Origin of the sequence: Streptomyces sp. cmx-18-6, from assembly GCF_046548915.1 — a bacterium.
Classification (GTDB): domain Bacteria; phylum Actinomycetota; class Actinomycetes; order Streptomycetales; family Streptomycetaceae; genus Streptomyces.
Window position 1 is genome coordinate 1 of sequence record NZ_JAEBEP010000009.1, and the last position, 115343, is coordinate 115343.

Here is a 115343-nt window from a genome sequence, read left to right on the forward strand (position 1 = left end):
GCTGGGTGGCGGCGAACTCCCTGCGGATCGACATCAGGCCGGGCATCTCGTGCTCGGCGAGAGTGATCTCCTTACGGCCGAAGGCGGCGAGAGAAAGGTCGGCGACCTTGAAGTCCTGGCGGTTGGTGACCGTCGTCATAACGGGGCTGCTCCTCGTGATGGGTCGAGGTGGGCTGTCTGGGCTGACTCTGCGGCGACGGACATACGAATGCCCGAGCGCGTTCGCAGTGCAGTCCGTCGGAGGCCCTCTGTCCCTCGCCCGGCTCGCGTCCGCGGACCGGTCGACCGCCATCAGCAGCGACGTCTGTTCCGTATCCGAATCTACACCGAACGGCCCAGTGACCCCCAGCCCGTTCGTGGAGACGGGCGTGTGTGAGGGGTCACCGGGCCGATCGGGGCCGATGTGCGGTGGGTCAGTGGCCGAGATCCTTCGGGCCGCCCGGAGCCCCCGGGTCCTGCCGGGCCGGGGCGCCAGGTGTCTTGCCGGGGTTGGCGCCGGCCGCTGCTGCCTCCGCGTTGAAGATGTCCGGCTCCAGGTAGATGACCCGGGCGATCGGGACGGCCTCGCGGATCCGGTTCTCGGCGGCGTTGATCGCGTTGGCGATCTCGACGGCGGTGTCGTCGTGCTGGACCGCGATCTTGGCGGCGACCAGCAGCTCCTCGGGGCCGAGGTGGAGGGTGCGCATGTGGATGATGCCGGTGACGGTGTCGCCGTCCACCACGGCCGCCTTGATCTTCTCGACCTCTTCCAGGCCGGCGGACTCACCGAGCAGGAGGGACTTCGTCTCGGCGGCCAGGATGATCGCGATGACGATCAGCAGGATGCCGATGCAGAGGGTGCCGATGCCGTCCCAGACGCCGTTGCCGGTGGCGAGGGCGAGGCCGACGCCGCCGAGGGCGAGGATCAGGCCGACGAGCGCGCCGAGGTCCTCCAGGAGGACGACCGGGAGTTCCGGGGCCTTGGAGCGGCGGACGAACTCGGTCCAGGAGCGGTCGCCGCGCGTCTGGTTGGACTCCTTGATCGCCGTACGGAAGGAGAAGATCTCGGCGATGATCGCGAAGACCAGTACCCCGACCGGCCAGTACCAGGCCGTGATCTCGTGCGGGTCCTTGATCTTCTCGTAGCCCTCGTAGACGGCGAACATGCCACCGACCGAGAAGAGGACGATGGAGACGAGGAACGCGTAGATGTAGCGCTCGCGCCCGTAGCCGAACGGGTGCTGCGGAGTGGCCTCGCGTTTGGCCTTCTTGCCGCCGAGCAGCAGGAGGCCCTGGTTGCCCGAGTCGGCGAGCGAGTGGACGCTCTCCGCGAGCATCGACGAGGAACCACTGAAGAGGAACGCTACGAATTTGGCCACGGCGATCGAGAGGTTGGCGACGAGTGCCGCCACGATCGCCTTGGTTCCGCCAGACGCGCTCATAGGTGCGTGGTGTCCCTTCCTGGGTGTTGCGGCAGGTGCCGCCGCGGTACGGCGGCACATTGTTGCAGCCACGGGAAGGGACCGTACGTCAGGCCGCCACCGTGGCACGGAAGAGTGTGCCCGCTCCTGCTGCTTCGACCGCTTCGCCGGCCGAAACGTAGACGGACTGGCCCGGATTCAGGTCGAGTTCGCCGACCCGGACCGTGCCAGCCGTGCAGAGCAGGATCTGCGGGGTGGGCGCGGTCAGTTCGGCGGGGGCGGCCCCGGGCGCGAGCGTGTAGCGGGAGAGCGCGAACTCGTCGACGGGGGTCTCGTACCGCTCCTCGCCGGTCGGCGACGCTTCGGGGCGCAGTACGCCGGGCTCGGTGGCCTCGAAGCGGACGATGCGCAGGAGTTCGGGGACGTCGATGTGCTTGGGGGTGAGGCCGCAGCGCAGCACGTTGTCCGAGTTGGCCATGATCTCGACGCCCAGGCCGTCGAGGTAGGCGTGCGGGACGCCGGCGCCGAGGAACAGGGCCTCGCCGGGCTGGAGTTGCACGTAGTTCAGCAGCATCGCCGCGAGGACGCCGGGGTCGCCGGGGAAGTGGTGGGCGATGCGGGCGTACGGGGTGTGGGCGCCGCCGAGGCGTTCGCACGCGGCCGCCGCCTCGGCGACGGTGTCGGCCATCTCCGCCGGGTCCGCGCCGAGGATCGCCGTGAGCACCTCGCGCAGGGCGGCCTCCTCGGGGTGGGCGCGCAGGAGGTCTGCGTACGGCTTCAGGGAGTCGACGCCGAGTGCCTCCATCGTGTCCGCCGCGTCGGTGGGCCTGCGGAAGCCGCAGAGGCCGTCGAAGGGGGTGAGGGCGCAGATGAGTTCGGGCTTGTGGTTGGCGTCCTTGTACGTGCGGTGGGGGGCGTCGACCGGAACGCCCCGGGCCTCCTCGTCCTCGTAACCCTTGCGCGCCTGGTCCAGGTTCGGGTGGACCTGGAGGGAGAGGGGCGCGCCGGCCGCGAGGAGCTTGAGGAGGAAGGGGAGGCGGGGGCCGAACCTGGCGACGGTGGCCGCGCCCAGTTCCCCTTCGGGGTCGGCCGCGATGACCTCGGTCAGGGGGAGTTCCGGGTGTGGAGTGGGGGTGTTCGCGGCGGTGGTCGTGCCGGTGCGGGTTATGCGGGATGGGGCTCCTGGGTGGGCGCCCATCCACATCTCGGCCTGCGGTTCGCCGGTGGGGGTGGTGCCGAGCAGGGCGGGGATGGCCGTGGTGGAGCCCCAGGCGTAGGGGCGCACGGTGTTGGACAGCCGGTCCATGGAGTCGTCCTCGGGGTCGTACGGGGGCGGGGTGGGGCGGGCAGGCCGGGGGGCGGGGTGTGGGGTGGGGCTGGGGGTGGTGTGGGGCTGGGGTGCAAGGGGGTGGGGAGTGTTCCCGGGTGGGCGTGGTGGTGTGGGGCGTGTCCCCTACCCGTGCGGTGTGGGGCGTGTCCCCGTACCCGTGCGGAATGCGTCCTCAGGTGGGGGTTGCGGCCAAGGACAGGTACACCGCCGCGAAGTCCGTGATCGCGAGCAGTTCGGCGAGGGTCTCCAGCTCGCCGCCCTCGTCCGGTTCCAGTTCGCTGACGGGTGTGTCGTGGCCGAGCGCCAGCTCCCGGGCCGCCGGGTAGGCGCTCAGGCCGCCCGTGGGGCGGTCCCGGAGCAGGACCACCCTGGCTCGCAGGGTCTCCCCCTCGTCCACCCGGTCGCGGAAGAAGTCATCCGGGTCCGCGCCCGCCGCGAAGTCCCCCGCGAGCAGCGTGCCGTGCGAGGGCAGCGCCTCGGGGAGTTCGGCGGCCAGGGCGGGGCGGCCGGCGAGCTCGGAGAGTACGGCGGCGAAGCGGCGGCCGACCGGGCCGGCGGCCGCACCCTCCGTCCACAGCAGCGGCAGGCTGTCGGCCAGTTCGGCGGCGAGCGTCTTGGCCGGGTTGCTGTACGTGGCGATCGTCGGGCCGCAGCGTTCGGCGGTGCGGTCCAGGCGGTCCGCCACCTTCTGGAGTTCCTCGGCGGGGGCCGTCACCAGGCCGACCCGGTCGAGCAGGGCCAGCAGCGGGGTGAGCAGCGCCCACAGGGTGCCGGGGCCGGCCGCCGAGGTCTCCGCGTCGTACTCGCCGTGCGGGGCGGCCGCCATCGGCACGACCAGGCCGTGCACGCCGTCCACCGCCTCCCGCAGCGGGGAGCGGGTCGGGGCCACGGCGACCACCGTGCAGCCTCGGCGGTACGCCTGCTCGGCGAGGAGGGCGAGGCCCGGTTCCGAGCCGTCCGCGGTCGCGATGAGGAGGAGGTCCACGGAACCGGCCCAGCCGGGCAGGGTCCAGCGCAGGGCTCCCGGCGCGGGGGCGACGCCCGTGGGGTGGATCCGGGCCACCGGGGCGGCCGCGCCCGCCAGCGCGCCGATCAGGTCGGCGACGCCGGATGCGGCGGTGCCGGGGCCCGCGACGAGGACGGCGCGGGGGCGGCCCTCCGGGGTGAGGCCGCCGATGCCTGCCTCGGCGGCGTGCCGGGCGGCGGTACGGACCCGGGCGCCCGCCTCGGCTGCGCCGCGCAGCAGGTCGCGGCGGTCGGCTCGGGCCAGGGCTTCCGGGGCGTCGAGCAGGGACTCGTCGAGCATGGCGGTGGGCCTCCGATCACCGGGTGGGGTGCGGGCGGCGAGCTGCGGGTGCGGGGGGGGGGCGGCGCGGTTGCCGGGCTGGTACGGGGGTGGGGCGCGGGTGCCCGTGGGTGGGGCGCGCCCTGTTCCGTCTGGCCCGGGGTGCGGCGCGGGACGTGCCCGTACGCGCTTCGCTCGCGGTCAGGCGGGGCGGCGGGCCTCGTCGACGAGCAGGACCGGGATGTCGTCGCGGACCGGGTAGGCCAGGCCGCAGTCGGCGCCGGTGCAGGCCAGCTCCGGGCTGTCGGCCGCGGTGCGGTCGTCGAGCGGGGAGTGACAGGCCGGGCAGGCCAGGATCTCCAGGAGGCCGGCTTCGAGCGGCATGGGGTGGGTCCCTTCGAGCGGTGTTTCTTCTGATCGAGCGGTGTTTCTTCTGATGCACGTGGATCAGGCGTCGTCAGCCTACCGCTGGGGGGACGGGGGCGCGGCCCGGCCGGGGGTGGGGATCTGGGGATGGGGCGGTGGTGGGGTGGGGATGGGGCGGTGGGGGTGCGGGGGTGGGGTCGGTGGCTGCGGAGGGGGTGGCCGTGGGGTGGGCGGGGTGCGGGTGGGGCGCCTGCGGCGGGCCTCTCCCCTACCCGCCCCTTCCCGAAACCGGGGCTGCGCCCCGGGCCCCCTTTGTCCTCAAGCGCCGGACGGGCTGAGGATTCGGGGCTCCGCCCCGGACCCCGCTCCTCAAACGCCGGAGGGGCTGGGGGGGCCGGGGCAAGTGGAGGGGGCGGAGGAGCTGGGGCGGTGGAGGGCCGGGGCGGGCTTGGGTGGTGGAGGGCCGGAGAGGCCAGGGAGGCTGGGGCGGTGGAAGGGCTGAGGGAAGGTCGGCGGGGCTGGAGGTAGTGAAGGAGCCAGAGCGGCCCGGAGAGGCTGGCGGGGGCGGAGGGGCGGAGGGGCGGAGGGGCGGAATAGCCGGAAGGTCCGGAAGGCCGGAGAGGCCGAAGGCGGCGGAGCGGGCGGAAGCGGAGTCCCGGGCCCCTCAGGTCCTTATCAGGGACAGCACCTCGTCCCGTACCGTCTCCATCGTTCGCTCGTCCCTCGCCTCCACGTTCAGGCGCAGCAGGGGTTCTGTGTTCGAGGCGCGGAGGTTGAACCACCAGTCCGTGGACGTGACCGTCAGGCCGTCCAGGTCGTCGAAGGTGATGTCGTCGCGGGTGCTGTAGGCGGATCTCACAGCGGTCAGGCTCGCCGTCTGGTCGGTGACCGTGGAGTTGATCTCGCCGGAGCCCGCGTAGCGGTCGTACGCGGCGACCAGTTCCGAGAGCGGCTTCTCCTGGCCGCCCAGGGCCGCCAGGACGTGGAGGGCGGCGAGCATCCCCGTATCGGCGTTCCAGAAGTCGCGGAAGTAGTAGTGCGCCGAGTGCTCGCCGCCGAAGATCGCGCCGTGCTTCGCCATCTCCGTCTTGATGAAGGAGTGGCCGACCCGGGTGCGGACCGGGGTGCCGCCGTTCTCTCGGACCACCTCGGGGACCGACCAGGAGGTGATCAGGTTGTGGATGACCATGCCCTCGCCGCCGTTGCGGGCCAGTTCGCGGGCGGCGACCAGGGCGGTGATCGCGGAGGGGGAGACGCCCGCGCCCCGTTCGTCGACCACGAAGCAGCGGTCCGCGTCGCCGTCGAAGGCCAGGCCGAGGTCGGCGCCCTCGGCCAGGACCCGGGCCTGGAGGTCGACGATGTTCTTCGGGTCGAGGGGGTTGGCCTCGTGGTTCGGGAACGTGCCGTCCAGGTCGAAGTACAGGGGTACGAGGTCGAGCGGGAGGCCCTGGAACACCGTGGGGACCGTGTGGCCCCCCATGCCGTTGCCCGCGTCGACCACGACCTTCAGGGGGCGGATCGCCTTGAGGTCGACCAGGCCCAGGAGGTGGGCCGCGTAGTCGGTGAGGGTGTCCCGTTCCGTGATCGTGCCGGGGGCGGTGGACGCCGGGGGCCGCGGGGTGCCTTCCGACCACTGTTCCACCAGCGTGCGGATCTCCTTCAGGCCGGTGTCCTGGCCCACCGGCGTCGCTCCGGCCCGGCACATCTTGATGCCGTTGTACTGCGCCGGGTTGTGCGAGGCCGTGAACATCGCGCCCGGCAGGTTCAGCGCCCCCGACGCGTAGTACAGCTGGTCCGTCGAGCAGAGGCCGATGAGCGTGACGTCCGCGCCCCGGGCCGCCGCGCCCCGGGCGAAGGCGCCGGACAGAGCCGGCGACGTGGGGCGCATGTCGTGGCCGATCACGATCGCGTCGGCCTCTGTGACCTGGACGAACGCGGCTCCGAACAGCTCGGCCAACGCCTCGTCCCACTGGTCGGGCACCACGCCACGTACGTCGTACGCCTTCACGAGCTGCGACAGGTCAGCAACCACGGCCGGTCCTCCTGGGGGTTCTGCGGAACGCCCAAACTACCCGGCCGTACGGATCCTCAGGAGTCGGGGGAGCGCAGCACCCTCAGGTGCCCTCGGCGGGCCACTTCCACCGGGTCCGCGGAACGGGGGCCCCGGACCCCGCCGTCCGGCGCGCGGTCGTGCGGCCGGGCCGCTTCCCGTACCGCGTTGGCCAGGGCTTCGAGGTCGTCGCCGCTGGGGTGCGGGGGCGCGGAGCCGTCGGAGAGGCGCACCACCTCCCAGCCGCGTGGTGCGGTCAGCCGCTCACTGTGCTCGGCGCAGAGGTCGTAGCAGTGGGGCTCGGCGTAGGTGGCGAGCGGGCCGAGGACCGCAGTCGAGTCGGCATAGACGTACGTCAGTGTCGCGACGGCAGGGCGGCCGCACGCGGTGCGCGAACAGCGACGTACAGGGCTCACGATGTTGGACGGTACCGCACTCTTGAGCGGGCTGCGACGACTCTCCCCCGGCTCACCCCACCGTGTCGCCCCGTGGCCCTCGGCACTCCCCCGGTCCCGGTCACCGCCCTGACCTGCGGCGTGGCCGGAACGCGTGCGCGCCCGGGCGGCTGCGGCGGTCGTGCGCCGGAGCGGACAGGGGCGTCCGGGACGTCGTCGGTGATCGGATCAGGGGCCTGAAAAGGGCTCAACCTTGGCCTGAATGTTCAACTGCGGACATCCGGAATGTTCCGGTCTCGGATCCTTGCGATGGGCCGATCTCGGGTCGCAGTGATGGCCCGGCCTCGGGTCGCTGTGATGTCCGGGCCGCGAGGCGCGGCGGGCGGGGTGCGAGGCGCGGGGCGCTGAGATGGCCCGGCCGTGGGGCGATGCGATGTCCGGGGCGCGGGTCGCCGGTCGCCGGTCGCCGGTCGCCGGTCGCCGGTCGCCGGTCGCTGCGATGTTCCGGCCGTAGGTCGCCGGAAAGTGCCAGTCGCGAGTTGCCGGAAACTGCCAGTCGCGGGTCGCCCGAATGTTCCGGTCCGGGTCTCCGGAAAGTACCGGCCTCGGGTCGCCGGAAAGTCCTCTCCGCCGGGCGGGCGGTGGGCCGTGTCCTCGTCACGGTCGGTCCGCCCCCGGGAGCGTTACGCTGCGTCGGTGATGGACAGCTCCGTACCTTCCCCCCACCCTCCCGAGCCGCGGCCCCGGCGTCGCGACCGTCATGGCCGCGGTATGCGGGGGCCGGTCGCACCGCCCCAGGTGCCGCTGTCGGCCAGTCGGGGCGAGGTCTTCCGCGATTTGGTCCAGGACTCGGTGGAGCGTCTGGAGCGGCGCTGGCCGCAGCTGGCCGAGGTCGACTTCGTCGTCCTGGACGTGCCCGAGATCCTGGAGGAGACCGTTCCGCTGGGCAGCGCCGAGTCGGCGGCCAAGGGGCGGCCCGCGCAGATCGTCGTCTACCGGCGGCCCGTCGAGATCCGCACCAAGACCCGCGACGAGCGCGCCCTCCTGGTCCACGAGGTCGTCGTCGAACAGGTCGCCGAACTGCTCGGGCTCGCCCCGGAGTCCGTCGATCCTCGGTACGGGCAGGATTAGGGGCCTTTCGCCCACCTGCCCGCCCCCGCTCCGCCGTCGCTCAGCCCCCGCTCCGTCCTCGTATCGGAATCGGGTCAGTCGTCCAGTACCGAAAGGTCCTGCTCGGCCGAAGGAACCGCCACCGTGCCGCCGTCGTCGGGCAGCGTCTGCACCGTGAACATCTGCACGCCGCCCTCCGGCAGGACGAGCGACCGCGACGCGTGCACCGGGCCCCCCGACACCGTCTCGACGGTCAGCGCGTACGTGCCCTTGAGCCCGGCCGGGGGCTTCGGGACGACGGCCATCGTCGTCCCGGCCTTGACCGTGTACGTCTCGACGGCCGGTTCGCCGCCGTCGCTGCCCGCCGACACCGTGACCTTCACCTTGGCCGTCGCGCCCGGTGCGGCCAGGGAGAGCGTGGAGCCCTTGGCCCGGTTGTCGGTGACGCTCGCCCGCGCGCCCACCGGGGCGGTGGCCGGGATGTAGGCGATCTCCTGCTTGTCGCCGGTGCCCCGGACCACGCGCAGCCCGGCCACGATCGGGGTGGCCCGGTTCTTGTCCACGGGGGTCAGGCGCAGGGAGCCCGGCTCGTCCCGGGTGACGTCCTTGAGGTCGACCGTCGCGGTCATCCTGGACTTGACGTGGAGGCTGTCGTTGCCCGCCGGGGAGAACGTCGTGTTCTTCCCCATCAGCTGCACCTTCACGTCCGCGTCGTCGTCACCGGGCGCGAACGCCACGAGCTGTACGGAAGTGGCGTCGGCCGGGATGCCCGGCATCACCAGAGTGGCGGCGGGATCCGCGGACGCCGTGAGCCAGTCGCTGCCCGAACCGTCGTCGGCGGTCAGGATCACCGCGCCGACCCGCCCGGAGCGGGTCGTGATGTGGGCCGTCAGGTCGTCGACGGTCTCGTCGGTGAGCGTGGAGAGCAGGAGCGCCACGCTGGAGCGGGCCGGCACGGTGATGCCGTCGCCGACCTCCGACGCGACCGCGCCCTTGGGGCCGAACAGTTCGATGTCGGCCACGGCCGCGGTGTCGTCGGGGTTGGTGAGGTGGACGTAGTCCTGACGGGAGCGCGCCGTGCTCGCGCCGGTGAACCAGAAGTTCGTGTCCGGGGCGGTGCAGCTGACCCCGAGGAGGCCCCGGGCACCGCCTGCGGTGACCTTGGTGGTCTGCTGGGCGGCCCAGCCGGGGGCGAGCCGGCCGGTGGCCGTGCCGACGAGGGCCGGGGCGCCCGAACCGTCCGCCTCGGCGAGGACCGGCTTTCCGGGCTCCTTGACGGCGAGGAACGGCTTGTCGGCCTTCGCTCTCGCCTTCTTCGCCGCCTCCTCCGCCTTCTTGGCCTTCGCCGGGTCGGTCTCGGCCTCGTCGTCGAGGACCGCCAGCGCCGGCTTCAGGGCCGCGGCGCCCTCGGCGTCGCCGCCCTTGCCCGCCGGGGTGAACGAGGTGTACCGCGTCTCCGCGAGCTCCGAACCGCTGGGCGCGGGGCAGACCAGGCTGGACCGCTCGACCGGCAGCGCGGACGCGGCCTTCGCCCCGGCGGCGACGGAGCCGCCGGGCTCGTTGAGCGAGGCGAAGCCGGTGATGGCGGCCAGGGCGACGGCCCCCGCGATGAGGGACAGGTGGGTGGACTTCACTCGGACTCGCCTCGCGATGCGTTACGGGTCTGCCACGGGGTCTGGCCCGGGGCCGGGATGTCGGGCTCTTCGTCGTGGTCGGCGGGGGGCCGGACGGGGTCGGCGTACGGGGGCTGCTCGCCGGTGTGGCGGCCGTACGCGTCGTACTGGCCGGGGCCGCCGTACCGACCGGAGCCGCCGTACTGGTCGCTGCCCTCCGCGTCTCCCCGCTCGCCGCCGTACTGCCGCTGCTCCGACTGGTACTGCTGCTGCGCGTACGGGTCCTGGGTCCCGTAGCCGCTTTGGTCGGGGTAGCCGGAGGAGTAGCCGGTGTTCTGCTCCTGCTGGTGTTGGTGATCCTGCTGGTGTTGGTGCTGCTGGTGTTGCTGCGTGTACGGGTCCGGCTGGTACGTGGCGTAGTCGCCCTGCTGGTACGGGGCGGCGGCCTGGTGGTCGGCGCTCCGGTACTGCGAGCCGTCCCACTCCCCGTACTGCTGCTCCGGAAGCGCCGCGTAGCCCCCGGTGGCGGCCTGCGGGTCGTAGTCGGCCTGCGCGGGAGCGTGCGCGGCGGGGCTCTCGGCGTACGGGGAGTCGGCGCTCTGCTGGGCGGGGATGTACTTCCCCAGGTCCTCCGCCTCCGCCGTGGCCGCCGCATCCACATCCGCCGCTGCCGCCTCCGCCTCGGCCGCCGCACGGAGCCTGCGGGCGCGGCGGCCGTCGCCGTCCGCCGCGTCGGCGGCCACGGCGAGCGCCTCGTCGGGCAGATCGTCGTCGATCTCCCGGCGGCGGCCCGGCAGGGCCATGACCACCAGGACCACGGCGAGCGCGCCCTGGGCCCAGAGCCAGAGGGTGTGCGTGAACGGGGCGTCGTACGTGAGGTCGAGGCGGCCGCCGTCCGCGGGCAGTTCGAAGCCCTGGGCCCAGCCGTCGACGGTCTTTCGGGTCAGCGGCTTCCCGTCGAGCGTGGCCTGCCAGCCGGGGGCGGCCTCGTCGGCGATGCGCAGGACGCGGCCCGCGTCGCCGGCCGGGATGTCGGCGTGGGCCTCGACGGGCCCGGAGGCGACGGGGAGGTGGTCGCCCTCGCCGGAGGCCGGGGCGATCATGACGCGGGCGACCTGGCGGTCCACCCGCCACAGCGCGCTGCCGTCCAGCTGGCTGAGGCGGCTGAGGCCGGGGGTCGTGTCGAGGACGCGGGTCATCTGGCGCGGTGCTCCGTCGCGTACGAGGACGTAACGGATGGCGAATCCGCTGAGCTGGCCGCCCTGGTCGGCGCCGGAGCCCGCGACCAGGTTGGCGACGACCTTGTCGAGCCGGCTGTTGCCGCCCGCCGCCTCGGTCAGCTCGCCGTCGCCGAGGCGCGCGCCGGAGCCGCGTACCAGGCTGTACGGGACGTTCTCGGGCGATGTGCCGCCGAGGACCAGGGTGCGCGCCTGGTCCTGGGTCGAGCTCTCCTCGGCCACGAACGCGGGCACCTGGACGGGGTCGCGGCGCTCCAGGGGGCCGTCCGCGCCGCCGATCATCCAGCCGACCGCGGCCAGGGCCGGGGCGAGCGCGGCGGCCAGGGCGATCAGGGCCGCGACGGGCTGACGCCAGCCGAAGCTCTGCTCGGCGACCCGGACGCGCGCCCCGTCCGCGCCGACGAGCGCGGCGGCGATGAGCGCCGCGCCGTAGACGAGGGTGGCGGGTCCGGCCCAGGCCGAACCGTTGGCGAGCGCCGCGACGAGCAGCGCGACGAGTGCGACGGCCCAGGCGGTGCGGACGGCGAACGTCCGCTCGCCGCGCAGCAGGGCGGCGAGCGCGGCCAGCACGATGCCGAGCAGCAGCACACCGCCCGCGGCGTTCGGGCCGCCGGGGCTGATCCCGAGCAGGTCGAGCGCCGAGGCCGTCCCCGTACCCATGTCCCGGCCGGCCTCGTGCAGGAAGGCGGAGGGGTTGGTGAGGAGCGTGAGCGACCAGGGGGCCAGGGCCAGCATCGGGGTGCCGACCGCGGCGAGGAAGCGGAGCCCGTACGCCGTGATGTCGTGGCGGCGCAGCGCGAGCACGCCGAGGCCGAGGACGACGGCGAGGGGCCAGATGACCGGGGTGAACGCGGTCGTGATGGTGAGGAGCAGGGCGTACGCCCAGGTCGCGCGCCAGCTGCCGCGCTCCGCGTCCGGGTCGCCGCCGCCCCGCAGTCCGTGGGCGGCGACGGCGGTGCGGGCGATCAGCGGGAGCAGGACGAGCAGGACGGCGGTGCCGAGGCGGCCGGTGGCCAGGGCTCCGGTCGCGGCGGGCAGGAAGGCGTACGCGACGCTCGCCCAGGCCCGCAGCAGGCGCGACGGGAGCAGCGGGCGGGAGGCGAAGTACGCGGTGAGCCCGGCCAGCGGGACCGAGCAGACCAGCAGCACGGCGACGGCGAAGCCGGTGGAGCCGAGGAAGAGGGCCGACAGGGCGGCGAGCAGCGCGAGGTAGGGCGGGGCGGCGTCGGTGGAGCCGGTGGAGACGGTGTGCCAGGCGTCCGCGTACCGCCGCCAGAGCTCGCCGGCCTCCTCGGGGGCGGGCAGCAGGGCCCCGCCCGCCAGGGAGCCGCCGGTCAGCAGGTTGCGGCAGGCGATGAGGGAGACCACGAGCAGCAGGACGAAGAGGACCGGGCCCGGTTTGCGGCCGATCTTCTTGAGCCGCGCGAACTGGTCGACCTCCAGGAAGTCCGCGTCGTCGCCGCCGGGCCCGGACTCGACGGCTCCGTGCCGCGAGCCGCTCGATTCGGCCTCGTTCCGGTTGCCGAAGTTGCCGGCGACCTGTTCGACGGTGGCCCGGACGGTGGCGCCGGGCGGCGGGAAGAGGGCGCGCAGTTCGGCGGCGTCGACCTCGCCCTTGCCCCGGTCGCGGCGGGCGGCGAGGATGCGGCCCGGCCGCAGGAGGGTGCCGAGGAGGCCGGTGACCTCGTCGAGGGCCTGTCCCGGGACCTTGCCGACGAGGTAGGCGAGGGTACGGAGCAGGGTGCCGACGACGAGCCGGAGCAGGACCCAGGGCAGGACCTGGAGGCGCGCGTTGACGAGCATCGTGTAGACCGCGCCCGCCTTGTCGACGCGGTGCGGACCGGCGACGGAGCGGCCGGCGCAGTCGATGGGACGGCGCTCGCGGGCGGACGCCTCGGCGTGCCGCAGGACGGCGTCCGGGGCGATCAGGACCCGGTGCCCGGCGAGGTGGGCCCGCCAGCACAGGTCCACGTCGTCGCGCATCAGCGGGAGGCTGCGGTCGAAGCCGCCGAGCTCCTCGTAGACGTCGCGGCGGATGAGCATGCCGGCGGAGGAGACGGAGAGGACCGTACGGACCTGGTCGTGCTGGCCCTGGTCCTGCTCGCGGCGGTCCAGGCCGGTCCAGCGGCGGCCGCTGTTGGCGATGGAGACGCCGACTTCGAGGAGCTGCTTGCGGTCGTACCAGCCGCGCAGCTTGGGCCCGACGATCGTCGCGTACTTGTCGCCGTCCACCACGCGCAGCATCTCGGCGAGCGCGTCCGGCTCGGGTGCGCAGTCGTCGTGGAGCAGCCAGAGCCACTGGACCGGTTCGCCGTGCGGCAGCTCCGGCAGGTCGTAGTTCTCGTCGACCCAGGCCCGGGTGACGGGGTCCCAGCCGCCGGGTCGCTTGAGGTAGGGCAGGTCGTCGGGGGTCAGCACCCCGGCGTTGCGGACCGCCTCGTCGACGGCCGTGCCGAAGCTCGTACGGCGGGCGAGGTGCAGGACACGGTCGTCGCCGAGCGCCTCGGTGACCAGCCGGGCGGAGTCGTCGGCGCTGCCGGTATCGGCGGCGACGACGTTCTGTACGGGGCGTTCCTGCCCGATCAGCCCGGCCAGCACGTCGGGCAGCCAGCGCGCTCCGTCGTGGGAGACGAGCACGGCGGTGACGACGTGCCGGGGGAACTCTGGGGCGGCGGCGGCCGCGTTCGGCGCCGCCGGGTGGCTGTGCACGGACATCGAGGTACGGGCCCTCCGGCCGGGTCCGGGGGCGTCCCCGGGGGCTGCATCGGTGTACGCGCGCGCCCTGGCGGGGCGTTGGCGCATCTCGGACGGGGCCCCACACTAACGGTACGGATACGTGGGGGTGGCCCCGAGCGGGTGATGGGGCGGGGGAAGGCCGTGGGTGCGCGCGGGGGTGGGGGCGGGCGGGCGCGGGTCGACGAGCCGGGCGCGCGCAGGCGGATTGGCGTGCGCGCGGGGGTGGATTGCCGGGCGAGCAGGGGTGGATAGCTGCGCGCGGAGGGTGCGGACATGCCGGCGGCCCGGCGTCCGCTTCCCGGGGAGGGGCGATGGACGGCGGGCCGCCGGTGGCGTGCGTGGTCCTGGGGAGCCCTGCTCGGGAAAGGGCTGCCGGGGCCGGGCGGGGAGGCATCTCATCGAGAGAGGCGCCGGGATGTGCTCGGATGTGCTGCCGATCAGCCGATCAGCGGGGCACCTCTGGTAGCGCTGCCTTGCTGAGGCTGGATCGCTGCCTTCTTCTGACCGTGCCTTCCTCTGACCTGGAGGCTCGATCGCTGCCTTCTTCTGAGGCTAGATCGCTGCCTTCTTGAGGCGCCGTCGTTCTCTCTCGGAGAGGCCGCCCCAGATGCCGAAGCGTTCGTCGTTGGCGAGGGCGTACTCGAGGCACTCCGAGCGCACCTCGCAGGCAAGACAGACCTTCTTCGCCTCGCGGGTGGATCCGCCCTTCTCGGGAAAGAAGGACTCGGGATCGGTCTGGGCGCACAGTGCGCGCTCCTGCCAGCCGAGTTCCTCGTCCGCGTCCTCGACCAGCAGTTGCTGGAACAGCTCGGTCATGTGCGCCCCTCGTCTGTCTCTTGCGTCCCGTGATGCGGCCGTTACTGATTCGGCCGAACGACACGAGTGAAATTACAAGTGTGTATCTCCGGGCCAGTCAAGCGAGGATCTGCTATTGGCCCAGGGATTCACTCTGCGGAACCAAGCGTATGCGGTAAGTGTTCAAATCACCAAAAACCTGACATATGCCACCGGCCCGGCTCTCAGCGCACCTTCTCTTGATCAAGACGAACAGGCGCTTCCTCACGTTGCGATTCGATCACTGGAGCGATCAAGATCACAGTCAGGTCACGGCCCTTCAGGCGCGTTTAGCGACACGGGTGATGCGCCATGTCTCCGCACTTGCCGGTGCACAAACCTTTCTCCGCACTCGACAACCGAAAGGGGTGAGATATTGCCGCCAAATCGGGCATTGGGTTGACACTGAGCGATGGAACCGGTCTCCTTGAGCTCATGTCAGCGATCGCAGCCGTGCACGTCACCCACACTCGTGGGTTCCGTAGCGCTGTTCAGGCTCGCTGTTGCTGTTCCAGCTGTCACAGCTGTTGATGCCGTAGCGCTCCAGCTCTGATTCAGCTTTCTTCTCTTCTCCTCCCCTGCTCCACCGCAGCCCTTCCACAGCTGCACACGCTCATCGCGACTCCCCCGCACGTGCACCCCCCATGCCGAGGAACCACCGCACCCCATGAACAGCGACAGCGACCTTCAGATCGCCGGCGACATCCTTGAGGTCCAGCACCTCCTCCAGCCCGCCCGCGAGCACCCGTCCACCCTCTCCGAGTTCGTCGGACTCGCCCGTTCCATCGCCGCCGACCGCGCGCGCTGGGCCGGACTCGTCCGGTACGACGCCACCACCCGCTGGTACCACCGGCTCCAGACAGTTCCCCAGGCTCCCGGCTCCGCTCGAGCAGGGGAGGCCCCACTCGCTTATGAGGTGTGGCTGCTGAGCTGGGTGCCCGGACAGGGCAGCGGGCGCCACGACCACGGCCGCTCCGCGGGCGTACTGACCGTCCTGGAAGGCGAGTTGACCGAGCACACCGAGCGCGGCACCCACACGCTCGGCGCCGGTGGCCAGCGCGCCTTCGCCCCCGGCTATGTCCACGAAGTGGTCAACGACTCGCTCGAACCGGCCGTCAGTCTGCACATCTACTACCCGGGTCTGACCGAGATGCCGATGCACGCCGCGCAATGCGCCCCGGCGGCCGTGGATGTCGTACCCGCCTGACAAACTGCTGTGCATGCGCATTGTTGTTCTGGCCGGCGGTATCGGTGGTGCTCGTTTTCTGCGTGGCCTCAAGCAGGCCGCGCCCGACGCGGACATCACGGTCATCGGCAACACGGGTGACGACATCCATCTGTTCGGGCTGAAGGTCTGCCCCGACCTCGACACCGTGATGTACACCCTCGGCGGTGGCATCAACGAGGAGCAGGGCTGGGGGCGGACCGACGAGACCTTCCAGGTCAAGGACGAGCTCGCGGCGTACGGAGTGGGGCCCGGGTGGTTCGGTCTCGGCGACCGCGACTTCGCGACCCACATCGTCCGTACGCAGATGCTCGGCGCGGGCTATCCGCTCAGCGCGGTCACCGAGGCGCTCTGTGCCCGCTGGCAGCCGGGTGTGCGGCTGCTGCCGATGTCCGACGACCGGGTCGAGACGCACGTCGCCGTCGAGATGGACGGCGAGAGCAAGGCCATCCACTTCCAGGAGTACTGGGTGAAGCTGCGCGCCTCCGTCGAGGCGCAGGCGATCGTGCCGGTCGGGGCGGAGCAGGCGAAACCGGGGCCGGGCGTCCTGGAGGCCATCGGCTCCGCCGACGTCATCGTCTTCCCCCCGTCGAACCCGGTGGTCTCCATCGGCACCATCCTCGCGGTGCCCGGGATCCGGGAGGCGATCGCCGAGGCCGGGGTGCCGGTCGTCGGCCTCTCCCCCATCGTCGGGGACGCGCCCGTGCGCGGCATGGCGGACAAGGTCCTCGCGGCCGTGGGCGTCGAGTCGACGGCGGCGGCCGTGGCCCAGCACTACGGGTCGGGGCTGCTGGACGGGTGGCTGGTCGACACGGTGGACGCGGGTGCGGTCGGCGAGGTCGAGGCGGCCGGGATCCGGTGCCGGGCGGTGCCGCTGATGATGACGAATGTGGACGCGACCGCCGAGATGGCCCAGCAGGCGCTGGATCTGGCCGAGGAGGTCCGGGCGTGAGCGTGTCCGGTGACGGGGGTGGCTCGGGGGCTGAGGGGGGCGGCTCGGGGGCCGGCAGCGGTGACTCCGGCCTCGACGGGGGTGGCTCGGGGGTGGACGCGGGTGGCCCTGGAATCGACGGGGGTGGCTCGGGGGTGCATGCGGGCGGCCCTGGAATCGACGGGGGTGGCTCCGAGGTGCATGGGGGTGGCTCGGGGGTGGACGCGGGTGGCTTCGGGGCCGGTCGTGGTGGCGGTGAAGCGCCCTCGTTTCGGGTGTGGGCCCTGGGCGGGATTCCCGAGGTGCGCGCCGGGGACGATCTCGCCAAGCTGATCGCCGGGGCCGAGCCCGGGCTCGTCGACGGTGACGTCCTGCTCGTCACCTCGAAGATCGTCTCCAAGGCGGAGGGCCGGATCGTCCAGGCCGCCGACCGCGAGGCCGCCATCGACGCCGAGACCGTCCGGGTCGTGGCGCGGCGCGGAACGCTGCGGATCGTGGAGAACCGGCAGGGGTTGATCATGGCCGCCGCCGGGGTCGACGCCTCCAACACGCCCGCCGGGACCGTCCTCCTGCTGCCCGAGGACCCCGACGCCTCGGCCCGCGCGATCCGGGACGGGCTGCGGGACGCCCTCGGCGTGGAGATCGGCGTCGTCGTCACCGACACCTTCGGGCGGCCCTGGCGCAACGGGCTGACCGATGTCGCGATCGGTGCGGCCGGGGTGCGGGCACTGGACGATCTGCGGGGCGGGACGGACGCGTACGGCAATCCGCTCAGCGCCACGGTCGTGGCCACGGCGGACGAGCTCGCCGCCGCCGGGGACCTGGTCAAGGGGAAGGCCGCGGGGCTGCCGGTCGCTGTGGTGCGGGGGTTGCCGCATGTGGTGTCGCCCCTGGACGATTCCGGGGCGCGGGCGATGGTGCGCGACGCGGCCGACGACATGTTCCGGCTCGGGACGTCGGAGGCGGTGCGCGAAGCGGTGACCCTGCGGCGTACGGTGCGCGAGTTCAGCGACGAGCCGGTGGATCCCGGGGCGGTGCGGCGGGCGGTCGCGGCCGCCGTGACCGCTCCCGCGCCTCATCACACGACGCCGTGGCGGTTCGTGCTGCTGGAGTCGGCGGAGTCCCGGACCCGGCTGCTCGACGCGATGCGGGACGCCTGGATCGCGGACCTGCGGCGCGACGGCAAGAGCGAGGAGTCGATCGCCAAGCGGGTGCGGCGCGGCGATGTCCTGCGCAACGCGCCGTATCTGGCGGTGCCGTGTCTGGTGATGGACGGCTCCCATACGTACGGGGACGAGCGGCGCGACACGGCGGAGCGCGAGATGTTCGTGGTCGCCGCCGGGGCGGGCGTACAGAACTTCCTGGTGGCGCTGGCGGGTGAGCGGTTGGGGTCGGCGTGGGTGTCCTCGACGATGTTCTGCCGGTCGGTGGTGCGGGAGGTGCTTTCGCTGCCGGCGTCCTGGGATCCGTTGGGGGCGGTGGCCGTGGGGCATGCGGTGGGGGTGCCTCGGGAGCGGGGGGGTCGGGATGCGGAGGCGTTCATCGCTGTGCGGTGACCTTGGGGGGGCGGGGGGGGTGGCCGCTGCGCGGGGCTTTGTCCCCGCCCCGCCCCGCCCCTTCCCGAAACCGGGGCTGTGCCCCGGGCCCCCTTTGTCCTCAAGCGCCGGACGGGCTGGTTTCGGGGCTCCGCCCCGGACCCCGCTCCTCAAACGCCGGAGGGGCTGAAACTCCACGGCGGACGGGCTGGCACCTCGACCCCGGAGAGGCTGAAGACCGCACGGCGGACGAGCTGAAGCCTCGACCCCAGGGGGCTGAAACCCCACGGCAGACGGGCTGGCACCTCGACCCCGGAGGGGCTGGAACCCCCACGGCGAACCCCGGCAGTAACAGACCTACAGCGCCGCGATGTTGCCCGGTGTCATCCTCGGGGCTCGGCGTTCCGGGGTTCGGCCCGACAGCAGGATCAGGCGGGTCGCTCGGTGGCGTTGGCCTTCGTACGGGGTGAGGAGCGTGAGCATCTCCTCGTCGTCCGCGTGGCGGTTGTCCGCCAGGGCGTGGCCCACGATGCCCGGCAGGTGGTAGTCGCCCACCGTGACCGCGTCCGGAGCGCCGTTGGAGCGCTGGAGCGTCTCGGCGGAGGTCCAGGGGCCGATGCCGGGGATCAGTTCCAGGCGGGCCGTGGCCTCGGGGAGGGGCATGGCCGCCGCTTCCTCCAGCCTGCGCGCCACCCGTACCGCCCGCAGGATCGTCGACGAGCGCTTGGTGTCGACCCCCGCCTTGTGCCACTCCCAGGACGGGATCATCGCCCAGGTGCGGGCGTCCGGCATGACGTGGAGGGCCGGCGCGGCCGATGGGCCGGGGGCCGGGGTTCCGTAGCGGCGGACCAGGAGGCGCCAGGCGCGGTACGCCTCGTCCGTCGTGACCTTCTGCTCCAGGATCGACGGGATCAGCGACTCCATCACCAGGCCCGTGCGCAGCAGCCGCAGCCCGGGACGCCGGTGCCGGGTCACCGCGAGCAGGCGGTGGTGCGGGGTGAACGCGTCCGGGTCGTCGTCCGCGCCCAGCAGGGCGGGGAGCCCGGCCAGCAGCCACTCCGCCCCCGGGCCCCACGCCCGGGCCCCGATCCGGTCGCCGCGCGCCGCGACCCGCAGGGTGCCGGGCCCCTCCGGCGTGCGGGTGGCCCGCCAGAACGAGCCGTCCGCGACCATCCGGAACGTGGGGTCCGCCGGCCCCCGGCGCAGGGGTCCGAGCACCAGGCGCAGGTCCAGCGGGCCCGGCGGGGTCCACTCCCGGGTCAGCGGCCGCTCCTCGCCGGGCACGGCCAAAGCCGCCTCACCCGGTAGGGCGGGAGTCGCCTCGCCCCGCACGGCCGCAGCCGTCTCATCCGGCACGGCAAAAGCCGCCTGGCCGGGCACGGCCGGAGTCGCCTCGCCCGGCACGGCCAAAGCCGCCTCACCCGGTAGGGCGGGAGTCGCCTCACCCGGTAGAGCCGGAGCCGCCTCGCCCCGCACGGCCGCAGCCGTCTGGCGTGGCAGCGTCGGGCGCGCGGTGCGGGGGGCGAATCGTCCTGCCACGGTGGGGCCTCAGGTGTTCATGGTGCGGAAAGTGCGCTTACGAGCGTACGGGGCGCCGCACCCTACTGGTCCGAGGAGAAGCGGACCGAGGCGTCCGGGAGGACCGCCCCGCACCAGATCCTGACCCCGTCGCGCAGCTCGTTGTCCGCGCCCACCTGCGCGCCGTCACCGATGACCGCGCCCGCCAGCACCGTACGGCTGCCGATGCGCGCGCCGGCCCCGATGAGCGAGTCCGTGACGACCGCGCCCGCTTCGACGACCGCGCCCTGAAGGACCGTCGAGCCGTCGAGTCTCGCGCCCGCGCCGACCACCGCGTCCGAGCCGATCACCGTGCCGCCGGTGAGCTTGGCGTCGGGTGCGACGGAAGCGGTCGGCAGGACCAGCCGGTCGCCGCAGCGGCCGGGGACCGCCGGGGACGGGGCGCGGCCCAGGACCAGGTCGGCGGAGCCGCGTATGAACGCCTGCGGGGTGCCCAGGTCCAGCCAGTAGGTGGAGTCCACCATGCCCTGGAGGTGCGCCCCGGAGGCGAGCAGGCCGGGGAAGGTTTCGCGCTCGACGGAGACCGGGCGGCCCTCGGGGATGGTGTCGATGACCGAGCGCCGGAAGATGTACGCCCCGGCGTTGATCTGGTCGGTGACGATCTCCTCGGGCGTCTGCGGCTTCTCCAGGAAGGCCGTGACCCGTCCCGTCGCGTCGGTCGGCACGAGACCGAAGGCGCGCGGGTCCGCCACCCGGGTCAGGTGGAGCGAGACGTCCGCCCCCGAGTCGTTGTGCGAGGTGACCAGGGCCCGGATGTCGAGCCCGGTCAGGATGTCCCCGTTGAAGATCAGGACCGGGTCGTCCGGCCCCGAGGCCAGCTTGGCCGCGACGTTGCGGATGGCCCCGCCGGTGCCGAGCGGCTCCCGCTCGGTGACGTACTCGATGTGCAGGCCGAGCGAGGAACCGTCGCCGAAGTACGGCTCGAAGACCTCGGCCAGGTAGGACGTGGCGAGCACGATGTGCTCCACCCCGGCCGCCCTGGCCCGCGCCAGCTGGTGGGTCAGGAAGGGGACCCCCGCCGCCGGGACCATCGGCTTCGGGGTGTGCACCGTGAGCGGGCGCAGTCGGGTGCCTTTGCCCCCGACCAGGAGAATCGCTTCTTTTGCCTCTGTCACAGCACCGTCTCTGCTTCCTGGTGGGGCCTGGCCTCGTATCGGCTGGCCAGTCTAAGCAGACCGGTCGGACATGGCCCGGTCAGCGGCCCTGCAGTTTGGCGGAGCTGGTCCGGGCCGTGCCGAGCTTCTTGTATAGACGTGCTCCGGGGCATTCGGTTGCGAACCCGTCCCGATGACCCGAGATCACGTTCATTTTGACCGTCACGCCCTTCTTGTACTTGTTGCTGCCGCCGGACACCAGGCTCACCTTGCCCTTGGGGTTGCCCCCGAACAGCCCGAGCTTCCAGGCCGTGAGCTTGGAGACGGCGGTCACCGCAGCGGCGGGCGGGTTGGTGGAGGCGTAGGAGCCGAGCACCGCGATGCCCATGGTGTTGCTGTTGAACCCCAGGGTGTGCGCTCCGAGGACCGCTTTCGTGACGCCTCCGGCCCGGCCCTCGTAGATGTTTCCGCACTTGTCGACGGCGAAGTTGTACCCGAAGTCGCGCCAGCCGCTGCTCTTGACGTGGTAGCGGTAGATGCTGCGCAGCACCGAAGGCGCTTGCTTGCAGGTGTAGTTGTTGCCGGTGGCGCTGTGGTGCACGAACGCCGCCTTGACGGACTTCGTGTACGCGAAGTTCCTCTCCCGGAGCCTCTCGTCGGCCCCCCAGCCCTTGCGCGTGACGATCCTCGGACGCGGACCGATGTACGGCTTCGCGCCGGGCGCCAGGTTCACCGACTCGATCGTCTCCGCCTGGGTGAGGGCGGGGATGACGGTCGCACCGAGGGGCGCGAGTTCCGCGTTCACCGCGGAGGCGGCGGCGGATTCGGCGGTGAACACCTCCGGCACGGACGACGCGAAGGCCGGGGCGGACGCGGCGGTCGGCGGGGTGTCCGCGAAGCTCGCGGGGACGGCCGTCCTGGTGACGGGCGCACCCCGGGCGGGCTCCGGCGCGGGGTCCTCGCCGGGGTCGACGAGCTCCAGGCGCATCCCTTCCGGGAGCGGTACGGGGGTGGCTGCCCGGTCCTGCGAGTCCGGGGCCTCCGGGGCTCGGGGGGCCTCCGGACGTACGCGTACCTCCACGCCGTCCGAGTCGCCGACCCACAGCGGGGCCGTCGAGCCCCGCACCGTACGCCCCTCGCGTTCGGCGCTGCCGAGGTCGGCGGCGTGGTCGGCGTTGTGCGTCTCGACGTCCTGCCACTCGGACCAGCGCGTGGTGCCGGTGGCCCGGGTACGGACCTGGACCGTGCCGTGGAGTTCGGCCTCGGCGTCGTCCCAGACCACGCCGACCAGGGAGAACGGGCGGGCGTCGCGCTGGGGCAGGCCCTGGACCGCGGCCGCTCCCGCGACCCGGTTGGAGGGGGCGGCGAGGGGCGCCAGGGGCAGCGACTGCGTCGAGCCGGCGGGTTCGGCGGCGGACTCGGCGGGTTCGGCCGCCGACTCGGCGGCGTACGTCTCGGGGGTGATGATGTGGGCGGTGCCGGGCGTCGGCGCTTCCGGCTTCGTCGCCTCGGCCCGTACCGAGGGCGGTCCGGCACCGGGGGACGCGGGGAAGGCGGGGGGAGGCGGGGCCGACGCGGAGTGGGGGGCGGGGGCGGACGACGCGGGGGCGGCGAGCGGCAGAGTGAGAGCCGCCGCGCAGGTGGCGCCGATGGAGGTGACAAGTAGTGCACGCATACACATGATCCTGGGCACAGCGGCCCAACTCCGGCTACCCGGGCATACGGGTAGATCTGACGTCGTGTCTGCCGAACCGGTGTACGTGACACCCGTTCAGCCCGCGCCGCCCGGGGCCCCCGCGTACGCTTGCGCGGATGAACTCCAGCGACCGTACCGCCGCCGACCTGCTGCGTTCCGCCCTCGCCGCGGACCCGGCCCGCCCCCTGGTCACCTTCTACGACGACGCCACCGGAGAACGCGTCGAACTGTCGGTGGCCACCTTCGCCAATTGGGTGGCCAAGACCGCCAACCTCCTCCAGGGCGACCTCGCGGCGGAGCCCGGCGACCGGCTCGCCCTGCTGCTCCCCGCGCACTGGCAGTCCGCGGTCTGGCTGCTCGCCTGCTCCTCGGTCGGCGTCGTCGCCGACGTCCAGGGCGACCCCGCCGCCGCCGACCTCGTGGTGAGCGGGCCGGACACCCTGGAGCGGGCCCGCGCCTGCCGGGGCGAGCGGGTCGCGCTGGCCCTGCGTCCGCTGGGGGGCCGGTTCCCGCAGCCGCCCGAGGGCTTCGCGGACTACGCGGTGGAGGTCCCGAGCCAGGGCGACCGCTTCGCGCCCTTCGCCCCGGTGGACCCGGGGGCTCCCGCGCTGGCCGTGGGCGGGGTCGAGCTGACCGGCGCCGAGCTCGTCGGGAAGGCCCGTGCGGACGCCGACGCCCTCGGGCTCGTACCGGGATCGCGGCTGCTGGCCGGGCACACGTACGACACCTGGGAGGGGCTGAGCGCCGGCCTCTTCGCGCCACTGGCCGCCGGAGGGTCCGTTGTCCTGTGCCGGCACCTCGGGCAGCTCGGCGCGGACGGCCTGGCCAAGCGGATCGAGAGCGAGCGGGTCACCAACACCGCGGTATGACAAGCGCGCTGAGGTGCACTCGTCCGGCCCACAGCGGGCCGAGCCCCCGGTAACGATCGCCTGAGCGGGTAGATGATCGGCGGTACAGACCACTCTTGTGGCAGTGCACAACCAAGCGTGAGGTTCAGCCGTCTACTCCTGCGACCGGCGGCCCATCGCGCCGCCGAACGTGAAGGATGGACGCAGACGTGACCGACAGCGCTGGCACGCCGGCCGACCCGGACCGCCCGGCCGGGGACACGCCGCAGGGCGGGTCGCAGGAGGAGCCGAAGGCCAAGGACTCACCGGAAGGGCCCGAGGCCGAACCCGACGCGTCCCGGAGCAAGACCTCGGACGCCGCATCGCCCGACGCAGACAGCGACGGGGACGGAGGCGGAGGCAAGGACGGAGGCGAGACCGGAACCGGCCCCGGAACCGGCCCCGGCACCGCCTCCGGCGAGGACGTGAGCCGCGAAGGCGACGGCGACGACAACGGCAACGGCAACGGCAACGGCAACAACGATGGCAAGCGGAACGGCGTGCAGACCTGGGCCGACCAGCCCAAGGCCGCCATCGCCGCCGCCGCCCGGCACAGGAGGCGCTGGCTGCGCTGGACCGCCCTCACCGCCTCGTTCCTCGTCCTGGTCGCCGCGGGCGTGGGCTGGTGGATGTACCAGAAGCTCGACGGCAACATCACCACCGACACCGGCACGGCCGCCGAGCTGAAGGCGTACGAGAAGGAGCGGCCGACCCCGGTCGTCATGGACGCCCAGAACATCCTGCTCATCGGGTCCGACAGCCGGGCCGGGGACAATCGCGAGTACGGCCGCGACGACGGCGGCAGTCAGCGCTCGGACACCACGATCCTGCTGCACCTGGCGGCGGACCGGAAGAGCGCGACGGCGGTGTCCCTGCCCCGCGACCTGATGGTGGAGATCCCCGGCTGCCGCACCTCGGACGGGGAGAAGAGCCGGGAGCGGTTCGCGCAGTTCAACTCCGCGTTCGAACTCGGCGGCACCGCCTGCACGATCCGTACGGTGGAGCGGCTGACCGGCATCCGGGTCGACCATCACATGGTCGTCGACTTCAACGGCTTCAAGGACATGGTCGACGCCGTGGACGGGGTCGCGATCTGCCTCAAGCAGCCGATCAGCGACAAGGACGCGCGCCTGGACCTCCCCGCCGGACGGCAGACGCTGAACGGCGAGAAGGCCCTCGGTTACGTACGGGCGCGCAAGACCCTCGGCGACGGCAGCGACACCGAGCGGATGGAGCGCCAGCAGAAGTTCCTCGGCGCTCTGGTGAACAAGATGCAGAGCAACGGCGTCCTGCTCAACCCGACCCGGCTGTACCCGGTCCTGGACGCGGCGACCAAGTCGCTGACGACGGACCCGGGTCTCGACTCGCTGCGGGACCTGTACGACCTGGTGCGCAGCATGCGTGATGTCCCCACCGATCAGGTGCAGTTCCTGACCGTGCCCCGGCAGCCGTACCGCCAGGACCCGAACCGGGACGAGCTCGTCGAACCGGACGCGGGCAAGCTGTTCAAGCAACTGCGCGAGGACAAGCCCGTCGCCGTGGTCCCGGCGGACGAGCTCAAGGACGGCAAGCCGGACGAAGCCGGCTCCGAGAGTCCGACGCCGACGCCCACCTACTCGGGCTCCAGTGCCGCGGACGACCTGTGTGAGCAGTAAAACAATGACCAAGACACAGAAGACAATCGACGCTTAATGGTAAGAATGCCCGGTTGTAAGGGGCGTGGTGTGCGTCACGCGCGTCGCTCCACTCCGAACCGGGCGGATAGTGTGACGCGATCCGGTATTCCCGGCCGTCAGGTCGCGCACTGCTGGAGCGAACGAACGAGCGCCTTGCCGGGGGAGGGCGCCTCGCGTGGCACCGACGGAGGACTCAAACAACCGTGGACGCGCAAAGCCGTGGGCGGGCGGACGACATCGACCCCGCAGACCAGTGGGTGCTCAACCCGCAGACCGGCAACTACGAACTGCGACTGGACCAATCCGCTGGGGAGTCGACCGCCTCGGGGCGCACGGCGGCCTCGGGGGACTCCGGTCGCGACGGCGAGGCGCGGATCGGTCCGCCCCGCGAGGGCGGAGGGCGCCGGGGGCAGGCCGGTACGCGTGAAGACGCCCCGCGCCGCGAGGTGCCCGGCCAGCGCAGCCGCCGGTCCTCCCAGGGCGGCGGACGCGGCGCCGCCGCCGCGCCGGCCGCGGGCCGCCGCAAGCGCAAGGCCCCGAAGGCACGCCGTAAGAAGGCGCTGATGTGGACGGGCGGGGTGACGGCGTTCGTGGTGGTCTCCGCCGCCGTGGGCGTGTACATCCTGTACGAGCGGCTCAACGGCAACATCGCCACCGTCGACATCGGCAACCAGGGCAACAAGAACGTCCTCAGCGACGGTCCGATGAACATCCTGATCATCGGCACCGACAAGCGCACCGGCAAGGGCAACGAGGGATACGGCGACAAGGGCAGCGCCGGCCACGCCGAGACCACCATCCTGTTCCACGTCTCCGAGGACCGCACCAACGCGACGGCGATGAGCATCCCGCGCGACTTGAAGACCGCGATCCCCGACTGCGAGTCGAAGCAGCCGGACGGCAGCACCCTGGCCATCCCCGGCATCCAGAAAGAGCGCTTCAACGTCAGCCTCGGCCAGGACGGGCGGGACCCGGGCTGCACCATGCAGACGGTCGAGGAGATCACCGGGATCAAGACCGACCACTTCATGATGGTCGACTTCAACGCGGTCAAGGAGCTGACGACGGCGGTCGGCGGCGTCAAGGTCTGCATGGCCAAGCCGGTCAAGGACCCGAAGTCGCACCTGGATCTGCCGGAGGGCCCGTCCGAGGTGCAGGGCGAGGAGGCGCTCGCCCTGCTGCGCACCCGGCACAGCTTCGGCAACGAGAGCGACCTCGACCGGATCAAGGTCCAGCAGCAGTTCCTCGGCTCGATGATCCGCGAGATGAAGTCGAGCGAGACGCTCACCAACCCCAAGAGGCTGCTCGACCTGGCCGACGCCGCGACCAAGTCCCTGACGGTCGACCAGGGCATCGGCAGCCCGAAGAAGCTGATGACCCTCGCCCAGGAGATCGGCAAGGTCGACCCCAAGAACATCACCTTCGTCACGATGCCGGTCAAGGACAACCCGGAGGAGCCGAAGCCCATCACCGTGGTCGTGGACGACGTGCGGGCCGAACCCCTCTTCGCGATGATGCGCTCCGACACCTCGCTGACCGAGGTGAAGAAGAACGCGAAGGCCGCCAAGAGCAAGCAGGCGGCGCTCCTCAAGGGGCCGAAGGCCGACCCCTCCGACGTCCGCGTGGACGTTTTCAACGGCGGCGAGGTCTCGGGTGCGGCGTTCGCGACCGTCACCTGGCTACAGAACCAGCAGGGCGTGCTGAAGTCCGCCAACAAGGCCAACGCCCCGGAGAAGACCAAGAAGACGAAGCTGGAGTACGCGCCCAACCAGGCCGACCAGGCGCGTGCGCTCGCCGAGATGATGGGGCTGCCCGCCGCCGCGATGAAGCCCGGGACCGCCGACGCCGAGGGGCTCGAGGCGATGGTGCTCACGCTGGGGGCGGACTTCAAGGGCGCGGGGATACCCATCACAGGACCGGCGAAGCTGCCGGACAACGTGGAGAAGGCAAGCGCCGACAAGGAAGTCTGCGCGAAGTGACATCAGGTCACCGCGTCGCAGCGGAAATCTGAACAGCATGGGGGGTCCGGTGGGACGAAGCAGCACGCCCGGGGAGGGGACACGGTCACGCTTCCGGCAGGCGGACCGGCACGACCGCGACGGGAGCCCGCTGGACGGGGGCCGGAACGGGGGCGGACGCGACGAGAGCCTGTACGGGGACGGGGGCGACGCGGACCGCGCGCGCCGCGGAAGCGGTGAAGGCGATGGCAGAGGCGGCGACAGCGACGACACCGGCAGCGGCAGCGGCGCGGACGCCAAGGCGGCTCCCGGCGGTCCGGGGCGGCGGTCGGGGGCACGGGGCCGGAGCAGCCGGGCCGGCCGGGGCGGGGCCGGCCGCAGCAGCCGCCGCGCCCCCAAGGGCGGCAGACGGCGCGTGATGCGCTGGGCCTCCTCCGTACTCGCTCTGCTCATACTCGTCGCCGGTGGGGCCGGCTACCTGTACTACGAGCATCTCAACGGCAACATCAAGAAAGAGGATCTGACCCTCGGCGACAAGCGCATGGCCGACCACAAGGCCAACGCCGCCGGGCAGACCCCGCTCAACATCCTGCTCATCGGCTCCGACGCCCGGGACTCCGAGGCGAACCAGAAGCTGGGCGGTGCGAAGGAGACCTTCGGCTCCCCTCCGCTCGCCGATGTGCAGATGCTGCTCCACCTCTCCGCGGACCGCTCCAACCTCTCCGTGGTCAGCATGCCGCGCGACACCATGCTCAAGATGCCCAAGTGCACGGCCCCGGACGGCGAGGTTTTCCCCGCCAGCACCGTGGACGTACAGACCAACCAGAGCCTGCGGCGCGGTGGTCCGGGTTGCACGGTGGCCGCCTGGTACGAGCTGACCGGCATCCGGATCGACCACTTCATGATGATCGACTTCGCCGGTGTGGTCTCGATGGCCGACGCGATCGGCGGCGTCCCCGTCTGCGTCGACGCCAACATCTACTCGCGCGGCCGCAACGGCCGGGGCGGGTCCGGGCTGAGGCTGGAGAAGGGCACCACGTACGTGCAGGGCGAGCAGGCCCTCCAGTGGCTGCGCACCCGGTACGGCTTCGAGGACGGCAGCGACCTCGCGCGGGCCAAGGCCCAGCACCAGTACATGAACTCGATGGTGCGGCAGCTGCGCGAGGGCACCAAGCTCAGCGACCCGGCGAAGCTGATGAAGCTGGCCGAGGCCGCGACCACCGCGCTGACGGTCGACAAGGGCCTCGACACGGTCAAGAAGCTCTACGACCTGGCCGAGGAGTTCAAGAAGGTCCCGACGAAGCGCATCACGATGTCGACCATGCCGAACGTGTACGGCACCGGCGTGAACCGGGGCCGGGTCTACCCCAAGGCGGGCGACGCGGAGCAGCTGTTCCGGATGGTCCGCGAGGACTCCCCCCTGGACGGCAAGGCGTCCAAGCGCAAGCCGCAGGTGACGAAGGACCCGTCCGCGCCGGTCGGGGAGATCGCCGTCGCCGTACGGAACGGGACCGCCGCCGACAACCTCGCCCCGGCCTCGGGGCGCGCGGGCGAGGTGGCGGACCGGCTGAAGGAGTCGGGCTTCGGGATGGCCGCCGTCGACCCGGACAACGTGGCCGGGGTGGCACGGACCGGGATCCTGTTCCCGAGCGCGGACCTGGAGGGCGACGCGCAGGCGGTCGCCAAGGCGCTCGGCATCCCGCTGTCGCAGGTGAAGCGGTCGACCGACGTCTCGGGGATCTCGCTCGCCGTGGGAGCCGACTGGCGCGAGGAGGGGGCCTACCCCGCGTCCAAGGGCACGGAGAAGACCCCGGAGTCGGCGGAGGCGCTCAACGGCGAGGAGAAGAAGTGCATGAAGGTCAACCCGGCGTACACCTGGTGACGGGGGGAGCACCCGCGTACGAGGGGGAGCAGCCGTGCACGTACCGGAGAGGGTCCGTGCACGTACGGGAGCAGCACCCGTGCACGTGACGGAGAGGGACCCGTGCACGTGACGGAGTAGCACCCGTGCACGTACCGGAGAGCGTTCCGTGCACGTACGGGAGCAGCACCCGTGCACGTGACGGAGAGGGACCCGTGCACGTGACGGAGTAGCACCCGTGCACGTACCGGAGAGCGTTCTGTGCACGTACAGGAGCAGCACCCGTGCACGTGACGGAGAGGGCCCCGCCGGCGACCGGCGGGGCCCTCTCGGACGTACGGGGGCGGGGTGGCGGGTCAGACGGTCCCGCTGCTCGCGAGCGACGGGCGGCGGCTGGCGATGACCCGCTTCGCCAGGGACCGGGGGCTGGTGAGGAAGCCGAAGCCCCAGGACATGTGCATGGTCGCCAGCGCCACCGGGATCTGCGCGCGGGCCTTGAGCGAGAGCCCCTTGCCGGCGGGCAGCGACCCGGCGACGATCGCGGCCAGGTAACCGCCGGGGACGAGCAGGGCCCACGGGGTGACGGCCGCGCCGGCCACCAGGCCCGCCGCGATGGCGACGACGGCGGTCGGCGGGGCGAGGTAGCGCAGGTTGATCGAGCCAGAGTGGTAGCGGGCGACCACGTGCCGCCAGCGGCCGTAGTCCTTGTACTGCTTGGCGAGCGCCTTCACCGAGGGGCGCGGGCGGTACTGGACCTTCAGCTCGGGCGAGAACCAGATCAGCCCGCCCGCCTCGCGGATGCGGAAGTTCAGCTCCCAGTCCTGGGCGCGGATGAACTCCACGTTGTAGCCGCCGGCCGTCTCCAGGGCCTCGCGCCGGAAGACGCCCAGATACACCGTCTCGGCCGGGCCCGCCTGGCCGCCGGTGTGGAAGGCCGCGTTGCCGACGCCGATCTTCGAGGTCATCGCGGCGGCGACGGCGTCCTCCCAGGCGTTCTCGCCCTCGGCGTGCATGATGCCGCCGACGTTCTGCGCACCGGTCTCCTCCAGGAGGCGGACGGCGGTCGCGATGTAGTCCGGGGAGAGCATGCCGTGGCCGTCGACCCGTACGACGACGGGGTGGCGGGACGCCTTGATCGCCGCGTTGAGGGCGGCGGGGGTGCGGCCGGTGGGGTTGGGGACCGTGTGGACCCGGGAGTCCTCGGCGACCAGCTCGGCGGCGATCTCGTCCGTCCGGTCGGCGGAGGGGCCGAGCGCGATCACGACCTCCATCTCACCGGCGTACTCCTGCTCCAGGATGTGCCGGACCGAGTTCCTGAGATGGCGTTCCTCGTTGAGCACCGGCATGATCACGGAGACGGCGGGGTAGTGCGCGGCAGACATGTGGTCCTCGGGGGTCCTCGGGGTCGCCGGGAGTTCTTCGCACCCTGGGAGGCGGCGTCGTCCGGCGCTATTCGGCCGCCACGTTACCGCGAATGGGGGACACCGGTGCGCGCCGCCGGGTCGTGGGCCGGGGTGGAGATCGTATGGGCCTACCGTGCGATGGTCCCCTCGCACCGCAGAGGTGTCTCCGTCCCCCTCGCGCCATGGGGGTGCCCGTCTCCCTTGCACCGCGGGGGTGTCGTCCCCTGCACCGGCTCGCGCCGCGGGGGTGTCTCCGTCCCCTCGCACCGCGGAGGTGTCTCCCCCCGTGCCCACCCCCCGTCCACCGCAGCGCCCGCCCCGACCCCGCGCCACTCCCCCGCGCCGCCGTCCACCGCAGGGCGCACGGGCCCCGCGCTCCCGGCGGCAGGACGAGCGGCCGCGCTGGGGCATGCGGGTGGCCACCGGCATCTCCGTTCTGGTGCTGGGCGCGGGCGGGATCGGGCACGCGCTGGTGAGCAACCTGGAGACCGGGATCGGCCGGGTCGACCCGTTCAGGGACATGAAGAACCGGCCCCAGGCCGGGCACGGCACGAATCTGCTGCTCGTCGGGACGGACGGCCGGGACACCATCACCAAGGCGGAGAAGCGGAAGTACAAGCTGGGCGGCGCGCCCTGCCACTGCACCGACACGATCATGCTGGTGCATCTGTCGGCTGACAAGCGGCGGGCCAGCGTCGTCAGCCTCCCCCGGGACAGTTACGCCGAGATCCCCGCCCACACCGACCGCACCACCGGCAAGAAGCACGACAGCCACCCCGTGAAGCTGAACGCCGCCTACGCCGAGGGCGGGCCGACGCTGACCGTGCGGACGGTCGAGCACATGACCGGGGTCAAGGTCGACCACTATCTGGAGGTCGACTTCACCAGCTTCATGAAGACGGTCGACGCGGTGGGCGGGGTGCAGATCTGCACGGCCCGGCCGATGAAGGACGCGTACACCGGACTGGACCTGCCCGCCGGGACCCATGAGCTCAACGGCGGCCAGGCCCTTCAGTACGTACGCTCCCGGCATATCGACGTCGCCTCCGACCTGGGCCGGATGCAGCGCCAGCAGAAGTTCATGGCGGCGCTGATCAAGCAGGCGACCAGCGGCGACGTGCTGCTGAACCCGGTGAAGTTCCAGCAGGTGTCCGCCTCGGTGCTGGGCTCGGTCCGCGCCGACGAGGGCTTCGGCACGGAGCAGATGCTGGCGCTCGGGACGGCGATGCGCGGCTTCAGCCCGGCGTCGTCGGAGTTCACCTCCGTACCGATCGGGAATCCGAGCTTCCCGGTGAAGGGCATCGGCTCCACGGTCCAGTGGGACGCGGAGAAGTCGAAGAAGCTGTTCCAGGCGCTGCGCGACGACAAGCCGCTGGCCCCGGCGAAACCGGAGCCGAAGCCGGGGGCGGGCGGGGCGAGCTCTACGAGTGGGGCGAGCGGATCGGGCGGGGCGAGCGGATCGGGCGCGGCCAAGCAGCCCAAGGCGGTCCTGGTGGAGGTGGCCCCGGAGGAGATCCGGGTGCAGGTCTACAACGGGACGCCCAAGGACGGCCTGGGCCAGGACGTGGACACCGCCCTGCGCGCCACCGGCTTCACCACCACGAAAGCCCCGCTCAACGGCGAGCTGCGGGACCTGCGGCGGACGCTCGTCACGTACGACCCGCGCTGGGACCGGTCGGCGAAGTCGCTGGCGGCGGCGTTGCCGGGGAGCGAGCTGAAGGCGGTGAAGGGGCAGGGCGGCACGATGGAGGTGACCGTGGGCTCGGACTTCACCGAGGTGCGGCCGGTGCGGGCGGAGAGGCCGCAGACGGGCGAGTTCGGCACGGTGACGGGCGACGAGGTGGTGTGCCCCTAGGGCCTCTCGCTCGGATCATGCCGGGCTCGCGCGCCCCGGCACCCTGATCCGACCTGATCCGACCCGCTTCAACCTGATCCCACCTGCTCCGGCCTGCTCCAAACGAAAGACCCCGGAGCCCGAAAGGGCGCCGCGGGCTCAGTCGTCGATGCCGTCAGCGGCGCGCTTCTCCCGCAGCTCCTTGATCGCCCGGCGGCGGGCGAGCCGGTGGGTGCGGCGGATCTGCGCCTCCTGGTAGCGCCGGTTGTCGCGCTCGGTCTCGGGGATCACCGGCGGTACGCGGCGGGGCTTGCCGTCGCCGTCGACGGCGGCGAAGACCAGATAGGCGCTGCCGACCTGCTGGGCGGGGGTCGACTCGTTCCAGCGCTCGGCCAGCACCCGGACGCCGACCTCCATCGAGGAGCGGCCGGTCCAGTTCACCTGGGCCCGTACGTGGACGAGGTCTCCGACCCTCACCGGCTCCAGGAACACCATCTCGTCCATGGACGCGGTGACCGCGGGCCCGCCGGAGTGCCTTCCGGCCACGGCTCCCGCCGCGTCGTCGACCAGTTTCATGATCACGCCACCGTGCACCGTACCGAGGAGGTTGGTGTCGCTGCCGGTCATGATGTGGCTGAGGGTCGTGCGGGACGCCGCGGTCGGCTTGCCCGGAATTTCGCCCTCCGAGCGGGTGGCCTGATCTGTCATACAGTCCACCTTATGCGTGGGCCCCGATCCCGCAGAAATGCATCAGCTTCGCAACAGCCCTGGTGCGATTTCCCTTACACCCTGTAATAGCTGTGGGTCGGGACGGCACACTGTTCGGATGAACGATTGGCCCGATCGACGGACCGGCGACCGCAGCGAGCGCTACGGGCGGGGCAGCGCGAGCTCCCAGCCCGAGAGCGCCCGGGCGATGCCCCACATCCAGCGCCGCCCGGCACCGCCGCAGAGGCCGCAGGTGCCGCCGCAGCGCCCGCAGGTACCGCCGCAGGGCCAGGGCTACGACGACCGCCACCCGGGCGACGCCCCCGGCTACGACAGCGGTTACAACACCGGCCAGGTCTACGGAGCCGGCGCGGGGGCCGGTTCCGGCCGGGGCGACGGTCGCGGCGGGGGCCGGGGCGGCGGTCGCGGCGGCGGTGACGCGGGTTACGTCCAGGGCCGCCCGGCGCCGGACTGGCGTCGCCGGATCAAGCTCGGCGCGCTGACCCTGGTGGTCGTGCTCCTCGTGGTCTCCGTCTCGACGTACTTCTGGGCCGACTCGAAGCTCAAGCGCGAGGTCGACCTCGCCAAGGTCATCGAGCGCCCGAGCGAGGGCGAGGGCACGAACTACCTGATCGTCGGCTCCGACAGCCGTGAGGGCATGTCGGCCGAGGAGAAGAAGCGGCTGCGCACCGGTTCCGCCGAGGGCAAGCGCACCGACTCGATGATGATTCTGCACCGGGGCTCGAACGGCCCGACGCTGATCTCCCTGCCGCGCGACTCCGACGTCGAGATCCCCTCCTTCAAGGGGTCCGAGTCCGGCAAGGTGTTCCAGGGTGCCGGCCGGCGCGTGAAGCTGAACGCCGCGTACGCCGAGGACGGCCCCGAACTGCTGGTGCGCACGGTCGAGTTCAACACCGGGCTGCGCATCGACCACTACGTCGAGATCGGCTTCGGCGGCTTCGCGAAGATCGTGGACGCGATCGGCGGGGTCGAGATGGACATCCCGAAGGCGTTCAAGGACAAGAAGTCCGGGGCCGACTTCCAGGCCGGGAAGCAGACGCTGAACGGCGAGCAGTCCCTCGCCTTCGTCCGCACCCGGTACGCCTTCGCGGGCAGCGACCTGGACCGCACGAAGAACCAGCAGAAGTTCCTGGCGGCGCTGGCGAGCCAGACGGCGACCCCGTCCACGGTCCTCAACCCGTTCAAGCTGTACCCGACGATGGGCGCGGGCCTGGACACGCTGATCGTGGACAAGGACATGTCGCTCTGGTCGCTGAGCCAGATGTTCTTCGCGATGAAGGGCGTCACGGGCGGCGAGGGCACGTCGATGAACATCCCGCTCTCGGGCAGCTCCGGCGGGAACCTGGTGTGGGACAAGGCGAAGGTCAAGCAGCTCGTGGAGCAGCTGAAGAACGACGAGAAGGTCACGGTCAAGGGCAACTGAGGTGCGGGCGGCGGCCGTTGCAGCTCCTCGGCCGCCGCTCACGCACCCGGATCCCGTACGTCCTCGGGACTCGGGCGCTTTCGTCCCGTACGCCCTCAGGTCTCGGGGATGACGTTCCCGTCGTCGTCCATGGAGAGATGGATCTTGGACGGGGCGTCGTCGTCCACGTCGGACGGGCGCGGCTTCTCCGGCCCGTCCGGCCCGATGCGCATCATGCGCTCGATCCGGACGACCTCGAACCGGCGTCCCCGCACCATGAGTTCGTCGGGCTTGCGCCGCCCCGCGAACTTGTCCGCGGCCCGGGCGTAGACGGCGAGGTCCTTCTCGCTGACCGTATCCAGCTTCGGCAGGAACTCCTTGAGGTAATAGACGAGGGAACGGCGGGCGCCCTGCGGGGTGGGGTACTGCCCGGTCACCATCGACCAGGAGTTCTCCTTCCGCTCCACCACCCGGAACATCGCCGGGAGCATCACGACCCCCGGATGGGTCCTCAACGCCCGCTGGGAATCGGCCCGTACGTCCTCGGGGAACCGGGTCGCCGTGTAGGCGTGCGACACCAGACCCATGCGGTTGAGCCCCTCGGCCAGCCCGACCGCCGCCGCGTGGTCGATCACGAACCCATCGGTGCGCGAGGGGTCGGACGCCAGGATGTCCCAGTCGTCGGAGTCCACGTCGGTGGGCCGGGGCGGCTCCAGACGCCCGCCGCCGATCCGGGCGAACTCGTCGGCGCGTACGACGCGGTAGCGCACGCCGGCCGCCGTCAGGTCGTCGGCCCGCTCCGTCTCCAGCCGGGCCACCGCCTGCAACAGCGACCGCCGCACACTCCGGTCGTCGGTGTCGTCCCTCGCCATGAACCACAGGTGCGAGTTCAGCTCGTCCCGGGCCAACTGCGGGAATCCGGCGTCCATTTCCCCCAGCAGCCGCCATCGCGGCCGCTCCCCGCGCCGCTGCTCGGCGAGCCCGAACAGCGGCCCTCGGACGAGGATTTCGGGGTACTTCCGGACCGACGCGAACGCATCGGCCTCGGTGACCTCGGAAATCGGGTCGTCGCGCCGGGTGACGTTGATGGTGAGATGGTCCGGCGACTTCCCCGGGTGATCATTCATGCACCCAGTGTGCCGAAGCGGTCGACCGGTGTCAGGGTTTCCGCCGCAATGGTCCGAACCGGCCGGGCGGACCCACCCGAAATCGCTGCTCGCACCGGGTCGTGGCGCGTCACGATCCGGTGGACGCTCACCGGGTCGTGGCCCGCCGCGACTCGGTGAGCCGCGACATCAACTGCGTAAAAGAACTTCAGGAAAAACACCCAACCCCACCCCACCCGATCCCGGTGGTCAGGTGCGGGAGGGCTCGTCACCCACACGGGTGAGGTTTGCCAACTGGACTGGATTTCGGCCGGGTTGCCCGGCATATGCTCACGCTGACCACAACCACAGACATGCGTCGGCCCCCGGCCGGGACTGGCATCCCGACCGAGGGGCCTGACCACCGAGGAAGTTCGGAGCTTCCTGATGGATACCCAGCAGAATACTGCGCTCGCGCGCACCTTGGCGGAGGTTCCCGGACCTCCCCCGGCCTCCGGCGTGATCCACCTCGCGATCCCGCACACCAGCCGGTTCGTGATCGTCGGCAACCACCTCGCCCAGCACACCGGACTCTCCCTCGTCGCGATCGGGCTCGGCGTGCACATCCAGTCGCTGCCCGCCGGGGCCCAGGTCGGCATCAAGAAACTCACGGCCCGCTTCCCCGAGGGCGAGACGACGATCGCGTCCGCCCTGCGCGAGCTGGAGGCCCACGGCTACCTGCACCGGACGCGCGTCCGGCTGGCAAGCGGCCGAATCGCCACCCGCACGGTGTTCTGCAACCAGCCGGGGGCGGGGGCGGCGGGGACTGTGGCGGAGGCGGGGACTGTGGCGGGGGCGGGGGCGGGGACTGTGGCGGGGGCGGGGACTGTGGCGGGGGCAGCGATGGCGACTCCGGCGGGGGCAGCGACGGCCCCAGCGCGTGCGCCCGGGCGCGGGCCCGCCGTACGGGAGGCCGGGCAGCCCGCCGCCGTACGGGAATCCCCTCCGCCCGCCGCCGTACGGGAATCCCTTCAGCCCTCCGCCGTACGGGAGTTCCTTCCGCCCGCCCACGTGCAGGAGGCAGGCCCCGAGCCCGTACGGGAGACCGCGCCCACCCCCGTACCGGAACGCGTACCGCAGGCCGCTCCCACCTCGCCACCGGAGCGCGTACCGCAGGCCGCCCCCACCCCCGTACCAGCGACGCACCCCCCGGTCCTCGTGCCGCCGCGCACCGCGCCCAAGCCGCCGCCCCCGCCGCTCCCCCAGCCTCGCGAGCTCACCCCGGAGCTGCACCGGACGGCTGCCGCGCTCCTCGCCGACCTGCGCCGTCACGCGCCGCAGCTCGCGCTCTCCGAGGGCGACGTCCACCACCTGGCCCCCGCCATGGCCGCCTGGCTGGAGCGGGACGCGCACCCGGACACCATCCGCCGGGCCCTGACGGCCGACCTTCCGCAGCCGCTGCGGCACCCGGCGAAGCTCGTCAAGCACCGCCTCACCGCGCTCCTGCCGCCACCGCTCCCCGGTGTCCAGGAGCTGACCCCGGTCCGCCGCCGTACCGTCGTGATCCCCCTCCAGAACTGCGACCGCTGCGACCACGCGTTCCGCTCCAGGACGCCGGGCCACTGCCGTGGCTGCCGGAGCGAGCCGACGGAGGCGGCCGCCTAGCACGAAGGGGACGACCCTCATCCCCGGGCACGATCGAGGAGCGCACGGTCTACGCGGTCTTCGACCCGCGCACCGTCCGCCCTGTCCGGTCCGCCCCTACGCTCTCCCGCACGCCAGCAGGGCACGGTGAGGCAGCGCCAACTGGTCGTCCAGCGTGCGGAATTCGGCGCAGAGACCGTCGTACGCACGCCTGGCCTCCGCCACTCCCTCCGGCCCCCGGCTGTTGACGACCTGGCCGATCGCGCCGATCCCGTGCTCGGCCCCGGCCCACCACCCGTCGGCACCGGTCAGGTGTTCCCAGGCCACTTCGGAGCACTCCGCCCCCGGGAACCCGGCCGCGTCGAGCAGGGCGGCGAGCCCTTGCGGCGTCCGGGGGAAGTCGTGCTCGGGGGCGAGTGCGGGGAGCCAGTCGGGGCGGGTGAGGCCCGCTGCCTGCGCGGCGCGGCCGATCAGAGCCTGGCCGGGGGCTCCGGGCGAGCACCAGACGGTGACCGCGACCCGGCCGCCGGGGCGGGTGACGCGGCGCAGCTCCTTCAGGGCGGGGAGCGGGCGGCCCACGTGGTTGAGGACGAAGTTGCCGAGGACGGCGTCGAACTGGTCGTCGGGGTAGGGAAGTTCGGGCAGCTGGGCGAGGCGGGCGTCGACACCGGGCACCGCCCGGCGGGTGGCCTCCACCATGCCGGGTTCGGCGTCGGCCGCGTAGGCGGCTGCCCCGCGCGCCACCGCCGCCGCGCTCACGGTCCCGCTGCCGCAGCCCACGTCGAGGACGCGGCTGCCCGGCCCGACCCCGGCGGCGTCGAGGAGGGCGTCGACGGGGTGGGCGCAGAGCCGGGCGTAGGTGCGGGCGTACGCGTCGGCGCGGCCGGCCCAGATGCGCCGCTCGGCGGCGTCGAAGGGAGTGGCGGCGGGCGTTGTCGGGAATGCGCCGGAGGCGGCGGTCACGGCGTGATCCCCTTCGGTTCGAGCCCGGCGAAGTCCTCGTGGAGGGCGTCGAGATGGCGGCCGGTGGGTTCGCCGGCCGGGTCCAGTTCCGCCAGCCGCCAGCCGGGGAGCTGGTCCTCGACCTCGGCGGGCAGCGAGCCGTCCGCCGGGTCGGCCAGAGCGTACAGCACCCCGAACGCGGCCTCCCGGGCCACCTCGCGGGCCAGCTCGCCGAGGTCCTCGGGGGTGAGCCCGGCCGCGAGGGCGCGGTCGACGGCCCCGGCGGCGACGCCGTCGCTGCGGTAGGAGGCCACCCACCGCCGGGCCTCCGTGCCCCAGGCGTCGACGTCCTGCCACACCGTCCGCAGCAACCGGTAACGGGCGAGCTGCGGCAGCCCTTCCTCGGCCTCGGATTCGGCCCAGTCGGCCGCGTCGTCGGCCGCGCCCAGGGCACGGAAGAGGTCGGTGAGCCTGTCGAGTTCGGTCATGGGGAGGGAGGCTACCGGCCGTGGACGGGAGTGCTCCGGAACGGTTGGATGCGGGCGGACCGATGAGTTTCTGCGGGGCGTGGGGTCAGTACGTCCGTAAGGGTTGGCACCCGGCACGAAGCACCCGGGCACGAGACCACAGCTCAGCCCCGGCCCCGGCCCGTGCCCCTGCCCCGGTCGCAAGACACCCAGGAGACCCAGATGCGCACCCTGATCAGCACCGCTTTCGTTTCGCTCGACGGCGTCGTGGAGGCCCCGGGCGGGGAGCCCGGCTACCGGAACTCGGGGTGGACCTTCAAGGACGTGGAGTTCCTCCCGGAGGCGTACGAGATCAAGGGCCGGGAGCAGGGGGAGGCCGCCGCGCTGATGCTGGGCCGGACCAGCTACGAGGCGTTCAGCACGGTGTGGCCGGGGATGGAGGAGTTCGCCGAGTACAAGGTGATGCCGAAGTACGTCGTCTCCACCACGCTCAAGGAGGACGACCTGGTCACGAACTGGGGCGACACGACGATCCTGCGCTCATCGGCGGAGGTCGCCGCCCTGAAGGAAACGGAGGGCGGCCCGATCATCATCCACGGCAGCGCCGCCCTGAACCGGAGCCTGTCGGACGCCGGCCTGATCGACCGCTACCACCTGCTCGTCTTCCCGCTCCTGCTGGGCGCGGGCAAGCGCCTGTTCAGCACGACGGACAAGGACGCCCGGAAGCTGAAGCTGGTCGAGCACGAGGCGTACGCGAACGGCATCCAGAAGAACGTGTTCGAGGTGGTCCGCTGAGACGAACCCATCGGTCCGCTGAGACGAATCCCTCCCCGTCCCGACGAACCCGTCCACCTTGCGGGCGTCCGATCGCCCTCTTGACGCCCGGAGGCTGTCGGACGATGCTCGTGCAAGTTGACGTAAGCCACTCGACACCGGAGGCAGTCATGGCATTACGGTTCATCGGCATCGACCCGGACACCGGCCAGCAGGGCTCCCCCACCGTATGGGTGGACGAGATCAAGGGGGAGTTCGTCCTGCAGGGCTGGATGCCGGACGAGGAGCTGGACGCGGAGTGCGCGGCGTTCGAAGTGCCGGGGCACGCCCCGGGAATCCCTCCGAACGAAGGTGTCATTCGGATTCCGCTCCGTATGGCGCCGATGCTCAGAAAGGCGTGCGATGTCGCAGAACAAGCCGGGTTTTGACGAGCTCCTGGCTGATGCCAAGCACTCGGCCGTGCACCTGGAACTTCGCGACTCGTACGGCGTCGGGGACGAGGCCGAGGACTTCGAGACCTGGAAGCGCACAGGCCGGCGCGACGTCGACCCGGCGTCCGCCTACTGGGCGCCGTGGGTCGACCTGGTCCGCAGCACCGTGGCCCGAGGCGTGGCCGTCCGCCGGGCCCGCGTCGTATCGGAGCCGGTGACGGATTACATCCGGTACGAACACGCCGGCACCGTGGTCAACCTTCATGCCGGGGAGCAGGTTCGCTGGCTGCCCCGGCGGCAGGCTTCGGGCATCGCCCTTCCCGGAAACGACTGCTGGGTGTTCGACGGAGAGGTCGTGCTCTTCAACCACTTCTCCGGAGAGGGGAATTGGTCCGAGCCCGGCTGGGAGGTACGTTCCGAACCCGCCGTGGCTCGGCTGGCCTCGAATGCGTTCGAGGCGGTCTGGGAACATGGCATTCCGCACGAGAAATACACGGTCTGATCCGGAAGAACGAAAAGCCCCCTCATGTCTGCCTCCCCCTCGTCCAGCGCCCAGGCCGCCCGCGAAGCCATCGCCGAGCGTCTGGCGGGCCTGCGCAGAGACGCGGAGCTGACCGGGCATGAGGTGGCACTCCGGTGCGGCTGGAGTCCGGCGAAGTCGTCACGCATCGAGCGGGCGAAGACCCCTGCGTCGGACGCCGACATCCGCGCCTGGTGTGCGGCGTGCGACGCGGCGGACCAGACCGACGACCTGGTCGCGGCGAATCGCCAAGCCGACCAGATGTACGTCCACTGGCAGAAGTTGCACCGGCACGGGATGCGCCGGGCACAGGAGGAAGTCGTCCCGCTGTACGAGCGGACCCGCCATTTCCGCGTGTACTGCTCGAACGTGATGCCGGGCATGCTCCAGACAGAGGCGTACGCGGCGTCCCTGCTCTCGACCATCGCCGCCTTTCAAGGCACCCCTGACGATTCGCAGACGGCCGCGGCATCCCGTATCGAACGCTCGCGCGTACTTCACGAGGGCGACCACCGCTTCGCGCTGCTGCTGGAAGAAACCGTGCTCCGTTACCGCATGGGCGACGATGTCGCGATGGCCGGACAGCTCGGCTACCTGTTGGCCGTCATGGCACTTCCGAACGTGAGCCTGGGAGTCATCCCTTTCACGGCCCGGCGGCGCGTCTGGCCCCTGGAAGCCTTCTATCTGTTCGACAACCGCCGAGCGAGCGTGGAACTGCTGACGGCCGCCGTGAACGTCACCGCGCCCAGCGAGATCGCCACGTACGCCAAGGCGTTCTCCGAGCTGTCCGAGCTCGCCGTCCACGGCGCTGCCGCCCGTGTTCTGATCTCGGATGCGATCACAGCCCTCGGCTAATTCGCGTGCAAGTTCGCGCAAGTTCGTGGTGCGCTTTGTCCTCCACTTCCTAGGGTCATCTCATCGAGTTCGGAGACGACCGGAAGGGCACGAGGATGACCGACCTGTACAGGCTCCCCATCGAGGGAGCCGAGTTCTCGAAGGCGTGCGGCGGCAGCACACATCCGGACGGCGAGGCGTGCATGACGCTTGCCAGGATCGGCCCTGATGCGTGGGCCCTGGCCGACAGCAAGCGGCCGGGCGCTGAGCCACTGCGGTTCACCACGGCCGAACTGGACGCGGCGGGCGTCGACCCCGCCCGGTTCGACCTCTCCGCCTGACCCCTGAGCACCGTCTGACTGACGGCCCCGCCCGCACGTCGTCGGGCGGGGCCGTCGCCCTTCCCGGAACGGAGCGGCTGCGAATGCACCATCACGGCTACGCCTGGCTCGGAGAGAAGAAGACGTTCGACCACGAGAGCATCCGGAGACCGCCGCCGGAACATCCCCCGCCCATGGAAGGCGATGAGGCGCTGAGGGAGCGCTACCGCCAGGCCGTGGCCGACTTCCCGGCAACGGGCGTTCCCCCGATCCAGACAGCACACTGGCTGACGAAACCGGCCTCCGTGGTGCGGGGCACGTGGGAGGAGCCGAAGGACGCCGGAGAGTGGCTGGGTAGGCAATTGGCCGAGCTCGCACCCCGGTTCGCCTCGGGAGCGGACCGGCAAGCGCCCCGCCTGGCCCTCGCGGTGAAGGCCGCCGTGGAACGGCTGGCCTGGGGTGGGGACGTGTCCCTGGGGCACTACCTGAGCGGAACCGTCTTCCACTCTGTCGCCCTGGTGACGTGCTCGCCGAACCGCTCCTGTCCGGAATTACCGTGCCCCTTGGGATAGCCGCCGTCGAAGCAATGACGTTGAGGCAGCCGCGGGTGGAGGCGACTGCGTGACGGGAAGACGGGCCCCCTTGTGTCGCATGCATCACCGTCCGTAGTGTGCTGGCCACACAGGGCGGAGGGGGCCTCAATGGACGAGCTGCGAAGGATCGCAGGCGTGCCGTGCCGAGGCGGCGACAAGGAGGCGGCCCATGCCGTTTGACGGCTCTAGCCCCATGCTGCTGGACGGCGACGAGTGGCAGGCGTACTTCCGCGACTTCCAGCGTTCCGCCTTCCGGCTCGAAGTGCACCAGACGTACACCATGCCGGCCGAGGCCGAGGCCGTACGCGGCTTCCTCGCCGGGGCCCGGAAGCCGGATGGCTTCAACGCCTCGTGGCACCGGACGATCAGAGACCACGCGGCGGCCGGGCGGACGATGACCCGCGCCAAGGTCGTGCGCCGACCGCTCACGCCGTACAGCCGCTATCTGTTCGAGTGGTGCATCCCGGGAAACGTCGCAGCCGGCGAGGACTACCGGATAGTCGATGTGACCGACCGGCCTGATCCTGGACTTCCTGAACAAGACTTCTGGATGTTCGACGAATCGACGGTCGTTCATCTCGACTACCGTCCTGACGGGACGCAGATCGGCCGCGAACTCATCCGGGACCCGGACATGGGCATGTATCTCGCGTGGCGGGATCTCGCCCTGGAAAGTGCCGCCCCCTTCAGTGCCTGTCGAACCTGAGACACCAGCAGTTGTTGTGTCTCCCTGGTCAGGTCGCCGTCGACTCACTCCGGTTCGACGACGAATCCTTGATCACCCTTATGCCCAGGGTGATCCCGCTGCTCAAGGAGGCCATTCGTGTCGCAGAGTCTGACTGACTTCTCCGACCTCCTCAGGTCGGTCCAGAAGTCGGCCGTACATCTGGAGATGCGAGACGGCTATGGCGTCGACGACGAGACCAAGGACTTCGCCGAGTGGAGGCAGGGGCACCGACTGAACTCGGACGACCGGGCTTCCTGGTGGCGCCCCTGGCTCGACCAGGCAAGCATCTGATCTCGCCCTCCCGGGAAACGACTTCTGGCTGCTCGACGGGAAGCTGGTCCAGTTCAGCATCTTCGACGGGGTCGGCCGCTGGGTCCACACCGACCGAACCGACGACCCCGCCGTAGCCGCCCGCTGCGCGGCGGCCTTCGAAGCAGTGTGGGAACGCGGCATCCCGCACGAGAAATACACCGTCTGAATCACCGGCCGGTCGTCGAGGCAACGGGACGAGCCCCGGCCGATCGGCCGGGGCTCGTCTCGTCCATTGGCCCAGTGTCCGCCCGGGATCTTCCCGGGAATTCCCCGGTATGACACCCGGGAGAGGCCCGAAAGCGGGTCCGAACGGACCGGAGGCGGTCACCTGAGAAGGGTGGTGACCCTGCGCAACCCCGCTACGGCAGGTTGCGGGCCATCACAATGCGCTGGACCTGGTTCGTGCCCTCGTAGATCTGGGTGATCTTCGCGTCGCGCATCATGCGCTCCACCGGGTAGTCCCGCGTGTAGCCGTAGCCGCCCAGGAGCTGGACGGCGTCCGTGGTGACCTCCATGGCGACGTCGGAGGCGAAGCACTTGGCCGCCGCGCCGAAGAAGGTGAGGTCGCCGTCGACGCGCTCGGACTTGGCGGCGGCCGCGTAGGTGAGCTGGCGGGCCGCCTCCAGCTTCATCGCCATGTCCGCCAGCATGAACTGGATGCCCTGGAAGTCCGCGATCGGCTTGCCGAACTGCTTGCGCTCCTGGACGTACCCCTTGGCGTAGTCCAGCGCGCCCTGGGCGATGCCGAGCGCCTGGGCCGCGATCGTGATGCGCGTGTGGTCCAGGGTCTTCATCGCGGTGGCGAAGCCCGTGCCCTCCTCGCCGATCATGCGGTCGGCGGGGATGCGGACGTTGTCGAGGTAGACCTCGCGGGTCGGGGAGCCCTTGATGCCGAGCTTCTTCTCCGGGGCGCCGAAGGAGACGCCCTCGTCGGACTTCTCCACGACGAACGCCGAGATGCCCTTGGAGCGCTTGGCCGGGTCGGTGACCGCCATGACCGTGTAGTACTCGGAGACGCCCGCGTTGGTGATCCAGCGCTTCACGCCGTTGAGGACCCAGAAGTCGCCGTCGCGCACGGCCTTGGTCTTCATGCCGGCCGCGTCGGAGCCGGCGTCCGGCTCGGAGAGCGCGTACGAGAACATCGCGTCGCCCTTGGCGAGCGGGCCCAGGTACTTGGCCTTCAGCTCCTCGGAACCGGAGAGGATCACCGGGAGCGAGCCGAGCTTGTTGACGGCCGGGATCAGGGAGGAGGAGGCGCAGGCGCGGGCCACCTCCTCGATCACGATGACCGTGGCGAGCGCGTCCGCACCCGCGCCGCCGTACTGCTCCGGGACGTGGACGGCGTGCAGGTCCGAGGCGACCAGGGCGTCCAGCGCCTCCTGCGGGAAGCGGCTCTCCTCGTCGACCGCGGCGGCGAAGGGGGCGATCTTCGTCTCGGCGAGCGAACGGATGGTCTCCCGGAGCATGTCGTGCTCCTCGGCCGGACGGTACAGGTCGAAATCGGTCGAACCCGCCAAGACGCTCACTCCCCAGATGCTAACTACCGTTAAGTAACTCAATTTTAGTGCGGAAGCCCCGGGACGGCATATGTGAGTGCCACGTGAGCTTGGTGACAGGGGTCGGGCAAACGGCTGGATAAGGGGCGGATCGAGCGGGGAGATCCGGGGTTCCCGTCCGCGACTATGCTCGGTTCGCACGTCTATCCGCACCTTCCAGGAGCACCCATGGCCCTCAGGATCACTGTGATCGGCACCGGCTATCTCGGCGCCACCCATGCCGCGGCCATGGCCGAGCTGGGCTTCGAGGTCCTCGGGCTCGACGTCGTACCGGAGAAGGTCGAGCTGCTCTCCCGCGGCCGGGTGCCGATGTACGAGCCGGGGTTGGAGGACATGCTCCGCAAGCATGTCGCTGGCATCGAAGGGTCCACCGGGCGGCTGCGCTTCACCACCTCCTGGGACGAGGTCGGGGAGTTCGGGGACGTGCACTTCGTCTGCGTGAACACTCCGCAGAAGCACGGCGAGTACGCGTGCGACATGAGTCACGTCGACAGCGCCTTCGAGTCCCTCGCCCCCCGGCTCACCCGGCCCGCTCTCGTCGTCGGCAAGTCGACCGTCCCCGTGGGCTCCGCCGCCCGCCTCGCCGCCCGGCTCGCGGAGCTGGCCCCGGTGGGCGCGGACGCCGAGCTGGCCTGGAACCCGGAGTTCCTCCGCGAGGGCTTCGCCGTCGACGACACCCTGCACCCCGACCGGATCGTCGTCGGCGTCGAGAGCGAGCGGACCGAGAAGCTGCTCCGCGAGGTGTACGCCGTGCCGGTCGGGGAGGGGTCCCCGTTCGTCGTCACGGACTTTCCCACCGCCGAGCTCGTGAAGACCTCCGCCAACTCCTTCCTCGCCACCAAGATCTCCTTCATCAACGCCATGGCCGAGGTCTGCGAGGCCGCCGACGGGGACGTCGTGAAGCTCGCCGAGGCCATCGGGTACGACGACCGGATCGGGAAGAAGTTCCTGCGGGCCGGGATCGGGTTCGGCGGCGGCTGTCTGCCCAAGGACATCCGGGCCTTCATGGCGCGCGCCGGCGAGCTGGGCGCGGACCAGGCGCTCACCTTCCTCCGCGAGGTCGACTCCATCAACATGCGCCGCCGCGGCCACATGGTCGAGCTGGCCCGCGAGGCCGTGGGCGGCGGCTCGTTCCTCGGCAAGCGGGTGGGCGTCCTGGGGGCCGCGTTCAAGCCGGACTCCGACGACGTACGCGACTCCCCCGCGCTCAACGTCGCCGGGCAGATCCACCTCCAGGGCGGCCAGGTGACCGTCTTCGACCCGAAGGGGATGGACAACGCCCGGCGGCTGTTCCCGACGCTCGGTTACGCCGACTCCGCACGGGAGGCCGTGCGCGGCGCGGACGTGGTGCTGCACCTGACGGAGTGGCGCGAGTTCCGCGAGCTGGACCCGGCCGAGCTGGGCGACGCGGTGTCCCGGCGGATCATCCTGGACGGGCGCAACGCCCTGGACAGTGCGGTGTGGCGCGAGGCCGGGTGGACGTACCGGGCGATGGGGCGTCCGAGGGCCTGAGGGGCGGAGGGCCTGAGGGGCGGAGGCCGTATCCCGGGGTGCCGTCCTGTTGCCCCGGGTGCTGTCCTGTTGTCGCGGCTTGCTCGTGAGGCGCGAGCTTGAGCGCTGTCACAACGTGTCGTGGCGGACCGTGAGGAAGGCTGCTCGAACCGGCGGACGAACGCTGCTGCCGGAAGGGCTCCGGCTCGTTCTCCGTGACGCGTGCACAGTGGGTGATCTTCTAAGGAACCCGGTGGGCCCGGCCTCTGGACGCGGAGGCCGGAAGCGGGCGTTCCGGGTGTACGCCGGTCCGGCGGGGTATCCGTTCTGCCTCTGCCCGTTAGCCAGGGGGCGACTTCCGGCCGTGGCCGGAAAAGGGTGTGCGGATCAGGTGGACGGTTGACAGGGTGGGATCATGGACGACTTCTCGTACGACTCCGGCCCCGGCTCCCAGGCCGGCTCAGGCTCCGATGCCGATGCCGGTCCTGGTGCCGGGGGTCCTGGTGCCGGGGGTCCTGGTGCCGGGTGCAGGTCCGGCGGGCCCGGGGGCACGGACTGGGTCACCACCCCCATCACCGCCCCTCTGCTGCGCGGCGCGCTCGACCTGGAGCGCACCGAGCACGGCCTCCTCCCCCACCGGCTGCCCGCCCGCGCTCGGGCCCAGTGCGCCGACGAGCAGCTGGCCCAGGCGGAGTCCCAGCCCTCCGGCGTACGGCTGGTGTTCCGCACCGAGGCCACCGTCGTGGAGCTGGACACCCTGCGCACCGTCATGGGCTACCGCGGCGTCCCGCCCCGCCCGGACGGCGCGTACGACCTGCACGTCGACGGGCGGCCGGCCGGGCGGGCCACGGGGAGCGGCGGCAAGGTGCTGATGGTCGACCTGGCGGACGGCTCCCGGGAGACGATCCCCGGGCCGGTCGGCACCGTCCGGTTCGACGGGCTGCCCGGCCGGGAGAAGGTCGTCGAGGTCTGGCTGCCGTACAACGAGATCACCGAACTGGTCGCCCTGCGCACCGACGCCCCCGTCGAGGCCGTCGAGCCGGGCGGGCGGCGGGTGTGGCTGCACCACGGCAGTTCGATCAGCCACGGTTCCAGCGCGGAGAGCGCCGCCACGACGTGGCCCGCCCTCGCCGCCGCAGCGGGAGGCGTGGAACTGGTCAACCTCGGCTTCGGCGGCAGCGCCCTGCTCGACCCGTTCACCGCCCGCGCCATGCGGGACACCCCCGCCGATCTGATCAGCGTCAAGATCGGCATCAATCTGGTCAACCTCGACCTGATGCGGCTGCGCGCCTTCGGCCCGGCCGTGCACGGGTTCCTCGACACCATCCGCGAAGGGCACCCCACCGCGCCGCTGGTGGTGCTCTCGCCCGTCCACTGCCCCGCCCAGGAGGACACCCCGGGGCCCGCGGCCCCGGACTTCAGCGACGGGAAGATGGAGTTCAAGGCCATGGGCGACCCGGCGGAGGTGCCCCTCGGGAAGCTGACGCTGCGGGTCATCCGCAGGGAGCTCGCCCGCATCGTGGAGCAGCGCGCGGCCGACGACCCGTGGTTGTCCTACGTGGACGGCCTCCGCCTCTACGGCGCGGCCGACTTCGCCGAGCTCCCGCTCCCCGACCAGCTCCACCCGGACGCCGCCGGCCACCGCCGCATGGGCGAGCGCTTCGGCGCGCTCGCCTTCGGGGCGGGAGGACCGTTCGCCGCCCCGAACACCCCCTAGCGGATGCCCCGCCCGTCCAGCTCCGTGATCGTCGCGTGGGACGGGCCGCGCGTGCTCTGCTCGTCGCGGGCCACGGCTTCCGCGTCGCGCAGCACCCGTACGGCGTTCCGCCAGGTCAGCTTGGCGAGGTCGCCCTCCGACCAGTTACGGCGCAGGAGTTCGGCGATCAGGTTCGGGTAGCCGGAGACGTCCTCCAGGCCGCGCGGGGTGAACGCCGTGCCGTCGTAGTCGCCGCCGATGCCGATGTGGTCGACGCCCGCGACCTCGCGCATGTGGTCGAGGTGGTCCGCGATGGTGGACACCGTGGCCTCGGGGCGGGGGTGGGCCGCCTCGAAGTCCTCGTGGATGCGCATCGCCTGCGGGGTGGTGTCCAGGTGGTGGAGGCCGTGCTCGCGCATGTTGCGGTCGGCGGCCAGGGTCCAGGCGACGGCCTCGGGCAGCACGAACTTCGGGACGAAGGTCGCCATCGCGACGCCGCCGTTGGCCGGGAGCGCCGCGAGCACGTCGTCGGGGATGTTGCGCGGGTGGTCACAGACGGCACGGGCCGAGGAGTGCGAGAAGATCACCGGCGCGGTGCTGGTGGTGAGCGCGTCGCGCATGACGCCGTCCGCCACGTGGCTGAGGTCGACCAGCATGCCGACGCGGTTCATCTCGCGGACGACCTCGTGGCCGAAGGCGGAGAGGCCGCCCAGACGCCGGATGTCCGTGGCGCTGTCGGCCCACTCGATGTTGTCGTTGTGGGTGAGCGTCATATAGCGGACGCCCAGCTCGTGCAGGGCGCGCAGGGTGCCCAGCGAGTTGTTGATGGAGTGGCCGCCCTCGGCGCCCATCAGGGAGGCGATGCGGCCCTCGGCGCGGGCCTTCTCCAGGTCGTCGGCGGTGAGCGCGCGCCGCAGGTGCGTGGGATAGCGGGCGATCAGCTCGGCGACGACGTCGATCTGCTCCAGCGTGGCGCTGACCGCCGCGTCGCCGGTCAGGTCGGTGCGCACGTACACCGACCAGAACTGGCCGCCGACCCCGCCGGCCCGCAGCCGGTTCAGGTCGGTGTGGAGGAAGCCGCGCTGGTCGGCGGCGATGTCCCGGACGTCGAGGTCGTAGCCGACCTGTTCGCGCAGGGCCCAGGGGAGGTCGTTGTGGCCGTCCACGACGGGGTGGGCGGCGAGGAGCTCGTGCGCGCGGGCGAGGTGGTCCACAGGGCGCTGGTCCACGGTGTGCCCTACTTTCCGAAGCCGAAGGAGTCGGACCCCTGAACCTTGGCCCGCAGGCGCTTGCCCTTCTCCGTGGCCTGGGCGTTCAGCTCCCCGAGGAACTCGCCCATCCGCTCCTGGAGCGCCGGGTCGTGCGCGGCCAGGATCCGTGCGGCCAGCAGGCCCGCGTTGCGCGCGCCGCCGACCGAGACGGTGGCCACCGGCACCCCGGCGGGCATCTGGACGATGGAGAGCAGGCTGTCCATGCCGTCCAGGTACTTCAGCGGCACCGGGACGCCGATGACCGGCAGCGGGGTGACGGAGGCCAGCATTCCGGGGAGCGCCGCAGCGCCGCCCGCGCCCGCGACGATCGCCTTCAGACCGCGGCCGGCCGCGTCCTCGCCGTACGCGATCATCTCGTGCACCATGCGGTGGGCGGAGACGACGTCGACCTCGTACGGGATCTCGAACTCGTCGAGCGCCTTGGCCGCCGCCTCCATCACGGGCCAGTCGGAGTCCGAGCCCATCACGATGCCGACGAGGGGGGCGGCCGGTGCGGAGGGGGATGTCATTCGGTGATCGTTCCTCGCAGGTAGTCGGCCGCGTGCCGGGCGCGCTCCCGCACGTCCGCCAGGTCGTCGCCGTAGGTGTTGACGTGGCCGACCTTGCGGCCGGGCTTCACGTCCTTTCCGTACATGTGGATCTTGAGCTGGGGGTCGCGGGCCATGCAGTGCAGATACGCCTGGTACATGTCCGGGTAGTCGCCGCCCAGGACGTTGCACATGACCGTCCAGGGGGCGCGCGGGCGCGGGTCGCCCAGCGGCAGGTCGAGGACGGCCCGTACGTGGTTGGCGAACTGGGACGTGATCGCCCCGTCCTGCGTCCAGTGGCCGGAGTTGTGCGGGCGCATCGCCAGCTCGTTGACCAGGATGCGACCGTCACGGGTCTCGAACAGCTCGACCGCGAGGTGTCCGACGACACCGAGCTCGGCGGCGATGCGGAGCGCGAGCTGCTGGGCCTCGCCGGCCAGCTGCTCGGACAGGTCGGGGGCCGGGGCGATCACCGTGTCGCAGACGCCGTCGACCTGGACGGACTCCACGACCGGGTAGGCCACGGCCTGGCCGTGCGGCGAGCGGACGATGTTCGCCGCCAGCTCCCGTACGAAGTCGACCTTCTCCTCCGCGAGCACCGGGACCCCCGCGCGGAACGGATCGGCCGCGTCCGCCTCGGAGCGGACCACCCACACGCCCTTGCCGTCGTACCCGCCGCGCACGGTCTTGAGGATGACCGGGAAGCCCCCGGCCTCCCGCGCGAACGCGGCGGCGTCGGCGGGGTCGGCGACGATGCGGTTACGGGGGCAGGGCGCGCCGATCTCCGCGAGCTTCGCGCGCATCACCCCCTTGTCCTGCGCGTGCACCAGGGCGTCGGGGCCGGGGCGCACGGGGATGCCGTCCGCCTCCAGGGCCCGCAGATGCTCGGTGGGCACGTGCTCGTGGTCGAAGGTGATCACGTCGCAGCCCCGCGCGAAGGCGCGCAGCGTGTCCAGGTCGCGATAGTCGCCGATGACGACCTCGCTGACCACCTGGGCCGCCGAGTCCTGGGGCGTGTCACTGAGGAGCTTGAATTTCAGGCCGAGGGGGATGCCCGCCTCGTGGGTCATACGGGCGAGCTGACCGCCGCCGACCATGCCGACTACCGGGAACGTCACACCCCCAGGGTATCGGGCGCGCCGGTGCGCCCGGGACGCCGTCCGGGGACCGTGCCCGGCCGCGCTCCGAGGGCTGCCCCGGTGATCTCCCGACCGTCCCCCGGGGCCGCCCCCGGTGACCTCCCGACCCCACCCCCGGTGACCTTCCCGCCGTCCCCGAGAGCCGCCCCCGGTGATCTCCCGACCGCCCCCGAGGGCCGCCCCTCGGTGAACTCCCCGCCGTCACGGGGACACCACACGGGCATCACACGGGAGGGCTGGTTAGCATGACCAAGTTGACGGAACCCAGTCGACGCCATCGAACGAACGGACTGAGCGATCACCATGAGCGAACGGGGCGCACTGCGGACCCGGCTTGATCTGCTGGCCCGGGAGGTCGCCAAGTTCGGCGTGGTCGGCGCACTGGGCCTGCTGGTCAACATGGGGGCCTTCAACCTGATCCGGCACACCACGGATCTCCCCGTGGTCCGGGCGAGCCTGCTGGCGACCTTCGTCGCCGTCCTCTTCAACTACGTGGGCTACCGCTACTGGACCTACCGGGACCGCGACAAGACCGGCCGGACCCGCGAGCTGACCCTCTTCCTGCTGTTCAGCGCGGTGGGCGCGGTGATCGAGAACGGGGTGCTGTACCTGGCGACGTACGCCTTCGGCTGGAACACCCCGGTCCAGAGCAACGTGTTCAAGATCGTCGGCATCGGGATCGCCACCCTCTTCCGCTTCTGGTCCTACCGGACCTGGGTCTTCAAGACCCTCCCCGCAGAGGAGGCCGTGCCGCCGAGCACGGAACGATTTCTCGAGCAGCGACGGCCGGCGGAGAACGTGACGGTGACCGCGGAGCCGGACCCCGTACGCAACTGACCCTCCCCCTCGCACGCTCGTGCTCGCGGGGACCGTGACCGCGGAAACCGTGACCGCAGAGACCGTGCTCGCAGAAACCGTGCTCGCAAAGACCGTGACGGTGGCCGCGGAGCCGTGCCCCGTACGCGACCGGCCCTCGCCCCGCACCCTCGCGCTCAGCGCACCGGGCGTTCCGGGTCCTTGCGGTCCAGCGGGGTGCGGCTGAGGAAGAGCGCGAACACCGCCGGGTGCTGCTGGAGCAGTTCCAGCCGGCCGCCGTCCGCCTCCGCGAGGTCCCGGGCGACGGCCAGGCCGATGCCGGTGGAGTTGCGGCCGCTGATCGTCCGCTCGAAGATCCGCGCGCCCAGCTCGGCGGGGACGCCGGGGCCCTCGTCGGTGACCTCGATGACCACCTGGTTGCCGGTGACGCGGGTGCGCAGGGCGACGGTGCCGCCGCCGTGCATGAGGGAGTTCTCGATCAGCGCGGCGAGGACCTGGGCGACCGCGCCCGGGGTGCCGACCGCCCGCAGCCCCTGTTTGCCCGAGCGGACCAGCGCGCGGCCCGTGGAGCGGTAGGCGGGCCGCCACTCCTCGATCTGCTGCTTGATGACCTCGTCCAGATCGAAGACGACGGCGGAGCCGGTGCGCGGGTCCCGGGAGTTGGTGAGCAGCCGCTCGACGACGTCGGTGAGGCGCTCGACCTGGGTGAGCGCGATGTTCGCCTCCTCCTTCACCGTCTCCGGGTCGTCGGTCACCGAGATCTCCTCGAGTCGCATGGAGAGCGCGGTCAGCGGCGTACGCAGCTGGTGCGAGGCGTCCGCCGCGAGCCGCCGCTCGGCGGTCAGCATCCGGGCGATCCGCTCGGCGGAGGCGTCCAGGACGTCCGCGACCCGGTCCAGTTCGGGCACCCCGTACCGCTTGTGGCGCGGGCGGGGGTCGCCGGAGCCGAGGCGTTCGGCGGTCTCCGCGAGGTCGGTGAGCGGGGAGGCGAGCCGGTTGGCCTGGCGTACGGCGAGGAGCACGGCGGAGATGATCGCGAGCAGCGCCACCGCGCCGATGATCAGGAGCGTGCGCCCGACCTCGCGGGTGACGGCCGAGCGGGACTCCTCGACGGTGACCTTCTCGCCCTGCTCGCCGGTCTCGGTGGCGCGCAGCACGCTGTCCGTGGGGCGTTCGCCGACGGTGATGGGGGCCCGGCCCGGGATCTCGATCAGCGCGAACCGGGCGGGGTCGATCTGCTCGGACAGCACCCCGGCGTTGATCACCTCGTCGCCCATCAGCCGGCTGTCGACCACGCTGATCAGCCGCAGCGCCTCGGATTCGACGCTCTCCTGGGCGCTGGCGCTGATCGTGCGGGTCTCCACGATGACCAGGGAGACGCCGAAGACGGAGATGACCACGAGCACCACGGCGAGCGTGGAGTTGATCAGCCGGCGGCGCACGGCCGCCGACTCGGTTCCTGTACGTCGTCAAGGTGCATGGGTGCTTCGTACGTCAGCTCTTCTCGAACCGGAAGCCGACGCCCCGGACGGTGGCGATGTAACGGGGATTGGCGGCGTCGTCGCCCAGTTTCTTGCGGAGCCAGGAGATGTGCATGTCGAGGGTCTTGGTGGAGGACCACCAGGTGGTGTCCCAGACCTCGCGCATCAGCTGGTCGCGGGTGACGACCCGGCCGGCGTCCCGGACCAGGACCCGCAGCAGGTCGAACTCCTTCGCGGTGAGCTGGAGTTCCTCCTCGCCCATCCAGGCCCGGTGCGACTCGACGTCGATCCGGACGCCGTGGGTCGCGGGCTGCGGGACGGACTCGGCGGCCCCGCGGCGGAGCAGGGCGCGGACCCGGGCGAGGAGTTCGGCGAGGCGGAAGGGCTTGGTGACGTAGTCGTCGGCCCCGGCGTCGAGGCCGACCACGGTGTCGACCTCGTCGGCGCGGGCCGTCAGCACCAGGATCGGGATGGTCTGCCCGTCCGCGCGGAGCCGGCGGGCGACTTCGAGGCCGTCCATCCCCGGCAGCCCCAGATCGAGCACGACCAGGTCGACGCCGCCCTTGAGTCCGGCGTCGAGCGCGGTCGGACCGTCCTGGCGGACTTCGACCTCGTAACCCTCCCGACGCAGTGCGCGGGCCAGCGGCTCCGAGATGGATGCGTCGTCCTCGGCGAGCAGTACACGGGTCATGGACTGATGGTAGTCCGGCCGGGGCGTCCGGAGTGAGGTCCCGACCAGAGCCTGCGGGTCAGGGCCACAAAGAGGTCAAGGACCTTTGAATATGGGAGCCTGGTTCCACTACCGCCTGTGATCCATCTCTCAAGTCCTTCCATATGCCGCTGTGTCGTGTCGTATGGTGTCCCGACGCCTGTTGCACTACTGAAGGACCTTTGGGCCGCTATGAGCGCCAAGGGTCTCTTCTGTGTGTTGGGCCGGTTCGCGCCGGCCCGTGTTGAGTGAATGACCTGTGAGCCGGGCCCGGAGCGTGAGGATGCGCCCCGGGTGTGGATCCCGACGCGGTACTTCCCCGCCCCGCCGCCGAACGCTCCGACCGGAGCCCGGCCCCGGGGCGAGTCCCCCTCAGGCGTGGGGATGGGGTGCGGCCGCGCCGGTGCCGGCTACCCCCCACCGGGCGCGCACCGCTCACGAGGCGAGCGCGTCCCGACCAGCAAGGATCGACCATGGCGTCCAGCCTGACGAAGGACTCGGCCAGTTCGGGCGAGAAGACCTTCTTCGGCCACCCCCGCGGTTTGGCCACCCTCTTCATGACCGAGATGTGGGAGCGGTTCAGCTTCTACGGCATGAAGGCGCTGCTTCCGCTCTATCTGATCGCGCCCGGTGGGCTCGACATGAAGCCCACCACCGCGACGGCGATCTTCTCGGTCTACCTGTCGCTGGTGTACCTGCTCGCGATGCCCGGCGGCTGGTTCGGCGACCGGGTCTGGGGCCCGCGCAAGACCGTCGCCATCGCCGGCGGCATCATCATGATCGGCCACCTGACCCTGGCTCTGCCCTCCGAGGGCACGTTCTTCGCCGGTCTGGGCCTGGTGGCGGTCGGATCGGGTCTGCTGAAGTCCAACATCTCGACGATGGTGGGCCACCTCTACGACGGCCCGGAAGACCCGCGCCGCGACGGTGGCTTCACGATCTTCTACATGGGCATCAACATGGGCGCCTTCGTGGCGCCGCTGCTCATCGGGACCGTGGGCGAGAAGGTCGACTGGCACCTCGGGTTCGCCCTCGCCGCGGTCGGCATGGGGCTCGGCCTGGTCCAGTTCCTGCTCGGCACCCGCCACCTGGCCGAGCGCAGCCTCGTCGTACCGAAGCCGCTGTCCGCCGAAGAGCGTTCGTCCACGCTGCGCAAGTCGATGATCTGGCTGGCCGTCGCCGCCGTCTTCTACATCATCTCGGTCGTCACCGGCGTCTACACGCTGAACTGGCTGCTGGTCCCGATCACCGTCGCGGGTCTCGTGATCCCGGTCGTGGTGCTGACGCGCATCCGGCGCGACAAGGACCTGAGCCAGGCCGAGCAGTCGAAGATGTCCGCGTACATCTGGTTCTTCGTCGCCGCCGCCATCTTCTGGATGATCTACGACCAGGGCGCCTCGACCGTCGCGATCTTCGCCGAGACCTCGGCCGAGAACAGCGTCTTCGGCTGGAACTTCCCGGTCTCCTGGTACCAGTCGGTCAACCCGGTCCTGATCATGGCGCTGGCCCCGGTCTTCGCCGCCTTCTGGCTGGCCCTGAACCGGCGCGGCAAGGAGCCGAGCACGATCGTGAAGTTCAGCTCCGGCCTGGTGCTGGTCGGTGCGTCGTTCTTCCTCTTCCTGATGCCGCTGACGGTCGCGGGCGACGGCCACAAGGCCGCCGCGATGTGGCTGGTCGCCGTCTACTTCATCCAGACCGTGGCCGAGCTGACGCTCTCGCCGGTGGGTCTGTCGGTGACCACGAAGATGGCTCCGGCCAAGTACGCCAGCCAGATGATGGGCGTGTGGTTCCTCGCCGTCACCGCCGGCGACTGCGTCACGGGGCTGCTCTCCATCGCCGGTGTGGAGCTCAACGGCACCGGGGTGGTCGGCCTGGAGGCGACGCTCGCGGTGGCCGCCGGTGTCGCGATCTTCATGTACCGCGGCAGGGTCAAGCAGCTCATGGGGCAGGTCCACTGACGACGCCCTGACCGCGTGGCCAAGGGCCGCCGCACCGGATGTCCTTCCGGTGCGGCGGCCCTTCGCCGTGCGGGCCCGCGCCTCAGCGCGTGGAGCGCAGCCTCCGCCACGGGGTGAACGTGAACACCGCGCCGCCCAGCAGGATCGCCGTACCGGCGACCAGGCCCAGCGCCCGCAGGACGCCGTCGCCCTCGGCCCCGGTGGCGGCCAGGCCACCGCCGGAGTCCGTGCCTCCGGAGCTCGTGCCGCCGGAGCCCGAACCACCGCCGGACGCCGCGCCGCCGCTGCCGCCGGACGCGCCGCCCGGCTGCGCGGAGGTGTCCAGCTCCAGGGAGACCGCGACCCCGGCGGGCGGGGTGCAGGTCGTCGTCGTACCGGCGGCCATCACCGTCAGGACGCCGGGGCTGAGAGTGGACTTGCCGCTCGCGCCGGGCTTGTACGTGCCGGTGAGGTCCGGGATCTCGATCGGGGCCCCGGTCTTGATGACCTCCTTGTTGAGCGGTCCCTCGACCTTGACGGAGCCCTTGTCGGCCCCGCCGAGCTTGACGTCCATGGACGGCTTGACCTGGTCGGCCGGGATGTCGATCGGGCTGTCCATCACGGACTTGGCGAACTCCACGGTCAGGTCGTAGGCCCCTCCGCTCTTTCTGGCGCTGATCCGGACCGGCGAGGTGGCGTTCTTGTCCCCGATGGGGGTCTTGCAGGCGTAGGCGACGGAGACTTCCCTGCCGGGGAAGTCGGTCTCGCCGCCGCTGCCGCCGGTGCTGTTGCCACCGGTGCTGCCGCCGCTGGTGCTGTTGCCGCTGGTGCTGTTGCCGCCGGAGTCGGTTCCTCCGGATGTGGTCCCACCCGTCGTGGCGCCTCCGGCGTCGGTCCCGCCCGTCGTCGTACCGCCGGAGTCCGTGCCGCCCGATGTGGTCGTGCCGCCGGATGTGGTCGTGCCCCCCAAGGTGGTCGTGCCGCCGGTGGTGGAGCCCCCCTCCGTCACCTTGATCGTCGCGCCCGGCCGGACCGTCTCCTTCGGGGCGCACTTGGTGTCCGTGGAGATCGGCTTGGACACGTTGATGCTGTACGCACCCGGGGTCAGCGTGATCTCCCCGGCCTTCTCCAGCTTCAGCCTGGCCGTCATGTCCGGCAGCAGCATGGGGCTGTTCTTGGGGATGGGCGGGTTCTGCCGGGGGCCCTCCAGCTTGAGCTCACCGCTCGCCGCGCCGCCCAGCGTGATCGTCCCGGTCGGCTTCACCGTGTCCTTGCCCAGGTCCAGCACGTCCGGGTTCTTGGACGCGGCCTCGACCGTCTTCCAGACGACCTCGATCTCGTCGCCGACCTTCGCCTCGGCCGGTGCGGTCAGCTGGACCTTCGTGGTGCCCTGGACCGCGGGCAGCCCCGAGATGGGCGGCGGCACGCACTCCGTCGCGTAACTGACCTCGGCGGCCTGTGCCGGGCTCGCGGCCAGCACGATGCCCGCTCCGCCGAGCATGAGCGCGACTCCGGCCGCGCTCATCCTCCGTTGTGTGTCCACGCTTGTCCCTTCGTCGTGGGTGGGGGTGGGTTCTCCGGCGGTGCGGAACGCCGGTTCTGTGACGGTGCGGAATCCGGGGTGAACCACGGCAGCGCGGCCAGGGTCGGGGGCTGGGCCCGGGCCTGCGTCCGGCCGGCGCGCGTCTTCGTGGCGGGCGACGGCCCCGTACGGTGCGCGTGGCGGGCCGCCGGTCCGGCGGGGCGGGGGCGGACCTTGTCCACGACCGCCATGCCGGTACGGAAGACGGCGGCCGGGACGACCAGGCAGAGCAGCACCCAGAAGAGCGTGACGCCCCACGGGCGGCTCACCCCCCACGGCTGCTCGGCCAGCACCTTCGTCCCGTACCGCAGGGAGACCTGGTAGTCGCCGTGCGCGCCGGCGGACAGTTCGACCGGCAGCGTGATCTGCGCCCTGCCGCCGGGCGCGACCGTGCCGCGCCACTCGCGTTCCTCCCACTGCGGGGCGTAGACGCCGTGCGCCGTGCCGACCTCGAAGACGGGGTCCTCGACGGGGTCGGCGCCGAGGTTGCCGACCGTGAACACCAACTGCCGTACGGGCGGGGCCCCGAACCAGGTGAGGAGCGAACTCTCGCCCTCCAGACGGGTGGTGGCCAGCACCGCGAGCCTGCCGCCCTCGGTCCGCTCCGGCAGTGCGGCCGTCGGGTGGCCCGCCACCGTGAACACCGCGTCGGTCATGGCCTGTTGACCTGTCACCGTGGCGACGTGCACCACGCAGGGGCAGGGCTTCGGCGGTTCCGCCACCGGCAGCTTCTTGCCGAAGGCGCCCTTCTCGTCGGTGGTGACGGCCCGACCGTCCGCGTTGGCGCAGGAGTTGGTGCCGCCGATCACGCCGCGTTCCGGGGTGGACTGGCCGCAGATCAGCAGCATCAGCAGCGCGTCCGGCCGCCAGCCCGCGCCCCTGACGGTGATCTCACCGCCCTTGCCCGCCTCCTTCTTGGACAGGCGGACGGACGGGTCGCCCTCGGCCGCCCCCGCGCCGGGGGCGGGCAGGACCAGGAGGACGGCCAGCAGGGCGAGGAGCAGGAGGACGGGCCGCGCGGTGCGCGGGGCGGCCCCGGGGTACTGCTGCGTCACGATGTCGCTCCCGCCTTCGCCAAGGGCCTTGTCGTCGCGCCCGGTTGCGGTACGTCTCCGATGGCCGCCCCGGTCGTCGGCGGCTCGCGCCGGTCGCGCCGCCGCCGGTACACCGCCGCCCCGAGCCCGGCCAGGACGCCGAGCGCCAACAGCCCGCCTCCGGCGACCGGAACCACCGGGACGTACGTCGCCGAGGCCGCGGCCTCACCCCGCGCCCCGCCCTCCGCCGCGACCCGCAGCCGTACGGTGACCGCGTCCAACGCCGGTGCGTCGGCCCAGGGTTCGGTGAGCTCGACACGGCGGCCGGGCCCGAGCTCCAGGGGCAGGGGCCGGGCCGGGCGGTCCAGCAGCAGGCCGAACACCCCGTCCGCGCGCACGGCCAGCCGGGGCCGCAGGGGCGTGTTGCCCCGGTTGACCAGGGCGTACCGGATCGTCCGCCCGGACACCTCGACGTCCTCCACGGTGAGCGCCGCCAGCGTGGGACCGCCGACCCGCACCCGTACCGGCACCCGCCTCTCCTCGCCCCCGCCGGCCGCGACGATCTCCCCCGCGACGTCACCGGGGACCGCGCCGCCCGGCACGGCGAGGGCGAACGGCACGTCGGCGCGGGTCCGGGACGGCACGGTGACGGTCCCGGCGGCGAACCGGAGCCACGCCCCGGCCGGGCCGCCGCCCCGCAGCCGTACGGTCAGCGGGGTGCGGGCGTGGTTGGTCACCGACAGCCGGTCCTGGAGCACCGCGGCGGGGCCGCCCTCCAGGTAGACGTACGGCCGGGCGTCCCGCCCGGTGCTGCCGCCGCCCGCGGGCCGGGCCGTCCAGCCCGCCGGGGCCCCGGGGCCGTCGTGGGCCGCCGCCGGAGGGGCGACGAGCAGCGCCAGGAGCAGGGCGACGAGCAGGCGTACGCGGGGTGTCGACGGCAACATGGGCGGCTCCCTCACACTGGCGGTTCCGGCGGTCAGCCCGTGGGGCGCTGTCCTCGCCGAGTCAGCCAGAGGACTCCGGCCGCTCCGGTCAGCAGCACGGTCCCGCCGAGCGTGCCGAGCGCGACCGCCGAGTCGAGGGGGCCGGTCTTCGGCAGTTCGCCGCCGCCGGAGGCTCCGCCCGTGGAGCCGCCCGTGGCGCTGCCCCCGGTCGAGCCGCCGCCGGTCGAACCGCCCCCCGTGGAACCGCTCGTGGAGCCGCCCGAGCCTCCGGCGCCTTGGACGTCGAGTTGCAGGGACGGGCCGGGGCCGTTCTTGGGCGTACAGGTCGTGGTCGTACCGAGCGCCTTGATGGTGAGCACCCCGGCGGTGAAGGTGACCTTGCCGCTCTTCTTCGGGGTGTACGTCCCCGACAAGTCACTGATCTTGATAGGGGTGTTGGCCGGAATCGCCTCGGCGTTCGCCGGGCCGGAGACCTGGACCTTCCCCTTCTCCGCACCGCCCAGCTCGATCACGGCACTCGGGTTCATCGCCCCCTTGCCCAGCTCGACGGGGCTGGAGGAGACGCCCTTCTGGAAGGACATGGTGAGCCGGTATCCGCCGCCGCTCTTCACGCCCTTGATGTCGATGGGCGAGACGGCTCCCTTGGGCCCGATCGGCGTCTCGCACTGGTAGTTCACGTCCACGACCTCGGCGTGGGCGGCGGGCGCGGCCAGCAGGACCACCGATCCCGCCAGCACCGCCGAACCCGCCAGCGCGGCCGTGAGCCCGGCAGTCCGCCCGGCCCTCCGTGCGGTCGCGAGCCCGGCAGTCCGCCCGGCCCTCCGTGCGGTCGCGAGCCCGGCAGTCCGCGCAGTCGTCCGCGCGAGAGTTGTCCGCTTCTGGTTCGACACCTCGTGTTCCCCTCATGCGGGACGTCGCCGCGCGCCACCATCCGTACGGGCGCAGGTTACTGACGACACATCAGATTGGGCGCTCAAGGTACGCCCGGGGCCTGATGGAGGGAAGACAAAGAGCGCGCCGGATCGGCGCGCTCTTGCGGTGCGGGATGTCTCGGCGGGGCGAGGGGTCACGCGGGGGCGGCGAGCTCCGCCCAGACGGTCTTGCCCGGCGTCTCCGGCGTACGCTGCACGCCCCAGTCCATGCAGAGGCGCTGCACGATGAACATGCCGTGCCCGCCGGGGCGGCCGGCGCGGTGCGGTGTACGGGGAGCGGGCTGGCCGGCCCCCCGGTCGACGACCTCGACCCGCAGCGCCTTGGGCGTGCGGCCGATGCGCAGCTCCTCCGGCCCCTCCGCGTGCAGGCACGCGTTGGTCACGAGCTCCGAGACGACCAGCAGGACGTCCTCGGCCGCGGCACGGCGGTCCGCACTGGCCGCCGGGAGCCAGCCCCAGTCGTGCAGGGCCTGTCGGGCGAAATCCCGGGCCATCGGGACGATGCCGCTGGCCTGCCCGAGTGAGAGCGTGCGCCACTGCCGCTCGGCCGGGGCGGGCGAGGCTGCGCCCGCTTCGTCCGGCTCGCGACCGAGGTCGCCCGGCGGTTGCTGCCGGGTGGTGCTCATCAGCGCTTCACCTCACCGATTCGCCATGTCTCCATGTCGCCATCGAACAGATAGTGATCAGTTACCGAGTGTGCCGGACCCTTTCGGGATACCGACGGGGTGTCTCCTGCCCGGCCGCCTCGCGACGACACCCCCTTCGGGCCGTCGATCGCGTGACACAACAGACATCACAGCAGACATCAGGGATATCCGCAGTCGTGCGCCCGCGCCGGGTCAGGTGTCCAGAGCCTCTTGGAGGGAGGCGTGAACAGTGAAGACCGCCTCGGCGCCGGTGATCTCGAACACTCTAGCCACCACCGGCAGCATTCCGGCCAGATGAACCTCTCCCCCGGCCGCCTCCGCCTTGAGGCGGGCGCCGAGCAGCACGTTCAGCCCGGTGGAATCGCAGAACTCCAGGCGTGAGCAGTCGACCACCAGACGTGACCGCCCCTGTTCGACCGCGTTCTCCAGAGGAGCCCGCAGCAGATCAGCGGTGTGGTGATCAAGCTCACCCACCGGTGTCACGACCTCGCTGCGCCCCTCGGTCCGGGCCTCGACCTGAAGCCGACCTCGGTTCGCACTCCCGACCGTCCCGCGGTCCATGCCCGTTCCTCTTCGCCGTTCGTCACTGTGCGCGTCACTGCCTGTGCGGCTGATGCAGAACTGCCGCCGACGTGCTCGAAACAGTACGCGTTTCGTACGCCACGCGGTAGTCGAAGACCTCAACAAACCGGACATATAGCGTCAATTGGCGCTTGTAACTGCTGGCCGGAACCGGGTAAGGGTAGAGGGACACCCGAAACACGACCGGCTTTGGAGGCGCCGCTCCACCTCAGGAACACGTATGGGCATCGGCAGCCATATGCCGAGAACGATGGAGGAGAACCATGTCACCCCGGCTCGACGAAGCGCGTACCCCCAACGCGTCGTCGGCATGTCCTCAGGGACCGACCAATTCCGACTCCCCGGTCGCGAGCGCCGTCCCCGGCCCGCGCACCAGCACCGCCAGCTCCACCAGCACCACCGGTTTCACCAGCACTACCGGCACTTTCCGCTCCACCGGTGCCGCCGGCGCCACCACGGACTCTCCCGGCGAGGGACTTGAAGGACTGCCCGAGATCCCGCCCTACGCCGAGGTGGGGGCCCTGGACGCCAGGGCCCTGTCGAAGACGCTCTTCGAGCGGCTTGAGTGCCTGGAAGAGGGCACCCACGAGCACGCGTACGTCCGCAACACCCTCGTCGAGCTGAACCTCGCGCTCGTCAAGTTCGCCGCCTCCCGGTTCCGCTCGCGCAGTGAGCCGATGGAGGACATCGTCCAGGTCGGCACGATCGGCCTGATCAAGGCGATCGACCGGTTCGAGCTGAGCCGGGGCGTCGAGTTCCCGACGTTCGCGATGCCGACGATCGTCGGCGAGATCAAGCGGTTCTTCCGCGACACCAGCTGGTCCGTGCGCGTGCCGCGCCGGCTCCAGGAGCTCCGGCTCGACCTGGCCAAGGCGGGGGACGAGCTCTCCCAGCAGCTGGACCGCGCGCCCACCGTGGCGGAGCTGGCCGAGCGCCTCGGCATCACCCCGGACGAGGTCGTCGAGGGCATGTCCGCGAGCAACGCGTACACCGCGAGCTCGCTGGACGCCAAGCCCGAGGACGACGACAGCGAGGGCGCGCTCGCGGACCGTCTCGGCTACGAGGACCACGGGCTCGAAGGCATCGAGTACATGGAGTCCCTGAAGCCGCTGATCGCCGCACTGCCCTCGCGGGACCGCATGATCCTCTCGCTCCGCTTCGTCAGCAACATGACGCAGTCGGAGATCGGCGAGGAGCTGGGCATCTCGCAGATGCACGTGTCCCGGCTGCTCTCCCGAACGCTGATCAAGCTCCGCAAGGGGCTGACCCTGGAGGAATAGCCCGGCCGCCCGGCCGCTCTGTGACGGGCCGGCGCGCCGGACATGCGGAAGGACCCGCCCCCTGTACGTATCCGGGGCGGGTCCTTCCGCATGTCCGGGCTCCTGGGCTCCCGGGCTTCTGTGCTCCCGGGCTCCTGAGTTTCTGTGCTCTTGAGCTCCCGGGCTCCTGGGGCTCCTGGGGCTCCTGGGGCTCCTGGGGCTCCTGGGGCTCGTGGACGGTTGTCGGGCGCCCGGCGGCTACTCCACCCGCTCGCCGCCCCGCCAGACCGCGCTGACCAGCGGGACGCCCGGGCGGTAGGCGAGGTGGACGTGGCTCGGGGCGTCGAGGAGGACGAGGTCGGCGCGGGCTCCGGGGGTGATCCGGCCGATGTCGGTGCGGCGCAGGGCGGCCGCACCCCCCGCGGTGGCGGACCAGATCGCCTCGTCCGGGGTCATGCCCATGTCGCGTACGGCCAGCGCGACGCAGAACGGCATGGAGGACGTGAACGACGAGCCGGGGTTGCAGTCCGTGGAGAGCGCGACCGTGGCCCCCGCGTCCAGGAGCCGGCGGGCGTCGGGCCAGACGGCGCGGGTGGAGAACTCGGCCCCGGGGAGCAGCGTGGCGACCGTACGGCCCTGGGCGAGCGCGTCCACGTCCGCGTCGGTGAGGTGGGTGCAGTGGTCGGCGGAGGCTGCGTCGAGCTCCACCGCGAGCTGGACCCCGGGCCCGTACGTCAACTGGTTGGCGTGGATACGGGGGTGGAGCCCCTTGGCGCGGCCCGCCGTGAGGATGGCGCGGGCCTGGTCGCCGTCGAAGGCGCCCCGCTCGCAGAAGACGTCGATCCAGCGGGCGTGCGGGGCGCACGCCTCCAGCATCGGGCCGGTGACCAGGTCGACGTACCCGGCCGGGTCGTCGGCGTAGTCGGGGGAGACGACGTGGGCCCCGAGGAAGGTGACCTCGTCGGTGTGGCGGGAGGCGATGCGCAGGGCGCGGGCCTCGTCCTCGACGGTGAGGCCGTAGCCGGACTTGGTCTCGAAGGTGGTGGTGCCCTGGCGCAGGGCCTCGGCGAGGTAGCGGGCGACGTTGGCGGAGAGCTCGTCGTCGGACGCCTCGCGGGTGGCGGCGACGGTGGTGCGGATGCCGCCGGCGGTGTAGGGCTGCCCGGACATGCGGGCGTTGAACTCCTGGGTGCGGTCGCCCGCGAAGAGCAGGTGCGAGTGGGAGTCGACGAAGCCCGGGATCATGGCCCGGCCGGCCGCGTCGAGGACGTTGTCAGTGGCGGGTGCTTTGCTTGATTCACCGGTCCAGACGATGCGGTCGCCGTCGATGACGACGGCCGCGTCCTGGATCAGGCCCAGGGGGGTCCCGTTGCCGAGGGAGGGGTCATTGGTGACCAGGCTGGCGATGTGGGTGACGGCGGTGGTCGTCATCTGGAGAGTGTTCTCCTTGCGTTCCGGGAGGTCCGGTTCTGCGGGCGGGTTCCGGTCCGGGTCCGGGAGTTGCGGGATTCTCGCGCGTTCCGGGTCCGAGGGCGGGTCCGGAGGTTCCGGGGGTTCCGGGGGTTCCGGAGGGGATGCGGTCAGTGGTGCAGGGCGGCCACGGCTGCCGCGAGCGCTCCGGGCACGTCCTCGATCAGCGCGTGGCGGCCGTCGCGGACGATATGACGGCCTGCCACGACCGTGTGCCGCACATCAGCGGCGGAGGCGGCGAATACGGCGGTCTCCGCCGCCAGCCGGGGCACCGGCCCCGCCGTTCTGACGGAGTCCAGGGCGATGGTCGTCAGGTCGGCGGGAGCGCCCGGTTCCAGGACGCCCGCCTCGGGGCGGCCGAGTGCGGCGTGCCCGTCAGCGGAGGCCGCCCGCAGCAGGGCGGCGGCCGTCCAGTGGCCCCGGATGTGGGTGCGCAGCCGCTCGTTGAGCTCCATCGCGCGCGCCTCTTCGAAGAGGTCGATGACGGCGTGGCTGTCGCTGCCCAGCGAGAGCGGCGAGCCCGCCTTCTGGAGGGCGGCGGCGGGGCCGATGCCGTCCGCGAGGTCGCGTTCGGTGGTGGGGCACATGCAGGTGCCGGTGGTGGAGGAGCCGAGCAGCGCGATGTCCTCCTCCGTGAGATGCGTGTTGTGGATGCCGGTGGTGCGGGGGCCGAGCACTCCGTGGTCGGCCAGCAGCCGGGTGGGGGTGCGGCCGTGGGCGGCCAGGCAGGCGTCGTTCTCCGCCGTCTGTTCGGAGAGGTGGACGTGGAGCGGGGCCCCGCGCTCCTCGGCCCACCGCGCGACGGTGGCCAGTTGGTCCGCCGGGACCGCGCGCACGGAGTGGATGGCCGCGCCGATCAGGGTGTGGTCGTCGCCCTTGAGGAGGGAGGCGCGCTCGGCCCAGGCGTCGGCGGTGGTGTCGCAGAAGCGGAGCTGGTGCCGGTTGGGCTTCTCGCCGAAGCCGGCGGCGAGGTAGGCGGTGTCCAGCAGGGTGATCCGGATGCCGGCCTCGGCGGCGGCCGCGATCAGGGCCTCGCCCATGGCGTTGGGGTTGTCATAGGGCGTGCCGCCGGGCGCGTGGTGCAGATAGTGGAATTCGCCCACGGAGGTGATGCCGGCCAGGGCCATTTCGGCGTACGTGGCGCGGGCCAGGTCGAAGTAGCTGTCGGGGGTGAGCCGCGAGGCCGTGCGGTACATCAGCTCGCGCCAGGTCCAGAAGGTGCCGGACCCCACCTGGACGGTGGCGCGCAGGGCCCGGTGGAAGGCGTGCGAGTGGGCGTTGGCGAGGCCGGGGAGGGTCAGGCCGCGCAGGACCGTGGCTCCGGGCGGGGGCGTCTCGACCCCGGTCCTGATCCCGGCGATGCGGCCGCCCGCGATGTCGAGGGTGACGTCGGGCTCGACGTGGCTGCCGAGCCAGGCGTGGTCCATCCAGTACGTCGCGGTGACGGGGCCGCCCGCCGCCCGGGTTGTCAGCTGCACGCGAGACCTTCCAGTACGTCGGCGAGCGCGGTCACCCCGGCCGTGCAGTCGTCCTCGGCGGCGTGCTCGGCCGGTGAGTGCGAGATGCCGGTGGGGTTCCGTACGAAGAGCATGGCGGTGGGCGCCGAGGCGGACAAAATACCCGCATCATGGCCCGCGCCGGTGCCGAGGACGGGCACGGGCCGTCCCGTGTCGCCGGTCCCCGCCAGGATCTTGGCGAGCTCGTCGCGCAGGGCGTGCTCAAACTCGACCACGGGCGTGAACGACTCCCGTACGACGTCGAGGTCGATCCCGGCCCGCTCGGCGTACTCCCGGGCGGCGCGCTCGATCCCGGTGACGACGGCGTCCAGGGTGGCCTGGTCGGCGGCGCGGGAGTCGAGCCAGCCACGGACCAGGGAGGGGATGGCGTTGACCCCGTTGGGCTCGACCGCGATCTTGCCGAAGGTGGCGAGCGCGCCGGTGAGTTCGGCCTCGCGGCGGGCGGCGAGCACGGTCTCGGCGTACGTGAGCATCGGGTCGCGGCGGTCGGCCAGGCGGGTGGTGCCCGCGTGGTTGGCCTCGCCCCGGAAGTCGAACCGCCAGCGGCCGTGCGGCCAGATGGCGGAGGCGATGCCCACGGGGTCGCCGGTCAGGTCGAGGGCGCGGCCCTGCTCGACGTGGAGTTCGACGAACGCGCCGATCCGGGCGAGCCGTTCCGGGTCGGGGCCGATGGCCTCGGGGTCGTATCCGGCGGACTCCATGGCGGCGGGCAGGGTGATCCCGTCCGCGTCCCTCAGCCGGTGGGCGTCGGCGACGGTGAGCTGTCCGGCGGCGAGCCGGGACCCGACGCAGGCGAGACCGAAGCGGGCGCCCTCCTCGTCGCCGAAGTTGGTGATGGCGAGGGGGCGGGTGAACGCCGCGCCCCGGGAGCGCAGTTCGTCGAGCGCGGCGAAGGAGGAGACCACGCCCAGCGGCCCGTCGAAGGCCCCGCCGTCCGGTACGGAGTCCAGGTGCGAGCCGGTGACGACGGCGTCGCCGGCCAGGGGGTCGCCCAGCCAGGCCCACTGGTTGCCGTTGCGGTCGGTCTCATAGGTGAGCCCGCGCGCCTCGGCCTGCGCACGGAACCAGGCCCGGCACTCCAGGTCCGCCGCCGACCAGGCGTAACGCCGGTAGCCGCCACTGCCGGGGTGACGCCCGATGGGTGCCAGCTCACGCCACATGGCGAGGAAGGAGTCACCCGCGCGCCCCTGCCGCCCCGTGTCGGAAGGGGTGGCGGATGCGCCCGGGGAGACGGGAGGAGCAGCCGATGCGCCCGGGAGGACGGAAGGAGGAGCCGGTGCGCCCGGGGAGACGGGAGGGGTGGCCGATGCGCCCGGGGAGACGGGAGGGGTGGCCGGTGTGCCCGGGGGCATCAGTTGCCCTCCGCCATCGGGACGCGTACGCCCTTGTCCGTGGCGACCGACTCCGCGATGTCGTAGCCGGCGTCGACGTGCCGGATGACGCCCATGCCGGGGTCGTTCGTCAGGACGCGGCGGATCTTCTCGCCCGCGAGCTTCGTGCCGTCCGCGACGGTGACCTGGCCCGCGTGGATGGAGCGGCCCATGCCGACGCCGCCGCCGTGGTGGAGGGAGACCCAGGAGGCGCCGGAGGCGACGTTGACCATGGCGTTCAGGAGCGGCCAGTCCGCGATGGCGTCGGAGCCGTCGAGCATGGCCTCGGTCTCGCGGTACGGGGAGGCGACCGAGCCGCAGTCGAGGTGGTCGCGGCCGATGGCCAGCGGGGCAGCCAGTTCGCCGCTCGCGACCATGTCGTTGAAGCGTTCGCCTGCCTTGTCGCGCTCGCCGTAGCCGAGCCAGCAGATACGGGCGGGGAGGCCCTGGAAGTGGACGCGCTCGCCGGCCATCGTGATCCAGCGGTGCAGGGACTCGTTCTCCGGGAAGAGCTCCAGCATCGCCTTGTCGGTCTTGTGGATGTCGGACGCCTCCCCCGACAGCGCCGCCCAGCGGAAGGGGCCCTTGCCCTCGCAGAAGAGGGGGCGGATGTAGGCGGGGACGAAGCCGGGGAAGTCGAAGGCGCGGTCGTACCCGGCGAGCTGGGCCTCACCGCGGATGGAGTTGCCGTAGTCGAAGACCTCGGCCCCGGCGTCCATGAAGCCGACCATGGCCTCCACGTGGCGGGCCATCGACTCGCGGGCGCGCTGGGTGAAGTCGGCGGGCTTCTCGGCGGCGAGGCCGGCCATGTCGTCGAAGTCGACGCCGAGCGGGAGGTAGGCCAGCGGGTCGTGGGCGCTGGTCTGGTCGGTGACGATGTCGATGGGCGCGCCCTCGGCGAGCATCCGGGGCAGCAGCTCCGCCGCGTTTCCGAGGAGGCCGATGGAGAGCGGGCGGCGGGCGTCGCGGGCCTCGACGGCGAGCTGGAGGGCGTGCTCCAGGTTGTCCGCCTTGACGTCCAGGAAGCGGTGCTCGATGCGGCGCTCGATGGCGCGCGGGTCGCAGTCGATACAGATCGCGACGCCGTCGTTCATGGTGACGGCGAGCGGCTGGGCACCGCCCATGCCGCCGAGCCCGGCGGTCAGCGTGATCGTCCCGGCCAGCGTGCCGCCGAACTTCTTCGCGGCGACGGCGGCGAAGGTCTCGTAGGTGCCCTGGAGGATGCCCTGGGTGCCGATGTAGATCCAGGATCCGGCGGTCATCTGGCCGTACATGGTGAGCCCCAGCGCCTCCAGGCGGCGGAACTCCTCCCAGTTGGCCCAGTCCCCGACCAGGTTCGAGTTGGCGATCAGGACACGCGGCGCCCACTCGTGGGTCTGCATGACGCCGACCGGCCGCCCCGACTGGACGAGCATCGTCTCGTCCTGCTTGAGCGTCTCCAGTGTGCGGACCATCGCGTCGAACGAGCGCCAGTCGCGGGCCGCCTTCCCCGTGCCGCCGTAGACGACGAGCTTGTCGGGGTGCTCGGCGACCTCGGGGTCCAGGTTGTTCTGGAGCATGCGCAGGGCGGCTTCCTGCTGCCATCCCAGGGTGCTGAGCGCGGTGCCGCGCGGCGCGCGTACGGGGCGGGGTCCTGACATGGCGGTGCCTCCTCGGGACGGTGAAAATCTATTCACATCCTGATGCGCTGAATAGTCGTAGTCAACAGGTGCGGTTCGCGCCGCGCCCGGGAAGAGGTTCTCCCTGACGACCCGAGGGCCCCGGAGGAACCGATGAGCACTCCCGCCACACCCCCGCCCCCCACCGGCGAAGGCCCTGGAGAGCCCGGCGGCCCCGGAGGCACCGGTGGCCCAGACGGCCCCGGAGAGCCCGGCGGCACAGGAGAGCCCAGAGACCCCGGCAGCACCGGCGGCACCGGCGGCCCAGGACACCCCGGCGGCACCGGCGGCACCGGCGACCCCGGCGGATCTCCACCGCTCAAGCGGGCCCTCGGTCCCAAGCTGCTGATCCTCTTCGTCGTCGGCGACATCCTCGGCACCGGCATCTACGCCACCACCGGCGACGTGGCGGGCAAGGTGGGCGGCGCGCTCTGGCTGCCGTTCGCGATCGGGTTCGTCGTGGCGCTGCTGACGGCGGCCTCGTACGTGGAGCTCGTCGGCAAGTACCCGAAGGCGGCCGGGGCCGCGCTCTACACCCAGAAGGCGTTCAAGGTCCCCTTCCTCACCTTCGTCATCGCCTTCATGGTGATGTGCTCCGGGCTCTCCTCGGCGAGCGCGGCGGCCCGCGCGTTCAGCGGCGACTACCTGGGGGAATTCACCGACGCGGTGCCGCCGACCCTCATCGCGATCCTGTTCATCCTGGCGCTGGCCGCGATCAACCTGCGCGGGGTCGCCGAGTCGGTGAAGACGAACGTCGTGCTGACCCTGGTCGAGGTGAGCGGGCTCGCGGTGATCCTGGCGATCGGCGCGTACGCGGTGTTCAGCGGCGGCGGAGAGCCCTCCCGGCTGACTCAGATCGAGACCGGCGGCACCGGATACGCCCTGCTCACCGGCGTGCTCGGCGCCACCGCGCTCGGATTCTTCGCCTTCGTCGGCTTCGAGGACTCGGTGAACATGGCCGAGGAGACCAAGGACCCCGCCCGCAACTTCCCCCGCGCCATCTTCATCGGCGTGGCCGTCACCGGCACCATCTACATCCTGGTCGCCCTGGTCTCCTCGCTCCTGGTCGACTCCCGCACCCTGGCGGGTTCCAGCGGCCCGCTGCTGGAAGTGGTGAAGGCGGGCGGCGTCGATTTTCCGCCGAAACTCTTCGCGCTGATCGCCCTGTTCGCCGTCACCAACTCGGCGCTGATCAACCTCATGATGGCCTCGCGGCTCTGCTACGGCATGGCCAACGAACGCATCCTGCCGCCCGGCATGGGCAAGGTGCTGGCGGGCCGGCGCACCCCCTGGGTCGGCATCGTCTTCGTCACCGTCCTGGCGATCGGCCTGGTCTCCACCGGGGAGATCGAGGGGCTCGGCGACACCACCTCCTTCCTGCTGCTCTGCGTCTTCGGCGTGGTCAACATCGCCGTACTGGTGCTGCGCAAGGACCGGGTGGCGCACCGGCACTTCCGTACGCCGACCGCCCTCCCCGTGCTCGGCGCGATCACCTCGCTGATCCTGGCGAGCCCGCTCGCCGACCGGGGCTCCGACGTGTACGTACGGGCCGGAATCCTGCTGGTCATCGGCATCGGGCTGTGGGCGCTGAACAAGGCGGTGATGACGGCTCGGGAGAAGTCCCGCGCCCCCGCCGCCTGAACCGGCCCCACCCGCCTCCGACCGGGCGTCACCCGGCGTCCCGGCCACCGCATTTCGGCCGCTCCTTTACACCCCCGGCCGCATGTACCAAAGGAAAATGCCAGAACCTCCACCCGCCGTGTGCACGTTGCGTAGCCTCGGTGTCACAGCCGTACGCCGCGTCGGGAAGGGGAATCCGCGTGCCCGGAATCGACGAGTGCCTGCTCGAAGTCATGAGGCTGCCCGGCGCCCGGGGCGCCTCGGTGGTCGACTGGACGAGCGGCCTCGCACTCGGCACCATCGGTGAATCGCCCAACGGCGACCACGAGGCGACGGCGGCCGAGACGGCGGAGGTCGCCCGGATGACCGCCGAACAGCCCGCATTCGCCCACCTCGGCGCAGGGGGCGGAACCGAACGCTCCGAGGGAGCGCCGAGCACCCCCGTCGAGGACGTCATCGTCACCACACAAGACGGTTACCACATGCTCCGCTTCGTCGAGACGGCTTTCGACAGCAGCGTCTTCCTGCACCTGTGGCTGAGCCGCTCCGACGGCAACCTCGCACTGGCCCGGCTGCGCCTGGGCGAGCTGGCCGAGCGGCTGGTGCTGGCATGAGCGCGATAGCCGCCGACCCCGGCACCCAGGAGAGCGACCGGCTGCCGGTCCTCTCCCCGATGCTCCAGCGGCTCGCCGCCGAGCGGGCCACCGGCGCCCTGATGCGCGACCGCGGCACCCTCTACCTCGCCGAGGGTCAGGTGGTGCACGCCGAGAGCCCCGCCACCCCCGGCATCGACGTGCTCCTCACCACCGGCGGCACGCTGCGCCACGAGGGCTGGTGGGACGCGGTGGCCCAGGCCGGGGCCGGGCAGCGGGTCGGCCGCTATCTCGTGGACAGCGGCCATGTGCCGGGCGGCGCACTGGAGTTGTGCCACCTGGGCGCGCTGTACGACGCCGCGTTCTTCGCCCTCGCCCCGACCGGCACGCCCGCCCGCTTCCGTTACGGGGTGTCCCACTGGATCGGCCCGGTGCGGCCGGTCCCGGTGGCCGCCGTCCAGCGCGAGACGCTGCGCAGACGGGAGCTGCTGGACCGGATCTGGCCCGACGCGGCCTGCGACAGCGCCCCCGTGGTCCGGGCGGCGGCGCACACCGCCGAGGGCCCCGTGCCCGCCCGCCAGCGCGCGGTCCTGGAACTGGCGGACGGTGTGCGCACGGCCTCGGACATCGCCCAGGCACTGGGCCGTTCGGCCTTCCACATCCTGGTCGACCTGCGGCGGCTCGCCGCGGCCGGCCTGGTGGAGGCGGTCCGCGCGCAGCCGCTGCCCGCCTCCGCCGCACCCGGCCGGATCACACTCCCCGAGGTGACGGCCGACCCCGATATCGCCCTGCTGCGCCGGCTCCGAGACGCATTGGAGGCCCTGTGATACGCGCGCTCAGACAGCGTGCCGGGAGGAGACAGCTGATGGTTCCCGAGGCCGAGACGCGCGGTGTCCTCGACGAGCTCCAGCGGTTACGAGCCCGGGTCCCGCTGCTCGCCGGGGCGCTGGCCGCCTCCACGGACGGCCTGGTCCTGGCCCACGACACCCCGGGCATCGAGGCGGAAGGCGTCGCCGCCCTCACCGCCGCCGCACTCGGCGTCTCGATCCGCATGACGGAGGCCACCGGCCGCGGCGGCTTCCGCGAGCTCCTGGTCCGCGGCGAGAGCGGCTACATCGCGACGTACGCCGCAGGCTCCTCCGCCGTCCTGACCCTGCTGGCCGAGGACCGCATCAACGTCGGCCGGCTCCACCTGGAGGGCCGCCGCGCGGGCGCACGGATCGGCGAACTCGTCGACACCGCCCTGGAACGCGCCGAGCGCACGCCCCCCATGCCCCGCGCCGCCCCGGCGCGCGGCGCCCCGAACCGCGCCCTGCCGCAGCGCCCCACGTAGCGGCCCGCCCCCACCCGTACCGCCCGCCACACCCCCCGGGGCTCACGCCGGCGCACGGAACCCCACGCACAGACCACACCACGCAGACGGAAACGGACCCGGTCACCGCGACCGGCCACGGAAAGGAACGAGCCTCCATGGCGAACACCGAAGCGTCACTGAAGGAAGCGATGAGCTCGATCGAGGGCACCACGGGTGTCGCCCTCGTCGACTACACGAGCGGGATGGCCCTGGGCACGCTCGGCGGCGGCAAGGACTTCAACCTGGAGGTCGCCGCCGCCGGCAACACCGATGTGATCCGCGCCAAGCTCCGCACCATGGAGCACCTGGGCATCAAGGAGGAGATCGAGGACATCCTCATCACCCTGGGCACCCAGTACCACCTGATCCGGCTGCTCAAGACCCGCGGCAGCAACGGCCTCTTCCTCTACCTGGTGCTGGACGCGAGCCGCGCGAACCTGGCGATGGCCCGCCACCAGCTGAAGAAGATCGAGGCCGAGCTGGAAGTCTGAGCCGGGAAGAGGTTTCCCCTCACCGGCGGCGACGCCGCGCCCCGCCCGGCGCGGCGTCCCCCGCCTCCGGTCCGGTCGTCCGGTGCCCCCGCACCCCCTTGCCGACCGGGCTGCCGTGCCGGGCCCAGTCGGTGCGCACCCAGTACAGGACGTCGTCCCGGTGCTCCCGCTGCCCGATCCGCACGGCCTTCGCCCACAGGCCGGCCCCCGCGCCCGCGATCGCCAGCCCGCCGGCCCCCGGCAGCGCGAACGAGGAGGCCACCGCCACCACGAACGCCCCCAGCAGCCACCACCGACGCCCGCGCCGCCACACCCGTACGGTCACGGCCCGGTCCTGGAGGAAGTCGCCGCGCCCCGCACGGGACGCGCCCCGCGCCAGCTCCGCGTACCGCCCGCCGCGCGCCAGGACCACGACGGCCGCGACGACGATGAACAGCGCCGCCCCGGCGAGCAGCCCGATCCGGCGCCCGGTCAGCCCCGGCACGAACGCTCCCGCGACGGCCGCCACCAGCCCGGACCACCACAGCGGGGCCGCCCCCGCCCGTACGATCACGGCCACTCTCGCCAGCGACTGTCCTCCGTGCCCCACGTCCGTACCCCTCTCGTCCACGCCCGCTCAGCCGGCCCTGTGCCGGCGCGACTGCCGCGCCGGTCGTTCTGGGCGCGGAGGATAGCGGCCGTGGATGAGGAGCGCGTGAGAACGGGGAAATCAGTGCCCCGCGCGGACCGGCGGCCCCTCACTCCACGAACAGACCCCGCGCCGCCGCCCGTACGTCGAACTCCTCCAGCCGCGCCTGGGCGTCGGGGAGTTCGTCGCACATCGCCTCCAGCAGCACCCGCCCCAGCAGCATCGGCGCGCAGACGGTGTCGAAGGAGAGGCCGGAGCCGATGGCCGCCGGGAGCAGCAGGTCGCTGTGCTTGGCGACCGGCGCGAAGGCGGAGTCCGCGACCGTCACGACGGCGAGCCCCTGCTCCCCCGCGTACGCCAGCGCCTCCACGCACTCCCTGGGGTGGCGCGGCAGCGCGAAGCACATCAGGGCGGTGGCCCCGGCCCGGCGGGCGGAGTCGATCCGGTCCAGCAGCATGGAGCCGCCCTCGTCGAGCACCCGGACGTCGGGGTGCACCTTGGCGGCGAAGTAGCCGAACCCGCGCGCCTGCGAGGAGGCCGCCCGCAGCCCCAGCACGGGCAGCGGCCGGGACGCGGCCAGCAGCCGTCCCGCCCGCTCCACGGGGGCGGGGTCGGCGAGCAGATCGCTGAGGTGCTGGAGGTTCTCGATCTCGGCGCGGACGGCCTGCTGGTACTCGTTGTACGTCTCCCCCGCCTCCTCCTGCTCCGCCTCGGCGGGCGCGACCTCGCGCAGGTGGCGGCGGAGCGCCGGGTAGCCGTCGAAGCCGAGCGCGACGGCGAAGCGGGTGACGGAGGGCTGGCTGACCCCGGCCAGCTCGGCCAGCTCGACGCTGGAGAGGAACGGCGCGTCGGCCGCCCGGCGGACCATGCAGTGCGCGATGCGCCGCTGGGTGGGCGTGAGCCGGTGCCCCTCGAAGAGCCGCTGCAACCGCGCGGCGGGGCTGCTCCCACTCATGCTGTCCCCTTGCTGGATCCGTCGTGCCCACGGTCGGCGCGGGCTCCCGCGCCGACAGATCCATTCAGCCAGTAAGGCACCTGCATGTCCATATGCAGCGGCTGGGCCGTGTTCGCACGGGGGCCCGTCCGGGCCCGTGCGCGGCGGCTCGACCGGGCCCGTGCGCTGCGGCTCGACCGGGCCCGTGCGCTGCGGCTCGGCGTGGGGCTGCCCGCCCGGGAAAGACGGGGGGTAGCCCCCGTGCTCCGGTCCGCCGCCGCTCGTAACGTAAACGGGCATGGAAGCCCGCGACCCTGAGATCGAGAAGGAGCTCGCCGCCACGCTCCACGCACGCCGCGAGCTGGGACCCGATTACGAGACGGCGCTCGTCGACTCGTTCCTGGAGAAAGTCGAGCAGCGCCTCGACGCCACCACGGACCGCCGGGTGCGGCGTCATCTCGCCGAGCAGCAGGTGGCGGCCGCGCGGAACCCCCGGTCCGCGAGATCGCCGTCCGCGCCGGGGACCTCGTCCGGGTTCGGGGAGCGGTTCGGCTTCGGGGTCGTCTCGCTCGTCCTGGCCATCCCGCTCTCCGCGATCGGGGCGGGCAACGCGGGCATCGGGGGGCTGGTGGTGGCCTGGCTGGGGATCGTCGGCGTGAACGCGGTCCACGCGTCCCGCAACGGAGGGCTGTTCCGGCAGCGGGAGCGGGAGCCGGAGCGGAGCACGGTCTCCGACTGGCAGGACTGAGCACCGCCTCCCCGAGGCCCGCCCGGGAACGACCGCGCGGCCGGACCCTCCGAGGGGTCCGGCCGCGCGTTCACGTATGTCGCGGGGGCCGCCGCACCCCCGGTGGCCCGGGGGGCGGGACGACGGCGGTCCCCGCGAAGGACGGGGTCCGGGTCAGGGCCGGGTGCCCGCGTCCGGGCGACGGTGGAGGTCCGGGAGCCGCTCCGTAGTCCGGTGTCGCCGTTCTGGGTGCCGGCGGGTTTCCCTGCCGACACCCACCAATGTGCCGGAGCCGTGTTAAGCGGGTGCTGCGCGGACGTGACGCGCTCGTACCGTTTTCGCGAAGCCGCGACTTTCCGCCATCCGCTCTCCGCTCCCCGCTCTCGCGAGTCCCGCGAGCCGCGACGCCCCGCCGCCGTCCGGCCCGCCGGTCACGCCTTCGCGGAACCGGCGTCCTTCGCGAGGAACGCCAGCAGGTCCTGCCTGCTCACGACGCCCTTCGGCTTGCCCTCGACCAGCACGATCGCCGCGTCGGCCCCGTCCGCACCGCTGAGCACGGCCATCAGGTCCTCGACCGGTTCGCCGGAGCCGACCTGCGGCAGCGGGGCCGACATGTGCTTCTCCAGCGGGTCGGTGAGCGAGGCGCGCTGGGTGAACAGGGCGTCCAGCAGCTGCCGCTCCACGACGGAGCCGATGACCTCGGCCGCCATCACGTCGGGGTGCCCTGCCCCCGGCTTCACGATCGGCATCTGGGAGACGCCGTACTCGCGCAGCACCTCGATCGCCTCGCCGACCGTCTCCTCCGGGTGCATGTGGACGAGGGAGGGCAGCGGGCCCTCCTTGAAGTCCAGCACCGCGCCGACCTGGGCGGAGGGGCCCGTGTCCTCAAGGAAGCCGTAGTCGGCCATCCACTCGTCGTTGAAAATCTTGCTCAGATAGCCGCGGCCGCTGTCGGGCAGCAGCACCACCACGACGTCGTCCGGGCCGAGCCGCTTGGCGACCTCCAGGGCCCCGACGACCGCCATGCCGCAGGAGCCGCCGACGAGCAGGCCCTCCTCCTTGGCCAGGCGGCGGGTCATCTGGAAGGTGTCCTTGTCGGAGACCGCGACGATCTCGTCGGTGACGCTCGCGTCGTAGGCGGAGGGCCAGAAGTCCTCGCCGACGCCCTCGACCAGGTACGGACGCCCGGAGCCGCCGGAGTAGACCGAGCCCTCCGGGTCGGCGCCGATGACCTGGACGGCGCCGTTGCTGATCTCCTTGAGGTAGCGCCCGGTGCCGCTGATCGTGCCGCCGGTGCCGACGCCCGTGACGAAGTGGGTGATCTTCCCCTCCGTCTGCTCCCACAGCTCGGGACCGGTGGTCTCGTAGTGCGAGCGCGGGTTGTTCGGGTTGGAGTACTGGTCGGGCTTCCAGGCCCCCGGCGTCTCGGCGACCAGCCGGTCGGAGACGTTGTAGTACGAGTCCGGGTGCTCGGGGTCGACGGCGGTGGGGCAGACGACGACCTCAGCGCCGTACGCGCGCAGCACGTTGATCTTGTCCGTGGACACCTTGTCCGGGCAGACGAAGATGCACTTGTAGCCCTTCTGCTGGGCGACGATGGCGAGGCCGACGCCCGTGTTGCCGCTGGTCGGCTCGACGATCGTGCCGCCGGGCTCGAGCTCGCCGCTCTGCTCGGCCGCCTCGATCATGCGCAGCGCGATGCGGTCCTTGACCGACCCGCCGGGGTTGAAGTACTCGACCTTGGCCAGGACGGTCGCCTGGATGCCTGCCGTGACGTTGCGCAGCCTCACCAGCGGGGTGTTGCCGACAAGAGTGATCAGCGAATCGTGGAATTGCACCGTGTACTCCGGGATCTCCGAGATGGTCCGGCCAAGGGTATGCGTACGGGACGGACTATGCGTACGGAGTGATCCGCCCCGGCCGTACGGGCGGGGTCCGCGCCCCTGACGTACGGCGGCGTCCGCCCTGGCCGGGGGCCTGGGACGGGCCGGGCACGGCCGGTGTGCGCGGCGTGCGGGCCGCGATATTACGGAGCGTACGGGCCCGGAAACGCTGTGGGCGATTGAGCGACGCTCATGGCGGGGCAGGTAGGTAGGTGTACGGCTGTACGGCGAGGAGGAGGTGGACCGGACTGTGTCGAGAGCAAGGGTGGCACGGCGGATCGCGGCGGGCGCGGCCTACGGCGGTGGCAGCATCGGACTGATCGGTGCGGCGGCCGTGGGCGTGTTCCTGGCGGAGGTCCAGCTCGCGAAGAGGCAGGTGGGCGGCAATACGGCACCGGTCCCGCCGAGCGCGGACGGACGGTACGGGGTGGCGTTCGCCGGCCCGAACGATCCGTTGCGGCTCGGCATGCTCGGGGATTCGACGGCGGCGGGCCAGGGGGTGCGGCGGACCGGGCAGACCCCTGGGGCGCTGCTCGCCTCGGGGCTCGCGGCGGTGGCCGAGCGGCCGGTGGACCTGCGGAACGTGGCCCTGCCGGGGGCCAGGTCGGACGATCTGGAGCGGCAGGTCTCGCTGCTGCTGGCGGACCCGGCCCGCACCCCGGACGTCTGCGTGATCATGATCGGGGCGAACGACGTCACCCATCGGATGCCCGCCACCCAGTCGGTGCGCTGTCTGACGACGGCGGTGCGCAGGCTGCGGACGGCGGGGGCGGAGGTGGTCGTCGGCACCTGCCCGGACCTGGGCACGATCGAGCCGGTGTACCAGCCGCTGCGCTGGCTGGCCCGGCGGGTGAGCCGGCAGCTGGCGGCGGCGCAGACGATCGGTTCGGTGGAGCAGGGCGGGCGGACGGTGTCGCTGGGCGACCTGCTGGGCCCGGAGTTCGCGGCGAACCCGCGCGAGCTGTTCGGGCCGGACAACTACCACCCCTCGGCCGAGGGGTACGCGACGGCGGCGATGGCGGTGCTGCCCACGCTCTGCGCGGTGCTGGGACTGTGGCCGGAGTCGGACCGGCTGGACGGCTCGCGCCGCGAGGACATCCTCCCGGTGGCCAAGGCCGCCTCCCAGGCGGCCCGCGAGGCCGGTACGGAGGTCACGGGGGCTCGCGCTCCCTGGGCCCTCCTCAAGCACCGCAGGCGGCGGCGCCTGCCCGCCGCCACGGAGACGGAACCGGCGACGCCCCATCCGCACCCGGACGCGGCGCACGGACGCACATAGGAGGACCCGGGCGCGGACAGGGGCCCGGCGGCCCGGCAGGTCGACTGAGCAAGCGCTTAGAAAAGAGTCCCGCATCACACGGCCTGCCGGGTGACCCCGGCGATACGTCCGGGTAACTTCCAAGGGGATTCGCCTGTCCACCCGAGTCCACCCCAGTCCACACAGCCTTCCAGCCCTCATGGAGCCGCGTGATGCCCGAAGCCGTGATCGTCTCTGCCGCCCGTTCGCCGATCGGCCGCGCCTTCAAGGGGTCCCTCAAGGACCTGCGCGCGGACGACCTGACCGCCACGATCATCCAGACCGCGCTGGCCAAGGTTCCCGAGCTGGACCCGAAGGACATCGACGACCTGATGCTGGGCTGCGGTCTGCCCGGGGGCGAGCAGGGCAACAACCTGGGCCGCATCATCGCCGTACAGATGGGGATGGACCACCTTCCCGGCTGTACGGTCACCCGCTACTGCTCCTCCTCGCTCCAGACCAGCCGGATGGCGCTGCACGCGATCAAGGCGGGCGAGGGCGACGTCTTCATCTCGGCGGGCGTGGAGATGGTGTCCCGCTTCACCAAGGGCAACTCCGACAGCCTGCCGGACACGCACAACCCGCTCTTCGCCGACGCCGAGGCCCGCACCGCCGCCCGCGCCGAGGAGTCCGGCGCGAGCTGGCACGACCCGCGCGAGGACGGCGTCGTCCCGGACGCGTACATCTCGATGGGGCAGACGGCGGAGAACCTGGCCCGGACCAAGGGCGTCACCCGCCAGGACATGGACGAGTTCGGCGTACGGTCGCAGAACCTCGCCGAGGAAGCCCTGAAGAACGGCTTCTGGGAGCGGGAGATCACCCCGGTCACCACCCCGGACGGCACGGTCGTCTCCAAGGACGACGGCCCGCGCGCGGGCGTCACGCTGGAGGGCGTCCAGGGCCTGAAGCCGGTCTTCCGCCCGGACGGCCTGGTCACCGCGGGCAACTGCTGCCCGCTCAACGACGGCGCGGCCGCCCTGGTGATCATGTCCGACACCAAGGCGCGGGAGCTGGGCCTGACCCCGCTGGCCCGGATCGTCTCCACCGGCGTTTCCGGCCTCTCCCCCGAGATCATGGGTTACGGTCCGGTCGAGGCCAGCAAGCAGGCGCTGAAGCGGGCCGGCCTGACCATCGACGACATCGACCTCGCCGAGATCAACGAGGCGTTCGCCGCCCAGGTCATCCCCTCCTACCGGGACCTCGGCATCCCGCTGGAGAAGGTCAACGTCAACGGCGGCGCGATCGCGGTCGGCCACCCCTTCGGCATGACGGGCGCCCGCATCACCGGCACGCTGATCAACAGCCTCCAGTTCCACGACAAGCAGTTCGGCCTGGAGACGATGTGCGTGGGCGGCGGCCAGGGCATGGCGATGGTGATCGAGCGGCTGAGCTGAGCCGCAGCGGAGGGTAGGGGTCGCGCGAGGCACGAGCGCGGCACCTGCCCGCAGCGGAGGCGAAGCCCAGCGCGACCACCGGCACGAGCGGCTGAGCCGAGCCGCAGGGGCTTCCCGTCCGGGCCGCAGGGCCTCCCTCGCCGCAGGGCCCGCGAATCCCGTCGAGCCCCGACCGTGACCGAATCTCCCCCAGGATGTGATCTGCGTCCCGGGGGAGAGTCGTTTCCCCAGGTCACAGGCAATATGGCGGTAAACCCAGGACCGAAAGACCTGTCCATTTCGTGACGTAATGCACTGACAGCCGGTACGGGTACAGGCCAAGCTGATGTAGGAAGTCGGGGGTGTCGATTGAAACCGGGAGTTGTCAGTGAGCGCCATGTCATTTGCCCTGTTGCTGACCACCGCCGCTGCCACAGGCGTCGGCGCCGCCGCGCTGCATGCCGCTCACGGGCTGCGCAAGCAGGTCGCGGCCCTGCGCGCGGAGCTGGCCGAGGGCCGCGACCTCGCTGCGTCGGTGCCACCGCAGAGCCGTAGTACCGCCACCCCCGTCGAGGAGATACGCGCGGCCGTGGCCGACGCGCTCGCCGAGGAGCGGGAGCGCGAGCTGGCGGAGGCGCGGGCCTTCTGGGCCGCCCAGGAAGCCCGGGACGCGGCGGACGCCCCCTCCCTGCTGGGCGGGCTGCCCGGCCTGGGCGAGGACACCCCGTTCTACCTTCCCCGCCAGGCCGACTTCGCCGGTCTGGAGTCGATGGACCTGGAAGCGGCCGAGGCGATGGAGGAGCTGGCGGGGCTGAGCGAGCGGGCGCTCGCGGAGCACGAGGCCGTTGAGTTCGCCGGCGAGTTCACGGACCTGCCGGAGGGCGTGGAGACCGCGGAGTTCCCCGAGGACTCCCCCGAGCTGGCCGCGGCCCGCCGCCGCCACCCCTCGCACCCGGACTTCGTCCCCGTACAGACGCCTGTGGTCACCGACCACGAGCGCACCGTGAGCCGTCTGGAGGAGCTGGCCGACCTGGCCACCGAGCTCACCGACGTGCGCCCGGGCCCGCTGGGGACGCTCGATGTGTACGTCTTCGCCGACGGCACCACGCTCTGTATGACGCCCGGCCACCGCGAGACGGCCGAACGGCTCGCCGACGCGCTGCGGGCGGGCCGGCAGCCGGTCCTGCTGGGCGGCTCGGGGGTCTCCGGCGCGTACGCGCTGACCTTCTCCTGCGGCGAGGACAACGTGTACATCCTCGCGGACCGGGTCATCGCCTCGTTCTGACGGTCCTGCCCACGGGCGCGGGCCGGGTCCACACCCCACAGGCCCTACGCGAAAGCCCGCGCCGACGCTCCCTCGACGTACCGCACGGCCTCGTCCAGCTCCCCGGGCGGGGCCGTTACCAGTGCCACGGCCAGATCCCGCCCGGCGACGGCGAGTTGGTCGCCCACCGCGAACATCCCCACGTCCGGCAGCACCCGGGGCTCGGTCCCGGGGCTCTCCACGCGCTGGGCCCGTACGGCGAGTTCACGGGCCGCGGCCAGCGCTTCGGCGGCCGCACCGCGCTGGAGGCGGCTCTGCGGGGCCGAGCGCAGCCGGTCGGCGAATCGGTCCACGGCCAGGATCAGGGGCGTCGTATCGAGCACGGGCCCGACCCTACGCGCCCGCTCCGCCCAGCCGCCACGCGCCTTTCCCCGCGCTCACCCCGCGCCCCCGAGCGCCCCTGCCCGCATGGTTGCCAACGGGCGAACGCTCAGGCACGGTGTCGGGAAGGAACAGCAACGCGCACTGCGTCGGAGGCGCCGATGTCGCATGTCTTCTCCGAAGAAACCCATCGCAACCTGCTCTCCCGGATCCCTCAATGCACCGGTCGTGAGATCTCCGACTGGCTCCGGACCGTCGACGAAGGACCCTCCCTCGTCCGCTTCGAGGAAAAGGTCAGCTGGCTGCGCGGGGAGCACGAACTCGCCTACGGCCACGCCAAGGCGATCATCCACGAGCACGACCTCAGGCGGGCCGCCCGCAAGCTGCTCTGACCCGCGGACCGCGCACCTACGCCCCTACGCCCCCTACGCCCCTGGTGAACGCGGAACGGCCCGCAGGCGCGATGCCTGCGGGCCGTTCCGATGGCGCTTGCCGGATACCGGTGGGGTCCCGGTCAGTCGTCGCCGCTGAGGATGGCGACCACGCGCAGCATCTCGATGTAGATCCACACCAGGGTCACGGTGAGGCCGAACGCGGCCAGCCATGCCTCCTCGCGCGGAGCGCCGTACGCGATGCCGTCCTCGACCTGCTTGAAGTTGAGGGCCAGGATGCACGCGCCGATGACGATGGCCACGATGCCGAAGATGACGCCGAGCGCACCGCTGCGGAAGCCGAGGCCGTCGCCGCCGCCGAAGACGGCGAACAGCAGGTTGACCATCATCAGCAGCATGAAGCCGATGGCGGCGGCCATCACGAAGCCGTAGAAGCGGCGCGTGACCCGGATCAGACCGGTGCGGTAGGCGATCAGCACACCGGCGAAGACCGCCATCGTGCCGAGCACCGCCTGCATCGCGGCGCCGGGGGCGACGTAGACGCTGACGATGTTGCTGACGATGCCGAGGAAGACACCCTCGAACGCCGCGTACGTCAGGATCAGCGGCGGCGAGGGCCGGCGCTTGAACGAGTTCACCAGCGACAGCACGAAGCCGATGATCGCGGCGCCGATGGCGACGCCGTAGGCGCTGCCCAGGTTCGCCTGGTCGACCGGCATGACCCACCAGGCGATGGCGGCGGTCACGATCACGGTGCCGAGCGTCATCGCCGTACGCGTCACCACGTCGTCGATGGTCATCGCGTCGGTGCGCGCGGGCGCGGGTGCGCCGGGCTGGACGCCCTGTGCGTAAGGGTTGGTGGCGTACGGGTTAGCGGCGGTGCCCTGCGCGAACGGGTTGGCTCCCGTCGTGGCGGCCCCGGCCTGCGGCGCCGCGTTGAAGCCCGCGTGGCCGTTGTCGCGGCTGAACCCCCGTCGCGAGAAGACCGGGTTGCTGCTCCTCATCTCACTCCTCCATGGCCACACTGCGTGGCCTCGCGACAAGAGTAATGGGTAGGCAAAAGAATCACCCTAGTGCCTGGGGAGGATCTTTATCACCGCTGCCCGTACGGACCGGGGAATCCCCACCCCACGGGGGCCTGAGCCGCATCCGCCCGACACCACCGGGAAGGGCCGTCCGGGTCACATCCGTCCGCGCTGCCGTGCCTGCACCCCGTAATGACCGGTCACGCCCCGTGAGGAGCGTGGTGCCCGGAGCCGGACTCGAACCGGCACCGGAACCCCCTTTGACCTGCAACGATCTGCTGGTCTGCGAAAACACCCCCGCATCTTCCCGGATTCTCCCGGATCTTCCCGCATCGGCGCGCAGCCGTGTTCCCGCGGGAACACGGCTGCGCGCCCTCCTGGAAAAAGCGGTGGGCCCGGCAGTCTCCTGCCGGGCCCACTAGCGGTTCCGTGTCTCTACTTGCGGAGCATGGACCGGACCGCCCTCGCCGCCCCTCGCGGGTACAGCGGGTCACTGCGGCGACTCGGCGATTTGGCCGATCCCGTTCGTATTTAACGTGCCCCCGCGCGCCATGACTAGGCCAAACCCGTAATCCAGCGGCAGATCGCCCCAACGTCACCTGTTCGTGTTTCCAACTCTTGCATCCGAATCGATCGGCAGGAACCACTCTCCCGGAACGCGATCACGCTCGGCGGGGCGTCGGGACTCAAATGCACTTCCCGGGAGCAGCCGGGCGCAGTGTCAGCGGCGAGCGGTCACCAGGAGCGTGCCGATGTGCCCGGCCGTCGGGGCGTCGAGGACCCGCGCGTCGACGTCCCGGAACCCCGCGGCCTCCAGGAGCTCGGTCCAGCCGCGCGGCGTGTAGCTGTACCGGTAGGTGTACATCGCCCTGCCGGCGAACCCGCCCTTGTACATGCCCTGCGGCCCGTACGCCCCGGGGATCGCCGGAGGGTGGGAGAACGCGAACACCCCGCCTGGCCGGAGCCGCTCGGCGACGAGCGGGAGCAGCCGGGCCGGGTCGGTGAACCACGCCGCCCCGAAGATCGAATAGACGGCGTCGTACGTCTCGGTGTCCGTGGCGAGCGTCTCCAGCACCTCGCCACAGACGAAGTCGGCCCCGGTGCCGGCCCACCGCTCCGTCACCTTCTTCACCATCACCGGGGACAGGTCGATGCCCGTCGCCCTGATCCCGCGCCCGGCGAGCAGGGCGAGCGCCCGGCCGGTGCCGCACCCGAGCTCCAGCGCCGACCCTGGATCGCCAAGGACCTCTGGCCCCGGGCCGTGCCCGGCGTACTGCGTCCAGCAGAAGGTGGGTTCCATGTCGTCCTGGAACGCGCTGCCGGCGTAGGTGTCCCAGAGCTCGGTCTCGGCTGCGATGTCGTGGTCTACGGGCACGGCGCCTCTCTCAGTAGGTGACGGGGAAGGCCCCTGCCCTCCATGCGAGAGGAGAGGACAGGGGCCAGCGTAGGGGGCGCGAGCCCCGGATCAGTGGCTGTCGGGAACCTTGCTGTCGCAGGGCGAGCAGGTCGCCCCGTCGATCGCCCACAGCTCCTCGTCGACCTCCCAGCCGTCGGCCGCGAGGAAGTCCGCGGTACGCAGGCACAGGCCGTCAGAACGCCGCTGGATGAACGGCGCGTGATGCTTGTACCGGCCGCCGTTGTGGACCTTGCAGAGCGCGAAGCAGACCGGGGTGTCGAGGATCAGCTGGTGCACCCCGATGTCGACGAGCTTGCCGACGCCCAGGTGCACGTCGGGGTTCTCCATCGCGCACACGGAGTACGCCACGGCCTGGCCGAGGATCCTCTCCGCCATGCTCCGGACCATCGTCTGGTCCCGCAGGAGCAGAGCGATCTCCCGCTCCCACAGGGGGCCGCCGTCCATGACGTTGACCGTGAGGTGCTCGATGTGTGGCGCCAGTGCGTTGAGGATCTGTTCCGGGTCGCTGGTACGGGCGAGGGTGGGCGGCTGAACTGCGATGGTCATCCTGTCCTCCGTCGTTCGTCGAGTCGTGCGATGGAACCCCTCACCCCGGCCGACCGGGGTGAGGGAGCTTTGTCGGCCGGGCGTCAGATCGCCTCTGCGGCCTTCCGGAGCGCGGCGACACTGGCCGGCACGTCGTGGCTCAGGCGGACCCGCAGGTGCGGCATCTTTGCCAGGCGCACCGACACCTCGTCGCGGGCGCTGAGCCGACCGCCTCCGTCGACGCCGCCCGCCAGCTCGAAGATGTCCGGGTACCGGTCCTCCGTGGCGCCCGACATGAAGTCGTCCTCTCCGAGCGCGAGCGCCTGGCCGCCGTCGACGATGCCGGGCGAACCGTCGGCCTCGACCCGGGGGAAGAGGAGTCCGGCCGCACGGCCGCCCGTGGCGAGCTGGACGCCGAACAACGGCGTGAACTGGTCCGGGAACACCTGGACCTTCCGCTCCCTCCGCTTGCCGTCCTCCCAGAGCGGTGTGAAGTCACCGGCGAGGAGGGCCTCCGTCACGCTGTCGTGCTGCGTCGGATGGAAGGTCCCGCCCTCCTGCAGGTGGCCGCGCGCCGCCGCCCCCCAGCCGAGGGAGTCGACCAGGCCGAGACCGAGAGCAGCGGCCGACGGCCACGGCACCACCTCGACGTCCCGCTCCCCGGTCGGCCGGACCAGCACCCTGTCGTTCGCGAGCAACTGCCATCCGGCCGATGCGAGCAGGAGCGCGGTCGTCGTCTTGCCCGCCCCCTTGCCGCCGAACGAGAGGAGCGTCGCTCCGTCCTCCGGGCGTACGACGGCCGACGCGTGCAGGACCGCCCACCCGTCCCGCAGCAGCTGCCCCCGTACCACCTCGCGGGCCAGGCGCGCGGCAGCCAACGCCAGCTCCATCACGCCGACGCCGGACAGCTCAAGGCGACCGGTGGACGCGGTGTAGCGGTACACAATCGACTCGTCCGGCGATGTCGCGACGATGTCCTCGCCGTCCCGGGCCACCAGCATCCGGTGCCGCGCGTACTCCACCTCTTCGGTATGCCGGCCGTCGTGGACCTGGAGGGTCAGCTCCGCGTACTCGGTGGGGTCGACGGCCGCGACGACGACTGGGCCCGCGCACACCGACGAGGCTTCGACCGCAGACGCGGCCCACCACGGGCCGAAGTATCGCCGCGCCCAGTCCGTTACTTCGGTCCGATTGCTCAGGACGGTGACGGCCGCCGAAGCGGCCTGAAGGCGGGTGGCGCTGATCATGCTGGGATCCTTTCGGTAGGTGCAGGCAGATGGGTGTAGGCGTCTCGGAGGCTGCTCGCGGCCGAGTCCAGAGAGAGACGCTCGTAGCGGGTGAGCGGCGGACAGCACGGGACCGGCACGCCCCCGGTGAATGCGATCGGGATGCCCAGCCACACGTCCCCGTACGGCACAGACAGCTCCTCAACGCCGTCGACAAGGCCGAGGGTTTTACGGAGCGTGGAGACGACCGCACCGGCCGGGCCGCACCGGGTACGGCCTATCCCCGCCCGGATCAGGGCCGGGCGCTCCTGGAGCCCTTCCACGACCGCACGGGCCCGACCCTCGACCGGCAGCCCGTCGACGGTCGTCGACGACAGGCAGGGAACAGCGCGGTCGCCGTGTTCCCCGATCACATGGCCGCTCACCCGGTCCGGGGAGACCCGGGCGTACCGGGCGAGGAGCAGCCGGTACCGGGCGGAGTCGAGATTCGACCCGATCCCGTAGACCCGGGCGCACCCCGACACCTCAGCGAACCGGCGGGCCATCAGGTCGACCGGGTTCGTGACGACGAGGACGCTGCCCTCGTACCCGCGCAGCTCCCGGGCGATAGCGCCAAGGGCGGGGGCGTTCGCGGTGGCACCGCCACGGCGTATGTCCTCGACCGCAGTGTTCGTGAAGTCAGTGCGCAGCGCCACCACCACGGCGTCGCACCCACGGAGATCCGCGACCTCCCCGACCTCGATCCGAGTACGCGACCGTACGGACAGCGCCATGTCCTCCAGGTCTGCGGCCAAGGCGCTCGCCTGCTCCGTCCGCCTCGACGCGACGACGAGCTGCCCCGGCAGCCCGACGGATACCAGCGCGGCCGCGAGGACCTGGCCGACCGCCCCCGCGCCGACGACGCCGATCACCGGGCCGGTCACCGCAGGTCCAGGGCGGTGTGCTCGACCTCGTGGAAGACGGCATCCAGCAGACTCAGCCCGGACGCCGATCCGACCAGGAGGCCGCTCACCCGTTCCACGACGGCCGCGATGCGACGCGCCTGCGACACAAGCACCTGCTGCTTGCCCGTCAGCGGCAGCTCAGCGGGCGCACTCAAGCACGTGCTCAGGATGTTCACCGTGTCCATCAGCCACAGGACCATGACCTCCCGCAGCCGCTCTGCCCGATCGCGCGGGCGCAGGCCCTGGCCGTACCGGCTCAGCGCCGACAGCACGCCCTCCGTGATCTGCCGCTCCGCGCGCAGCTCGTGATGGCACAGGCCCAGGAGAAGCGTCCGCCCGAAGAGTTTCGCCACATCCGGCTCCGGACCGGCCGACCACTGGAGAGCCGGATCGATGTACGTCAACCGGGGGCCGGTCAGGTAGACATGCTCCGGCTTCAGATCCCCGAACACCGCGGCCCGCTGACGGGGCCGGATCGCGCCCGTGAGCCGCAGCAGTCGGCGGACCGCGTTGCCGAGCAGATCGACGACCGCAGCGCGATCGTCCTTGAGTGGCTGCCTGTCTTGCCCCAGGGCAGCGACGTACCGAGCCGCATCCGGGCCCCGGAACTTCCTGGCGAAGACGTCCATGATGCTGCGCTCCGCGATCGGCCAGGACCGCCGCAGATACCCCGCCCCCGCCTCGCAGTGCAGCTCTCCCAAGCACAGCAGCACCGAGTTGAGTAGGGCCTCGGTGTCCCAAGGGTGCTCGGCCAGCTCCTCCGCGACCGTCTTCCCCGCCACCGCCCGCGTGAAGAGGACACCGCCGCTCAGCCCTATCGGCTCGCAGACCCGCGGGCGGCCGAGCTGCTGCAGAAACTCCAGATGCTGATACTCCCGCCGCGTAACGAGGTCGGCGGATCGCACATAGGGTTCCTGCGCTTCCTGCACGTCCGCCCACGCCCCCCGCGCGCCGCGCAGGATCGACACGAGCGACGAGCTCAGCCAGGAGTATTTGGCGTACAACTCCTGCCCATCCACTTGGACTTGGCAGACGTACGACGTCACGCCTGGGCACTGCGGGCCGAGGACCGCGCCCCGACCCGGCCACAGGTCCTCTGCCGCCTGGGCGATAGCCCGACGACTCGCCTCGAACAGCAGGGGCGCGGACACCGCCGTCTCCCTGCTCGTGGTCAGTGTCATCAACCGTCTCCTTCTAGATGTCGGCCGCGCACGGCGCAGCCGGGTCAGGTCGAGTTCTGGAAGATGCCGAGACAGATGGCGGTGAGGAGTGAGGTCAGGGCCACGCAGTACAGGACCTGCGCGGTGCGCTCACTCATCGGGCTGGCCCAGCTCGGCCCACACGCACTTTCCCCACGGCAACGGCTGGACGCCCCACCGGCCGCCGCTCAGCGTCGCCACGATGTCCAGGCCCCGCCCGGACTCCTGATCGTCAGCAGCCGAGCACGCTGTTGGCCTGTCGCGCGACAGGTCCACCACAGCGACCCTGACCCGGCCCTCCCCGAGTCGTATCGCGGTCACTCGGACAGAGTTCCGCCGGGCATGCAGCACGGCGTTCGTCAGCAGCTCGCTCACGACCAGCTCGGCATCGTCCTGCACGTCCTCCAGCCCCCACACATCCAGGGCGAGGCGCACAAGGCGCCGCGCACTGTGCACGGAGGCGGCGACCCTCGGCAGCGTCTCGGTGTACGCGGGCATCGGCCCCGCTCCGGTCTCGACCATCACGAGCGCTCCGATCCGTCTGAATGAGCGTCGGCGAACGGCCGTGGGAGAAAACACCACGGGCGCGGCCACCGGAATCAGCGTTTCAAGCACCGGGACCACCCTTGGCGCCCCCGGTGGTACCCGTCCCCCGCATCACCAGAGCGGCGAGCAGGTCCGGGTCACACAGCAGCCAGGGGCCGTCCAGCGGGACCACCCACCACGGACGGCCGGCACGCTCCGGCCGCACGGCCTCCGGTGCGGGCACCTCCAGCAAGGCCCGACGGTGATGTCGGATCGAACCCCTCACCGCCCACACCAGGGCCACGGACGCCGGGACGAGCGCCGTGTAGGCACCCTCCCGCCCGAACCCCTCTTCGCTGTAGAAGACGGGTCCGTCGACGTCAACCAGGGGCGCGCTCTCGATCGGGCTCTCCGCGTCGAGCGCAGCATGAACCACGCTGGCGCGGATCACGACCGCACCGAACAGGGCACCGGGCCTCAGCCAGGCCGAGCCGGATTCGTCCCAGCTGGCCCGCGCCTCCTGGAGGGTCGTGGCCGCCCCCAGTAGCCAGTGCCCACCCGCGAGCCGCTGCTCGCGCCCGAGTGCGACGGTCTCGCCAGTCAGATCATGCATCGCAGCAACTCCGGTACGGAGCCGTGGGTACGCTCAAGCACGGCGACTCCTAGTCAGTCGTCGCCCCGGGGCAAGCGGCGGTCACCGCTCCCGGGGCCTTGCCGTCCGAGAGTGCATTTCTGCCGAATACCGCGCCTGCCCACGGTGGGTATACCCATCATGGGTACACCCCGTGGAACTCCCTCCCGCACAGTGGGGAGGAGCAGGCAGGAGAGCCGCATGACCTACCAGCCGCCGACAGCTCTGCCGCGCGACGTCATCGACCAGGAGGACGTACACCGCGCGCTGGTAGCCCACGACTTCGGGACCGTCTTCCGCCTCGCGCGCGAACGTGCCGGCATCTCGTACTCCAGGTTCGCCACGGAGTGCGACATCAAGCCGAACCGCGTCGGAGAGCTCGCAAGGGGCATCGGCCAGATCACGACGTTCGAGAAGATCGTCCAGATCGCCGATGCCTTACGCGTCCCTGGTCACGTGCTCGGCCTGGCCGACCGCCCGTGGGAAACGGACTCTCCTGGACACACAGAAGAGACGGGATACCCGCACATGCGACGCCGAACGATTCTCCAGGCCGCCACCGCCACCGGCCTCGCCGCAGCTCTGCCCTCCCTCCACCAGCCGGTGCCACCCCACCGCATCACCCTGGCCTACGTGGAGCAACTCCGCGCCCGCGCCGCCCGCCTCCGCCGCCTCGACATCGTCCTCGGAGGAGGCGACACCCACCGGGTGTACCTCGCAGAGGTCCAGCACACGAAGTCGCTGCTGCGCGACGCCGTCTTCACCGGCGACTCCCGCCAGAAGCTCACCGGCCTTCTGGCCGAGCAAGCCCAGCAAGCCGGGTGGGCAGCCTTTGACAGTGGCCGGGCCCGGGAGGCCAGGAGCCTGTACGAGGAGAGCCGGACGCACGCCCGCGATGCCCACGACGACGACCTCTACGGCAACGCCCTGGCCTTCCTCGCATATCAGGAACTTTCCGACGACCGGAGGGCCGCCGTCTCCGTCGCGCAAGCCTCCTGCGCCACGATCACCCCCAACACACCGTCCACCGTCCGCGCGCTGCTATACGAGCGTCTGGCATGGGCCTGCGCCATCGATGGCCAAGTTGCCAGCACCGAGCGCGCACTCGACGACGCCCGCGACGCCCTCGCCACCGCCGAGGAAGATGAGCCGCAACCAGACTGGTCAGCCTGGGTCGACTACACCGAACTGGAGATCATGACGGGCCGATGCTGGACGGAACTCAACCGCCCCCTGCGCGCCGTGCCCGTCCTCACACGGGCACTCGGCCGGTACTCCGACGACAACGCGAGGGACAAGTCCCTCTACCTGTCCTGGCTCGCACAGGCATACCTGACCGCCGGGGAGGTAGAGGAGGCCGCACGGCACGTCAGCCGCGCAGCCACTCTCGCCTACGGGGTCGCATCGCAGCGCCCCGCACAACGGCTCACACCGCTGATCACTCACCTACGCCCGCACGCCGGCATCGGAGCCGTCCGTGAACTCCTGGACCGCGCCGCCGTCTAGGACGGATCCATTGACTTTCGCACCCACTCAATGCACCGGTCAGCGCCCAGGATGATGGGCACGGCGCACACCTCAGGGTTGTCCCAAGGGTGCTTAGCGAGCAGGTAGTTCTCCAGCTCCGGGTACCGGTCCTTCGTCGTCTTGAGGAGCAACTGCCACTCCTCACCCGTGCCCTGCTCGCCCAGGTGCCAGAAGACGCTGACGACGGGGCCCACCACCTGGGCCCCGGCCGCGAGGCGCTGCTCGACGGCACCGGCCGCCAGAGCGACCGCCTGATCACGCGTCTCCGTCGCCGTCGATACCTGCACGCATTCAGTCATGACCGTGAGCCTACGAGCCCAGCGCCCGGCGTAGACCGCTTTCGCGTAGGTCCGAGGAACAGCAGCCCCAGCCGGACGGCACCCGTGACGGGTCACCGCTCCGGCCCTCCACCACGCCGGCCGCTCCCGGCCCCGTTCTCCACTGAATCGACGGCGGTCATGCACGAACCGTGACCATGGTGCGCCGGTCGTGCGCCACGGACGAAAACGCTACCCGGGGTAGCGCTGTGTTTCCGCTGGTCACTGGCTGTACTCGTACGAGTGCCCGGAGCCGGACTCGAACCGGCACGCCCCCGAGGGGCAGCGAGGTTTAAGCTCGCCGTGTCTACGTTCCACCATCCGGGCGTGCCGCGCGGCTCCGCGTTGGCAACTGACCCTATCCAAGGGCGTCCCCCGATCAGCGGAACAGTGGCGCGATGTTGTCCTATTTTATTGACCGCTTGAGGGACCGTCAGCACATCAGGACGGCCTCACCACGCGCCCGCACCGGATACCGCCAGGTAGGACGCGGGACGTGATTGACGGAAAGTCGCCGCACCCGTACGGCCCAATGCGCCAGGTGTGCGCCACGCCTCGCCAGGGGGTGCGCCACCCTCGGGGGGCCGGGTGCGCGGTGAGGCCCTCATTCCGCCCGGGCACGGGGCCGGCGCCTTGGTCGAGCGGTCGTCACCGTGTGCGACCGGTCCACCCTGGAGATGCCCCGTCAGGGTCGGTGTCATACCCGAGGAGGACGCCTCCACCCCTGTGGTGCGACTCAAGGGGGCCACCGGAACGGGCATCGGGAGTGACGACCCGGGGCGATCGGGACGTGACGATGGAGTAGTCCCCGAGGTGCTGACGTCAGCAGCGCCGACGCCAGCGGCACCGGCTTCGGCGCGGGCCGCGTCACCCCCGTATGCATCCGCATCACCCGAACCAGGAGCGTCCCTGTGACCACCACCCCCACCGTTCACCGCGCCACCGCGGTGGCTGCCCGCGCCACGGAGCTGTCGAAGGTCTACGGCGAGGGTGAGACGCAGGTCGTCGCCCTGGACCGGGTGACCGTGGACTTCCCGCAGGGCGAGTTCACCGCGATCATGGGCCCCTCGGGTTCCGGCAAGTCGACGCTGATGCACTGCGTCGCCGGACTCGACAGCTTCAGCAGCGGTTCGGTGCGCATCGGCGACACCGAGCTCTCCACCCTGAAGGACAAGCAGCTCACGCAGTTGCGCCGGGACAAGATCGGCTTCATCTTCCAGGCGTTCAACCTGTTGCCGACGCTCACCGCCCTGGAGAACATCACCCTGCCGATGGACATCGCGGGCCGTAAGCCCGACGCAGCGTGGCTCCAGAAGGTCATCGACATGGTCGGCCTCTCGGAGCGGCTGAAGCACCGGCCGACCGAGCTCTCCGGCGGGCAGCAGCAGCGCGTCGCCGTGGCCCGCGCCCTGGCCTCGCAGCCCGAGATCATCTTCGGTGACGAGCCGACCGGGAACCTGGACTCCCGCTCCGGCGCCGAGGTCCTCGGCTTCCTGCGCAACTCGGTGCGCGAGCTGGGCCAGACCGTGGTGATGGTGACCCACGACCCGGTCGCCGCCTCCTACGCGGACCGGGTCATCTTCCTCGCGGACGGCGCGGTCGTCGACCAGATGATGCACCCGACCGCCGATGGGGTCCTCGACCGGATGAAGGCGTTCGACGCGAAGGGCCGCACCAGCTGAGGCGCGTGACCGGCCGCCCCGAACGGACGCCGCACAGACGCCGCGTACGCAGACGCCCCGTACGGCCGCCGCACAGCTGACGCGCACGGCCCCCGTCGCGCAGCTGACGCGTACGACCGCCGTGCCCGCCTCCGCGCCCCGGCCGCCGCACCCCTGACGCCGGCGGCCCGCCGCACCCGGCCGCCGCACCCCCGCGTCCCCGCCCCCCTTCCGGAACTCATCCCAGGACACACAGACATGTTCCGTACCGCCCTGCGCAATGTGCTCGCGCACAAGGCCAGGCTGCTGATGACCGTGCTCGCCGTCATGCTCGGCGTAGCGTTCGTCTCCGGCACCCTCGTCTTCACCGACACCCTCGGCAACGCCTTCCGCAACCAGTCCGCCAAGAGCTACGACGACGTCGCCGTCGCCGTGGAGACGTACGCCGGCGGGCGCGACGACAAGACCCCCGGCATCGACGACGCCGTCCTGGAGAAGATCCGCGGCCTGGACGGCGTGGCCTCCGCCACCGGCCGGGTCTCCGGTTTCGCCGGGGTCGCGGACCCGGACGGCAAGCTCATCGGCAACGGCTGGTCCAACACCGGCGCCAACTTCGCCCCCGGCAAGGACGGCAAGGACTCCGCGTACGACTTCACCGAGGGCGGCGGCCCCGTGAAGGGCGGCTCGGTCGCGCTCGACGAGGACACCGCGTCCAAGGGCAAGTACCGCGTCGGCGACCCCGTGCGGGTCGCCACCAACGGCCCGGTGAAGGAGTACACCCTCACCGGTGTCTTCACCACCGAGGACGGCGCGGTCAACGCGGGCGGCAGCCTCGTGCTGTTCGACACCGCGTCCGCCCAGAAGCTCTACCTGAAGCCCGGCGTCTTCCAGAACGCCACCGTGGCCGCCGCCCCCGGCGTCTCCGACCAGAAGCTGCTGGACGCGATCACTCCGCTGCTGCCGCAGGACGCCACCGCGCAGACCGGCAAGGCGCTCGCGGACGAGCAGGCGAAGCAGATCGAGAGCGGTCTCACCGGCCTCAACACCGTCCTGCTGGTCTTCGCGGGCATCGCCCTGTTCGTCGGCATCTTCCTCATCGCCAACACCTTCACGATGCTGGTCGCCCAGCGCACCCGTGAGCTGGCCCTGATGCGGGCCATCGGCGCGTCCCGCCGCCAGGTCAAGCGCTCCGTGCTGATCGAGGCCGGCGTCGTCGGAACGCTCGCCTCCGTCATCGGCTTCGCCGTCGGCCTCGGCCTCGCCATCGCCCTGCGCTCCGGGATGGGCCTCCTGGGCGGCAAGATCCCGGCCGGTCCGCTGGTCGTCTCGCCCACCGCGGTCGCCTCCGCCTTCGCCGTGGGCATCCTGATCACCGTGCTGGCCGCCTGGCTGCCCTCCCGCCGGGCCGCGAAGATCGCCCCGGTCGCGGCGATGAGCAGCGTGCACGCCACCGCCTCCGTCAAGTCCCTCGTCGTACGGAACTCCCTCGGCGGCGCCATCGCCCTGCTGGGTGCGGTGGGCATCGTCGGCGGCGCGGCGACCGGCGGGGCGAACGGCAGGTACCTGGTCGCGGGCGGCGCCTTCTTCGCCCTGATCGGCATCATCATCCTGATCCCGCTGCTCTCCCGCCCGGTCATCGCCCTGGTGCGGCCGGCGCTGTCGAAGCTGTTCGGCGTCTCCGGGAAGCTGGCCTCGCAGAACGCGGTCCGCAACCCCCGCCGCACCGGAGCCACCGCCTCCGCCCTGGCCATCGGGCTGACCCTGGTCACCGGCATCTCGGTGCTCGGCGTCACCCTCGGCCAGGCCATCGACAAGATGACCACGGACCACATCAAGGCCGACTACATGGTCACGATGGCCAGTGGCGACTCGCTCGACGAGTCGGCGCTCACCGCCCTGGCGAAGGCGGACGGCGTCTCGGCGCTCTCCCCCCAGCAGGCGGCCTGGTTCGAGGTCGACGGGGAGCACTTCTCGGCCTCCGGCGTCACCCCGGGCGACGTGGAGAAGGTCTTCTCCCTGGACACCGTCTCCGGTTCGCTGGCCTCGCTGAAGGAAGGCCAGGTCGCGGTCGGCTCCAAGACCGCGAAGTCGAACGGCTGGAAGACCGGCGACACCCTGCCGGTGAAGTTCGACGACGAGAAGAAGGGCGAGCTGACGATCGGGGCGCTCTACAAGGAGAACGAGTTCCTGTCGCCCTTCGTGATCCCCAAGGAGCTGGCGGACAAGCACAGCGCCTCCTCCCGCCCCGAGATCCGCGAGATCTGGATCAAGTCGGACGGCGGCGCGAGCTCGGCCAACGAGCGGGCCATCGTGGACGCGCTCGGCGACAACCCGGCCATGAGCGTCATGGACCGGCAGGACATCCGCGACATGTTCGGCGGCGTCATCAACACCGCGCTGAACATCATGTACGGGCTGCTCGCCATGGCCCTGCTGATCGCCGTCCTCGGGGTCGTCAACACCCTCGCGATGTCGGTGTTCGAGCGCCAGCAGGAGATCGGCATGCTGCGGGCGATCGGCCTCGACCGAGCTCGCGTCAAGCGCATGATCCGCCTGGAGGCCGTCGTCATCTCGGTCTTCGGCGCGGTGATCGGGGTCGGCCTCGGCGTCTTCCTCGGCTGGGCGATCGGCCAGACCCTGTCCGCCGACATCCCCGGCTACGCCCTGGTCATCCCGTGGGACCGGCTCGCGCTCTTCCTCGCCCTGGCCGGCCTGGTGGGCGTCCTCGCCTCGCTGTGGCCCGCCCGCAGCGCCGCGAAGCTCAACATGCTGACGGCGATCAAGACGGAGTAGCCGAAGGGAGCGGGACGAGGGACGAGGGGACGACGAGGGGCCGGTGCACCGCTGGAGAGCGGAGCACCGGCCCCTCGCCCGTACCGGAGGCATCCGTACCGGAGGCATCCGTACCGAAGGCGTACGCGTACGGGTCAGCCGCCCGCCCGCTCCGTCCAGGCCCGTGTGCGCAGCGGCAGCCGGGAGCCGCCGCCCTCCAGCGGGCGTACCGCGAGGATCTGGTTGACGCCGATCCGGTTGCGTTCGAAGGAGAGCGCGGAGGCGGCCATGTACAGCCGCCAGACCCTGGCCCGGCCCGGGGACGTGGCCCGTACCGCCTGCTCCCAGTGGCGCTCCAGGTTGGCCACCCAGCGGCGCAGGGTCAGCGCGTAGTGCTCGCGGATGGCCTCGACGTCGCGGGCCTCGAACCCGGCCTCCTCCAGGGTGGACAAGGTGCGGCCCAGCGGCGCGAGTTCGCCGTCCGGGAAGACGTAGGAGTCGATGAACGCGTCGATGCGGTAGGCGTCCTCGTCCTTCTCGGGGCGACGGGCGATCTGATGGTTCAGCAGCCGTCCGCCGGGCTTCAGGAGGGCGAAGAGGTCGTCGGCGTACTCGCGGTAGCGGACCGAGCCGACGTGTTCGGCCATCCCGATCGAGGAGATCGCGTCGTACGGTCCGGGTGGGACATCCCCTGTTCGAGCGGAGCCGGGAGCCTGGGGAAGGACGTCGCGGTAGTCCTGGACGCGGATCTCGATCCGGTCGGTCAGGCCCTCCTCCGCGATGCGTTTCCTGGCGTGGGCGGCCTGTTCCTGGGAGAGGGTGATGCCGGTGACCTGCGCCCCGTACTCCCGGGCGGCGTGGATGGCCATGGAGCCCCAGCCGCAGCCGACGTCCAGGAGGCGGTCGCCCTCCTTCAGGGCGAGCTTGCGGCAGACCAGGTCGAGCTTGTCGCGCTGGGCGTCCTCCAGGGTCGCGCCGTCCTGCCAGTAGGCGCAGGAGTAGACCATGGACGGGCCGAGGACCAGGGCGTAGAAGTCGTTGCCGACGTCGTAGTGGTGGCTGATGACCTCCTTGTCCCGCCGTCTGGTGTGCAGCGGGCCGGTGCGGCGGCGGACCTCCTCGGCGGGCGGGGCGGGCGGCGGCCAGGGGCCCGCCAGGTGGAGGAGCCCGCGGGCGAAGGCGCGTACGGCGGGGTCGCGGACCGGGTGGACGGCGTCCTTGGCCTCCGCGCCCCGGTCCCACAGGAGCCCGGCGATCCGGTCGAGCACTTCGTACAGATCACCGTCGACATCGATCTCCCCCGCGACCCAGGCGCGGGCGAGGCCCAGTTCGCCGGGCTTCCACAGGAGTCTGCGCAGGGCTCTGCGGTGGCGGATCACGAGGACGGGCGCGCCGGGCGGACCCGATTCGCTGCCGTCCCAGGCCCGGATGCGGACCGGTAGGGGTTCCGCGAGCAACTCTTCGGCGAGAGCGGTCAGCCGCGATGCGGCGTCTGCCATGGCGCACACCTCCGTGGTGTTTCCCGACAAGCACGACATGCACAACAAACAGAACGAGTACAAGCACGCATACGGGTGCGAGTGCGAGCACGCGTACGACGAGCACAGGGCCTGCCCACAGGCTCAGGGCCCCGCCGCCGCGCCCCTCGGCCCCGCGACGGGGTACACCTGCGTCAACTCTTCCCACCCAGTCCGTCATCCCGCTACCGGGCAACAAAACGGCAAAACGCGTGCGCGCGGCCGCCGCCCCGGCGGGAACCGGCCCCGGACCGGCGCCGGCCCCCCGGCACCGGTCCCGGCACCGTCCGGCAGCGGGTACGCCGAAGGGGCCGTCCGCACCACGGATGGCGGACGGCCCCTTCGGGCGTCGTACGGAGCGCTCCTCGCGGAGCGGGGTCAAGGAGGCGTCAGGATGCCTTGGCCTTCTCGCCCTCGGACTTGGCGCCCTCCAACTTCGCGGCGGCCGGAGCCGGGGCCGGCTTGGCGGCCTCGTAGAACTCCTCGCGCGGCGTCTCCATGGCGCCGAGCGAGACGACCTCGCGCTTGAGGAACATCGCCAGCGTCCAGTCGGCGAAGATCCGGATCTTACGGTTCCAGGTCGGCATCGCCATGCCGTGGTAGCCACGGTGCATGTACCAGGCGAGACGGCCCTTGAGCTTGATCTTGACCTTGCCCATGACGATCATCGCGACGCCCTTGTGCAGGCCCAGACCGGCGACCGCACCCTTGTTGGCGTGGCTGTACTCCTTCTGCGGGAAGCCCCGCATGCCGGAGATCACGTTGTCGCCGAGGACCTTCGCCTGACGCAGCGCGTGCTGGGCGTTGGGCGGGCACCAGGCGTTCGGGTTGCCGGCGCGGCGGCCGATCATGTCCGGCACCTGGGCGTTGTCGCCCGCGGCCCAGATGTAGTCGGTGCCCTGCACCTGGAGCTTCTCGGAGGTGTCGACGTGGCCGCGGGGGCCGAGCGGCAGACCGAAGCGGGCGAGCGCCGGGTTCGGCTTCACACCGGCGGTCCACACGATGGTGCTGGAGTCGACCTCCAGGCCGTTCTTGAGCACCACGTGACCGTCGACGCAGGAGTCCATGGAGGTGGAGAGGTAGATCTCCACCCCGCGGCTCTCCAGGTGCTCCTTGCCGTACGCGCCCAGCTTCGGGCCGACCTCGGGAAGGATCTTGTCGGCGGCGTCGACCAGGATGAAGCGCATGTCCTCGCGCTTCACGTTGGTGTAGTACTTCGTGGCGTCGCGGGCCATGTCCTCGACCTCGCCGATGGTCTCCGCGCCGGCGAAGCCGCCGCCCACGAAGACGAACGTCAGCGCCTTGCGGCGGACGTCCTCGTCGGTCGTGGAGTCAGCCTTGTCGAGCTGCTCCAGGACGTGGTTGCGCAGGCCGATGGCCTCCTCGATGCCCTTCATGCCGATGCCCTGCTCGGCGAGGCCGGGGATCGGGAAGGTACGGGAGACCGCGCCCATCGCGATGACCAGGTAGTCGAAGGGCAGCTCGTACGCCTCGCCGACGAGCGGCGCGATCGTGGCGACCTTGCGGTCCTGGTCGATCGTCGTGACACGACCGGTGAGAACCTCAGCCTTGGGCAGCACGCGTCGCAGCGGGACGACGACATGCCGAGGCGAGATGCTGCCTGCGGCAGCTTCGGGGAGGAAGGGCTGGTACGTCATGTACGACCGCGGGTCGACGACCGTGACGGTCGCCTCCCCGTACCGCATCTTCTTCAGAATGCGACGAGCTGCGTACAGGCCAACGTACCCACCGCCTACAACGAGGATCCTGGGACGCTCCGTGGTGCTCATGCCATCGAGTATCCACCTCCCCCCAGGGGGGTGCTCGTGAGCCCCTTCACAAGGATTGACCCACCCTCTGCTACACTTCGCCGCCCACGTGACCCAGGTCATGACCCGGCAAGGGAACCGCAACGCGCCGGGAAACGTTCCTGACCGCCTGTGAGCTGGCCCTTGGCCCTCCGGGAGGGGCGGAGCGGCGCTCCCCTTCATACGTACGCAACGCGCCCGGAACGCGCCCGTACGCCCTCCGCCGAGCCCCGCGTATGGCCCGGACGGCCCTTGCGGTCCCGAACTGCGCCCAACAGGACCGAATTCCTTGTGAAGAAGTTCACGAACTTCGTGGCGGCGTGTCCCGGGAAGGGTCCCCCGACCGGCCCACCAGGGCCGCGAGGAGGCTCAAAGGTGCAGGTGGCGCTGCGGCTGAGCGGGCAGCAGGCGGGGCACGGCCCGGACGTAGAGCACCATGCCGACGACCTCGACCAGCGTCTGCGCGACCACGACGACGGCGGCGATCGCGTACGGGTCGGGGAGGGACAGCGCGAGCGGAAGCACCACCAGGGAATTACGGGTCGCCCCGCTGAAGACCACCGCCCGCCCACCGGCCGCATCGAGCCGCAGGAGCCGGGCCACGGCCTTCCCGGCGAAGGCCATCACCACCAGGAACGCCGCGTAGAAGGGGACGACCGCGGCGACGTCGTCGAGGTTCCCGCCCACCTTCGGCACCTGGGAGGCGACCACCACCAGCAGGGTCGCGGCCATCAGCGGCACCATCGTCGCGGTCGCCGCGTCCGACGCCTTCCGCCCGCCCTCCCGCCGCCCCGCCCACGCCTGAAGCGCCCAGGCCAGCGCGAGCGGGACGACGATCAGGAAGGCGAACGCCTCCAGGAACGGCCCGGCCTCCACGATGTCGGCGAGCCCGGAGCCGAGGAACCCGTACAGGAACACCGGAAGCAGCGCCATCTGCACGACCAGCAGGAGCGGGGTCGCGGCGAGCAGCCGGCGGGCCGAGCCCCCCGCCAGACCGCTGAAGACGATCACGTAATCGACGCACGGGCAGAGCAGCACGAGCAGCACGCCCAGGCGCACCGCCCGGTCGGCCGGCAGGAACGTGAACATCGCGGCGACGACGAGCGGCACCACCAGGAAGTTCACCACCAGCGCGGCGGCCAGGAAGCGCCCGTCGCGCAACGAACGCAGCAGCTCGGCCGCCGGCACCTGAAGGAAGGTCACGAACAGCAGCGCGCCCAGGACGGGGTTGATGAGGTGTTCGAGACCCGGCCCGGCGGCGGGCGCGACAAGCCCCAGAAGAGCGCCGAGGGCCATCGCGGCGAGATAGACCACCACTTGGCGGTGTTCCATCCGCTCGACGACTCCGCGCGGTGTGTCGGTCATGTCGTGCGCCCCCCGGCGAACTGTTGCGCGGCGCTCCAGGCGATGCCGTCGAAGATGTCGTCCCAAGCGCTACCGAGGGTCCTCTGCCGCGCTCCAGGCGATCCCGTCCAGGATGTCGTGCTCGCTGACGACGACCTCATGCGCGCCCGTCCGCTCCATCACGGCCAGCAGGACCAGAGCGCCCGCCGCGATCACGTCGACCCGGCCGGGGTGCATCACGGGGATCGCGGCGCGTTCCGCATGGGTCGACCGGAGCAGGTGCTCGGTGATCGCGCGGACCTGACCCCGGGAGACCCGGGAGTGGTGGATGGCCCCGGAGTCGTACTCCGCCAGCTCCAGCGCGATCCCGGCGAGCGTGGTGACCGTGCCCGCCAGGCCCACCAGCGTGGCCGCCTCGGTGAGCGGGACGGACTCGGCGGCGAGGTCCAGGGCCGCGTCGACGTCCGCGCGGATCGCGGCGACCCGGTCGGGGGTGGCCGGGTCAACGACGGACCCGTCCACGACGAGATGACGCTCCGTCAACCGTACGCAGCCGATGTCCACGGAGCGCGCCGCGGCCACCTCGTCCGAGCCGAGGACGAACTCGGTGGAGCCGCCGCCGATGTCGACGACCAGATACGGCTTCGCCAGGTGGTCGCCGCCGGTCAGCTCCTTGGTGGCCCCGCCGAAGGAGAGCTGCGCCTCCTGGTCGCCCGTGATCACCTCGGGCTCGACGCCCAGGATGTCCCGGACGCCGGACACGAACTCCGCGCTGTTCTCGGCGTCCCGGGAGGCGGAGGTGGCCACGAAGCGGACGCGTTCCGCGCCCAGCTCCCCGATCGCGGCGGCGTACTCGCGGCAGGCCGCGAACGTCCGCTCCAGCGCCTCGGGGGCCAGCCGGCCGGTCCGGTCGACGCCCTGGCCGAGGCGGACGATCGTCATCCGCCGGTCCAGCTCGGTGAAGGAGCCGGTGGCGGGGTCCACGTCGGCGACGAGGAGCCGGATCGAGTTCGTACCGCAGTCGACGGCGGCCACCCGGATCATGAGCCCTGCCCTTCCGCGGGACCGTCGACCGGGCGGAAGCCGAAGTAGCCCCCGTCGCTCTCGGCCACCGTCCACCCGTCGTCCTCGCTCGGGGCCACGCACGGCGTGACGCACGGGCCCTTGGCCCACCACTCGGGCAGCATCGCGATGGCCTCGTCGCCCAGCGGGTTCACCCCGGGACCGGCGGCCAGCGAGTGGCCGACCAGGACGTGCAGGCACTTCACCCGGTCCGGCATGCCGCCCGCGCTCGGGAAGCCCTCCAGGACCTCGATGGCGTCACGCCGGGCGATGTAGTCCTCGTGCGCGGCCCGGTAGGCGGCGGCCAGCTCCGGGTCGGTCTCCAGACGGGCCGTCATCTCCTTCATGACCCCGTTCGCCTCCAGCGTGCCGATCGCCGAGGCCGCCCGGGGGCAGGTCAGGTAGTACGTCGTCGGGAACGGCGTGCCGTCCTCCAGACGCGGCTGGGTCTCCACCACGTCCGGGTTGCCGCACGGACAGCGGTGCGCGATGGCCCGCAGGCCGCGCGGCGGACGGCCGAGCTGCTGCTCGAACGCGGCGATGTCCGCGTCGGTGGGCTTGGTGGACTCGGTCTGCGGAGGGGGCGTTTCCATGCCTGCCTGGTTCTGTTCGAGAGGGTTCGGAAGCTCGGAGGACTCGAAGGATTCGAGGGCGTACGAAGGTGGGGACGTACGGGGCGCGTACCAGGGTGCGGTGACCGGCGTCAGTCCCGGTCGCCGGCGTCGCGGTCGGCGCTGTCCACACCGTCCCAGAGGTTCGCGTGCCAGGGGCGGTCGCTCGCGCCCGGCTCCCCGCGACGGTCCTTCGCCGCGTCCGGGTCGGCCACGGTGTAACCGGTCTCCCCGGGGAGCACGTAATGGAGGTGCTGGCGGGCCAGGCGCATGATGTACGCGTCGTCCTGGAGCCGCGCCTTTTCGTCCCGCAGCTCCTCGGTGCGCCGCTCCGCCTGCTGCGAGAGCCGCTCCTGCTCGGCGATCTCGTCGCGCTGGGAGACGTACTGCCGCATCGGGTAGGCGAGCGCCAGCACCAGTGAGCAGACCACCAGCGCCAGGAAGGCGGCCCGGCCGGTGAGCCGGGAGCGGCGGGCCTGGCGGCGGTTCTGGGAGCGGTACACGCGGGCGGCGGTCTGCTCGCCGAGCAGTCGCAGCCTGGTCGCGGTGGAGAACCGGTCGCGGTCCTTCCCGGCCATGTCTCCCGCCTCCCCATTACGCACATCCGTCCCCGCACACGGTACGGGACCGAGTGCGGGGACGGACGGAGGCTATGCCCCCGGGCCGGGGGCGGGCCTCCGGGATCAGGCCCGGAAGCGGCCGGGTCAGCCCTTGAAGCGCGGGAAGGCCGAGCGGCCCGCGTACACCGCGGCGTCGTCGAGGATCTCCTCGATGCGCAGCAGCTGGTTGTACTTGGCGACGCGGTCCGAGCGGGCCGGGGCGCCGGTCTTGATCTGGCCGCAGTTCACCGCGACCGCGAGGTCGGCGATGGTGACGTCCTCGGTCTCGCCGGAGCGGTGCGACATCATGCACTTGAAGCCGTTGCGCTGGGCCAGCTCGACGGCGTCCAGGGTCTCGGTCAGCGAACCGATCTGGTTCACCTTCACCAGCAGGGCGTTGGCGGAGCCCTCCTCGATGCCGCGGGCCAGACGCTCCGGGTTGGTGACGAAGAGGTCGTCGCCGACGATCTGGACCTTGGCGCCGATGCGGTCGGTGATGACCTTCCAGCCGGCCCAGTCGTCCTCGTACAGCGGGTCCTCGATGGAGACCAGCGGGTACGCGGAGACGAGCTCCTCGTAGTACTCGGTCATCTCGGCGGCCGAGCGGGACTTGCCCTCGAACTCGTAGACGCCGTCCTTGTAGAACTCGGACGCGGCGACGTCGAGCGCGAGCGCGACATCACGGCCCGGGACGTAACCGGCTTCCTTGATGGCCTCGACGATGAGGTCCAGGGCGGCGCGGTTGGAGTCCAGGTTCGGGGCGAAGCCGCCCTCGTCGCCGAGTCCGGTGGACAGGCCCTTGGTCTTGAGGACCTTCTTGAGCGTGTGGTAGATCTCCGCACCCCAGCGCAGGGCCTCGGAGAAGGACTCCGCGCCGATCGGCGCGATCATGAACTCCTGGATGTCCACGTTGGAGTCGGCGTGCGAGCCGCCGTTCAGGATGTTCATCATCGGAACGGGCAGCAGGTGCGCGTTCGGGCCGCCGAGGTAGCGGAAGAGCGGCAGGTCGGACGCCTCGGAGGCGGCGTGCGCGACGGCGAGCGAGACGCCGAGGATGGCGTTCGCGCCGAGCGATGCCTTGTTCTCGGTGGCGTCCAGGTCGAACATCGCCTGGTCGATGAGGCGCTGCTCGGTGGCGTCGTACCCGACGAGCTCCGGGCCGATCTGCTCGATGACGGCCAGGACGGCCTTCTCGACGCCCTTGCCCTGGTAGCGGTTGGGGTCACCGTCGCGAAGCTCAACAGCCTCGAACGCACCGGTGGAGGCGCCGGACGGAACGGCAGCACGGCCCGTGCTGCCGTCGTCGAGGCCGACCTCGACCTCGACCGTGGGGTTGCCCCGGGAGTCGAGGATTTCCCTGGCTACGACGACGTCGATGGACGGCACGAGGCATCTCCTTCTGGGATATGACACTGGTTGTGCAGGGTCACTGCGGTCACGGTGGCCTTGCGACACGAGCCTAACCGGCCCGGCCTCCTCAGTCGGCCGACCGCCCGTCTCCTGGGACGAAAAAGGACCCAAGGGCCTGCATCACGGGGCAAAACTCCAGAAATCTACTGGGTGGTAACAAGCCCTGACGACAAGAGGTGAACGAATCCCCCACGGGAGACGTGTCGGCCCGGGAGATACCCCGGCCACGGGAGACGCCCCGCCCCCGGGGGATACCCCGGCCACGGGAGATACCCCGGCCCGGCGCGCATCGGGGGGAGAGCGCGCCGGGCCGGGGAGCCGTGCGAGGGAGGGTGCCGCCGGACCCCCTCCCTCCGGGGAGGAGAGCCGGCTGTTACTTCAGGTGGAGCTGCTGACCCGGGAAGATCAGGTCCGCGTCCTTGACGATGTCGTCGTTGAGCTCGAACAGCTTGCTCCAGCCGCCCTTGACGCCTTCCTTCTGAGCGATCTTGCTCAGGGTGTCGCCGGACTCGACCTTGTACTCGCCGTCGCCCTTCTGGACCTTCTCGCCGGTCGGGGTGGTGACGGTCTTCTTGGAGCTCTCGGCCTTCGGGGCCGCCGGGGCGCTGCGCTGCTCGCTGCGCGTGGTGGGCTGCTCGGCCTTGCGCTCGGGCTGCGCCTGCTCGGGCTTGCTCTGCGACTGGCCGGAGCCGGTGTTCACGCCCGGGTCCACACCGTCGTTGGTGAGGCCGCCGGCGCCGGCGCAGGCCCAGGCGCCCGGACCCTGAAGGTCGAGGAGCTTCTCGGCGGTGGCGATCTGCTGGTCCTTGGAGGCCAGGTCGGCGCGCGAGGCGTACTGCGTACCACCGGCGGCGGCCCAGCTGGACTGGGAGAACTGCAGCCCGCCGTAGTAGCCGTTGCCGGTGTTGATGGACCAGTTGCCGCCGGACTCGCACTGGGCGACGGCGTCCCAGGTCTCGACGGAGGCGGCGGAAGCGCTGGTCGCGCCCATCAGCGGCACCGCGACGGCGGCACCGGTGACGCCCGCCAGGGTGGCGAGACGGACGGCCTTGGACGGGCGGCGGTGCTTGCCCTTGCTGTTAAGCAGCATGGAACGATCTCCTCACCGACGCCTACGAGGTGAGCTGTCGGGTTCGGGCTGATGAGTTGCCCGGCCGTGCGACCTTGCGCACGACTTCACCCCGAGCCGGTCCCGTACGTCCCGTCCGAAGTCTTCCGACTTCGACGAGGCCCGTCCGGACCCGGCGGCCTACCTGGGTCCCCCGCTCCTGCCTACGGCGCTTTACGCGTCTGTTCCCTTCGGCCGCCGGCAGGATTCGGCGTGACGGTCGTCGGGGCCCGCGGTGCGAGCGGTTCCGACCGTAAACACAGGCAACCCCCATATTCAAAGATGGACATACTAGTCTAATTGGCGCTTACTTGCTCACCCTGACGGACCGTTTCCGCAGGTCGGAGCGGATCAACGCCGAGCGGGCGGACGCGACACGCCAGTTGAAGCAAAGAGACCCATGTCTCACTTACGCATAAGTGGACATAGGTCCCTGAACTACCCGCGATTTCGGGGTGTTTTCCCGAATTGGATCAGTTGGCCGCAGGCTCCTCGACGCGCTCCCCGGCACCTTCCGAAGCGCCCTGCTCCAGCCCCAGATCCAGGCTCTGGCCGGGCAGGATCAGGTCCGGGTCGGAGCCCAGGAGGTCCTTGTTGGCCTCGTACAGACCGGACCAGCCCTGGGGAAGTTCCTGTGCGTCAGCAATCGCCCAGAGGTTGTCCCCGGGCTGCACGGTGTAGCCGCCCGCGGTGACCGCGCCGCCGTCCCGCGCGTCACCCTCACCCCGCGAGGCGCGCCGGCCGGACTCCCGGGGGCCGTCCTCACGACCCGCCGCACCGGCCTCCTCGGGAGCCGGGGCACCCCGGTGCTTGCCGCCGCTGCGGTCGCCCTTCGAGGCGTCAGGGGCGGAGGTGGAGGGCTGCGAGGCGTCGGGGGACTCGAAGGAGCCGGTCTTCCCGGCCCCGCCGGTCTTGCCGGTGGCGGGCGAAGGGGAGGGCTTCGCGGAGGGGTCGGCGCCGCCGCCCTCACCTTCCTCCTCCCCCGCGCCGGTCTTGCCCGCTTCACCGACCTTGCCCGACTTGCCGGTCTTGCCACCCTTGCCCGTCTCGCCCTGAGCCTCGCCGGAACCCTCGGATTCACCCTTTTCATCCGCTTCGTCCGCTTCGTCCGCTTCGTCCGCTTCGTCCGCTTCGTCCGCCGGGGCGGTCGTCGCGTCCTGGCCCGGGTCGGCGGAGGGCCCGGTACCGGGGTCGACGCCGGGCAGACTGCCGTCCACCGCGAGGCCCGAGATCACCGCGCAGCCCGGCCACGCCTGCGGCCCCTGGTCGCCCAGGACCTTCTCGGCGACGGCTATCTGCTGCGAGCGGCTGGCGAGGTCGGCCCGGTCCGCGAAGGCGGTGCCGCCGTACGCCGACCAGGTCTCCTGCGAGAACTGGAGCCCGCCGTAGTAGCCGTTACCGAGGTCGGCACTCCACATGCCGCCGCTCTCGCACTCCGCGACCCGGTCCCAGGTGGTGGCGTCGGCGGCGTGCGCGCCGGATGCGCCGAGAAGGGGGATGGCGATGGCCGAACCGGTCACGCCTGCGGCGACGACGATGGCGGGTGCCTGACGAGGGCGGCGGTGTCTGCCGTTCGCGGAGCCCATGGGTTTGCCTTCCGTGCGACTGACAAGCAGGAACTGATGAGCAGCTGTTCAGGTACTGACGTGCAGTAACCGACAAGCGGCACATGCCGTGCGTAAAGCTGTTGCGCAAGTGACGGACGGGCCACCGGTGAACAGCGGCCGACGCGTCGAACCGTGAACCTAGCGGGACTCGAACGCATGTCACAAGTCGATGCAGCGCAGATCACGTGAAAGTCACAGAGGTGACAGCGTGTCACTTTCACCCAGGCGACGCCCCGGCTCGAACTCCACCGGCAACGTGCGCAATCCCCGCATGATGAGCCCGCCGCGCCAGCGCAAATCAGCGGCTTCCCCTGCAAGTCGCAGCCCGGGAAGACGTCTCAGCAACGTCGCCACCGCGGCCTGGCCCTCCAGACGCGCGAGCGGCGCTCCCAAGCAGTAGTGGATGCCGTGACCGTAACCGAGATGCTGATTGTCACCCCGAGCAAGGTCGAGGACATCCGGTTCCGCGAACCGTTCCGGGTCCCGGTCGGCCGCCGCCAGCACCACCAGCACCGGGTCCCCGGCCGCGATCTCCTGCCCGCCGAGCGTCAGCGCCTCGGTGGCGTACCGCCAGGTCGCGAGCTCCACCGGGCCGTCGAACCGGAGCAGTTCCTCGATTCCGGTGGCCAGCAGCGCGCTCTCCCCCGCCTCCAGGGAAGCCTCCAGCAGGGCGCGCTGCTCCGGGTGGCGCAGCAGGGCGTACGTGCCGTTGCCGATCAGGTTCACGGTCGTCTCGAAGCCGGCGAAGAGGAGGATGAACGCCATCGCCGCGGCCTCGTTCTCCGTGAGGTGCTCGCCGTGGTCACTGGCCCGGATCAGCCCGGAGATCAGGTCGTCGCCCGGGTTCTCCCTTTTACGGTGGATGAGTTCGGCGAGATAGCCGCGCATCTTCTTCACCGACCGGGCCACCCCGCCGCGCGGCCCGCCGCCGTGGCGGATCATCATGCCCGCCCAGTCCCGGAAGTCGTCCTGGTCCTCGCGCGGGACGCCGAGCAGGTCGCAGATGGCGTAGATGGGGAGCGGAAAGGCGAAGTCGTGGATCAGGTCCGCCTTCCCCTCCTCGATGAAGCGGTCGATGAGCTGGTCCGTCAGCTCCTGCACGCGGGGCGCGAACTCCGCGACCCGGCGCGGGGTGAACGCCTTGGACACGAGCCGGCGCAGCCGGGTGTGGTCCGGCGGGTCGATGTTGAGCAGATGCGTCATCAGCTCCGCCTTGCGCTCCCCCGGGATGCCCGTCTTCCCCTTGGCGGCGGCCGACCCGGAGTGGTTCGCCGGGTTCTTGGAGAGCCGCGCGTCGGCAAGCGCCTGCTTGGCGTCCCCGTACCGGGTCACGAGCCACGCCTCGACCCCGCTGGGCAGCGCGGTGCGGTGCACGGGACTGTGCTCGCGGAGCCAGGCGTAGGCGGGGTAGGGGTCGGTGGCGAACTCCCAGGTGAAGAGTTCGGGGGCGGGGGCGCTCCCCTTCGCGGCGTCGGAGGACGCGTCGGCGCTGTGCGGGCAGGCGGGGGCCGGGGCGTCGGCGGGAGAGGTGTCGTGGGGGCGGACGGGGGGCGGGGCGTCGGCGGGGCGGTCGGGCAGGCTGTCGTTCACCCCTCGACGCTATCGGCCGCGCCGCCCCGCTCCCCTACCGCACGTCCGGCCCACCGGTCTCCGCCGCCACGATCGCGTCGCGGTAGGCGCGGGCCGCCGCGCGGAGGGCGGCCTCCGGGTCGGTGCCGGTCGCCTCGGCGCGTACGGCGAGGGCGAGGAGCTCGTAGCCGATGGTGTCGCCGGTCGGGAGGGGGACGTCGAGTCCGGCCGTACGGGCGCGGCTGCCGAGCTTCGCCGCGAGGGCAAGGCCCGGCTGGCCGAGGGGGACGCCTTCGGTGACCGAGGTGCGCTGCTTCTCGATCGCCTTCGTGCGCAGCCAGTGCTCGTGGACGTCCTCGGGGGTCTCGGCGCTCTCGTCGCCGAAGACGTGCGGGTGGCGGTGGATCAGCTTCTCGACGAGGCCGCCCGCCACGTCGTCGATGGCGAAGGGCTCCTCGGGATCCTCCTCGGCGATGCGCGCGTGGAAGACGACCTGGAGCAGTACGTCGCCGAGTTCCTCGCGCAGTTCGTCCCGGTCGCCGTCCTCGATCGCCTCGACGAGTTCGTACGCCTCCTCGATGGCGTACTTGGCGAGGCTCCTGTGCGTCCGCTGCGAGGTCCAGGGGCACTCGCGGCGGACCCGGTCCATGACCTGCACCAGGTCCAGGAGGCGCGCGCCGGGCAGGTCGTACGAGCCCGGGAGCAGCTCCAGGTCCGGCATGGCCACCCGGCCCGAGCCGCCGAGCCGGGCCAGGCCGTCCGTCAGCCGGCCGTCGCCCTCGCCGCCCGCCAGGACGACGACGGTGCGGCCGCCGGCGCAGGCGGCGACCAGTTCGTCGGCGTGGGGCGCGGCGTGCTCGACGCGGACGCCCGCCTCGCGGAGGTAGGGCAGCTGGGGGTGGCCGGGGTCGGCGGCCAGGACCTGGTCGGCGGCGTGCAGCGTCTGCCAGGCCGGCCAGGACAGCAGGCCGGGGGCGACCCGGTGGCTGGCGGTGAGCAGGACGATGCGGCCGGGGTCGCCGGGGAGATCGGGTGGGGTTCCGGAGTCGCCGGGGAGGTCGGGTGGAGTTCCGGAGTCGCCGGGGAGATCGGGAGGGGTTCCGGAGTCGCCGGGGGTGGTTCCGGGGTCGCCGGGGGCTTCAGCGTTCACCCCGCGAACCTACCCGGCGCGCGGGGGGCGTTCACCCCACGGGCCCCGGGGGCGGGAGCGGCCCGATGCACGGCCCCCGGCGCGGGGCGGGGCGGGTGTCCGGCCCTCCGCGCGGCTCAGGCGCCCGCCTGCGGTTCCTTCGGGGCGAAGTCGGTGACCTGGGTGATCCAGGGGGCCTTGTAGTCGCCCAGCTGCATCTTCTGGTCGTCCCAGGTGCCGAAGCGCGGGTTCACGTCGATGTCGAGCGCCTTCGACGCCTTGGTCAGCGCCTCGCCGACCTTCTGCTGCCCGTCCGGCGTGCCGAGGTCCGCGTTCAGCGCCGCCGCGAGCTTCGGCAGCTGGACCTCCTGGCGCATGTCGCCGTCGATCTGCTCGGGGGCGACCCAGCGCTGCTGGAGCATCATCGCCCGCAGCTGCTCCTCACCGCCGTACTGCGCGCGGCCGGCGGTCCGGGCCTCCTGGATCTCCTTGCGGCTGACCGTGACGCCCGCGTCGTCGGCGGCCTTGTCCAGGATGCGGCCGAAGATCAGCCCGTGCAGCTTGGCGCGGTTGAGCTGGCCCGACTTGTTGACCAGTTGGGTCGCCTCGGGCGAACTCTCCTGGGCGGTGCGGACGTCGGCCGCCTGGGCCTGGACCGCCGAGACCTCGATGCGCTCGCCGCCCACGACGGCCGCGGCGCCGGGGTGGGCCTCGTTGCCGCAGGCGGCCAGGAGTGGGGCCGCGAGCAGGGTTGCGGCGAAGACGGCGAGCGCGGTGCGACGACGGCGGTGCAAAGGAGCCTCCCGTGGAGAGTTTGTGCATCGGTGCACAAGCCTTGCGGTGATCGATGTTAGGCAGTGGATGTGATCGGTGCCACTGATTCGACCAACGATTCGGGAGGAGTTGGGGATGTGGGGCCGGGCCAGCCGCCCCGAAGGTCCGCGCCCGCCGCCCCGGGGATCCGGGTCAGCCGCCCCGCACGTCCTGCTGGTGGCTCAGGCGGCGGCGCAGGTCCGCGGGGAGCGGGTGGTGCGGCCCGTACGTGCGCTCCGCGTCGTACAGCAGGGCCTGGAGCTGCGCCCGGCCCGCCGTGTGGTCCCCGACCGCCAGGAGCAGCCGGCCGATGCGATGCCGGATGTCGAGGGCCCGGCCGGGGTCGGTGGTGACCGGGCCGTAGGCGTTCTCGTAGAACGGGAGGACCGCGCGGTACTCCCCCAGCGCGGCCGCCGCCTCCCCGAGCTGCTCCAGGCACTGGGCGGCGTCGTAGCGGAACTGGAGCACCTGTGCGTCGGCCGGGCCGGCCTCGGCCGTGCGGTCCTCCGCGAGGCGGCGCAGCTCCGGCAGGGCGCGGCGGTACTGCCCGTCGTCCATCAGCGTCGCGGCGTACTGCTTGCGCAGGATGCGGACGACCGGTGAGCGCTCGCCGTGCTCGGCGGCGGCCGCCGGGAGGATGGAGCCGAGGATGTCGACGGCCTGGGTGATCCGGCCCTCGCCCAGCAGCTTCTTGACCTCGTCCACGGCCCGGGCGACGTCCGGCCGGGCCGGCGGCGGGGTGAAGGAGGTTGGCGCGGCGAGGGGCGGGGCCGGGGACAGGAGCGAGGCGACGGCCGGCCACGGGGTCGCACCGGGCAGGGCCTGCGGCGGTACGGGGGTGGTGGCCGGGGTCGCCGCCCGGTCCGGCCAGGGGGCGTGCGGGCGCAGGAAGGGGCGGGTCGGGTCGAGCGGTCCGGCGGGGGCCCCGTGCTTGGGCAGCAGCGGGGCCAGCTCCTCGTACACCTCCTGCGCGGAGGCGGGCCGGGCCTGCGGGTCCTTGGCGAGCAGCCGCAGCACGAGCGCCTCCAGCGCGGCGGGGACCTCGGGGCGGGTGCGCCGGACGGGGTGCGGCGGTTCGTAGAGGTGGCGGTGCAGGACGCCGAGGGCGGTGGACCCGGCGAACGGCACGTCACCGCTGAGCAGTTCGTGCAGGAGCACCCCGAGGGCGTACAGGTCGGTGTACGGGCCGACCGCGCCGCCCATCGCCTGCTCGGGGGCCATGTAGGCGGGGGAGCCGATGGGTGAGCCGGTGTGCGTGAGGCGGGTGGTGTCCGTGTCCAGGACGGAGGCGACGCCGAGGTCGAGCACGATGACGCTGCCGTCCGGGCGGACCATCACGTTGCGGGGCTTGAGGTCGCGGTGGACGATCGGCACCGCGTGCACCGCGCAGAGCACGGAGCAGAGCTGGGCCGCGACCGCGACGGCCCAGGGCCAGGGGTACGGGTCCTGCTCGGCGAGGTGGTCGGCGAGGTCGGCGCCCTCCACGTACTGCATGACGAGGTAGAGGTCCTCGCTGTCGCTGCCCGCGTCGTGGACGGTGACCAGGCCGGGGTGGTCGACCTGCGCGGTGACCCGGCACTCGCGCACGAACCGGCGGCGCAGCTCGTCGGGGGCGTCGCTGCCGGTGGGCCCGGCGACCCGGTCCGGGCGCAGCAGCTTGACCGCGACGCGGCGGTCCAGGCGCTGGTCGTACGCCGTCCAGACCTGGCCCATGCCGCCCTGGCCGAGGACGGTGGCCAGCTCGTACCGCCCGGCGATGACGCGCCCGCTCACCGGCCTTCGCCCTCCTTGCGGAGGTAGTCGCTGAGCTCGTCCAGCTCGGCCCGGACCTGGTCGAGCCGCCGGGGCGCGGGCGGTGGCGGGGTGTCCTGGACGGTGTACGGGTTCGGGGTGGGGGGCGGGGTCGGGTGCTGCGGCGGGACGGGGGCCTGGTGGTGGGCGGCGGGCGGCCGGTACGGGTTCGTCGCGGGCGCGGGTATCGGCTGCCGGCTGTCGTACGTTCCCGGCGTCGCGTAGTGCCGGATCTCCATGATCAGGTAGTACGTGATGATGCCGATCAGCATCACGAGGAGCCAGCCGACGCCGATCAGCGCCTCGGCGTCCGTCATCTCCTCCTCCTCGGGCAGCGACGCGAAGAACGCGAGCAGACCGATGGTGAGGGCGACGACGAGAACCAGCAGCCACCAGTCACGGGGCTTGCGGGTGACGATCGCGAGCCTCAGCATTGCCGCCCACCCGAGGAAAGTGCAGCTCAGCACGGTCAGCGCCACAAAGATCACCCGCAGCGTGATGAGCGTCGCCGAGTCCGGGCGGGACTTCGGCGGCTGCTGCGGCGGGTAGCCGTAGCCGTGCATGTGCTGCTCCTGGGAGGCGTGCGTGAGTCGGACGGGTGCGGTGCGTACGCAGGGCGTATGCAGTGAGCGTATACACCGACGCCGACAGACCGTCCCCGGTTGTGCCCAACCGTTGTCGTTCAGCTCACCCCGGCGTGACCGTGACCGCCCACCGGGGCCCGCGTCTTGGGGCACTCCAGCCCGAACGCACCGCCCACCGGGCCCTGCGTCCTGGGGCGCTTCAGCCTGAACCCACCGCCCGCCGGGGCCTGCGTCCTGGGGCGCTTCAACCTGAACGCACCGCCCACCGGGCACCGGCCCCTTCGCCCCGGCTCGTCCCAGCCTGAACGTGACGTTGCTCCGTGCCTGTTCAGCCCGGGGTGACCGTGCCGTCCGTCAGTCCGTCGTACATGCCCCGGACCAGTTGGTTCCCGAGCTGTGCCGCCGTGCGCAGGGCGTCCTCGAAGGCGGCGACGGCGCGGAACTGCTCGCCGTACCGCCGCTGTTCGGTGAGCGGCAGCCGGGGCAGTTGGAGGCGGCGGGCGTCCAGCCGGGCGGCGGTGGAGGCGTAACTGCTGGCCTGCCGGTTGTTGGCGCTGCCCCGGAGGAAGCCGGCGAGGAACCAGGGGTCCACGGCGGTCGGATCGGGGCGCAGGAGCTGGAGGTTGCGGCCGAGCGCCGCCCCCGCGGTCGATTCGTCGACGACCCGGGCGACGGAGCCGCCACCGAGCACGGGCACGACGACGTCACCCGGCTCCAGCAGGACCGGGTCATCGGGCGGGGTGGTGGGGGCGCTGTCTGTGGGGGCGGGGCTCGTGGGGCCGGTGGGGGTCGTGGGGCCGGTGGCGGTGGGGGTCGTGGGGGCGGTGCCGGTGGGGGACGTACCGGTGAGGACGTCGTGCTCCGTGAGGACGCGGCCCGTCCCGGCTCCCGGGGCCGCATGGCCCGTGCGCAGCAGGAGGGCCCCGGCGCGGGCGAGTTCGCCGACCGTGGTCAGGGGCCAGTGGGCGGGGGCGGAGACCTCGGCGGGCGGCGGGGTGAGGCGGGCGGTGAGCCGGAGGGTGTCGGCGAGCCGCTCCCGTACCTCGCCCAGACCGGCCGCTCCGCCCCCGGCCGCGGGGCTGGGCAGATGGCGGGCCGGGGCCAGGTCGACGTCGTCGTCGAGGAGTTCGATGACGGGGACGACGCGGCTGACGCCGGGGTGGTCCGCCCGGTCGCGCCAGGCGTCGAGCACGGCCCGGTGGAGGGCGGGCCAGTCGAGCCGGTCGCGTCCGCCGCCGGTGGACGTGGGGGCCGTCGTACCCGGTTCGGCGGGGTCCGTGGTGTCGACGAGGAGGAGTTCCGGTACGGGGCGGAGCTCGCCGCCCGGCTTGCGCAGGACCCAGAGGTGGAGCGGGATGCCGTACGGGGGTGCGGCGCCGGCCGGCAGGGCGATCACCGCGCGCAGGGCTCCCCGGCGCAGGAGGTCGGCCCGGATGCGGCGGCCGGAGCGGCGGGACGCGGCGGCGGGGGGCATCAGCAGGACGGCGGTGCCGCCGGTGCGCAGCCGGGCCAACGCGTGCTGGACCCAGGCGAGTTCGGACTCGGTGCGGGCGGGGAAGCCGTACTCCCAGCGTGGGTCGTAGGCCAGTTCGTCGTGGCCCCAGTTGCGCTCGTTGAACGGCGGGTGGCAGAGCACGGTGTCGGCGGAGAGGTGCGGGAAGGCGTCGGCGCGCAGGGAGTCCCCGGTCCGTACGGTCCGGGCGGGGGTGCTGCCCGCCGGGCCGTCGCCGTGCAGGGCGAGGCGCAGGGCGGTGAGCGCGGCGAGGGCGGGGTCCGCCTCCTGGGCGAGGAGTTCGGCGGGCCCGGCGACCGCGCGCAGCAGGGTGCCGGTTCCGGCGGCCGGGTCCAGGACGCTGCGCGGCGGCTGCTTCCCGCCCTGCCCGCCCGCGTCCTTCACCGGTTCGGCGAGGGCCGCCATCAGTTCGGCCAGGCCGGGTGGCGTCAGCGTGTACTGGCGCGGGTTGGCGTCGAGTTGACGGCCGAGCAGGAACTCGAAGGTCCGGCCGGCCCCGATCCCGGCGGCGAGTTCGGCGGCCGCCCGGAGGAGGGGGACGGAGGGGAGGAGCGCGTCGGCGGAGGGGACGGGCACGGCACGGGCGGGGCGGGCGTCGGGGGCGACGGGGGCGTCCTGGGAGGCGTGGGGGTTGTGGACGGGGCGGGCGTCGTGGGCGTTGCGGGGGGCGTGGGCGGGGTGGGCATCACGGGGGCCGTGGGCGGGGCGGGCGTCGTGGGCGGCGAGCACGTTCTCCACCGCGTGCGGCAGGACGGCGGCCATCCGCTCGTCGGAGACGGCGGCGAGCTCCAGCCAGGCGGTGGGCCGGTCGCGGACGAGCAGCAGGGCGCAGCCGGTGTGGATCAGGGCCGGGACAGCGCCCTCCGGGTGCCCGGCCACCTGCTGCCAGACCCGTTCGCGGAGCGGGACCTCGGCGAGTTTCCCTTGAGCCCGGAGCCATTGCTCGACTTCGGGCAGGGCGAAGGAGGGGCTGGTCTCGGTGCCGCCGACCGGTTGGGGGAAGTCGGCGTGCCGGCGCCGCCAGTTGCTGACGGCGGCCCGCCCCACTCCCGCGAGACGGGCGATCCCGGCCGCGGTCACCTCTGTCGCCTGCTCCGGCACTGACTCTCTCCCCGCTTCGTCCGCGCTGCTCGGGTCGCCCCGCCCGCCCGCCGCACGATTCCGTTCACGCTCTGGCTGGTGTTCACGCTCTGTCCATGCTGCGCCGCGAGCATAGCGACTCGCTCGGGCGACACGCAGGATCAGCGTTACCAAGCCTCTTCACCGATATCCATGTTGACTCGGTTCACAAGCTTTGATCTTATTACCTTGTTCGTACAACCGCTCACCGCCGGGCGGGGTGCACCGCGTGACGCATCCCGTGCGGCGAAGGGCACAGCCATGCCCGGCCATGCCCTATCGCTCTTCCTCTCCCCGTCCTCGTCTTCACGGATCCACCGGAGCTTCCGCCATGCGTCTCGTCACCCGTATCGCCGTCAACACCTCCTGCGGGCTGGCCCTCGTGGCTCTCGCCGCCTGCGGGTCCCCCGCCGCCGAGAGCGGCCCGTTCGCCGACCTGTCGGGTGCCGAGGTCGCCAACAAGGCGCTCACCGCGACGAAGAAGGCGAAGTCGCTGCGGGTCTCCCTGGACATGACGACGGAGGACGGCCCGGTCAAGGCCGACTTCTCCAGCAATACGTCCGGGGAATGCACCGGGACCCTGTCCATGGGCGCGGGCGGGAGCGTGGACATCATCAAGACCG

At 71.9% G+C, this 115343-nt stretch carries 99 protein-coding genes, 1 tRNA gene, 1 pseudogene and 1 riboswitch (1 of these 102 running past the window's edge); of the genes and pseudogenes, 38 read left to right on the forward strand and 63 right to left on the reverse strand.

What is annotated here, in order from left to right; genetic code table 11:
- The 7 genes from ACLJPL_RS21375 to ACLJPL_RS21405 form a co-directional block, all read right to left on the reverse strand.
- The coding region (locus ACLJPL_RS21375; RefSeq protein WP_411082747.1) for an adenosylhomocysteinase at positions 1-139 on the reverse strand (139 nt) is incomplete at its 3' end.
- A 274-nt stretch (positions 140-413) separates the two neighbouring features.
- Complete coding sequence (locus ACLJPL_RS21380; protein WP_411082483.1) at positions 414-1421, reverse strand: cation diffusion facilitator family transporter; 1008 nt, start codon at positions 1419-1421, stop codon at positions 414-416.
- An 88-nt stretch (positions 1422-1509) separates the two neighbouring features.
- Positions 1510-2706: a mannose-6-phosphate isomerase, class I gene (manA, locus tag ACLJPL_RS21385; RefSeq protein WP_411082484.1), complete on the reverse strand. Its 1197-nt coding sequence runs from the start codon at positions 2704-2706 to the stop codon at positions 1510-1512.
- Positions 2707-2902: 196 nt separating this feature from the next.
- On the reverse strand, positions 2903-4036 hold the full coding sequence (locus ACLJPL_RS21390) for an SIS domain-containing protein (protein ID WP_411082485.1): 1134 nt from the start codon (positions 4034-4036) through the stop codon (positions 2903-2905).
- A gap of 180 nt (positions 4037-4216) precedes the next feature.
- Positions 4217-4399 carry a Trm112 family protein gene (locus ACLJPL_RS21395; RefSeq protein WP_411082486.1) on the reverse strand — a complete coding sequence of 61 codons (183 nt, stop codon included), beginning with the start codon at positions 4397-4399 and terminating at the stop codon, positions 4217-4219.
- A gap of 646 nt (positions 4400-5045) precedes the next feature.
- Complete coding sequence (locus ACLJPL_RS21400) at positions 5046-6413, reverse strand: phosphomannomutase/phosphoglucomutase (protein ID WP_411082487.1); 1368 nt, start codon at positions 6411-6413, stop codon at positions 5046-5048.
- Between the two features lie 56 nt (positions 6414-6469).
- On the reverse strand, positions 6470-6847 hold the full coding sequence (locus ACLJPL_RS21405) for a DUF3499 domain-containing protein (RefSeq protein ID WP_411082488.1): 378 nt from the start codon (positions 6845-6847) through the stop codon (positions 6470-6472).
- 678 nt (positions 6848-7525) lie between these two features.
- Between ACLJPL_RS21405 and ACLJPL_RS21410 the strand changes: the two genes are divergently transcribed.
- Complete coding sequence (locus ACLJPL_RS21410) at positions 7526-7957, forward strand: metallopeptidase family protein (protein WP_411082489.1); 432 nt, start codon at positions 7526-7528, stop codon at positions 7955-7957.
- Between the two features lie 74 nt (positions 7958-8031).
- Here ACLJPL_RS21410 and ACLJPL_RS21415 read toward each other — a convergent pair whose 3' ends face one another.
- From ACLJPL_RS21415 to ACLJPL_RS21425, 3 genes are all read right to left on the reverse strand, one after another.
- Positions 8032-9570 carry a DUF5719 family protein gene (locus tag ACLJPL_RS21415; RefSeq protein WP_411082490.1) on the reverse strand — a complete coding sequence of 513 codons (1539 nt, stop codon included), beginning with the start codon at positions 9568-9570 and terminating at the stop codon, positions 8032-8034.
- Positions 9567-13502 (reverse strand): glycosyltransferase family 2 protein, encoded by a 3936-nt coding sequence (locus ACLJPL_RS21420; RefSeq protein WP_411082491.1) that lies wholly within the window; start codon positions 13500-13502, stop codon positions 9567-9569. Before ACLJPL_RS21420 ends, ACLJPL_RS21415 begins: the two co-directional genes overlap by 4 nt.
- Before the next feature lie 573 nt (positions 13503-14075).
- Positions 14076-14339, reverse strand: a complete 264-nt coding sequence (locus ACLJPL_RS21425) for a WhiB family transcriptional regulator (protein ID WP_014046372.1) — start codon at positions 14337-14339, stop codon at positions 14076-14078.
- 685 nt (positions 14340-15024) lie between these two features.
- Between ACLJPL_RS21425 and ACLJPL_RS21430 the strand changes: the two genes are divergently transcribed.
- The 3 genes from ACLJPL_RS21430 (at position 15025) to ACLJPL_RS21440 (ending at position 18069) form a co-directional block, all read left to right on the forward strand.
- A complete protein-coding gene (locus tag ACLJPL_RS21430; protein ID WP_411082492.1) occupies positions 15025-15564 on the forward strand; it encodes a cysteine dioxygenase in 540 nt (179 codons plus the stop codon).
- 13 nt (positions 15565-15577) lie between these two features.
- Positions 15578-16534: a 2-phospho-L-lactate transferase gene (cofD, locus tag ACLJPL_RS21435; RefSeq protein WP_411082493.1), complete on the forward strand. Its 957-nt coding sequence runs from the start codon at positions 15578-15580 to the stop codon at positions 16532-16534.
- Between the two features lie 197 nt (positions 16535-16731).
- Positions 16732-18069 carry a coenzyme F420-0:L-glutamate ligase gene (locus ACLJPL_RS21440; RefSeq protein WP_411082494.1) on the forward strand — a complete coding sequence of 446 codons (1338 nt, stop codon included), beginning with the start codon at positions 16732-16734 and terminating at the stop codon, positions 18067-18069.
- A gap of 336 nt (positions 18070-18405) precedes the next feature.
- Here ACLJPL_RS21440 and ACLJPL_RS21445 read toward each other — a convergent pair whose 3' ends face one another.
- The 3 genes from ACLJPL_RS21445 to ACLJPL_RS21455 form a co-directional block, all read right to left on the reverse strand.
- Positions 18406-19452 carry a DNA-3-methyladenine glycosylase family protein gene (locus ACLJPL_RS21445; RefSeq protein ID WP_411082748.1) on the reverse strand — a complete coding sequence of 349 codons (1047 nt, stop codon included), beginning with the start codon at positions 19450-19452 and terminating at the stop codon, positions 18406-18408.
- A 197-nt stretch (positions 19453-19649) separates the two neighbouring features.
- Positions 19650-20741 carry a sugar phosphate nucleotidyltransferase gene (locus ACLJPL_RS21450; RefSeq protein ID WP_411082495.1) on the reverse strand — a complete coding sequence of 364 codons (1092 nt, stop codon included), beginning with the start codon at positions 20739-20741 and terminating at the stop codon, positions 19650-19652.
- Positions 20742-20820: 79 nt separating this feature from the next.
- The gene (locus tag ACLJPL_RS21455; protein ID WP_411082496.1) at positions 20821-22395 is read right to left on the reverse strand and encodes a peptidoglycan recognition protein; all 1575 of its coding nucleotides are present in this window, start codon (positions 22393-22395) and stop codon (positions 20821-20823) included.
- A gap of 137 nt (positions 22396-22532) precedes the next feature.
- Here ACLJPL_RS21455 and ACLJPL_RS21460 point away from each other — a divergent pair, with 137 nt between their 5' ends.
- The 4 genes from ACLJPL_RS21460 to ACLJPL_RS21475 all read left to right on the forward strand — a co-directional run bounded on the left by ACLJPL_RS21460 (position 22533) and on the right by ACLJPL_RS21475 (position 28819).
- Positions 22533-23285: a TIGR03089 family protein gene (locus tag ACLJPL_RS21460; protein WP_411082497.1), complete on the forward strand. Its 753-nt coding sequence runs from the start codon at positions 22533-22535 to the stop codon at positions 23283-23285.
- A gap of 176 nt (positions 23286-23461) precedes the next feature.
- Positions 23462-24958: an LCP family protein gene (locus tag ACLJPL_RS21465; protein WP_411082498.1), complete on the forward strand. Its 1497-nt coding sequence runs from the start codon at positions 23462-23464 to the stop codon at positions 24956-24958.
- 224 nt (positions 24959-25182) lie between these two features.
- Positions 25183-26958, forward strand: a complete 1776-nt coding sequence (locus tag ACLJPL_RS21470) for an LCP family protein (RefSeq protein ID WP_411082499.1) — start codon at positions 25183-25185, stop codon at positions 26956-26958.
- A 37-nt stretch (positions 26959-26995) separates the two neighbouring features.
- Positions 26996-28819, forward strand: a complete 1824-nt coding sequence (locus ACLJPL_RS21475) for an LCP family protein (protein ID WP_411082500.1) — start codon at positions 26996-26998, stop codon at positions 28817-28819.
- A gap of 335 nt (positions 28820-29154) precedes the next feature.
- On the opposite strand, the gene ACLJPL_RS21480 is transcribed toward ACLJPL_RS21475, so the two are convergent.
- On the reverse strand, positions 29155-30180 hold the full coding sequence (locus ACLJPL_RS21480; RefSeq protein ID WP_411082501.1) for a glycosyltransferase family 2 protein: 1026 nt from the start codon (positions 30178-30180) through the stop codon (positions 29155-29157).
- Positions 30181-30610: 430 nt separating this feature from the next.
- Here ACLJPL_RS21480 and ACLJPL_RS21485 point away from each other — a divergent pair, with 430 nt between their 5' ends.
- Positions 30611-32056, forward strand: a complete 1446-nt coding sequence (locus tag ACLJPL_RS21485) for an LCP family protein (RefSeq protein ID WP_411082749.1) — start codon at positions 30611-30613, stop codon at positions 32054-32056.
- Between the two features lie 138 nt (positions 32057-32194).
- Here the strand turns inward: ACLJPL_RS21485 and ACLJPL_RS21490 are convergent, their stop codons facing one another.
- Positions 32195-32743: an acyl-CoA thioesterase gene (locus ACLJPL_RS21490; RefSeq protein WP_411082502.1), complete on the reverse strand. Its 549-nt coding sequence runs from the start codon at positions 32741-32743 to the stop codon at positions 32195-32197.
- Between the two features lie 118 nt (positions 32744-32861).
- Between ACLJPL_RS21490 and ACLJPL_RS21495 the strand changes: the two genes are divergently transcribed.
- Complete coding sequence (locus ACLJPL_RS21495; RefSeq protein ID WP_411082503.1) at positions 32862-34187, forward strand: LCP family protein; 1326 nt, start codon at positions 32862-32864, stop codon at positions 34185-34187.
- Between the two features lie 95 nt (positions 34188-34282).
- On the opposite strand, the gene ACLJPL_RS21500 is transcribed toward ACLJPL_RS21495, so the two are convergent.
- Positions 34283-35293: a DUF5954 family protein gene (locus ACLJPL_RS21500; protein ID WP_411082504.1), complete on the reverse strand. Its 1011-nt coding sequence runs from the start codon at positions 35291-35293 to the stop codon at positions 34283-34285.
- A gap of 405 nt (positions 35294-35698) precedes the next feature.
- On the opposite strand from ACLJPL_RS21500, the gene ACLJPL_RS21505 reads away from it, so the two are divergent.
- Positions 35699-36916 carry a hypothetical protein gene (locus tag ACLJPL_RS21505; RefSeq protein WP_411082505.1) on the forward strand — a complete coding sequence of 406 codons (1218 nt, stop codon included), beginning with the start codon at positions 35699-35701 and terminating at the stop codon, positions 36914-36916.
- Positions 36917-37012: 96 nt separating this feature from the next.
- Here the strand turns inward: ACLJPL_RS21505 and ACLJPL_RS21510 are convergent, their stop codons facing one another.
- A complete protein-coding gene (locus tag ACLJPL_RS21510) occupies positions 37013-37858 on the reverse strand; it encodes a class I SAM-dependent methyltransferase (RefSeq protein WP_411082506.1) in 846 nt (281 codons plus the stop codon).
- Positions 37855-38325, reverse strand: a complete 471-nt coding sequence (locus tag ACLJPL_RS21515; protein WP_411082507.1) for a hypothetical protein — start codon at positions 38323-38325, stop codon at positions 37855-37857. The genes ACLJPL_RS21510 and ACLJPL_RS21515 overlap by 4 nt, the downstream gene beginning before the upstream one ends.
- 201 nt (positions 38326-38526) lie before the next feature.
- On the opposite strand from ACLJPL_RS21515, the gene ACLJPL_RS21520 reads away from it, so the two are divergent.
- The 8 genes and pseudogenes from ACLJPL_RS21520 (at position 38527) to ACLJPL_RS21555 (ending at position 42981) form a co-directional block, all read left to right on the forward strand.
- The gene (locus tag ACLJPL_RS21520) at positions 38527-39099 is read left to right on the forward strand and encodes a dihydrofolate reductase family protein (RefSeq protein WP_411082508.1); all 573 of its coding nucleotides are present in this window, start codon (positions 38527-38529) and stop codon (positions 39097-39099) included.
- Between the two features lie 149 nt (positions 39100-39248).
- On the forward strand, positions 39249-39506 hold the full coding sequence (locus ACLJPL_RS21525) for a hypothetical protein (protein ID WP_411082509.1): 258 nt from the start codon (positions 39249-39251) through the stop codon (positions 39504-39506).
- Positions 39481-40011 carry a DUF6879 family protein gene (locus ACLJPL_RS21530; RefSeq protein WP_411082510.1) on the forward strand — a complete coding sequence of 177 codons (531 nt, stop codon included), beginning with the start codon at positions 39481-39483 and terminating at the stop codon, positions 40009-40011. The genes ACLJPL_RS21525 and ACLJPL_RS21530 overlap by 26 nt, the downstream gene beginning before the upstream one ends.
- Positions 40012-40035: 24 nt before the next feature.
- The gene (locus ACLJPL_RS21535) at positions 40036-40884 is read left to right on the forward strand and encodes a Scr1 family TA system antitoxin-like transcriptional regulator (RefSeq protein ID WP_411082511.1); all 849 of its coding nucleotides are present in this window, start codon (positions 40036-40038) and stop codon (positions 40882-40884) included.
- A 95-nt stretch (positions 40885-40979) separates the two neighbouring features.
- Entirely contained in the window at positions 40980-41204 is a 225-nt protein-coding gene (locus ACLJPL_RS21540; protein ID WP_411082512.1) for a DUF397 domain-containing protein, read from the forward strand.
- An 83-nt stretch (positions 41205-41287) separates the two neighbouring features.
- On the forward strand, positions 41288-41755 hold the full coding sequence (locus ACLJPL_RS21545; RefSeq protein WP_411082513.1) for a hypothetical protein: 468 nt from the start codon (positions 41288-41290) through the stop codon (positions 41753-41755).
- Between the two features lie 214 nt (positions 41756-41969).
- Positions 41970-42482 (forward strand): DUF6879 family protein, encoded by a 513-nt coding sequence (locus ACLJPL_RS21550; protein ID WP_411082750.1) that lies wholly within the window; start codon positions 41970-41972, stop codon positions 42480-42482.
- A gap of 117 nt (positions 42483-42599) precedes the next feature.
- Positions 42600-42981: pseudogene (locus ACLJPL_RS21555) on the forward strand (DUF6879 family protein).
- A 193-nt stretch (positions 42982-43174) separates the two neighbouring features.
- On the opposite strand, the gene ACLJPL_RS21560 reads toward ACLJPL_RS21555, so the two are convergent.
- Positions 43175-44332 carry an acyl-CoA dehydrogenase family protein gene (locus tag ACLJPL_RS21560; RefSeq protein WP_411082751.1) on the reverse strand — a complete coding sequence of 386 codons (1158 nt, stop codon included), beginning with the start codon at positions 44330-44332 and terminating at the stop codon, positions 43175-43177.
- 207 nt (positions 44333-44539) lie between these two features.
- Here ACLJPL_RS21560 and ACLJPL_RS21565 point away from each other — a divergent pair, with 207 nt between their 5' ends.
- Positions 44540-45883 (forward strand): UDP-glucose dehydrogenase family protein, encoded by a 1344-nt coding sequence (locus ACLJPL_RS21565; protein ID WP_411082514.1) that lies wholly within the window; start codon positions 44540-44542, stop codon positions 45881-45883.
- A gap of 394 nt (positions 45884-46277) precedes the next feature.
- Positions 46278-47579 carry a GDSL-type esterase/lipase family protein gene (locus ACLJPL_RS21570; protein WP_411082515.1) on the forward strand — a complete coding sequence of 434 codons (1302 nt, stop codon included), beginning with the start codon at positions 46278-46280 and terminating at the stop codon, positions 47577-47579.
- Here the strand turns inward: ACLJPL_RS21570 and ACLJPL_RS21575 are convergent.
- Genes ACLJPL_RS21575 through ACLJPL_RS21585 form a run of 3 tightly spaced genes read right to left on the reverse strand, consistent with a single transcriptional unit; the run spans position 47576 to position 50474 of the window.
- Positions 47576-48772, reverse strand: coding sequence for a dipeptidase (locus ACLJPL_RS21575; protein ID WP_411082752.1), 1197 nt, complete (start codon positions 48770-48772; stop codon positions 47576-47578). The genes ACLJPL_RS21570 and ACLJPL_RS21575 overlap by 4 nt on opposite strands.
- 23 nt (positions 48773-48795) lie before the next feature.
- Positions 48796-49338, reverse strand: coding sequence for a 5-(carboxyamino)imidazole ribonucleotide mutase (gene purE / locus ACLJPL_RS21580; protein WP_411082516.1), 543 nt, complete (start codon positions 49336-49338; stop codon positions 48796-48798).
- The gene (locus ACLJPL_RS21585) at positions 49335-50474 is read right to left on the reverse strand and encodes a 5-(carboxyamino)imidazole ribonucleotide synthase (RefSeq protein WP_411082517.1); all 1140 of its coding nucleotides are present in this window, start codon (positions 50472-50474) and stop codon (positions 49335-49337) included. The genes purE and ACLJPL_RS21585 overlap by 4 nt, the downstream gene beginning before the upstream one ends.
- A 324-nt stretch (positions 50475-50798) precedes the next feature.
- Here ACLJPL_RS21585 and ACLJPL_RS21590 point away from each other — a divergent pair, with 324 nt between their 5' ends.
- A complete protein-coding gene (locus ACLJPL_RS21590) occupies positions 50799-51332 on the forward strand; it encodes a GtrA family protein (protein WP_411082518.1) in 534 nt (177 codons plus the stop codon).
- Positions 51333-51487: 155 nt separating this feature from the next.
- On the opposite strand, the gene ACLJPL_RS21595 is transcribed toward ACLJPL_RS21590, so the two are convergent.
- Positions 51488-52753 carry an ATP-binding protein gene (locus ACLJPL_RS21595; protein ID WP_411082519.1) on the reverse strand — a complete coding sequence of 422 codons (1266 nt, stop codon included), beginning with the start codon at positions 52751-52753 and terminating at the stop codon, positions 51488-51490.
- A gap of 52 nt (positions 52754-52805) precedes the next feature.
- Complete coding sequence (locus ACLJPL_RS21600) at positions 52806-53483, reverse strand: response regulator transcription factor (protein ID WP_411082520.1); 678 nt, start codon at positions 53481-53483, stop codon at positions 52806-52808.
- A gap of 491 nt (positions 53484-53974) precedes the next feature.
- On the opposite strand from ACLJPL_RS21600, the gene ACLJPL_RS21605 reads away from it, so the two are divergent.
- On the forward strand, positions 53975-55459 hold the full coding sequence (locus ACLJPL_RS21605; RefSeq protein ID WP_411082521.1) for an oligopeptide:H+ symporter: 1485 nt from the start codon (positions 53975-53977) through the stop codon (positions 55457-55459).
- Between the two features lie 82 nt (positions 55460-55541).
- On the opposite strand, the gene ACLJPL_RS21610 is transcribed toward ACLJPL_RS21605, so the two are convergent.
- The 6 genes from ACLJPL_RS21610 to ACLJPL_RS21635 form a co-directional block, all read right to left on the reverse strand.
- Complete coding sequence (locus tag ACLJPL_RS21610; RefSeq protein ID WP_411082522.1) at positions 55542-56963, reverse strand: hypothetical protein; 1422 nt, start codon at positions 56961-56963, stop codon at positions 55542-55544.
- A complete protein-coding gene (locus ACLJPL_RS21615) occupies positions 56960-58078 on the reverse strand; it encodes a hypothetical protein (protein ID WP_411082753.1) in 1119 nt (372 codons plus the stop codon). The genes ACLJPL_RS21610 and ACLJPL_RS21615 overlap by 4 nt, the downstream gene beginning before the upstream one ends.
- Positions 58072-58998, reverse strand: coding sequence for a hypothetical protein (locus tag ACLJPL_RS21620; RefSeq protein WP_411082523.1), 927 nt, complete (start codon positions 58996-58998; stop codon positions 58072-58074). Before ACLJPL_RS21620 ends, ACLJPL_RS21615 begins: the two co-directional genes overlap by 7 nt.
- Before the next feature lie 32 nt (positions 58999-59030).
- A complete protein-coding gene (locus tag ACLJPL_RS21625; RefSeq protein ID WP_411082754.1) occupies positions 59031-59750 on the reverse strand; it encodes a peptidase in 720 nt (239 codons plus the stop codon).
- Positions 59751-60064: 314 nt separating this feature from the next.
- A complete protein-coding gene (locus ACLJPL_RS21630) occupies positions 60065-60556 on the reverse strand; it encodes an ATP-binding protein (RefSeq protein WP_411082524.1) in 492 nt (163 codons plus the stop codon).
- Between the two features lie 213 nt (positions 60557-60769).
- A complete protein-coding gene (locus tag ACLJPL_RS21635; protein ID WP_411082525.1) occupies positions 60770-61138 on the reverse strand; it encodes an STAS domain-containing protein in 369 nt (122 codons plus the stop codon).
- Between the two features lie 284 nt (positions 61139-61422).
- On the opposite strand from ACLJPL_RS21635, the gene ACLJPL_RS21640 reads away from it, so the two are divergent.
- Entirely contained in the window at positions 61423-62439 is a 1017-nt protein-coding gene (locus ACLJPL_RS21640; protein ID WP_411082526.1) for an RNA polymerase sigma factor SigF, read from the forward strand.
- A gap of 237 nt (positions 62440-62676) precedes the next feature.
- Here the strand turns inward: ACLJPL_RS21640 and hutI are convergent, their stop codons facing one another.
- The 4 genes from hutI to hutU all read right to left on the reverse strand — a co-directional run bounded on the left by hutI (position 62677) and on the right by hutU (position 68415).
- On the reverse strand, positions 62677-63849 hold the full coding sequence (gene hutI / locus ACLJPL_RS21645) for an imidazolonepropionase (RefSeq protein ID WP_411082527.1): 1173 nt from the start codon (positions 63847-63849) through the stop codon (positions 62677-62679).
- 149 nt (positions 63850-63998) lie between these two features.
- The gene (locus tag ACLJPL_RS21650) at positions 63999-65366 is read right to left on the reverse strand and encodes a formimidoylglutamate deiminase (RefSeq protein ID WP_411082528.1); all 1368 of its coding nucleotides are present in this window, start codon (positions 65364-65366) and stop codon (positions 63999-64001) included.
- The gene (locus tag ACLJPL_RS21655; protein WP_411082529.1) at positions 65357-66565 is read right to left on the reverse strand and encodes an allantoate amidohydrolase; all 1209 of its coding nucleotides are present in this window, start codon (positions 66563-66565) and stop codon (positions 65357-65359) included. The genes ACLJPL_RS21650 and ACLJPL_RS21655 overlap by 10 nt, the downstream gene beginning before the upstream one ends.
- A gap of 191 nt (positions 66566-66756) precedes the next feature.
- Positions 66757-68415, reverse strand: coding sequence for a urocanate hydratase (hutU, locus tag ACLJPL_RS21660; protein ID WP_411082530.1), 1659 nt, complete (start codon positions 68413-68415; stop codon positions 66757-66759).
- A gap of 132 nt (positions 68416-68547) precedes the next feature.
- Between hutU and ACLJPL_RS21665 the strand changes: the two genes are divergently transcribed.
- The 5 genes from ACLJPL_RS21665 (at position 68548) to ACLJPL_RS21685 (ending at position 72491) form a co-directional block, all read left to right on the forward strand.
- A complete protein-coding gene (locus ACLJPL_RS21665) occupies positions 68548-70074 on the forward strand; it encodes an APC family permease (protein ID WP_411082531.1) in 1527 nt (508 codons plus the stop codon).
- A gap of 179 nt (positions 70075-70253) precedes the next feature.
- The gene (locus ACLJPL_RS21670; protein WP_411082532.1) at positions 70254-70667 is read left to right on the forward strand and encodes a hypothetical protein; all 414 of its coding nucleotides are present in this window, start codon (positions 70254-70256) and stop codon (positions 70665-70667) included.
- Positions 70664-71473 carry a helix-turn-helix domain-containing protein gene (locus ACLJPL_RS21675; RefSeq protein ID WP_411082533.1) on the forward strand — a complete coding sequence of 270 codons (810 nt, stop codon included), beginning with the start codon at positions 70664-70666 and terminating at the stop codon, positions 71471-71473. The genes ACLJPL_RS21670 and ACLJPL_RS21675 overlap by 4 nt, the downstream gene beginning before the upstream one ends.
- A gap of 38 nt (positions 71474-71511) precedes the next feature.
- Positions 71512-71979, forward strand: coding sequence for a roadblock/LC7 domain-containing protein (locus ACLJPL_RS21680; protein ID WP_411082534.1), 468 nt, complete (start codon positions 71512-71514; stop codon positions 71977-71979).
- Positions 71980-72116: 137 nt separating this feature from the next.
- Positions 72117-72491 carry a hypothetical protein gene (locus tag ACLJPL_RS21685; protein WP_018515594.1) on the forward strand — a complete coding sequence of 125 codons (375 nt, stop codon included), beginning with the start codon at positions 72117-72119 and terminating at the stop codon, positions 72489-72491.
- Positions 72492-72510: 19 nt separating this feature from the next.
- Here the strand turns inward: ACLJPL_RS21685 and ACLJPL_RS21690 are convergent, their stop codons facing one another.
- Both ACLJPL_RS21690 and ACLJPL_RS21695 read right to left on the reverse strand, forming a co-directional pair.
- Positions 72511-73050: a hypothetical protein gene (locus ACLJPL_RS21690; protein WP_411082535.1), complete on the reverse strand. Its 540-nt coding sequence runs from the start codon at positions 73048-73050 to the stop codon at positions 72511-72513.
- Between the two features lie 178 nt (positions 73051-73228).
- Entirely contained in the window at positions 73229-74074 is an 846-nt protein-coding gene (locus ACLJPL_RS21695) for a MurR/RpiR family transcriptional regulator (protein ID WP_411082536.1), read from the reverse strand.
- 277 nt (positions 74075-74351) lie between these two features.
- On the opposite strand from ACLJPL_RS21695, the gene ACLJPL_RS21700 reads away from it, so the two are divergent.
- Complete coding sequence (locus ACLJPL_RS21700) at positions 74352-74801, forward strand: hypothetical protein (RefSeq protein ID WP_411082537.1); 450 nt, start codon at positions 74352-74354, stop codon at positions 74799-74801.
- A 410-nt stretch (positions 74802-75211) separates the two neighbouring features.
- On the opposite strand, the gene ACLJPL_RS21705 is transcribed toward ACLJPL_RS21700, so the two are convergent.
- Complete coding sequence (locus tag ACLJPL_RS21705) at positions 75212-76618, reverse strand: cystathionine beta-synthase (RefSeq protein ID WP_411082538.1); 1407 nt, start codon at positions 76616-76618, stop codon at positions 75212-75214.
- Positions 76619-76928: 310 nt separating this feature from the next.
- Here ACLJPL_RS21705 and ACLJPL_RS21710 point away from each other — a divergent pair, with 310 nt between their 5' ends.
- From ACLJPL_RS21710 to ACLJPL_RS21720, 3 genes are all read left to right on the forward strand, one after another.
- Positions 76929-77939 (forward strand): SGNH/GDSL hydrolase family protein, encoded by a 1011-nt coding sequence (locus ACLJPL_RS21710; protein WP_411082755.1) that lies wholly within the window; start codon positions 76929-76931, stop codon positions 77937-77939.
- Between the two features lie 191 nt (positions 77940-78130).
- Positions 78131-79351 carry an acetyl-CoA C-acetyltransferase gene (locus ACLJPL_RS21715; RefSeq protein WP_411082539.1) on the forward strand — a complete coding sequence of 407 codons (1221 nt, stop codon included), beginning with the start codon at positions 78131-78133 and terminating at the stop codon, positions 79349-79351.
- A 376-nt stretch (positions 79352-79727) separates the two neighbouring features.
- Complete coding sequence (locus tag ACLJPL_RS21720) at positions 79728-80615, forward strand: hypothetical protein (protein ID WP_411082540.1); 888 nt, start codon at positions 79728-79730, stop codon at positions 80613-80615.
- A gap of 44 nt (positions 80616-80659) precedes the next feature.
- Here the strand turns inward: ACLJPL_RS21720 and ACLJPL_RS21725 are convergent, their stop codons facing one another.
- Positions 80660-80977 (reverse strand): hypothetical protein, encoded by a 318-nt coding sequence (locus ACLJPL_RS21725; RefSeq protein ID WP_411082541.1) that lies wholly within the window; start codon positions 80975-80977, stop codon positions 80660-80662.
- Between the two features lie 159 nt (positions 80978-81136).
- On the opposite strand from ACLJPL_RS21725, the gene ACLJPL_RS21730 reads away from it, so the two are divergent.
- Positions 81137-81367, forward strand: a complete 231-nt coding sequence (locus ACLJPL_RS21730) for a DUF4287 domain-containing protein (RefSeq protein ID WP_411082542.1) — start codon at positions 81137-81139, stop codon at positions 81365-81367.
- 122 nt (positions 81368-81489) lie between these two features.
- Here ACLJPL_RS21730 and ACLJPL_RS21735 read toward each other — a convergent pair whose 3' ends face one another.
- The 8 genes from ACLJPL_RS21735 to ACLJPL_RS21770 all read right to left on the reverse strand — a co-directional run bounded on the left by ACLJPL_RS21735 (position 81490) and on the right by ACLJPL_RS21770 (position 88841).
- Positions 81490-82371, reverse strand: coding sequence for a Bax inhibitor-1/YccA family protein (locus ACLJPL_RS21735; protein WP_411082543.1), 882 nt, complete (start codon positions 82369-82371; stop codon positions 81490-81492).
- A 742-nt stretch (positions 82372-83113) separates the two neighbouring features.
- Positions 83114-83767, reverse strand: coding sequence for a class I SAM-dependent methyltransferase (locus ACLJPL_RS21740; RefSeq protein WP_411082544.1), 654 nt, complete (start codon positions 83765-83767; stop codon positions 83114-83116).
- A 90-nt stretch (positions 83768-83857) separates the two neighbouring features.
- A complete protein-coding gene (locus ACLJPL_RS21745; RefSeq protein WP_411082545.1) occupies positions 83858-84355 on the reverse strand; it encodes a hypothetical protein in 498 nt (165 codons plus the stop codon).
- 83 nt (positions 84356-84438) lie between these two features.
- Positions 84439-85581 carry a hypothetical protein gene (locus tag ACLJPL_RS21750; RefSeq protein WP_411082546.1) on the reverse strand — a complete coding sequence of 381 codons (1143 nt, stop codon included), beginning with the start codon at positions 85579-85581 and terminating at the stop codon, positions 84439-84441.
- On the reverse strand, positions 85578-86483 hold the full coding sequence (locus ACLJPL_RS21755; RefSeq protein ID WP_411082547.1) for a lactate/malate family dehydrogenase: 906 nt from the start codon (positions 86481-86483) through the stop codon (positions 85578-85580). Before ACLJPL_RS21755 ends, ACLJPL_RS21750 begins: the two co-directional genes overlap by 4 nt.
- Positions 86480-87655 (reverse strand): hypothetical protein, encoded by a 1176-nt coding sequence (locus ACLJPL_RS21760; protein WP_411082548.1) that lies wholly within the window; start codon positions 87653-87655, stop codon positions 86480-86482. The genes ACLJPL_RS21755 and ACLJPL_RS21760 overlap by 4 nt, the downstream gene beginning before the upstream one ends.
- 159 nt (positions 87656-87814) lie before the next feature.
- Positions 87815-88318, reverse strand: coding sequence for an ATP-binding protein (locus ACLJPL_RS21765; RefSeq protein ID WP_411082549.1), 504 nt, complete (start codon positions 88316-88318; stop codon positions 87815-87817).
- Positions 88311-88841, reverse strand: a complete 531-nt coding sequence (locus ACLJPL_RS21770) for a hypothetical protein (protein ID WP_411082550.1) — start codon at positions 88839-88841, stop codon at positions 88311-88313. Before ACLJPL_RS21770 ends, ACLJPL_RS21765 begins: the two co-directional genes overlap by 8 nt.
- A gap of 219 nt (positions 88842-89060) precedes the next feature.
- On the opposite strand from ACLJPL_RS21770, the gene ACLJPL_RS21775 reads away from it, so the two are divergent.
- Positions 89061-90365, forward strand: a complete 1305-nt coding sequence (locus tag ACLJPL_RS21775; protein ID WP_411082551.1) for a helix-turn-helix domain-containing protein — start codon at positions 89061-89063, stop codon at positions 90363-90365.
- Here the strand turns inward: ACLJPL_RS21775 and cutA are convergent.
- Both cutA and ACLJPL_RS21785 read right to left on the reverse strand, forming a co-directional pair.
- Positions 90362-90685, reverse strand: a complete 324-nt coding sequence (cutA, locus tag ACLJPL_RS21780) for a divalent-cation tolerance protein CutA (RefSeq protein WP_411082552.1) — start codon at positions 90683-90685, stop codon at positions 90362-90364. The genes ACLJPL_RS21775 and cutA overlap by 4 nt on opposite strands.
- A gap of 262 nt (positions 90686-90947) precedes the next feature.
- A tRNA-Leu gene (locus ACLJPL_RS21785) sits at positions 90948-91030 on the reverse strand.
- A gap of 584 nt (positions 91031-91614) precedes the next feature.
- Between ACLJPL_RS21785 and ACLJPL_RS21790 the strand changes: the two genes are divergently transcribed.
- Entirely contained in the window at positions 91615-92385 is a 771-nt protein-coding gene (locus tag ACLJPL_RS21790) for an ABC transporter ATP-binding protein (RefSeq protein WP_352239942.1), read from the forward strand.
- A 237-nt stretch (positions 92386-92622) separates the two neighbouring features.
- A complete protein-coding gene (locus ACLJPL_RS21795) occupies positions 92623-95157 on the forward strand; it encodes an ABC transporter permease (protein ID WP_411082553.1) in 2535 nt (844 codons plus the stop codon).
- A 134-nt stretch (positions 95158-95291) separates the two neighbouring features.
- Here the strand turns inward: ACLJPL_RS21795 and ACLJPL_RS21800 are convergent, their stop codons facing one another.
- From ACLJPL_RS21800 to ACLJPL_RS21870, 15 genes are all read right to left on the reverse strand, one after another.
- Positions 95292-96635 carry a class I SAM-dependent methyltransferase gene (locus ACLJPL_RS21800; protein WP_411082554.1) on the reverse strand — a complete coding sequence of 448 codons (1344 nt, stop codon included), beginning with the start codon at positions 96633-96635 and terminating at the stop codon, positions 95292-95294.
- A 407-nt stretch (positions 96636-97042) separates the two neighbouring features.
- A complete protein-coding gene (locus tag ACLJPL_RS21805; protein ID WP_411082555.1) occupies positions 97043-98443 on the reverse strand; it encodes an NAD(P)/FAD-dependent oxidoreductase in 1401 nt (466 codons plus the stop codon).
- Between the two features lie 387 nt (positions 98444-98830).
- Positions 98831-99826 (reverse strand): arsenic resistance protein, encoded by a 996-nt coding sequence (locus ACLJPL_RS21810; protein WP_411082556.1) that lies wholly within the window; start codon positions 99824-99826, stop codon positions 98831-98833.
- 69 nt (positions 99827-99895) lie between these two features.
- Entirely contained in the window at positions 99896-100849 is a 954-nt protein-coding gene (locus tag ACLJPL_RS21815) for an exopolyphosphatase (RefSeq protein ID WP_411082557.1), read from the reverse strand.
- Positions 100846-101460, reverse strand: coding sequence for a DUF501 domain-containing protein (locus tag ACLJPL_RS21820; protein WP_411082558.1), 615 nt, complete (start codon positions 101458-101460; stop codon positions 100846-100848). The genes ACLJPL_RS21815 and ACLJPL_RS21820 overlap by 4 nt, the downstream gene beginning before the upstream one ends.
- 110 nt (positions 101461-101570) lie before the next feature.
- Positions 101571-102056, reverse strand: coding sequence for an FtsB family cell division protein (locus ACLJPL_RS21825; protein ID WP_411082559.1), 486 nt, complete (start codon positions 102054-102056; stop codon positions 101571-101573).
- Between the two features lie 126 nt (positions 102057-102182).
- Positions 102183-103463, reverse strand: coding sequence for a phosphopyruvate hydratase (gene eno / locus ACLJPL_RS21830; RefSeq protein ID WP_401155410.1), 1281 nt, complete (start codon positions 103461-103463; stop codon positions 102183-102185).
- Positions 103464-103860: 397 nt separating this feature from the next.
- Entirely contained in the window at positions 103861-104577 is a 717-nt protein-coding gene (locus tag ACLJPL_RS21835) for a transglycosylase family protein (protein ID WP_411082560.1), read from the reverse strand.
- A 4-nt stretch (positions 104578-104581) separates the two neighbouring features.
- A riboswitch (cyclic di-AMP (ydaO/yuaA leader) is annotated at positions 104582-104777 on the reverse strand.
- A gap of 291 nt (positions 104778-105068) precedes the next feature.
- Positions 105069-106181: a transglycosylase family protein gene (locus tag ACLJPL_RS21840; protein ID WP_411082561.1), complete on the reverse strand. Its 1113-nt coding sequence runs from the start codon at positions 106179-106181 to the stop codon at positions 105069-105071.
- A gap of 213 nt (positions 106182-106394) precedes the next feature.
- On the reverse strand, positions 106395-107792 hold the full coding sequence (locus ACLJPL_RS21845) for a cytochrome P450 family protein (RefSeq protein ID WP_411082562.1): 1398 nt from the start codon (positions 107790-107792) through the stop codon (positions 106395-106397).
- 34 nt (positions 107793-107826) lie between these two features.
- Positions 107827-108921: a nucleoside triphosphate pyrophosphohydrolase gene (locus ACLJPL_RS21850; protein WP_411082563.1), complete on the reverse strand. Its 1095-nt coding sequence runs from the start codon at positions 108919-108921 to the stop codon at positions 107827-107829.
- Between the two features lie 116 nt (positions 108922-109037).
- Complete coding sequence (locus ACLJPL_RS21855; RefSeq protein ID WP_411082564.1) at positions 109038-109694, reverse strand: SurA N-terminal domain-containing protein; 657 nt, start codon at positions 109692-109694, stop codon at positions 109038-109040.
- Between the two features lie 172 nt (positions 109695-109866).
- Positions 109867-111486 carry a protein kinase domain-containing protein gene (locus ACLJPL_RS21860; protein ID WP_411082565.1) on the reverse strand — a complete coding sequence of 540 codons (1620 nt, stop codon included), beginning with the start codon at positions 111484-111486 and terminating at the stop codon, positions 109867-109869.
- On the reverse strand, positions 111483-112067 hold the full coding sequence (locus tag ACLJPL_RS21865) for an NnrS family protein (RefSeq protein WP_411082566.1): 585 nt from the start codon (positions 112065-112067) through the stop codon (positions 111483-111485). The genes ACLJPL_RS21860 and ACLJPL_RS21865 overlap by 4 nt, the downstream gene beginning before the upstream one ends.
- Before the next feature lie 349 nt (positions 112068-112416).
- The gene (locus ACLJPL_RS21870; protein ID WP_411082567.1) at positions 112417-114702 is read right to left on the reverse strand and encodes an N-6 DNA methylase; all 2286 of its coding nucleotides are present in this window, start codon (positions 114700-114702) and stop codon (positions 112417-112419) included.
- A gap of 349 nt (positions 114703-115051) precedes the next feature.
- Here ACLJPL_RS21870 and ACLJPL_RS21875 point away from each other — a divergent pair, with 349 nt between their 5' ends.
- On the forward strand, positions 115052-115343 hold the beginning of the coding sequence (locus ACLJPL_RS21875; protein ID WP_411082568.1) for a hypothetical protein. The gene runs 434 nt beyond the window's last position; only the first 292 of its 726 coding nucleotides appear in the window; its start codon is at positions 115052-115054; its stop codon lies beyond the right edge, outside the window.

Coding starts and splice junctions, on each gene's coding strand:
- ACLJPL_RS21570 (WP_411082515.1), top strand. CDS start 46,278: ATGGACGACTTCTCGTACGACTCCGGCCCCGGCTCCCAGGCCGGCTCA.
- ACLJPL_RS21605 (WP_411082521.1), top strand. CDS start 53,975: ATGGCGTCCAGCCTGACGAAGGACTCGGCCAGTTCGGGCGAGAAGACC.
- ACLJPL_RS21735 (WP_411082543.1), bottom strand. CDS start 82,371: ATGAGGAGCAGCAACCCGGTCTTCTCGCGACGGGGGTTCAGCCGCGAC.
- ACLJPL_RS21635 (WP_411082525.1), bottom strand. CDS start 61,138: ATGGACCGCGGGACGGTCGGGAGTGCGAACCGAGGTCGGCTTCAGGTC.
- ACLJPL_RS21410 (WP_411082489.1), top strand. CDS start 7,526: ATGGACAGCTCCGTACCTTCCCCCCACCCTCCCGAGCCGCGGCCCCGG.
- ACLJPL_RS21550 (WP_411082750.1), top strand. CDS start 41,970: ATGCTGCTGGACGGCGACGAGTGGCAGGCGTACTTCCGCGACTTCCAG.
- ACLJPL_RS21390 (WP_411082485.1), bottom strand. CDS start 4,036: ATGCTCGACGAGTCCCTGCTCGACGCCCCGGAAGCCCTGGCCCGAGCC.
- ACLJPL_RS21630 (WP_411082524.1), bottom strand. CDS start 60,556: ATGAGCACCACCCGGCAGCAACCGCCGGGCGACCTCGGTCGCGAGCCG.
- ACLJPL_RS21425 (WP_014046372.1), bottom strand. CDS start 14,339: ATGACCGAGCTGTTCCAGCAACTGCTGGTCGAGGACGCGGACGAGGAA.
- ACLJPL_RS21640 (WP_411082526.1), top strand. CDS start 61,423: ATGTCACCCCGGCTCGACGAAGCGCGTACCCCCAACGCGTCGTCGGCA.
- ACLJPL_RS21515 (WP_411082507.1), bottom strand. CDS start 38,325: ATGACCGAACTCGACAGGCTCACCGACCTCTTCCGTGCCCTGGGCGCG.
- ACLJPL_RS21545 (WP_411082513.1), top strand. CDS start 41,288: ATGCACCATCACGGCTACGCCTGGCTCGGAGAGAAGAAGACGTTCGAC.
- cofD (WP_411082493.1), top strand. CDS start 15,578: ATGCGCATTGTTGTTCTGGCCGGCGGTATCGGTGGTGCTCGTTTTCTG.
- ACLJPL_RS21520 (WP_411082508.1), top strand. CDS start 38,527: ATGCGCACCCTGATCAGCACCGCTTTCGTTTCGCTCGACGGCGTCGTG.
- ACLJPL_RS21730 (WP_411082542.1), top strand. CDS start 81,137: ATGTCGCATGTCTTCTCCGAAGAAACCCATCGCAACCTGCTCTCCCGG.
- ACLJPL_RS21465 (WP_411082498.1), top strand. CDS start 23,462: ATGGACGCAGACGTGACCGACAGCGCTGGCACGCCGGCCGACCCGGAC.
- manA (WP_411082484.1), bottom strand. CDS start 2,706: ATGGACCGGCTGTCCAACACCGTGCGCCCCTACGCCTGGGGCTCCACC.
- ACLJPL_RS21485 (WP_411082749.1), top strand. CDS start 30,611: ATGCGGGTGGCCACCGGCATCTCCGTTCTGGTGCTGGGCGCGGGCGGG.
- hutI (WP_411082527.1), bottom strand. CDS start 63,849: ATGACGACCACCGCCGTCACCCACATCGCCAGCCTGGTCACCAATGAC.
- ACLJPL_RS21420 (WP_411082491.1), bottom strand. CDS start 13,502: ATGTCCGTGCACAGCCACCCGGCGGCGCCGAACGCGGCCGCCGCCGCC.
- ACLJPL_RS21480 (WP_411082501.1), bottom strand. CDS start 30,180: ATGTCTGCCGCGCACTACCCCGCCGTCTCCGTGATCATGCCGGTGCTC.
- ACLJPL_RS21825 (WP_411082559.1), bottom strand. CDS start 102,056: ATGGCCGGGAAGGACCGCGACCGGTTCTCCACCGCGACCAGGCTGCGA.
- hutU (WP_411082530.1), bottom strand. CDS start 68,415: ATGTCAGGACCCCGCCCCGTACGCGCGCCGCGCGGCACCGCGCTCAGC.
- ACLJPL_RS21655 (WP_411082529.1), bottom strand. CDS start 66,565: ATGTGGCGTGAGCTGGCACCCATCGGGCGTCACCCCGGCAGTGGCGGC.
- ACLJPL_RS21620 (WP_411082523.1), bottom strand. CDS start 58,998: ATGTTGCCGTCGACACCCCGCGTACGCCTGCTCGTCGCCCTGCTCCTG.
- ACLJPL_RS21530 (WP_411082510.1), top strand. CDS start 39,481: ATGTCGCAGAACAAGCCGGGTTTTGACGAGCTCCTGGCTGATGCCAAG.
- purE (WP_411082516.1), bottom strand. CDS start 49,338: ATGACATCCCCCTCCGCACCGGCCGCCCCCCTCGTCGGCATCGTGATG.
- ACLJPL_RS21535 (WP_411082511.1), top strand. CDS start 40,036: ATGTCTGCCTCCCCCTCGTCCAGCGCCCAGGCCGCCCGCGAAGCCATC.
- ACLJPL_RS21685 (WP_018515594.1), top strand. CDS start 72,117: ATGGCGAACACCGAAGCGTCACTGAAGGAAGCGATGAGCTCGATCGAG.
- ACLJPL_RS21500 (WP_411082504.1), bottom strand. CDS start 35,293: ATGAATGATCACCCGGGGAAGTCGCCGGACCATCTCACCATCAACGTC.
- ACLJPL_RS21840 (WP_411082561.1), bottom strand. CDS start 106,181: ATGGGCTCCGCGAACGGCAGACACCGCCGCCCTCGTCAGGCACCCGCC.
- ACLJPL_RS21610 (WP_411082522.1), bottom strand. CDS start 56,963: ATGAGCGCGGCCGGAGTCGCGCTCATGCTCGGCGGAGCGGGCATCGTG.
- ACLJPL_RS21750 (WP_411082546.1), bottom strand. CDS start 85,581: ATGATCAGCGCCACCCGCCTTCAGGCCGCTTCGGCGGCCGTCACCGTC.
- ACLJPL_RS21495 (WP_411082503.1), top strand. CDS start 32,862: ATGAACGATTGGCCCGATCGACGGACCGGCGACCGCAGCGAGCGCTAC.
- ACLJPL_RS21805 (WP_411082555.1), bottom strand. CDS start 98,443: ATGAGCACCACGGAGCGTCCCAGGATCCTCGTTGTAGGCGGTGGGTAC.
- ACLJPL_RS21700 (WP_411082537.1), top strand. CDS start 74,352: ATGGAAGCCCGCGACCCTGAGATCGAGAAGGAGCTCGCCGCCACGCTC.
- ACLJPL_RS21815 (WP_411082557.1), bottom strand. CDS start 100,849: ATGATCCGGGTGGCCGCCGTCGACTGCGGTACGAACTCGATCCGGCTC.
- ACLJPL_RS21540 (WP_411082512.1), top strand. CDS start 40,980: ATGACCGACCTGTACAGGCTCCCCATCGAGGGAGCCGAGTTCTCGAAG.
- ACLJPL_RS21455 (WP_411082496.1), bottom strand. CDS start 22,395: ATGCGTGCACTACTTGTCACCTCCATCGGCGCCACCTGCGCGGCGGCT.
- ACLJPL_RS21380 (WP_411082483.1), bottom strand. CDS start 1,421: ATGAGCGCGTCTGGCGGAACCAAGGCGATCGTGGCGGCACTCGTCGCC.
- ACLJPL_RS21715 (WP_411082539.1), top strand. CDS start 78,131: ATGCCCGAAGCCGTGATCGTCTCTGCCGCCCGTTCGCCGATCGGCCGC.
- ACLJPL_RS21795 (WP_411082553.1), top strand. CDS start 92,623: ATGTTCCGTACCGCCCTGCGCAATGTGCTCGCGCACAAGGCCAGGCTG.
- ACLJPL_RS21600 (WP_411082520.1), bottom strand. CDS start 53,483: ATGACCCGTGTACTGCTCGCCGAGGACGACGCATCCATCTCGGAGCCG.
- ACLJPL_RS21590 (WP_411082518.1), top strand. CDS start 50,799: ATGAGCGAACGGGGCGCACTGCGGACCCGGCTTGATCTGCTGGCCCGG.
- ACLJPL_RS21775 (WP_411082551.1), top strand. CDS start 89,061: ATGACCTACCAGCCGCCGACAGCTCTGCCGCGCGACGTCATCGACCAG.
- ACLJPL_RS21675 (WP_411082533.1), top strand. CDS start 70,664: ATGAGCGCGATAGCCGCCGACCCCGGCACCCAGGAGAGCGACCGGCTG.
- ACLJPL_RS21820 (WP_411082558.1), bottom strand. CDS start 101,460: ATGGAAACGCCCCCTCCGCAGACCGAGTCCACCAAGCCCACCGACGCG.
- ACLJPL_RS21800 (WP_411082554.1), bottom strand. CDS start 96,635: ATGGCAGACGCCGCATCGCGGCTGACCGCTCTCGCCGAAGAGTTGCTC.
- ACLJPL_RS21810 (WP_411082556.1), bottom strand. CDS start 99,826: ATGACCGACACACCGCGCGGAGTCGTCGAGCGGATGGAACACCGCCAA.
- ACLJPL_RS21430 (WP_411082492.1), top strand. CDS start 15,025: ATGAACAGCGACAGCGACCTTCAGATCGCCGGCGACATCCTTGAGGTC.
- cutA (WP_411082552.1), bottom strand. CDS start 90,685: ATGACTGAATGCGTGCAGGTATCGACGGCGACGGAGACGCGTGATCAG.
- ACLJPL_RS21490 (WP_411082502.1), bottom strand. CDS start 32,743: ATGACAGATCAGGCCACCCGCTCGGAGGGCGAAATTCCGGGCAAGCCG.
- ACLJPL_RS21770 (WP_411082550.1), bottom strand. CDS start 88,841: ATGCATGATCTGACTGGCGAGACCGTCGCACTCGGGCGCGAGCAGCGG.
- ACLJPL_RS21745 (WP_411082545.1), bottom strand. CDS start 84,355: ATGACCATCGCAGTTCAGCCGCCCACCCTCGCCCGTACCAGCGACCCG.
- ACLJPL_RS21865 (WP_411082566.1), bottom strand. CDS start 112,067: ATGCACGGCTACGGCTACCCGCCGCAGCAGCCGCCGAAGTCCCGCCCG.
- ACLJPL_RS21395 (WP_411082486.1), bottom strand. CDS start 4,399: ATGCCGCTCGAAGCCGGCCTCCTGGAGATCCTGGCCTGCCCGGCCTGT.
- ACLJPL_RS21720 (WP_411082540.1), top strand. CDS start 79,728: ATGTCATTTGCCCTGTTGCTGACCACCGCCGCTGCCACAGGCGTCGGC.
- ACLJPL_RS21565 (WP_411082514.1), top strand. CDS start 44,540: ATGGCCCTCAGGATCACTGTGATCGGCACCGGCTATCTCGGCGCCACC.
- ACLJPL_RS21695 (WP_411082536.1), bottom strand. CDS start 74,074: ATGAGTGGGAGCAGCCCCGCCGCGCGGTTGCAGCGGCTCTTCGAGGGG.
- ACLJPL_RS21460 (WP_411082497.1), top strand. CDS start 22,533: ATGAACTCCAGCGACCGTACCGCCGCCGACCTGCTGCGTTCCGCCCTC.
- ACLJPL_RS21680 (WP_411082534.1), top strand. CDS start 71,512: ATGGTTCCCGAGGCCGAGACGCGCGGTGTCCTCGACGAGCTCCAGCGG.
- ACLJPL_RS21525 (WP_411082509.1), top strand. CDS start 39,249: ATGGCATTACGGTTCATCGGCATCGACCCGGACACCGGCCAGCAGGGC.
- ACLJPL_RS21665 (WP_411082531.1), top strand. CDS start 68,548: ATGAGCACTCCCGCCACACCCCCGCCCCCCACCGGCGAAGGCCCTGGA.
- ACLJPL_RS21835 (WP_411082560.1), bottom strand. CDS start 104,577: ATGCTGCTTAACAGCAAGGGCAAGCACCGCCGCCCGTCCAAGGCCGTC.
- ACLJPL_RS21475 (WP_411082500.1), top strand. CDS start 26,996: ATGGGGGGTCCGGTGGGACGAAGCAGCACGCCCGGGGAGGGGACACGG.
- ACLJPL_RS21505 (WP_411082505.1), top strand. CDS start 35,699: ATGGATACCCAGCAGAATACTGCGCTCGCGCGCACCTTGGCGGAGGTT.